The organism is Pantoea sp. sgz302252 (assembly GCF_047713085.1).
In the GTDB taxonomy this organism is placed as follows: domain Bacteria; phylum Pseudomonadota; class Gammaproteobacteria; order Enterobacterales; family Enterobacteriaceae; genus Scandinavium.
On record NZ_JBLFJW010000025.1, the window covers coordinates 1 to 89423 of the forward strand.

The following is an 89423-nucleotide window of genomic DNA, read 5'->3' on the forward strand; positions in this document are numbered from 1 at the left end:
CCCTGCGCCATACTATCCCGGCGATGGGTAACCAGCGACGAAGGGTTCCCGCATGCAACCGACATCCTGTTATCTCATTGATTTTTATCGCCAGAAGTTCTGTGCTCCAGCGCGAGCGCTGATAACCGAAATCACCGGGAGAATGCTTTATCAGTTCACGTAACAACGTGCAGATATGCTCAAAGGGCCAGCGTCGGGAACGCCCGGCAGGCAATGATTTGAGACCTTCGACACCCGAAATCGTAAACCAGTTAATCCAGCGACCGATGGATGAGCGGGCGCAGCAGAGCGTTCTGGCAACATCGCTGACACGGTCACCGCGATGCAACATGAGCATTGCGGTGAGCCTGCGGGCGTAATTTTTATCGGGTGTTTTATGGATAATTTTCTGCATCTGACGTCGTTCATTTCGGGGGATGGGTACTATGATCGGCATTGCTCAGTCCGGTTGGTGATTTTGGTTGGTTTGGCGATTGATCAGATCGCACAATCCGGGCTGAGTTCCCTTTAAGTGATCTACTATTCGGCGCAGCTATTTAGGTGCATGAGGGGGGGGGGAGCTGCCCACCCTCATTCAATAAATCAAACAATCCTGCGCGTTGATCCGTTGTTCTCAGCATTTTTTATTTAAAAGTAAACAAAGCATCCATCATTAGCATCAATACCTTAAAGTAAGTGTCAGGAGACAGGCAAAATCACCGTTCTGTATATGTTCTGAGTAGATGCGATGAAAAAAACAACACTTCTTGCTTTAAGCTTTTTCGCGCTGACAAGTCAGGCCAGTTTTGCCGGGACCAAAACGCTGGTGGAATATGGCACGGTTCAGCAAAGTAAAATCATTACGCATACCCAGCAGGGTTACCATCCGTTAAGAACGCTGGCGGCGGGTGCGGTCGGTGGCGTAGTGGGGCATCAATTTGGCAACGGAAACGGAAAGACGGCCATGACTGTCGGTGGAGCTGTCGCGGGTGCTGCTGCATCACGCCATCATCAGACAGAACAGCTCAATGCTCAGGAAGTGGATTTGTTTATCAAAACCCAGTCCGGGCAAACTATTGAGGTGATTCAGAGCTACAACGGCAGTGTGACGTTTAATCCTGGCGATAAAGTGCGTATTTTGACCACTGGTTCAAATACCACTGTCGACAAATCGGTGTAAAACTGAGCATCGGTTGATTTAGCTTAAGACTTAAGAACTGAAGCGCCTTTTTACGCCTTCGGTTTGTAATGCACGTCTGACGGGGGGAGTATCCACAGCCCAATCCGCCACTAGCTCAGCTGGAAGAGCAAATGACATTTTATGTTCTGGTGTACGAGGTTCGAGGCCTCGGTGGTGGTCCAGCTTTCTGTTACCCTGGCATGTGCCGGGGGTTTTTAGTCCCTTGCTCCAGACGTTTTATTTTCTGTTTTTTCATTTTTAAGGAGAGAGCGATGTTAGAAGGGTATTTTGATCTTGATGACGCGACCGGTGCTGAGGCGATTGAAAACAGAAAGCGTTTGCTGGCTGTTCAGGCTGCATTAGATATCTCGAAAGCGTCCGTATCGGCTTCCACCGCTAACTCAGGCATTCGCAGCCAAATGGATTTGCGTAATGTGGCGCAGGAAGTGTCCACGCTTGCAGATGCCATCCAGGATGCGCTGGAAGGCGATATCTGAGTCTCGCAAAGCCGCCTGAGGGCGGCTTGATTGTTTCTATTCTATCCGCAGAAACCACTGAAAAACTACGCGCTGAACGATGCCGGTGATGAAGCCGGGCGTTCACGTCTGGAGCGTACGCGTCGGTTGGGAAACCCGAATTAATCTTTAAGGCTTTCATTGCAGTTGGCCAGGCAAAATAGTAAAAATTGTTCATAATTCAGGGTACCCTGTGCCAGCGCAGACTTTGTAGCGCCTAAGATGTTCACAAAGGCTGGCATCCCTGAGATGGAGCGGCGAGCAAATCAACACGCAATTTCTTTACTCAGACCGTCTGGTCATGCGTCCTGTTCAGGGGTCAGTTTGGATATCGAAAATTATTGTACGTTAAGGTTGTTTTGTGACCTTCCTACTTTAGCTGACCTCAGCCGACGAAACTGCCCGGAAGCCGTTATCCGCCTGCTTTTCCAGATATAATCGTCTGTCAGATTGATGTGCTCTCAGCCTAACGGCGACAAATGCGACAGCGCAACCACCCTACGGCTACGCCTTCGGGCATAGCATTAGTGCGATCGCCTCAGTAATTCCAAACTCACAGTACAGCGCCTCGGACCACAAGTGACCCGACGTACCCTCGCGCAGGGCGCAGCCCACACCGCGCACTTCGTGGCGGCTATGAAATAAATCTACTTTATATAATGCCGAAATTACTTGATCGTAACCGGCTTCGCCGGGCAGTCCGACAGATTTAATAATGTGCTCTATTCGACATAATCTCCGTCGGCATGTGCCTTCTGCCCATAACAAACAAAACGAATGCTACATTTATAAACAATTTGTAATTATTATGAGATCCACGAAGATGAGACAAATCTCTGCGAAGCATGTCAAATTAATACATATCAATAATTAATTTAAGTTACTTTCTGACATATTATCCGATCGGTATACGAAACCAACCTGTTGCGGACAGGACTGGAATGTCGCAAATCTCAACTTCGCTTCCACTGGGCAAAAAAAAATATTCCTTGAGCAAAATTAGCTCACAGATATTATTTAAAAAGGTATAGGGTTAATTTGCATTTCGCAATTTAAAATTAACACAAAGGAATTAATTATGATTAACACTAATATTTCAAATACCGTAGTTGACATACCTGATACTAATCTAAATATCGTTTTGCATAACACGTTGGGCATCGCTGTAGATGTACCTCTTACGTCGGATGATTTAGCGATGGTAACCTTACTTGATGCCAGCAACGCAAGTATTGTCGATCTTACCGGCATGCAATATTGTATTAACCTATCTATTGCAGACTTTAGCCACAACAGCATTAATAGCTTAGCTCCTCTGTCAAACCTAGTTACTATCACTGAACTTGATATTTCAAATAACGTAATTTCAGACATTACAACATTAGCATCTTTGAGTAACCTAATCACGCTAACAATGGTTGCGGTTAATACTCAAGCAACTGAACCCGATCACCTTGATTTATCTGTTTTGAATAACTTTAAAAATATTAAAGCACTTGACATCAGCAATAATCAGATCACCAAAGCAAATATTATCGGTCAGTTAATTTCCCTGAAAACCCTAAAAGCTGAAGAATTTGCTATCGATACGAACGAAAGTCAATTTTTGGCAAATTTAGTGAATTTAAAATCTTTAATCACCTCGGATGGCAAATATACAAGCATTGACTTTTTATCGACAATGATTGCCATTGAATATATTGCCTTGTCAAGGTGCTCTATGTTTCATGACGTGACACCTTTAAAGGATCTACAAAAATTAAATTATCTTGCTATAACGCAGAATTCTTTAATCTATAACATAACACCTATAACTGAGAATCCCAGCATCAAGGTTTTACATTTTGTTGATAGTATTATCAACCCTTCCCCTATAACAAACATGGTTAACCTTACTGAATTACAAGTTAATAACTGCGGGCTGTCAAATCTTGATTTCATCAGCGGTTGCAGTTCACTTATTTCACTTGACGCCAACACATCAACAATATCAGACATATCCCCACTAAAAGCATTAACGCATCTGGAAATACTTACTATGCAATATAGTAATGTTAGCGACATTTCAGCTGTTACCGATATGCCTGCATTAACGTCATTGAATATTTTAAATGGATTGATTACAACTGCGCGGCCAGTATTAAACAACCCTAATATTACATCACTAAACCTAGGTTTTAACTTCCTGACATCTCCTGATGAATATGACCTTTTAAAGCTTAGATTTGAAAATGATGCGTTTCTTTCATATAATTACATTTATGGTCGTCTGGAGCAGTTTGCATTCTATTATAATGCACCGTCAATTGTTCTTAATATAGGTGAAACCATAACTAAAACATTTGTTGAATATTTAACACTCGATGGTATTGTATATTCACCATCTGGAATTCAAAAACTCAGCCTGAACTACTGCAATGTCATTTCCAATGATGAAAATATTGCAAAAATATTGAGTGTAAACATCGACCCTAACACTTCGTCCATTAACATCGATCTGAGTGGTGTGTCTGTTGGAAATACAGTACTTGAGATCGTAGGAAGCAATAACAGTACGCTATTGCCTTTTACTTCAGGAGAGTACTCCATTCCTGTAAGTGTAAATTAATATTAGTTTAAAACTATCTTTACTTATTGTACGTTTTCGTAGGGCTGGGCTTCAGCCCTGAGGAATCTCCAGAAAAATGGAGAATAATCGAGACAGGCATAGCCCAATGCGATCCACTGATTTTTCAAAAAATTCAATAGGATCATTGCTATGCCTGTTCACGTATAGGAAATTGGAACCATTTCTGCGGTGGATTAATCTGGCTGAAATTCAACCACCATCTGATTTGTATGCCGGCGGGTTAACCTGTGCTCTGCTCTGTGGTCGTTATTAGGGGTTAGTTTGGATATCGAAAATTTTTGTACGTTAAATTCAATTCGAAAAATAGCAGCTCATCTGATGGGCTGCTACTTTCGAGTTGTATTAGATTTTCATAGTTCGGACTGTTCCTGTCGGTATTGTACCTGAATGCGGCATATCTGGGAGGGGCTGTACCCTGTCGCGTCTGCCGTTTCACGGATGCTCAGTTTCTTGATCTGACGGTAATACAGGACTTTCTGATGCCGTTCCTGATCGGCCTGTTTACCCCGGTATTTTCCCAGCGTATGCGCACGTTCAATTCCCTGTTTTTGCCGCTGGCGGCGGCTCAGCCAGTCCTTATGCGACATTGCGGCCATCAGGTCGATAAGCATGTTATTGATGGCGGTTATCACGGCACGGGTGATCGGGTCAGCCTGCGAAGGGTCTTTATCTGACAGAGCCTGCCATGAGGTGGGGACATCCAGGCTGACAATTCGTAGCTCGTGTTGTTCTATCTGCTTTTTCAGTGTCATCCAGTCGCTGTTGCTGAGGCGAGTTAGGCGGTCTATCTGCTCGACCAGCAAAATATCATTGCGGTGACTGTCTATCAGTAAGCGTCCCAGCTCCGGACGGTCAAGTTTTGTACCGCTTATGTTCTCCCGGTAGTAACTGGCTATTTTATGTCCACGCTCCTGAACAAACTGCTCCAACATCTCTTTTGCCCGATCGGCGAACTGGTCTTCCGTCGAAGCCCTTAAATAAGCTCTGATGAACATTTTTTCACCATATTATCGCATTTAGGTTATTGCATTAATTCTATCGCATATAGGTTATGTCATTCATGGGGTGCCGTCACGTTTTGGTTATGGCGTCAGGGTGTACCCTTATGCGATAAGCATTTTTGTTAAAAATACCGTATGGAATAATTTACGAGGAAAACTATATGGCAAGGAGGCAGATTCTTTCTCTGTCGGAAAGAGAATCATTACTGGCATTACCGGACGATGAGTTAACGCTGACACGAATGGCCTATTTCAGTGAACATGATCTGGCGCTTATCAGTGCTCACCGTAAACCCGCCAGCCGTTTTGGTTTTGCCGTCCTTCTTTGCTATCTGAAAAATGTCGGCTTTGCACCGGATAAAAAAATCCCACCCTCTGATATGCTGCTGAAGCATATCGCCAGCAGGCTAAAACTTACCGGGGATCTCTGGCCTGCTTACCTTTCCGGCAGGGAAACCACGCGACGCGAACATTTAACCGAACTGTACCACTATCTTGGCGTAAAATCGTTCACCGGCAAAATACAGCAGGACTGTATTACACACCTGCTGCCAATGGCGACGCGCACCGATAAAGGTATTCTTTTGGCTGAAGAACTGCTGGTCTGGCTCCGGATGAACAACGTGATAATCCCCGCGACTGATGTCGTGGAGCGTACCTGTGCGGAGGCCATGGCTGGCGGCGATAAAATCGTATTTCAGACCCTGAATGCCCCGTTAACTCCGGCTCACAGGGATGCCCTGGATCGTTTACTTGAGTCCTCAGATAATCAGTCTTCCAGGCTGACATGGCTTCTGCAACCGCCGGGTAAAATCAATGGTAAGAACGTGCTGCAACACCTTGATCGGCTCAGTAGCATTGAATCGCTGGCATTACCTGAAGGTATAGATCGTACCATTCACCAGAACCGGTTGCTGAAACTAGCGCGGGAAGGCCGAAAGATGAGCAGCCGGGATTTGACCCGATTTTCAGCAGCCCGGCGTCATGCGATCCTGGTGTGCGTGCTGGAAGAAGCCAGAGCCACACTGACAGATGAAGTGATTGAGCTGCATGAACGCATGCTGAACAGCCTGTTCAGCAAAGCCAAAAGAACACAGGCTGAGCGCCTTCAGCAGACCGGAAAGCTGATCCAGTCAAAACTGAGGCAGTACATCGATGTCGGCCAGGCACTGTCTGAAGCTCGTGATTCCGGTGGCGATCCATGGCTCGCAATAGAAAACATACTGCCATGGCCTGAATTTGTCGCCAGTCTGGAAGAAACGCGCCATCTCGCCAGAAAAAATAATTTTGATCCGCTGCATATTATTACTGAGAAATACAGCACATTACGGAAATATGCCCCGCGCATGTTGTCCGCTTTACAGTTAGTCGTCACCCCGGCAGCGCAACCTCTGGCTGATGCGCTGGTTGTGATCAAGGATATGTACCGGGAGCAGTCACGTAAAGTTCCGGCGACAGCGCCGCTTGAGTTTGTCCCTGAAAGCTGGCGCAAGGTGGTGATTACACCTGCGGGCATTGACCGGCAGTACTATGAATTTTGTGCGCTCAGCGAGCTTAAGGGGGCATTGCGCTCCGGGGACATCTGGGTTAAAGGCTCACGCCGCTACAAAAACTTTGATGATTACCTCATTCCCGAAAAGGACTTTGACAAACTCACACCGGCGCTGCCCCTGCCCGTATCAGCTGATTATCATGAGTACATTACCAGCCGTATGACCCTGCTTCAGTCCAGACTTGAAGAGGTCAATGCCATGGCTGCCCTTGGTGAGTTGCCCGATGTGGAAATATCTGACAGGGGAGTAAAAGTCTCTCCGCTGGGTAACTGCGTCCCGGTGCAGATTTCATCGCTGGCAGAGCTGGTTTACAGCATGCTACCGCGCCCTAAAATCACGGAAATTCTCGATGAGGTAAACAGCTGGACGACGTTTACCCGACATTTTTCGCATATAAAAAATGACATTACCCGTCCCGATACCCGCCTGCTCCTCACCACCATCCTTGCGGATGGCATCAATCTTGGTCTGACCAAAATGGCGGAAGCCTGCCCCGGAAGCACCAAATCATCACTGGAAGATATCCAGGCATGGTACATCCGCGACGAAACCTATTCAGCCGCCCTCGCAGAGCTGGTAAACGCGCAGGGGAAAAGACCACTGGCGGCATTCTGGGGAGACGGGACAACGTCATCATCAGACGGACAAAATTTCAGAACAGGCAGCTCTGGCCGCTACGCAGGGCAGGTTAACCCGAAATACGGGCAGGAGCCTGGACGTCAGTTTTACACCCATATTTCGGATCAATACAGCCCGTTTTACACCTGCATAATCAGTCGGGTCAGGGATTCAACCCATGTTCTCGATGGCTTGCTATACCACGAAAGCGACCTGGAAATCAGAGAGCATTACACCGATACCGCGGGTTTCACCGATCATGTCTTTGCCCTGATGCATCTGCTGGGGTTTGCGTTCTGTCCGCGAATCAGGGATCTCCACGACAAAAAGCTGTTTATCAAAGGGAAAGCGGACCAGTACCCGGCGCTTCAGTCGCTGATATCAACGACCAGCCTGAATCTGAAAGAGATCGAAATTCACTGGCGTGAAGTACTGCGTCTGGCGACCTCGATAAAGCAGGGAACCGTGACAGCATCTCTGATGCTGAAAAAACTAGCCAGCTACCCCAAGAAAAACGGACTTGCCAAAGCACTGAGAGAAATTGGCCGCATTGAGCGAACGCTATTTATGCTCGACTGGTTCCGCGATCCTGCACTGCGTCGGCGAGTACAGGCGGGGCTGAATAAAGGTGAGGCACGTAACGCACTGGCGCGGGCGGTATTTATGCACCGGCTGGGAGAAATCAGGGACAGAAAGCCTGAAAATCAGAGCTATCGCGCCAGTGGACTGACGCTTCTGACGGCTGCGATTTCGCTATGGAATACTGTGTATATGGAAAGGGCGATCGATGCCCTGAAGCGTAATGGGCTAAAGATCAACGAACAACTGCTGTCGCATTTGTCGCCGTTAGGCTGGGAGCACATCAATCTGACAGGCGATTATATCTGGAAAAGCAACCGGATACCGGCTTCCGGTAAGTTTCGTCGGTTGAGACCAGCTAAAGTCGAAAGGTCAAAAAACAGCCTTAACGTACAATAATTTTCGATATCCAAACTGACCCCTGTTCACGCCGATGGCGCAGACGATCTCTTCCGTATTTTGAGTGGTTGTGCAAATTCCCCGGCGCATCGCATCGCCGAGTGTGAGAAAAAGGGCGGAACGGAAGCGGCCTGTACTGCGCGGAATGGGATCACGAAAAGGCACACCCATTCATTGCCGACTTACGATCCCAGCAGCTATGACAACGCGGTGGCGCTTCAGGCTGCGTTTAACGTCAACGCCGCCGGGGTCAAGACGACGGAATAACGGGTCCACAAAAAAAGCAGCCTGAGCTGCTTTTTTTGTTCTGAGGCATCAGTAACAACAAATCAAATCCAGCCAAAGCGAAACGACAGCAGGCTAATAAGAGCAACGGCGACACAGACATTTATCAGGAATACGGTTCTGCTGGAAACTTCCATAAGACCTACCTCGAGTTATTTGCCTCTATTGATATAGTCTGCGCAAGAGAAGTTCGCAATCAGACAAAGTAGGTTTTTACAGAAGTTCCCGATTAAGACAATTCAGGATGTAAAAATTTGATGTGTGTCAAAAAACGTTGCATAGTGCGCGCGAATTTTTTGATTTAGATTGAGTTTTGTACATGACGCTTTACCAGAAAATGCGGGTTTTCTATGCCATTATGGCCGCCATCAGCGCATTGATTACGTGGTTTCTCACCAAAGAGCGCAAGCGTATTCGCTTCATCGCCACCGTGTTGATTGGCGCAACATGGCCGTTCAGTTTTCCTGTCGCCTTGTTACTTTCCCTGTTCTGATTCGGACCGTTGCGGACTTTCTTTTTGTACTGTATAAAAATACAGTTATTGAATGAGGGAGTGAACCATGCAGAGTTTTTATTCAGCGATCGCCGGTGCCGAAGTGCGCTGGCATGAGTTTCCGGGTCAGGGCAGGCCAGTGGTGTTCATCCACGGTTTGGCCTGCGCGTCTTCTTACGAATATCCCCCGATTGTTACCAATCCCGGCTTCAAGGGCCGCCGGGCGCTGCTTATCGATCTCCCTGGTTTTGGCTACAGCGACAAGCCTCTTCACTTTGATTACTCCATAACGCATCAGGCTGAAGTTGTCGCGGAATGGCTGAAGGCGAAAGGGTTCGCTGACGTCGATCTCTTTGGGCACAGCATGGGCGGCAGCGTTGCCATTCAGGTTGCAGAACTGCTGGGAAAGGGCGTGAAGACGCTGGCAGTTTCTGAACCTAATTTTCACAGCGGTGGCGGGTTCTATAGTCGCAAAGTAGTGGCAAACACTGAAAAGCGCTTTGTTGCCGAAACCTTCGGCAAGATCGTGGAAGCAGAGACCTCACCGTGGAAAGGATGCCTGCAAAACTGCTCACCGCACGCCATGTGGCGCGGTTCCAAAAGCCTTATTGAGGGCGTGTCTCCCTCATGGATGGCGCGCTTTTTAGCACTGTCTTGCCAGAAGGCACTGGTCTTTGGCGAACAGTCATTACCCGATGAAGACGCCGAGGCACTCTCTCGTGAAGCGATTCCACTGCATATTGTGCCTGCGGCAGGACATTCCATGTCCTGGGAGAATCCAGCGGGGCTGGCTGCGGTCTTAGGTCACATCTTTGCTCAGAATGGCAGTTGACGCGGGGTTGTTTGCAGCCGGAGGCGATTACAGCAGCGCTGAAAGTTTGGCTCGGGAGCTGTCCGAAACGTCCAGAGGATGGCGGTAATCCGGTGTTTCCGTCGCGCGGGTAAACAATGCAACCAGCCAATCATAAACGTAGCGAGTTGCCGCATGGGCAGGCCGCTCGCCCAACTGCGTCAGGCGCTCGGTGTTGCTGGCTGAAGGGGCAAACAAGGTACTTCCTTTCACCACACGGCTCGCCGGACGTGCTTCGAGAGGAAGATCTGCATAACCAAGCCAGGCCAGATAGTTACTGACAGTGGCGCGCAGGCGAGCCGCGCTGGCACGTTCATCTGGCACCACGCTTTGCAGTTGAGCGGGCAGATCAAGACGATAACTCGCCACCACCAGGATATCTGCGAGCTGCTGAAGGGTGGTTGGCGTCAGGCCGAAACGCTGCGCATTGCTCTCACTTCGGCTCCACTGGCGCAGGTATTTTACCCACAGGGCATGAGCCTGAGCCCCGTTTTGCTGGCTGCTGTAGCGGCCTTGCTGTTGGTCGTCAGGTTGTGCGAACAGGTCGAGATTATCGCTGAACAAGCCGCTGACTTTTTCTTCGCGCGGCTGATGCACCTGAATGAGCTGTTCGAAATGGCTCAACGGCGGCAGCAGACCTTCCAGCAGTTCGCCCAGAATGGCGGCGTGTCCCTGAAGTTCACGCACCACAGTTTCGGCCTGCTGGCGCACAGTGGCAGGGCTCAGCTGAATACCCTCTCGCCAGCCTGACATCAAGTGCTCAAGCTGGTGCTGTTGGCGTTCAGCCAGTCTTTGCAAACGCGCAGTACGCAACGACGGAACGGTAGCCTGAGACAGCCATTCAATCAGGCGTTGCAGGCTGCTGCCGTCCAGCGCCTGCAACGTTCCCCAGCGCTGACCGGGCTTCTCAATCAGTTGTTGAACAGCTTCATCAAGATTAATTTTGCGAACAAAGCGGTCGTCCTGTGGTGTGATAGCCCAGACCAGCCCTGGCAGCGCGCCTTCTTGCTGCGGTTGGGTGTCGCTCACCCATTTCATCAATGTTTTCGCGCTGTGAGGGATTTGTGAGCGTTGGGCGGCAGCATTACAAATCAGCAGCAGATCGGGCTGATGCAGTTGACGATAGTGGTCAAGCAGCCAGTGGCATTTGCTGACCCAAAGCTCAGCACCGTCTTGCTGCGCAGGCTGTGGGATATCAATCAGATCCACGTTATCCAGCACGCCATTTTCCGTCGGCAGCACCAGTTCTACGGTCAGTAATCCCAGGGCGCTGAGTGGCAGGCTCACGGCACTTTGCAGCTGATTATTCACCAGTGGATGCAGAAGCGCTTCACCTTCAGGCTCGCTTTCCGGCGTCAGAAAACCTTCTGCGGGCAGGGCGAAACTGTCGACCAGCAGACTTAAGGGCGCTGCCAGTTCACGTGCATTGCCGCATTGCTGAAGCACATGCGCCAGGCTTAGCCACTGACGAGTCAACTCCTGTTGCTCGCCCCATAATAATGCCCATGCGTTGGCGCGGGCACTCAGATCAAGGCAGGGCAGCAACTGAATGAACTGTTGCCACAGGCTTTCATCAATCTGCTGCTGCTGCGCAGGAATATGCTCCTGCCAGAAACGCGCAATCGCGGCGACATCTTCTTCGTTAATTCCCGGTACTGTCTGAGTCTGGCGAAGCGACTGCCAGGCTTTCAGGCGAGCAATGACTACGGATTTCGCGACCCGACGGACATGACCTTGCTGCAATGCGTGCACAAGGAACACCTGAACCAGCTCAGCTTCCCGCAAAATACGCAGGCGAAGGGGGAAGGCTTCATCGGGCACAGAGGCCTGGTGGCTGAAGCGGATAGCCATTCTCGTCAGGTTATGGCCCGGATTGAGGTGCGTAAAGTAGTCGGGCGTTTTGCTGCCCGTTTGCACCAGTAACCGCCCGTTGCCGCTGCTACACAGGGCGCTGAGCAAATGAGCTTTTGCTGCCTGAGAATGACCAAAAAGGCCAATGCTGGCAGGAGCCGATTGCGCTTCAGCCAGCGTCGTTTCCTGTGCTTTGAGCATATGTAAACGGGTCAATAACGCGTCGGCATCGGTGTCGAAAAGCGGCGAAATCCGACGGGTGTCCTGGGTCCAGTCGATGATGTTTTGCAGTCGGCTCATTTCAGGTAAACGCTCCCGCTATCAATCCAGTAGTGGCTGCCGCTGTGACGGCGGTCGGCCAGGGTGTTCAGTTTTAAGGTAAGCGCATCTGGCGGGACGGACGTGCCATCCTGCAGCCAGGCATCGGCGAGCGTAAAAGCTTCCGGACCTTGTTGGTGATTGCCGCCCGTCAATTGCAAGCGCACCTGCAATACACCATCACCGGCAATAGCTTTCGCCACTTCCGGCGAGTTGATGCTCAGGGTGTAAAGCGGCGTGGCGGGCCAGCGCGCATTCGCTAACTGACGGAAGCCGAGGGTGATATTACCGCGTAAAGGGAAATGGATGCGGGCATCCAGTTTCGCCCCGGGCTTATCGAGATCCAGTTCGCTGTACCAGATGTTTTCATCGCGCAGCGTGTTGACGGTGTTATCCAGCACGCCAAGATAACGCACGGTAGAGTAAGCCCCGATGTCGGCCGCTTTAAAATTGAAGCGCGGCAAACGTAAATCCAGCGCCAGACTGCACAGCATCGCGCCCACGGCAGCGGTTGATTTTGGGTTACCGATGCGGCCTTGCTGGCTGAAGGGATACCATTCGTGAACGTGATAGCTGTCCATCCATACCATGCGATTGACCGGAACAGGTTGCAGATAGCGGATCAACGCCTGTACGCCAGGTAAACATCCTGGTCTTCCGGTCACCAGTAAAACGTCACAGCTGTAATGAGAAATCGCTTCGCAGACAGCGTGCAGCGGGGCGGCGATCGTGAATTCACCCGCCAGCATGGCGGCATGAAGGTCGCGGAAGCTCACCTGGATGGGCGTGCTCAGCAAATCAAACGGCTCCGCGCCTGCTGGTAAAGCATGGCTGATAGCCTGACTGACATAATTCATCACATTGCGGGTCGGCATCTGCGGCAGCAGTTCGCCAAAGGTGGCATGCAGTCCCGCTAAGGGGTCATTGATGTCGCTTTGTTCCCAGCCGCCGAGAATACCGTGAACAATCGGCATAAACAGCTGCAAAGTGGTTTGCTGGCGAAGGACTGCTTGCGTATCGATACGGCCAGAATCGCCAAACAGTGTAGCCATTAGCGCGGGCGCATCGGCAATCCCGGCTTTTTGCAGATGTGTCTGCAACGCAGGCAGAACGCAGCGCTGAATAATGTCGAGCAGGATGTCGTCACCGGCAACTTTAAACCCTTCGCGGAACAGCAGCTCTGGCGTGATTTTGACATTGCTGCCCGTGCCATCATCCAGTCGATAATGGGTGATAGCCATGTCGGTCGTGCCGCCGCCCAAATCTACGGCAGCCACGCGGAGCGAGCGACCCGGTTTGGCACCGGCTTCCGGCTCTCTGTCCGGGCGCGAAAGGGCGGCAAAAAACGCTTCGGTCTGGCCGCCAAAGTGAGACATCGCTTCGTTGTAGAGCCACACCAGTTGGCCGCAGCTGGCTTCGTCCCATTCCATATGAATGTTCGGTACCGGCACCACGCTTTTGTCCTGCTGTTTGGCGGTGGCGAAATCTTCATCCTGCGGATGCCAACCGAGCGCTTTCCAGACCAGGGCAATAGCCTCAAACATACGACGACGGAAAATCTCGCGTTCCTGTTTTGGCATCGCAGAAGGCAACGTCAGAATCAAGGTACGGAGCTGGCGCGGTGAAGACGGGAAACCCAGACGCTGGCGAGTCGCAACGCTGTTAATCTGCCCCAGCGCCTGCGCAAGAATTTCACACAGCATGTGGGTCATCAGCGTGCTGCGGCTGTATTGCGGGGAAAACACCGGCATCCGCTCATCGGGCGGCAAGGTAAACAGCGGCTGCCCGTCGTCATTCATCAAATAGGCCAGAGGGAAGGCGGCGGCTACGGGTTCGCGCTGAGTGCGGCTGTTCATCTGGCTGAAGCGCCAGTCCTGTACCGTCGGCGTTTCATCCCAAAGATAGCGGCGTGGGCTGGAAATGCCGCTGTTGCCTTCGGTGCCCAGACGCTGCATTGCCAGCTTGCGGGCTTCATCACCGACTCGCACCATCGAAGGCCAGACGAACGCATCTTCACGTCCGCTTTCTACGGAAAAATGTTGTTTACCGAAACGCGCTTCGGAGAACTCAAGACGGCTGGTGAACAGCGGCGCATTGAGGAACTGCGGCTCACTCAGCGAACGAACCTGCAATTCGGCGGTCTGGCGCAAGCCGTCGTTAGCATCACCATGATCTTCGATGATCACCCCACAGGTATGGCTGTTACCGACATCCAGAATCAGGTCCACAGGAATAGCAGGCGTGCTCACCGTGGCGGTGACAATTTTCACTTCCGGCACGCTGAGTTGCTCGCCCAGTAGCGCCAGTAAGTTCAGCCAGTGCCCTTGATATTCGAAACCACGCATGGCCTGAGTGATTTCCCGCTCGCTGCGGTTTTCCTCATGGCTGGCGTACTGAGTGAAGACTTCTCGCAGCCAGCCATCAATCCAGGTCTGGTCGAGAAAATCCGCCACTTCTTCATCACGCCAGGCGAGAGCAAAACGGGTGCCGTTGAGCAAATCATTTTCAACGGGGGCTAATCCGGAAGGCGCATCATCACGAATTTGGCTGTCGAGGGCGATAGTGACCCGGTGAGTGTTCCCGGCTGAGTCCGGCGTTGGCAGCTTGCGAATCTGTACGCGCGCCCAGTTTTCCGGGCCTTCCACAAAGGTTCGGGGCGGATTAAAACGCAGGAACGGCAGGGGGAGCCAGACGCCATCCAGCATCGCGAGCGAGTGCTCAAGCGAAAGTGTGCTTTCAGGTTTCACCACTTCCGCCTGCTGACCATCAAGAGCAGGCAGCGTGTAGCGGCTGTTGACGATATCGTAATTCAGACGCAGCAACGGGCCGTTCGCCGTTTTACGCACAAAGCGGCCGTTGCTCAATGAATCCTGTGGCGTCAGGCCAAAATCGAGGAATTGCACGCCGCTGTTGGCAATGAGCGTGACGCTCTGTTGGTACTCGCAGAGGGTAACCAGCATTATCACGCTCCCACTTTACGGAAAGTTAACGGCACCACGGTGCTGGCATCGTAGCGGCCAGTGCACTCAGCCACGTCGCTGGTGCTAGGCTTACAGGAGATTTCAGGCAGCGGATAACGCGAGCCATCGCTGCAACGCGCATGCCCACGGCTCTTGATCAACAACTCCCCGTTCTGATGCAGGCCAGAGAAAATATCGGCTTTGCAGACCACGTTATCGCCATGTACCAGACGAGCGCTGCCTTTGTTATTGAGAATTTGATAGCGGAGTGACAGCGGCTTACCGCTCACCGGATCTTTCACGTCAACCAGCACACGCCAGTTACCGTTGAGGAATTTGGTGGTGCCTGCACGCATCTGGTCGGCTTCCATCACCAGCGCATCTTTAGGAATGGCTGCGATAACCACTGGCTTAGGCTCAGGTTTTTCTTCTTTAACCGGTTCAGTCACGCTCGCCAGATGCAGCGGAAGGGCCGCTTTCAGTTCTGGCAGAGGCTCTGGCGCAGGCTGAACGTCGGCGGTTTGCGGTTCAACGTGGACGATTTCAGGTTCGGCAGACGTTGTCTGGCGTGGCCAGAGCAGCGGCCCGGCAATCGCGGCAACAATGACGGCGGCAACAGGCAGGCTCCACAGCGGCAGGCGGCGCAGTTTCTTTTCTGGCACAGCCATCGGCTCTGGTTCACTGACTTCTGGTTCTGAAACCACTTCAGGCACGGTTTCTGCTTCAGGTTCTACTGATGTCGTCAGGGCTAATGGGGCGGCAAGCAGCGGTTCGTCGGCGTGGCTTAAGGTAACGTTCAGCGGCTCTTCATCGGCGATCAGTAAAGGTTCATCTACAGGGAGCGTGTGCAGACAGCCAAACAGCTCCTCACGGGCACTTTCGTTAAGATTCACAAAGCCCCAGAAGGTGATGACCGGTTTGCCGTCGACCAGAAATACGTGGTTTTCGCCTGGGAATTGCAGCGCTTTTTCCAGCAGCGCACCAAACAGCTGTTGAGCGGTTTTGTCCGATTGCTGGCATTTGCGCGCCAGGCTCAGTGCGGCATCGGCCATCGTTTCCAGCTGATGCAGGGCACGGTCGCGCTGTTCGTCTTCAGCGGCCTTCCAGGCAACCACGTCGCCCTCAACCGGGGAATACCAGTCAACACGGTCGCCGTCATCGTTGACCTGCGGGATCGCCAGACACTCCACCAGAGCCTGCTGTTTGCGCAGACGCAGCGTTTCACGGATTTGTAATGCTGATGCAAATACGGCCTGGCCGCCGCCGCCCACGGACTGGAAGTCGTCCAGTTTGCCGCTGCGTAAAAGAGTTTTTGCCACGTTCTTATCCCATAGACTTTTTCACGCCTCTACTTTACGGCAGAGAACGTCAAACTAAACGGCAGAGGACAGGGCAAAAAAGGCAAATCTTCGGGCCATTGATAAGCGCCGTTTTGCTTGATTTTCGACGACACTTAAGCCAAACCAACAGCAAGGTAAGAGGGGAAAATATCGCTTCCGTCAACAAATGACCTTAGGATTATTAGAGTGTTCTCTTTTAATTAACCCCATGGTATTAGCAGGGAGATTGCGATATTCTTATTCCCACAAAAATAAAGATGTTTTACATCACATAACTATCGACGTATTCAATGCAAGTGACTCGCCACCGGCCCCCCCCGGTGGTTTTTTTTATCTTTTTAACGCTGTCGCAGAAATGGTGAAGAAATCGTCAATATCAGCGGCTTTAGCATAACCTGATGCCCTTTGGTTATTTGCCAGAATAACTGCCCTGTGCTGTGATGAAGCCTCATAGAATAAAACAATAAGGCTTATAACCATGTCTGCAACGAAAGCATTAGCTGGGAAAACGCTGTTGGCGATTGCGCTGAGCTCTGTTCTGCCCGCAGGGGCCGCCATGGCGGCGTCGAACGACACGCTGATTTACTGCTCCGAGGCGTCACCCGAGTCCTTCAACCCGCAAATTGCCAGCTCCGGCCCTTCGTTCGTCGCCAGTTCTCAGGTGTTGTATAACCGTTTGATCAACTTTGATCCGCAAAAAAACACGCCTGTTCCTTCACTGGCGACGGCCTGGACCATTTCACCAGATGGCAAAACGTATACCTTTACTTTGCGGCAGGGTGTGAAGTTCAACAGCAACAAATACTTTAAGCCCACCCGCGACTTTAACGCGGATGACGTTATTTTCTCGGTGATGCGCCAGAAAGATGAAAATAACCCGTACCATAAAGTGTCGCAGGGTAATTATGAGTACTTCACCGATGTCGGGCTCGACAAGCTCATTAAAGACGTGAAGAAAATTGATGATTACCACGTCCAGTTTGAATTAACCGAACCGAACGCGGCGTTTCTTGCTGATTGGGGCATGGATTTCGCGTCGATTCTTTCCGCCGAATATGCGGATGCGATGCTGAAGAAAGGCACGCCGGAATATGTCGACACCTGGCCTATTGGCACCGGGCCTTACGCCTTCCAGCAGTACAAAACGGATTCACTGATTCGCTATGTGGCTAACCCCAACTATTGGGATGGCGAGGTTCCGACTAAGCACCTGATTTTCTCCATCACGCCGAACGTCGAAACGCGCCTCGCGAAACTGCAAACTAACGAATGCCAGATTATCCCTGCGCCGTCACCGGTCCAGTTCGATGTGATTAAAAAGAACAAAGATCTGACGCTGCACGCGGTGGAAGCGCTGAACGTTGGTTATCTGGCGTTTAATACCGAGAAAAAACCGTTTGATAACGTGCTGGTTCGCCAGGCGCTGAACTACGCCACGGATAAAAAAGCGATTGTGAATGCGGTCTTTATGGGTTCCGGCACCGTGGCAAAATCGCCGATCCCGCCAAATATGCTGGGTTACAAGAAAGACTTGCCGGACTACAGCTACGATGTTGAAAAAGCAAAAGCCTTGCTGAAGCAAGCGGGGGTGAAAGAGGGCACGGAAGTCACTCTGTGGTCGATGCCGGTACAGCGCCCTTACAACCCGAACTCACGCCGCATCGCCGAGATGATCCAGAATGACTGGGCGAAAGTCGGTATTAAAGCCAAAATCACCACGTATGAATGGGGCGAATACCTCTCCGGAATGCGCAAAGGTGAACACGATTCTGCGCTGTTTGGCTGGATGTCGGATAACGGCGATCCGGACAACTTTGCCGACACGCTTCTGGGCTGCAACAGCATTAAAACCGGCTCCAACGCCGCACGCTGGTGTGATAAGGGGTATGATGATCTGGTCCAGAAAGCGAAGTTGACCAGCGACCCGGCGGCTCGTGCAAAACTGTATGAGCAGTCACAGGTGATATTCCAGCAGCAAGCACCGTGGATTGCGCTGGCGAATGGCAAAACCTTCTTCGCCACCCGCAGCAACGTCACCGGGTACAGCGTCAGCCTGATGGGCAGCGATTTTTCTAAAGTGAAACTGAATTAACAGGAGAGGATATGTCACATCTGGATGAGGTCAGTGTCGCGGTGGATGCCGCCATCGAAGCCGGAGTGATCAGTGGCATGAATGAGTTGCTGATTACGCTCAGCGATGACACCGCGTTAAGCCGGGATGAGCGTTTCACCCAACAGCAGCGGTTGCGCACGGCGATTGCCCACCATGGGCGCCAGCACAAAGAAGAACAGGATGCGCGTCACGAGCAGCTCACCAAAGGTGGCACAATCCTCTAAAATTTGGTGCAAACAAGCACATAATGCTCATCATCAACCCCGTTATGCTCGTAGCATGGCGGGGTTTTTTGTTGGGGAGTCAGGTATGTGGTTTTTAATTGTCACGTTGTTGCTGTCAGGGCTGGCGATACAGTATCAATACAATATGAAAGATAAGGCGCTGGTGAAGCTCTACAAAGCCAAACTGGATGAGGCCACCGAGGAGCTTGAACAGTTCCGGCAACAAGGGAAACACTGATTCAGATTACAGGGATGTTCTGATAGGTCGTGCATAGGCTGGAGGGTTAAGGCTACTTTTGAATTATGCTAATGATCAAATCGAGTGGGAAGATTATTTCAGCGGTATTACTGAGTTCTTCAATTGTCCACCAGTGATGATTTCGAATGACTTTCTTTTCGCTACTCGTCCATCCAGAGCGGTCGATTTCTGATTTATCAGCATGAATAATAAAGAAACGCTCGTCTGCAAGAACTGTCTCACCACTTGGTAGCATCATTTTGAAGTTTCTGGATGCTACCTGCGGTCCTGCTGTCGTTCTTGTTAGACCCGTTTCTTCAAACAATTCGCGCAAAGCAGCTTGCTCGTAGGATTCATTGTGTTCAAGCCCGCCACCAGGCGTTGCCCAGTATGCCTTTCCCTTCAAAGCATCATCTTTATGATAGAAATTAAAGAGCAATACCTGATTTTCAGGTGAAAGGACTATTAACCGAGATGATGGCCGAGTACGCACAATGCCCCCAATATATAAAGTGTGAACAACAATTGTTGAGATTATGAAAACATAGTTTTCATTAAAAATCGCCTAACACAGCGGCATCAACTACATTCAACTTTCGCTCCTCGCTAAAAGCCATCCCGTCCGTCCGCACAGAGCCAAAAGCGCAAGCTGCTGACCCTTTTCACAAAAATGCAGCCGTTCGGAGATTTTTCCCCACTAACAGAACGATCAGAACCTTCCATCATTGATTTCGCTTCACCTCGTATTGCAGGCACACTACGCCCGACGGGAAAACGTGACTCTTCACCAGTTTCAGTGAGGTTTTGTCTTTTATGTTTTTGAACAGGGGAATGCCTTGCCCAAGCAAAACTGGATTCACGAATAGCCAATACTCATCAATAAGGTTTTCCGCCATTAGCGCGTGAGTTGCTGAGGGGCTGCCGAATACTAAGATTTCGCTGCCCGCATTGTGCTTGAGCTTGCTGATTTCGTCGCTTAAATGGCTGCTGATGATTTGTGTATCAGGATGATTTTTTTCCGACAGGGTTGTCGACAACACCACTTTGTGGGCAGATTTATACCAACGCGAATGCGCATGGTCATGCGGGCTGGCGTCAGGCTTATCGGCTGCAGTCGGCCAGTACGATTCCATCATCTGGAAGGTGGTGCGCCCATATAAGGCGGTGTCGGTTTGCAGAATCCGTTGCTCCACGTATTCAAACAAGTCGGGGCTTATGCTTATCCAGGCCAGACTCGCCGGACCCTCAGCGGTAGAAGCGACAAAACCATCCAGCGACACATGAACAAACGACACTATTTTTCTCATGATTTTCTCTTCGATTAAGTTTTGATGACATAGCGCTGTGAGGCGCACCAGAGTTTGGGGCGTGCTCTTTGTAGGGTAGATGAATCACGCTGTCGAGGTGGTACAATCCCTGACTTTCATCATCCATTGCAGAAAAACGATGATAAATAAAATACTCGTCAGTGCTTGCCTGATGGGCTTCAAGGTTCGCTATAACGGAAGTGATAAAGCGAAGGTGATTGCTCAATTGTCTCAGTGGCAACAGGAAAAACGCTTAGTGATCCATTGCCCTGAATTGGCGGCCGGGTTGCCTGTCCCTCGTCCTCCCGCCGAAATCAAGTTTGCTGACGGCAACGATGTGATGCATGGCCGCGCCAAAATCATTGAAAATACCGGGCTAGATGTGACTGACCATTATCAACTTGCTGCCTGGTTAGCGCTACGTGCGGCCCAGGAATCGGGTTGTCGTGCCGCTTTGTTAACGGATGGCAGCCCAACGTGTGGCAGTCAGACTATCTATGATGGTTCTTTTAACAACACCCGCAAAACAGGTATGGGTGTTGCAGCATCACTGCTCCGTGAACATGGAATAGCTGTGTTCTCAGAAGCTCAGATCCCAGAGTTAATGCTTTGGATTGAAGAAAGAGAAGGGAAATCGACCGGTAGCTGAAATTATTCAGGGCAGGTCGGTTAGCTAATGATTTCACTGCTTTTCATAGAGATCCCCTTTTGATCCCGGTATCAGGATCAAAAGGGGATTTTTTTACATGTCAAAACTGCCGTCTGGCCACCAGCCACGCGCCAATCACCAGCATAATCGCACCAAAAACAGGCCCGACTAACGCCCGCCAGGGAATGCCTTGCTGACGAAGAATATCCATCGCCAGCCCACCGATAAGTTGACTGGCAACAAGCACCGCAATGGTGGTGGCCGCGCCAACGTACTGATATCCGCTGATGCTCGCAAACACGAAGAAGGAGCCGAGCAAGCCGGGAATTAACGTCCACCATTTGACGCTGGAGGCCAGTTCCTGAAAGCCGCTCAGCCCGTGCTTAATCAGCAGAATCGACACGAAAAGTACGATCCCGACCAGCGAATTGAGCAGCATCGCAATCAGAATGGTGGAGGCTGATTGCGTAATGCGCACCATCAGCGTGTTTTGCACCACCAGCCCAATGCCCGCAGCAATCAGAAAGGTGAGCGTTAATGACTGATTCATGGCTTCGCGTCCGGCTCCTGGCGCTCATCAAGCTGCAATTGCATAAACGTCAGATCCAGCCAGCGACCAAATTTGGTGCCCACTTGCGGCATTTGCGCTGTGGTCACAAAGCCCAGCGAGGCGTGCAGTTTAAGCGATACAGCGTTTTGCGATTCAATGCCTGCCACCATCACATGCTTACCAATCTGCTTAGCTTCGAGGATCAGCTGCGCCAGAAGGGCACGACCGAGACCTTTTCCCTGATGCTGAGGATGAACATAAACAGAATGCTCAACCGTATGGCGGAAACCATCGAACGCCCGCCAGTCACCGAAGGAAGCATAACCGGTGACAACGCCATTCTCCTCGCTGACCAGTACGGGATATCCTGCAATCTTACGCGCTTCAAACCAGGCGATTCGGTTATCCACATCAACAGTTTGATCGTTCCAGATAGCGGCAGTGTGCAGCACCGCGTGGTTATAAATTTCGGCAATTGCCGCACAGTCTTCACTGCTGGCATAACGAAGGATCATGGTGGCCTCAGGTGTTCACTATAGTAGCACGTTATAGATACTATAGTTCTGAGGGTGTTGACAAGTGTCCTGAGCGATCAGGCTATCAGCGTGTTATTTCGACGCTGCCGCCCTGACGCTTTATGCACTATAGTATTACGCCATGAATACTATTGAAGACACTCTCAACCAGCGCATCAGCGCTCGCATCCGTATTGAACGCGAATCTCGCGGCTGGTCGCTCAGCGAACTGGCCGAGCGGGCAGGTGCGTCGCGGGCGATGATCCATAAAATTGAACGCGGCGACAGTAGCCCAACAGCCACAATGCTGGGGCGGCTTTCCGGCGCGTTTGGCATCAGCATGTCGACGTTAATCGCCCGCGCTGAAATGCAGGAAGGCAAACTTCTGCGCCTGGAAAACCAGCCTGTCTGGCGCGACCCGCAAAGCCACTATTTACGCCGCCATGTTTCCCCGCGCAGTGATTTACCGATTGATCTTGTTCAGGTCGAGCTTCCGCCCGGGAGTGATATTCCCATGCCTGCGTCTTCTTACGCGCTTGCGAGGCAGCTTATCTGGTTACAGCAGGGAGAATTGCTGTTTATCGAAGGTGACACTCGGCATGACATGCGCGCGGGAGATTGCCTTGAGCTTGGCCCGCCGAACGACTGCCGTTTTATCAATGAATCCGAAGAACCCTGTGTCTATCTGGTGGTGCGACTGAACCATTCTGGCTCGTAATGCCAATGCAGTTCGCCCGCACAGCGACTAGTCTCAGGGAACGCTTTCACAAAAGGAGTACACCATGACTGACTCTCAGGCACGCCATCGTCGTTGGGTGCTGGCTTCCCGTCCACACGGTGAGCCGGTGAAGGAAAATTTCCGTCTGGAAGAGGGGGAGATCCCGGTTCCCGCGCAGGGGCAGCTTTTGCTGCGCACAGTTTATCTTTCGCTCGATCCCTACATGCGCGGCCGGATGAGCGATGCGCCATCGTACTCGCCGCCTGTTGAAATTGGCGCGGTAATGGTTGGTGGCACGGTCAGCCGCGTCGAAACCTCTCATCACCCGGATTTCAAGAAAGGCGAGTGGGTGTTGGGCTATGACGGCTGGCAGAACTACGCCCTTTCTGACGGGGCCGGGCTGGTCAAATTAGGTGACAACCCCGAGCATCCTTCCTGGGCGCTTGGTATAGTCGGAATGCCGGGCTTCACTGCTTATATGGGGCTGCTGGATATTGGGCAACCAAAAGCCGGTGAAACGCTGGTGGTCGCCGCAGCCACCGGGCCAGTCGGTGCCACAGTGGGGCAAATTGGCAAGATTAAAGGGTGTCACGTTGTGGGCGTGGCGGGCGGCAGCGAAAAATGCCGTTATGCCGTTGAAACCCTCGGTTTCGACGTTTGCCTTGATCACCACGCAGAAGACTTTGCTGAGCAACTGGCAAAAGCCTGCCCGAAAGGCATCGACGTTTATTATGAGAACGTGGGCGGCAAGGTGTTTGATGCCGTGCTGCCGCTGCTGAATACGTCGGCTCGCGTGCCGGTCTGTGGCCTGGTGAGCGGCTACAGCGCAACGGATTTACCCGTCGGGCCAGACCGTTTGCCGCTACTGATGGGGACTTTGCTGAAGAAGCGCATTCGCATGCAGGGCTTCATTATTGGTCAGGACTATGGTCACCGGATTGAAGAGTTCCAGAAGGCGATGGGGCAGTGGCTTCGTGAAGGAACCATAAAGTATCGTGAACACATTACCGATGGACTGGAACAAGCGCCCGAAGCCTTTTTTGGCCTGCTAAAAGGCAAAAATTTCGGAAAAGTCGTTATTCGCGTTGCTGCGGATGAGTAAAAACGCATCTGCGGCGTCACAGACGCCGCAGGTTTTCGTGCAAATTTTCCATAAGCGGCTTTAATTAATCGTGCAACAGTCAGTGGGTATGATTTGTGCGGCCTAATTAACAACCTAATAATGAATATTTATAGCCGATTGTTCCATGTTATTTCCAACACCACCCGCGATACAGGATATATCCTGCTACCGCGCAGAGTTGTTTGCTCTCAGGCCGTCACGAGAACAATGAAATTGGATACAGGAAATAGACATGCAGGATTTTGAAAAAGCACAGCGAATGAGCCTGACGACTCAGGTAGAAATCAATTTAAAAAGCGCATTAATTATTGGCGCGCTCAAGCCGGGAGCCCGGCTGGTGACGCGCGATCTTGCCGAACAATTGGGTACCAGCATCACGCCGGTGCGTGAGGCGCTGCTGCGGCTGGTTTCAGCTGGCGCTTTACACGCAACGCCCGCTCAGGCGTTTTTGGTGCCGGAGGTGTCGGAGCATCGGTATCATGAAATCAACCAAATCCGCAAAAAGCTGGAAGGCATGGCGGTAAGTGCGGCAGCCACGCTAATGACGGGGGAAAAGCTGGACTTGCTGCACACTTACGTCGAGGCGTTTCATGAAGCGAAAGCACGGGGCGATATGGAGCAGGCGCTGCAGGCGAATTGTCGCTTCCGTTTCCGCCTGTACGACTACGCTGAAATGCCGACGCTGACGGCGCTTATCGAACAATTATGGGTGCGCATCGGGCCTTGTTTTAACTATTTGCATCCGCTCTCTTGCGAGGTGTTTAAACAGCATCGTTATTATGACGATCTGCTTGGCGCATTAGCGAAAAAAGATGAAGCGGAAAGTTGTGCGGCAATTTGTAGGGCGATTGATCAAGGCGCCGCTATTTTGCAGCGCCAGTATATTAATTGATTGCGGTAATTAATAAGTATTAAGCGTGCTTATTTAAGGCACGCTTAAATATTACTGGAATGAGTAAGCTACCGATAACCCCACACCGTAATTACGCCCCGGTGCCGGTTCGTAATAACGTCCATTGGATTCATTAACAATCACCGAGCCGACATATTCGCGATCGAAGAGATTATCGATGCGTCCGAACACGTCCATATTCCAGTTACCGACACCAAATTTGTAGCCCGTGTTCAGGCCGACAACGGTCCAGGAGGGGGCTTTGGCGGTGTTTTCATCATTGGCCTGAATGTCGCTCAGATAGCGGATATCGCTGCCTGCGTACCAGCCACGCTCCGGTTCATAGCCAAACGAGGCATAACCCATATTGCGCGCGATACCCGGAATGCGGTTGCCGTTGCAGTTGGTGTCGTCGCAGACGTTGGTGCGGTAAGTCGCATCCAGCCACGTCCACGCGGCTTTCAGTTTCCAGCTTTCCCCGAACGGTTGATCGAGCGACAGTTCCGCTCCCTGACGGCGAGTTTTCCCGGCATTTTTATAGCTGGTACGTCCGCCGCTGCTGCTATCAACCACGATTTCGTTGTCAGTATCTGTCTGGAACAGTGCGGCAGTCAGCAGTCCGTTGCCGATACGCGTTTTGCTGCCGACTTCCACGGTTTCATTGGTTGAGGGCTGCAGGCCAAAGTTCAGGCCGCTTTGATCGTTCGGACGATAGGAAAGCTCGTTGATGGTCGGTGTCTCGAACCCACGTCCGGCAGACACATACACATTCCAGGCATCGGTGACGGCATATTCCAGTGACGCTGCCGGGAGCCATTTGTGGTAGCTGGCCTCGCCGCTGTCATTCCCATTGCCCGGCGTAACGTAGAAGTCGTTGGAATCAAACCACACGGAGCTATAGCGAACGCCAGCATCGAGTGACAATTTGTTCGTCAGCTGCCATTGGGTTTGCAGATACGGGTCGAGGTTCCACATCAGATTGCGTTCATTACGACGCAGAGCGCCTTGCTGACCGTACTCCGGCACGCCGTTATCCAGCACAAAGTTTTCATAACCTTTGCGCTTCTCGCTCATGTTTTCGTAGTCCAGCCCGGTTGTGAAGGTGACGGGGACCAGCAGCTCGCCGCGGTGCGTCCAGCGTGTGTCGATCCCCTGATAATGTCTGTCGAGATCGATAACGCCACCGGCGTGCGAAGGCTTGAGCTGAGGAGCCATCGGGATGGACTGATATTGCGTGGTTTGACGTTCGCCCGCGTACATCATCACGCTGAGGTCGTCCTGCTCGCTGAGCTGACGTTCGTAATGCAAACCGGCCTGGGTTTGTTTGAGATCTTTGCGGGTATTGTACTGATCGCCACGCGGGGATTGCTGCGGGTTGGCGCGCCATTCGCTGTAGCTCAACCCGCCGGGATCGTTAGCTTTAATATCCACGCTGTTAAACAGCAACGTGACTTTACTGACGTCGTTAATTCGTACGCCAAGTTTGGCGTTCGCCTGGTTTTTACGTGCGCCGCTGTGGTCGCGATAGCCGTGAGTGGAAAAACGGGAAGTCGATACGGTGTAATCCACATCGCCAGCCTGAGTGCCGTCGCCGACTGCACCGCTGGCTTTCAGGCCATAACGCCAGCTGCCATAGCTGCCGTAATAGCTGCTGGCTTCAATGGTCGTCGGCTGTTGCCCGGTTTGGGTGGTGATGTTCATCACTCCGCCGGACGAGTTGCCATACAGGGCAGAGAAGGGCCCACGCAGCACTTCAAGGGTGTCTACGCTGCCGATATCAATGTTCGAAGTTTGTCCCTGACCGTCAGGCATGGTGGCCGGAATGCCGTCGACATAAAGACGAATGCCGCGTACGCCAAACGTGGAGCGAGAGCCGAACCCGCGAATCGACAACTGCAAATCCTGGGCGTAGTTCTGTCGGTTCTGTACCTGCAAACCCGGCACCGCGTTCAGTGACTCTGAAAGGTTCACGCGCGGCGTGGCATGACGCATATCGTCGCCGTTTACCACGCTTACCGCCGCGGGGGTATCGAGCTCAGAAACGGTGGTTTGCGGTGTCGCGGAGACCACCATCGTCTGGTCGTCGGCCGCAAAGGCATCTGGCAGTGGAAGAAGCGGCAACAACAATGCCGGAAGCGCAGCCTTGCGAACGGTAATAATTTTCATGCAACTCTCGTGGTAATGAACCAAATGGAACAACGGTGAATATGTTAATTCTTATGTAAATTATTTGAAAACCATAACAGCACGTTACGTTAAATGTCGAACTGACAATGGCACATTTTTGGCGAGGCGAGGAAATAATTACTCCACATTAGCGACACTAATGATTACTATTCTCAATAACAAAATGCAGTGCTATGACGCTGCAAGCAGGAAGCATGTCGGGCAGTACCACATTTCGTATTTCAAAGGGAGTCGTCATGTCTTTACGTCACTTGTCCATGCCGCGTTTTCGCCGTTCTCTGCTGTTAACCTCTTTACTGCTTGCCTGGACGTTCAACGTTCAGGCTGCGGATGACATGCTTCGCAAAGCCGTCGGGAAAGGGGTGTATGAAATGGCCCTGAATTCACAGGAAAACGCGCTGTGGGTCGCCACATCGCAGAGCCGTAAGACCGACAAAGGCGGGGTGGTTTATCGCCTCGACCCGCAAACGCTGAATATCACCCTGGCGGTTCACAGTGACCTGAAACCGTTTGGCGCGACCATCAACAATCAGGCGCAAACGCTGTGGTTTGGTAACACCACCAACGGCACCATTACGGCGATTGACGCCAAAACGGGTGACGTGAAAGGGCGCGTGGTGCTCGACTCACGTCAGCGCAGTGAAACCGTGAAGCCGCTGCAGCCGCGAGAGCTGGCCGTGGACGAGAAAACCAACAGCGTCTATATCACCGGCGTGGGCAAAGAGAGTGTGGTGTGGGTGGTTGATGGGGCAACGCTCAGGTTAAAAACGACCATTAGCGGCACCGGGAATCGCAGTACTGCACTGGCGCTCGATAACGATGCTCAGCGCCTGTATACCGTCAGCGCAGAAGGCGAGCTGGTTACTGTCGACACCGCCAAAAACAGCATTCTGACGCGCCAGACACTGGTGGATGACGGCAAAGAGCACGCTTTCCTGAACATCGCGCTGGATAAAGCCAACCACCGCGCATACCTCACCGATTTCAAGCAGCCTGAAGTGCTGGTTGTGGATTATCGCAACGGCAAAGTGCTGGAAAAAATTGCTACCCCGGAAGGGCTGGCGATTCTGTTTAACCCGACCCGCAATGAAGTTTACGTCACTCATCGCCTGGCCGGGAAAGTGAGCGTGATCGACACCAAAACCAACAAAGTGGTGAAGACCTTTGATACGCCGCCGCGTCCAAACAGCCTTGCGCTGTCTGCCGATGGCAAGACGCTGTTCGTTAGCGTGAAGCAGGAATCAACTCGCGAAAAAGAAGCAACGCAGCCGGATGATGTGATTCGGATTACCCTGTGATGATGGAATAAGAAAAGCCGCTCGATTGAGCGGCTTTTTGATGTCAGGTGGCGCAAAACTTCTGCGGCCTGATCCCCTCTCCCCAACCCTCTCCCAAAGGGAGAGGGAGGAAATAACAGGGCAATTACTGAGAAGTTTTCTCAACCAACGCCGCATCCTGCTCGCCTTCGTGATGAACCGGCGCCGTGCTGTGGATCTCCTGCACGCGCTTGCGTACACCGAACCAGCCAGCAATCAGCAGCACCGCAATCAGCGGAATCGAGGCGATGGTGTAGGTGCCATTCGGGTAATCGAACGCCATCAGCACCAGCACGCTTAAGAGGAACAGCAGCGTCAGCCAGGAGGTGACAGGTGCGCCCGGCAGTTTGAAGCTGACATCGGCACATTTGCCTTCTTTGATGAACTTACGCAGACGCATCTGGCACACCACGATGAAGCCCCAGGAGGCGATAATGCCCAGCGAGGCCACGTTCAGTACAATCTCAAAGACCTGAGAAGGCACCAGATAGTTCAGGAAAACGCCGACCACATACACGCCCAACGTGGCCAGAATGCCTGCGTAAGGGACGTGCTGACGGCTCATTTTAGACATGAACTTCGGCGCAGAACCGCCCATCGACATGGAACGCAGAATACGTCCGGTGCTGTACAGGCCAGAGTTCAGGCTCGACAGCGCAGCCGTCAGCACCACGATGTTCATGATGCTGCCGACATACGGCACGCCAAGTTTAGAGAAGAAGGTCACGAACGGGCTTTGACCGGCCTGATAGGCATTCCACGGCAGCAGCAGAACCAACAGCACCACGGAACCGACGTAGAACAGACCGATACGCCAGATAACGCTGTTAATCGCTTTTGGCACCATGGTCTGCGGATCTTTACATTCCCCAGCGGCGGTACCCACCAGTTCGATAGAGGCGAATGCAAAGACGACCCCCTGAACCAGCACCAGCGCAGGTAGCAGGCCATGCGGGAAGAAGCCGCCGTTATCGGTTATCAAATGGAAGCCAGTCGCGCCACCATCCAGCGGTTTACCGGTTCCAAGGAACACAGTACCCACCACCAGGAAGATGACAATCGCCAGCACTTTCAGCAGCGCAAACCAGAACTCCATTTCGGCGAACCACTTCACGCCGATCATGTTCATGGTGCCGACAATGGCCAGCGCGCCAAGGGCAAACACCCACTGTGGCACGTCACCAAATGTGCCCCAGTAGTGCATATAAAGGGCAACCGCCGTGATATCGACAATCCCGGTCATCGCCCAGTTGACGAAATACATCCAGCCCGCGACATAGGCGGCTTTCTCGCCCAGGAACTCACGGGCATAAGAGACGAAACTGCCGCTTGAGGGACGGTGTAACACCAGTTCGCCCAGCGCACGAAGAATAAAGAAGGAGAAGATACCGCAGACCAGATAGACGATAGCGAGGGAAGGGCCAGCCATCTGCAAACGCGCGCCTGCGCCGAGGAACAGACCGGTGCCGATAGCCCCGCCGATGGCAATCATCTGAACGTGACGATTGCCCATCGCCTTGTTGTAACCCGCTTCATGCGAGTTCAGCCAGCGGCGCTTAGCTGCGTGATGCTCCGCCGCGCTGTTGTGTTTTGTGCTCATTGTAATAACCCGATTAACCTGTCATTACCCCAATCAGGGGCCCAAAAAAATGCCGCAGCGTTAACGATTGCGCGGCAGCACATTGTTCTGGCTTTCTCAGCATTCTGACGTAGAGATAAGGCAAAACATGGCGCAGCATCCTACCTGCAAATCATAAGCGACGCAAAACTTACAGGTGCGCAGAGTGACGAAGATCGCCCCTTTTTGTGTGGTCAGATCTGCTTCCTGAACCGTTACGGCAAAGCGAATTCTTTGGCTGTCTTTAAGCTAAATTTCAATGTGTTGCAAGAATCGCTCTGGTGAGTGGCAAGGAATACGACTGTCCAGCCGCGGTGTGTGGTGAGCGGCAAACCGTGAGGCGAATACATTACGACCCGGCAACTTAGCCGGTTAGGGTATTGCCACGCTTGTCGCAAAGACCGCGGCTTGATATCTAATTTTGTGCAGAGCAAATGTAAATAAATTGTTTCTCTCCGCTCGCAAGCGCTTCTAATAATGCAGACATGTTCCTGACAATGAGCCTGCGACATGTCTTATCGAATCAGTATTCTGGATAAAAGCCCTCTGGCAGACGGTGAAACAGCGTCTCAGGCCCTGGCGCGCACATTAACGTTGGCGCAACAGGCGGAGGCGTGGGGGTATCACCGTTTATGGATAGCCGAGCATCACAATACTCAGCAACTGGCGAGCCCGTCCCCGGAAGTGGTGATTGGCTGGCTGCTGGGGCAAACCCGGCGCATTCGTATTGGGTCGGGTGGCGTGATGCTCCAGCATTACAGCCCTTACAAAGTGGCCGAAAATTTCAATCTGCTGGCGTCGCTTGCGCCGGGTCGTGTTGATTTAGGCGTCGGTAAAGCACCGGGCGGTTTGCCGCTCTCCACTCGCGCTTTGCAGCAAGGCGTGAATGCGCAGGAGAAGGGCACCTTTGCCGATCAGCTCACGCAGCTGGACCACTGGCTGGCACAAACGCGCACCGACAACCCGGACACTGTGTTGCCAACGCCAATCCCGCCTCAGCGCCCGGAAGGTTTCTTGCTCGGGGCAAGTCTCGAAAGTGCCGAACTCGCCGCGCAACTGGACTGGAACTTCGTGTTCGCGGCACACCTTAACGGTGATAAGAACCTGCTGCGCGAAGTCACCCAACGCTGGCGTTCAATCAGCCGCCGCGACGTGCTGGTTGCGGTACAGGTGATTGTGGCCGAAGACGCAGCGCAGGCGGCAAAACTGGCTTCAGGCGTTGAAGTCTGGGGCGTGCGACTGGAAAACGGTCAGCGTGTTTCGGTTGCCAGTCAGCAGCAGGCAGAAGCCTTTGCACATCAGGCGGGCAGCCCGGCGGTGGAGATTGTGCGCCGTGAATCCTCACTGATTGCCGGTACCGCGTTGCAGGTTCGCGCTCAACTTGATGCATTGCATCAATCTTACGGGGTAAATGAATTTGTCATCGACACGCCGGTGGCGGAAGGAAATGCCCGACTGGCGTCACTTCGCCTGCTGGCACAAGCGTTGAACCGTGCGGAGGTGCTGTCATGAGCTTCGATCATCAACTGATCCAGTGGCGGCGAGAACTGCACCAGTTTCCCGAGCTTTCCTTGCAGGAAGTCGCTACCACGGCACGCATTCGCGACTGGCTGCAAACGGCAGGATTGTCATTGTTACCCTACGCGTTGAAAACCGGCGTGGTGACGGAGATTGGGCAAGGTGAAAAGCTGATTGCCCTGCGAGCCGATATCGACGCGCTGCCGATAGAAGAAACCGCTGAGGTGGCTTTTCGTTCGCAAAATGCCGGTGTGATGCACGCCTGCGGGCACGACATTCACACCAGCGTGATGCTGGGCGCAGCGCTGCTGCTCAAGCAAAGGGAAGCAGAGCTCAACGGACGAGTACGCATCCTGTTCCAGCCTGCGGAAGAGAGCTTTGGCGGGGCCAAAACGCTGATCCGCGCCGGAGCGCTGGAAGGCGTGTCGGCTATCTTCGGCATGCATAACGAACCTGGGCTGCCAGTGGGCGCCTTTGCCACTCGCGGCGGCGCGTTCTACGCCAATGTGGATCGCTTCGTCGTGCGAGTGCACGGAAAGGGTGCCCACGCAGCCCGCCCTCATGAAGGAAAAGACGCGATTTTACTGGCGAGCCAGCTGGTCAACGCGTTGCAAAGCGTCGCCAGCCGCGATGTGAATACCCTGGATTCTGTGGTGTTGAGCGTCACCCGCATTCAGGGCGGCAATACCTGGAACGTGCTTCCGGAACACGTCGAGCTGGAAGGCACGCTGCGTACGCATCGCACTGAAGTGCAGCAGCAGGTCAAAGCGCGGGTGAGCGAACTGGCGGCGGGATTTGCCAGCGCCTTTAACGCACAGATTGATGTTATCTGGTACGCCGGGCCGACCGCGTTGGTTAATACGCCTCACTGGGCCGATTTCGCAACGGACGTCGCCGCAGAAAATGGCTATCGCACAAGCCATGCCGATTTGCATATGGGCGGGGAAGATTTCGCGGTGTATCTGCAGCAGATCCCCGGTGCGTTTGTGAGTATCGGCAGCGCCAGTGAATTTGGCTTACACCATCCGGCCTTTAATCCGGATGAAGCGCTGATTGGCCCGGCGGCTCGTTATTTTGCGGCGCTGGCGGAAAAAGCCTTACACACCATTTGATCGCACACGAACAGATTATTACCGACAGGGTAAGGGGTAGTTATGTCTACAGAACGGCAATTGCGCCTGGGCACCATATTGCAGGGTGCGTCCGGAAATATGTCAGCCTGGCGTCATCCTGTGGCGCAGGCCGATGCCAGTATTAATAGTGAATAACCAGCACGTTGAATCCGGCCCTCCGTATCGTACACAAGGCGTTTCCAGGGGCCAGTAATAATGTGTTCAGGTGCATCATTGAGAAGACGTTTTTTCGAGCCGTTCAGTTCGGTCAGATAATGGATGGCGGCCAACGTATGTTCACCGGCTGGCGCAGCGCGAAAATGCAGGTTACGCAGTACCGCCGGAAGAAAACGTTTCACTCGACCATACTGCTCCACCATTTCTTCCTGGAAATTGCTGTTATGAGGCCGGGCCAGCTCGTGAACCTTGCTGACGGATTCTGCCAGTCTGCTTTTTGATACGCTGCTAAATATGGCCTGCCTCAATTCAGCATCATCAGCCTGCTCATCCAGTAACAATGAACATGCCTGAGCCAGTAACAGCGCTGCCCGGTCAAGATCTTTCAGCGTCCTGAGCCGTTTTTTCTGCCCTATTTTCTTCGCATCACGGGTTATGTCCAGTATCAGCATATCGAGCACATCAACGGCTTCATCCAGCGCTGTTGTTTCATGCGCTTTCACAAATGCGGTGAGGACGGCCAGCTTTCTCTGCTGTGGCATGCGCGCGATGTATTTTACCGACGCCATACCCGCATAGCGGGCCAGATTGCGCAGTTGTATGGCAGGCATCCCAGTAAAATTCAGACGGGAAAACTCAAGGCTTCGTAGCCGGGTATATCGCTCCAGCGCTTCAATAAACGCCGGACCACTGACAGTGACCGGTCCCTTTTTCAGTTGTTCCAGTGGCGAAATCCGCAGCCCTTCTGGAATGTCCAGCAACTCTGTCACGCGGGCGGTCTGCCAACTGTCCGGCAGTGCGGCTAACTTTTTCCAGAGCCGCTGATTTGCCCGTTCGCGAATTTCACTGACGAGACGTACAAGTGTGGTTGCTCCGGGCAGCAGTACCTTATTCTGAAGCAGCCACGCGGTGGCAAAATCAAACATCAGACCGGGGCGCTCATTGCTGAGCCATGCGCGGGTGTACAGCAGGCGCTTCAGGCGGAAAGACCACGGGAAATCGCCAAATTCATGATAGCCGTAATATTCCTTAATTAACGCAGTATGCTCTCTGAGGGTGGTGTCTCGTTCTGCATAGCGGGAGAGGACTTCCGGACGGCGTATATTAAGCTGTACGGCGACAAAATGCTGAACACCCGGCAGAACCTGGGTTAAATCCGTCAGAAAGGTCCCCAAAAAACGGGCTGTGGTAAGCTGAAGTGCTATTCCCAGCCGGTTATGTTTTCCTCGCCGCTGATTAATGAAAGCAAGATCCCGTTCGTCAAGATGAAAATAGCGCGCCAGCTGCACATCATTGGGCTCTGCAACGTAACAACCGTAATTATGTTCCTGCTCAGTGGTCAGAAAATCGACGGGCATACAAGCCTCCCTGCCTGACGGTCATTTGTTAACATTTTATTAACCGTCCGAAATATTATAAATTATCAGACATGTGAAAACAGTGTCGTTTTTGTGTCTATTAAATCGTTTTTTTGTTATAACAGACACAAGTTGTCCGATATTTGATTTAGGATACATTTTTATGCGACTTTTTGGTTACGCACGGGTATCAACCAGTCAGCAGTCGCTCGATATTCAAATCCGGGCGCTCAAAGATGCGGGCGTGAAAGCAAACCGTATCTTCACCGATAAGGCATCCGGCAGTTCAGTCGATCGCCCTGGGCTTGATCTGCTGCGCATGAAGGTGGAGGAAGGGGATGCCATTCTGGTGAAGAAGCTCGACCGTCTTGGCCGGGATACCGCCGATATGATCCAGCTGATAAAGGAATTCGATGCCCAGGGAGTTGCCATTCGTTTCATTGACGATGGGATCAGCACCGATGGAGATATGGGCAAAATGGTGGTCACTATACTGTCTGCTGTCGCTCAGGCTGAGCGAAGTAGAATTTTGGAACGGACCAATGAAGGTCGGCAGGAAGCGAAGCTGAAAGGTATCCGGTTTGGACGCAGGCGCACTATCGACAGAAACAGCGTGCTGGCGCTTCATCACGGCGGAACGGGGGCCACGGCGATAGCCCGGCAGCTCGGCATTGCCCGTTCCACGGTGTATAAAATTCTTGAGGACAGGAAGTCAGCTTAGAGCATCAGGAAGTCACCATTAAATTTTGGTTAAGTAATGCCATCTGGTTACTATAGGTAATTAACCACAGCAAACAGAAGGATTTGAGCGCATGACCGCCACGGCAGACAATACCACCGTGACCTGTCTCAGTCACAAAATGAAGTACAAAGAGGTCCCCTGCGGTAAGCAACTGAAGCACTGGCTGGAGCTGCAGTTTGTGGACGAGGACAACCACCCGGTATCCGGGATGAAGGTACAACTGGAATACCATCCGCTGGCCTCGGCGGCGGAACTGGCGCTGTGGGCCAGGGGCGGTCACACGCAGTTTGATCCCACGCCGCCACCGAATCCGCCCGCCGGTATTACCGACAGTCAGGGACTGGTAAGGTTCGATGACCTGTACTGGATAGCGGTAAACGTGAAAACTGATGGGCAGCAGCTGGCTGACATCATGGAACAGCGTCCACTGGGCATCCGGCGTAACCCGAACAGCCAGCCGGTGAGCGGAAACGCCTTTCGCCGGGAAACGCGGGACAAAAACTGGCGCACGGATGTGCAGGAGAAGGCGGAGGCCGCCGGGTACCGGCATCACTATGTGACCATAGGGGAGCTGTGCGACCGGTTGCCGGAGATGCCGGGCTGGGATACGCCTGAGCCTCCGGTGTTCCATTTTCCGCCGGGAAAGACGCTGAAAGGGACGGAAATCAGTCGGGATGCGCTGGAGCAGCGCCACGTTATCGAAATCTGCCCATTCCGGGCGTGGGTGCTGCCCCTGCACGACACGAAGGACTATGACCTGGCGAATGCGCTAAACCTCGGCATCATGGCCGATCTGGTGTATGCCGCCGAGGCGAATAATCCGACCATCGATTATTTTTTCCGGCAGAAGTGTCAGGATCTGTCCTGCCTCCCGCAACTTGCGGAATACCCTAATTATTTTCACACACTGGCGGTGGATGTGCCGTTCCGCGACCGCTACCTGCCACCTGCCTACATGAACACCGGGGAGGGGGACACGGGAGAAGGTGATACCCGCCTGTTTACGGTGGAATCTGCCTCGCACGTGCTGGTCGCCTGGTGTGGTACCGACAGTCTGCTGAATGTCCTGACTGATTTGTCCTTTGCTCCGAAGCAGTGTCTGCCGGAGCTGGCCGGAGCGGGAAGCGTTCACGGCGGTTTTCTGGAAGCCTATCAGCTGGCAAAGAGGAAGTTTGGGGATAAGTTGGATGCAGTTAATAAATCTCTGGAAGAAAGTGGCGGCGCGAAAAAACTATTTGTCTGCGGCCACAGTCTGGGCGGGGCGCTGGCACTGCTTTATTCTGCCGAAATGAAAGCCTTTAACCCCGTACTGCACACCTATGGGATGCCCCGGGCCTTCACCCGCGCGGCGATCGCGTCTCTGGGTAGCATCACACACTACCGGCATGTCAACGACAATGACACGATCACACAGATCCCGCCGAATGCCGATCTCGATAATGAGTTTTACAGAACGTGGGGGCCTCTGGGTGACAAGCTGGGATTTGACTGGTCACTGACCACGGCTGCCGGACTCAGCGTGGCCGTGAGAGACCTAACGTACCAGTCAACAGGGCTTTCGGAGAAAAAAGACCCATATTGGCATCACGGTAACACGGTGATTTTTTTCCGGGCGCAGCAGTGCGCGATGCGGGCCGCCAGTCCGTACCAGAAAAGCCTGGTCGACGGGCAGGCCTACTCAAAACATTTTGTGGCCACCAAGCTGTATGTGGTGCCGTCCCTGAATGAAGAGTGCCTGAAATCCACCGGTGAACATCAGGCCTCATTTATCCAGTGCCTGAACCCGGCCAGCCTGGCAAAGACCTTTCCGCAGAATACTAACCCGGCCCTGAACGGTATCGGAACCGATCCCCGCAGTCACTCGATGGCACACCGTTACCTGCCCTATATTCACAATCAGGTGCTGGAACTGGCCGATCCGGTCCGCGATATGAACCGGAAAGAGATGCGAGTCATGTTCCGGGAAGAGGTTGAGAAAGGCGCAGCCTACAGCAATCCGGATGAGGTTGAACGTAACCGCGAGTTTCTGGCGCTGCAGGATATGCTGCCAGTGGCGCTGAGGCGAACACAGGCGGAAGAAACAGGAAAAAATGCCCTGCTGCGTTTTGCGGCCGTAACGGAGGAAGAAGTTGAACTCTCTCAGTAAAACCGCCTTCGTTGCATGCGCAGCGACGCTGCTTTTCGGGTGTGATAACCGTCCTGATAAGACACTTTCTCCCCCGGAGGGGGCAAAGTGGGTGGACGTCACTTTCCGGGTCCCTGAGGGGATCTCGCTGCAGCCCGCTGAGCTGCTGTACCGTTCAGCGCAGTGCAAATCTGTCCGCTATAACTCAAGTAATGAACCGCATGATATACCGGGCTATAACGATGTTGGGCGGCCATTCGGTGTGCCTGATGGCAATAATGTCCGGCGTCTGCGAGTTGCCGTGGACGGCGGCGGCCCGTGCCAGTGGCAGTTGAACTCGCTGATGGTGAGCTTCAGGATCGCGGACGATATTCCTTTGGTGAAGGGGAAAGAGGTTATCGATACCAGTTATATCTTCGATTTCGGGGATTACGGCCTCAGTGACGGTTACGGGGCTGGACGGGCTAGAGCATTCAGCGGGGAGAGACTGGAAATTAAGACAGACTTTTTCCCTATGACATATATTAGTCACATGCTTAACAAGACTACGCTGAAACTTTTTGGTGGGGATACGGATTCCGAAAAGTGGAGTCGACGTTATCAACTCAAAAATACGGCATTTATAGCAATAGATCCGATGTTTCATGCCCAAAAAAGCGTGTCAATTGAGGCTGATAAAAAACGAGGGGTCGGGATGGTTATAACCTATCCGGGAGGAGATGAAGAGCATGTTCGGAAGGTTAACCCCGATTATCAAAGATTATTGTTGTTGAAATAAATAATCAGCTGAAAGGATCTCCTTGAGATCCTTTTTGGGCTCGTAGTCTTTTGTAATCGCATTACCAAAATCCCTTAACGTGAGTTTTCGTTCCACTGAGCATCAGACCCCTAAAAGAATTCGATGCTCATGGAGTGGCTGTCCGATTTATTGATGACGGGATCAGCACCGACGGGGAAATGGGCAAAATGGTGGTGACTATCCTGTCTGCCGTTGCACAAGCTGAACGCAGGAGAATATTGGATCGTACAAATGAAGGCAGACTGGAAGCAAAGCTGAAAGGTATCAAATTTGGCCGCAAAAGATCTGTAGACAGGCTTAATGTGCTGTCGTTTCATCAGGCAGGAACTGGAGCAACGGAAATAGCTCGTCAGCTCAATATTGCTCGCTCCACAGTATATAAAATACTGGAAGATGAGAAGGTTGAATAGCATTCGCTAATCTATAAAATTATTGAAAGGATACATCATGGATACAGGTAAACAACTGAGACTGAATATTTTAGTTAAAAGTGCCGAAGATAATATTATTAATTACTTTAATAAACACCATTGGGATTGTGAAGTTACTGGCTCTTATCCACATGGGGAATATGTAATTATTAAAGTGAGTAAAGGACGTGTTAATTACAGTTTGGCCTTGCTTTACTCATGTGCAACTGACAATTCCGTTTATAAAAACTTGGATGCGCTAGTCGACCTAATCGTCTTAAATGGAGATTTTTACCATCTTGAGTCTTATGCGTATGGGATATCAACAGATGTTATTGAACTTAAATCACTACAAACTTATATCATCAAATGGAATACGTCAGCCTCTGATGGTAAGTTATCACTTGGCGGTCAAGATATTCCTTCGTTTAAACCTAAAGAATTTACAAATCATATCCAGTCTGAGCAACCGATAAATCAAATCTGGAGCCGAATTAAACAATTCAGAACTATGGGATTAGCCGAAAAATTAATACAACAGCGTTGTAATCATTTTGGGACTCAGCTTGAATATGACGTTATCAAAGCCAAAGCATTAGGTCTGGCATTTTGCATACAAAATGCTTGTGATTACTTTGAGGCAGCCAGCAAACAAAAATTAAATCAGAGAGTTGTAAGTCTTTACTACGGTGCGATAGCGCTAGCATCTGCGGAAATGTTAGCGTCTCCTAAGGGGCCTACGTCTTTGCAAGAAGTTGAAGATATGACAAAATTTGGGCATGGGTTGTTCACATTTGATTCAGTTAGTGACAATCCTTTTGAAGGGTTTGTCGTTGGTGTCCTATCAAACGGTTTTTTTTGTAAATGGATGGATTTTCTTGGTTGCGATGTTACCTTATACCCTAGTAAAAAACCGCGTAAAGAAACAGATATAGATTTATCAAATGAGCATGTAATAACGTTAATTGAATTATTTTCGCACATACCTGAGCTCGAAGAGCTTCTTAGAATGGTATCAGACACATCTATTAATTGGCTTACATTTCGTTATGATTCAGATGCAAATGGATCGTTTCGTTTTAACACTGAAAGGAAGCGAGATTCTTACGTTTCAATTAATGATATATCCTGCTCAAAAACCATTGATGATATTGCAAAGTTAGACCTCCCTATTGAACAAATAGAATATATACAATCAGAACATCCTGGGTTACATTTTAAAGCTTTAGTTAGGCATCCTAATGATGAGTTCTGGCACGGAGTTATAAAACAACATCATAGCCCATTCACTGAGTCTAGCTATATCATACCAATATTCGGTGGGGTTTCTGAGTATAGATGCATTACAACCGTTATTTTATATGCATTGTCAATATTAGTTCGGTATCGTCCGAGTATATGGCGGGAAGTTGCATCTGGAAAATATGAGGATTATCTAGCTCTCACAGATGAATTTTTATCTGTATTTGAAAGATTAGCCCCGGAAAAATTTCTTGAGGCTTTATTGGATTCAAAGGTTAGGGTAGTTCAGTCAGGATCTATGTTTGCTCACATATAAAATCATTTAGCAATAAGAAAGCTGGCCGACGGTCGCCTGGATAAATGGGTTATCGTCGTCAGATCCTTCTCCACTATGTATGCAAGGCTGTCGTGTTTCGGAATAAGAATAGCAAGCTTCTTGCTAAAGTCTTTTAATGTCGGTTTTCGTTTTGCTGCACATCATAAATAATTTTATTTTATAACAATGGGTTATGCTCTTAACGTACGTTTTCGTTCCATTGGCCCTCAGACCCCGCGATCAGCAATATTACGGTGACCAAAGAGCGCAAAGAGAAGTTCGATTTCGCTACCTACCGAAAAGATTCACTGGGCTTTTATGTCAAAGCTGATAGCCCGATTAAAAAGTTAGAAACCGCAGAGGATATTGCCGGGCTGAAGATAATCGTCGGCTCTGGTACCAATCAGGAAGCGATCCTGCTCGCGTGGAATGCGGAAAACCTCAAAAAAGGCCTGAAGCCTTTCACGCCGGTCTACACCAAAGATGATGCGGCGCAGACGCTTGCGCTGCAATCCGGACGCGCCGATGCCTGGTTTGGCCCGAATGTGATTGGCGCGTGGAAAGCTGCTCTGAACGGGAAAACGAAACTCGTCGGCAGCGTCGATGGCGGCTGGCCGAAAGCGGCGCACATTGCCGTGACGCTGAAAAAAGGCAGCGGGCTGGCTGAACCGGTGCAAACCGCGCTCAATGGCGTCATTAAAAATGGCGATTACGACAAAGTGCTGAATCGCTGGGGCGAAGGCGTGGAACGTATTCCGCAGTCCGAACTCAATCCTGCCGGGCTTGGCGATTAAAGGGGTTAAATGAACGAACGTTTCCGTGATGTTTCCCCGGAAGACGCTGAGCTACAGCCGATTCTGAGCGGATTGTTTGCTGAATATGCCGCCCGCTATGGCGACTATTTTTCCCGCGATGCGGAGGTTGAGCTGACGGAATGGTATTTGCCACCGCAGGGGCTGTTCATTGTTCTTGAGCGCGACGGAGTGATTATCGCCACGGGGGCTTACAAACCGTATGACGAGCAGACTGCGGAAATCAAACGCATCTGGACCGACAAAACCCTGCGTCAGCAGGGCCTCGCCGGGCGAGTGGTGGCAGAACTGGAACGGCGCGCGCTGCTCGCCGGGTACAGCAACATGTACCTCACCACCGGTTTTCGTCAGCCGGAAGCCGTTCGCCTGTATCTGAGCCAGGGCTATCAACCGCAGTTTGATTTAACGCGCGACCCGGAAGAGTACAGCCGCCCGCCGTTCGATGGTCGGCTGCGATTCAGCAAAACGCTGGCGGTGACAGCGCTGAACAAAAGTGCCTGAGGAGTGACGATGAAAACGCAAGAAAGCATCAAGGTGGTTCCCGCACGTTACCCGCTGCGAATTGTTGGCGCGGGCATCGCGTTGCTCATTCTGGCAATCGTGGTGCAGTCGGTTGCCTTTAACCCGCGCTGGGAATGGGGTGTGTTTGCCCGCTGGTTCTTTGACCCGGTTATCCTCGAAGGATTAGGGCAAACGCTGTTGTTAACCCTGTTGGGCACGGTGCTCAGCGTGATTTTTGGCGGCGTTCTGGCGCTCTCACGGTTGTCTGCTTCCTGGCTGTTACGCAGCCTGGCATGGGCCTACATCTGGCTGTTCCGCTCGCTGCCGCTGATTGTGGTGCTGATTGTGCTCTACAACTTCTCTTACCTGTACGACACGCTCTCTATCGGTATTCCGTTCACTGGCGTGGAATGGGCGAGCTACCAGACCATCAACGTGCTCGGGCAATTTTCCACCGCAGTGGTAGGGCTGACGCTGGTACAAAGCGCCTACACCGCAGAAATTATTCGCGGTGGTTTCCTCGGCGTTGATCACGGGCAGTATGAAGCCGCGGCCGCGCTGGGATTACCCGCGTGGCGTCGCACGTTACGTATCATTCTGCCACAGGCATTGCGCACCATTTTGCCGTCCGGCTTTAACGAAATCATCAGCCTGGCGAAGGGCACCGCGATGGTGTACGTGCTGGCAATGCCGGAGCTGTTCTACACCATCCAGATGATTTACAACCGCACTCAGGAAGTGATCCCGCTGTTGATGGTGGGCGCAGTCTGGTATCTGGTGATCACCAGTTTCCTCTCCGCGATTCAATACCTGGTTGAACGAGCGCTGGCACGCAGTGAGCGACGTTCTGCTATTAACAGCAATCGCACCCGCACCTTCACGTCAACGGCAACCACAACCACCGCAACACAGGAGCCCGTTCATGCACACCTCTCCTGAAGGCCACATTTCGATAACCGGCGTCAGCAAATATTTTGGTCGCCACAAGGCACTGGATAACGTTTCTCTGGAAATTCCACCGGGTACCGTCACGGTGATTTTAGGCCCGTCCGGGTCCGGAAAATCGACGTTGCTGCGCGCGATTAATCACCTTGAACGCGTCGATGAAGGGTTTATTCAGATTGATGGCGACTACATCGGCTATCGCCGTCAGGGCGACAAGCTGTATGAACTGAAAGAGAAGGACATCCTGCGCCAGCGCGTCAACGTGGGATACGTGTTTCAGAACTTCAATTTGTTCCCGCACCTGACGGTGCTTGAGAACCTGATTGAGGCCCCGATTGCGCACCGTCAGTTCAGCCGCAAACAGGCCATTGACCGCGCTTATCAGTTGCTGGATGTGGTGGGGTTGCGTAATAAGGCCGATTCATGGTCGCGTCATTTGTCTGGCGGCCAGCAACAGCGAATCGCCATCGCCCGTGCGTTAGCGTTAAGCCCGCGGGTGATGCTGTTTGATGAGCCCACCTCGGCGCTAGATCCTGAGTTAGTGGGTGAAGTGCTGGATGTTATCAAGGCGCTGGCGCGTTCAGGCACCACGCTGGTTGTCGTCACGCATGAGATTGGTTTTGCACGCGAAGTGGCCGACCAGGTGGTGTTTATGGTGGACGGCAAAATTGTGGAGCAGGGCGACAGCGACGAAGTGCTCAATCACCCGCAGCATCCTCGCACACGCCAGTTTTTATCGAAGGTATTGTCATGACGAAATGGACGTGGCTCAGCCTGTTACTGTGTGCCAGTACGGCCTTTGGGCAAGGGAACATTGATTTGAAAGCCAACGAACCAACGTGATAACTGCACAAAACGCTAATTAGCCTCGGCAGAAGATGGTAGTTTTAGGGCAGACAATAAGGAGACTGCTATGCCACATGTAGAGATCAATTGTTTTCCGCGCGATCTGAACGACGAACAAAAAGAGGCCCTGGCGGCTGACATCGCCGCAGCCATCACCCGCCATTTAGGCAGCAAAGATGGCGCGATCAGCGTCGCACTGAATCAAGTGCAACAGGATGAGTGGAAGACTCAGGTTTGGGATACCGAAATCGCACCAAATCTGGACGCGCTAATCAAGAAACCCGGTTACAGCATGTGATGCCGAAGTCTGAAAAAACCTTAAGCCTGCTTATCGCGGTTTTTTTTCTGGCGTACCGTGATGGCAAATAGTGACTATTGTTAGCGGGTAAAAATCATTCTTTTTGGTGACAGACCTTATTTTTTAATTCTCTAATAATGTAAATGAGCTCAGTAGTAGATATCTTGTCGACTTGACGTTCCCTCTTCGCGCACTAAACCGCAGGCTTCAAACCTGCGGTTTTCTGTTGTTTATTCTGCGGCTTTGACCATTTTACCGCTGGTCACAAAGGTGCCAGCGCCGAGATGATGCAGCGTATTACGTCGATCGCCGTTAAACTGCCAGCGTCCTTTTACAAAGGCCTGCTCATCGGCTGCGGCAGCCACAACTTCGCCAAACAGCGTGTCGTATTTTTCTTGTGCAGCGGTGGCGGGCAGCAGACGGCATTCCATCCACGCCAGACATTTTTCTTCAATCACCGGCAACCCCAACACCGGGCCTCGCACGACAGGAATGCCGTAGCAGTTGAATTTATCTTCATCACGTCCCGTCACGCTGCCCACCGCGTAGGTCCAGTTTGCAGCGTCTACCCCCGGAATGACAATCCCAAAACGACCGCTGCGCTCAATGAGCTCACGCGACCAGGCGCTTTTATCCACCACAATCGCAATTCTCGGCGGCTCGAACTCGACCGGCATTGACCAGGCGGCGGCCATCACGTTGCGTCTGTCGAGGGTTTCGTCGTAGCTGGTGATGTGAATGGTCGGGCCGTGATTGAGCAAACGGCTGGCATGTTTTAATTCAACGGGGCGAAATCGGCTCATAGCAATTCTCCTGACGGTTTGCTGCATTAAATCGTGTCCGCTGTGCGGAAAATAGTCCTCGCGCACAAACGGAAAAAATCACCGCACAAAAACGCCTTTGCGGCGAAAAAAATACGTTATAAACACACTATATCTGAAGCAAGGAGGCCGCATGAGCCCATTTTTAACCGCCTATTTCGCTCGTCTTAACTGGACGGAAAACGCCGACGTATCTCTTGAAACCTTGCGTGCGCTGCACCTGCAACACAACTGTACGATTCCGTTTGAGAATCTGGACGTGTTGCTGCCACGAGAAATTCAGCTCGACGATCAGTCGCTGGAAGATAAGCTGCTCTTCGCCCGCCGTGGTGGTTATTGCTTCGAGCAAAATGGGCTGTTCGAGCGAGCGATCCGCGAGATTGGCTTTAACGTTCGCAGCGTGCTTGGGCGTGTTGTGCTGGCAAACCCTCCGCAGATGCCGCCGCGTACACACCGTTTGCTGCTTGTGGAACTGAAAGGCGAACGCTGGATAGCCGACGTGGGCTTCGGCGGGCAGACGCTGACGGCACCGATTCGTCTGCAGGCGGATAGCGAGCAAACCACGCCGCACGGAGTCTATCGTCTGCTGAATGAAGGCAATGACTGGACGCTTCAGTTCCGCCATCACGATCGCTGGCAGTCGATGTATGTTTTCGATCTGGTGCCGCAATTCACCGCCGATCATGTGATGGGCAATTTCTGGTCGGCACACTGGCCGCAGTCGCATTTTCGTCACCATTTACTGATGTGCCGTCATCTGCCGGACGGCGGAAAACTGACGCTCACCAACTTCCATTTCACCCATCAGCAGGACGGCCATGTGGTGGAGAACATTCATCTGCCTGATGTAGAGAGCCTTTATCTGTTGCTGCAGGACAAGTTTGGGCAGGGCGTGGACGACCCGAAAAACGGTTTTACGTTAGCGGATTTAGCGGCGGTGATGGCGGCGTTTGATACGCATCCTGAGGCTGGGAAGTAATTTTCTCCTCACCCCGGCCCTCTCCTCAAAGAGGAGAGGGAGAAGATCCCCTCGCCCCTTTGGGGAGAGGGTTAGGGTGAGGGGAATCAGCGCCGTGACCTCACCACCTGATACCGCCTGGTAAAATACTCAACCGGTGCGCTCCACACATGCACCAGACGCGTGAACGGGAACAGCAGGAATATCGTCATCCCCAGCGCCAGATGCACGCGGAAGATAAACGCCACGCCATCCAGATGCGCCGATGCGCCGCCATGGAATGTCACGACTGCCTGCGCCCAGCCCACTAGTTTCAGCATTTCGCTGCCGTCCGGGTGTTGCGCGGAAAACGGGATGGTCGACAGCCCCAAAATGCACTGAATCAGCAAAATCGACAGGATCAGAATATCCGCTGTGCTTGAAGTGGCGCGGATGCGTGGGTTAAACAAGCGGCGGCAAAGCAAGCCAGCACCGCCCACCAATGTCATTAGCCCGCACACGCCGCCGAGGATCATCGCCATCTGCTGTTTTACGCTGATAGGCAAGAACCACGAATAAACCCAGTGCGGTGTCAGCATCCCGAACGCGTGCCCAAAGAAGACACCCAGAATGCCGACATGAAACAGATTCGACCACAGCACCATCCCGCGTTTATCCAGCATCTGGCTTGAGCCTGCACGCCAGGTGTACTGCCCATAGTCGTAGCGCAGCCAACTGCCGATGATAAACACCGAGCCGCAAATGTACGGGTAGATATCGTAAAAGAAGACGTTCAGATACTGGCTCATTTCGGGCCTCCGGCACGGATGTCGACATACTGCGGGGCGACATCCTGGCTAAAGCGTTTCTGATAACTTTGCAGCGGGGAGCTGTCACAGGCCGTCGCATTATCCTCAATAAACTTCACCTGTTCCTCTTCCCACACCGCATCCAGCGCCTGGCGAGTGTCGTCGCGCGGCTCGTCTTTGACCTGATTAGTTACACTGTCACTTCTTAACGGACTGTTTGCCAGCAATAACAACGCATCAAAGAGCTGATAATACGCAGATTGTCGTTGTTTAAGCCTGCCGCCCAGCAGGGCGAGGATCGGGGCGACGTTCTGCAATCCTTCGCGTGCTTCTTCAGGCGATTGGGTGCTGAGAAACTCCAGATACAGCGGCAGATAATCCGGCAGCTCGCGGCAGTCGAGTTGTAATCCCGCCTGTTCGTACTGCGCCATCAAATCCACCATCGCCTGGCCGCGATCACGGGATTCACCGTGAACATGCTCAAACAGCAGCAGCGAAGTCGCACTGCCGCGCTCGAACAAGTCACACCACAGTTCCTGCTGATCGAGCAACGGTTTATCGAGATACTCTTTTACCCAAGGCTCCAGCGTGGGCGCGCCTTGCGCCACCAGCGTTTGGGCTTCTTCGCGATTGTCCCACAGCAGCGCATCGGGATATTCCAGCAGCAGGGCGATGAGCTTGAGGATCGGCATTATTCGCCCTCCCCATGGTGACGCACGCCGGACACGTCTATCGCGTCGATGCGTTTGCTGTTAAACAGGTTAAATTTGGTGTCGGAACCGTGGCAGCCGTCGCCGAACGTAAAGCCGCAGCCGTTTTTCTCCGGGAAGGCATCGGCGGCCATTTCGCGGTGGCTGGTTGGAATAACAAAGCGGTCTTCATAGTTGGCGATCGCGAGATAACGGTACATCTCTTCAACCTGTTCCACGGTGAGACCGACTTCCTCAATAGCGCGGGTGTCGGTAACGCCTTCAACCGTTTGCGAACGTTTGTAGTGACGCATCGCCATCATACGTTTCAGCGCACGCAGAACCGGGCCAGTATCGCCTGCAGCCAGCATATTTGCGAGGTACTGCACAGGAATGCGCAGGCTTTCAACAGAAGGCAGAACGCCGTCAGACATCGGCAGACCACCCGCGTCGGCATAAGACTGAATCGGTGACAATGGCGGCACGTACCAGACCATCGGCAGGGTGCGGTATTCCGGATGCAATGGCAGAGCCAACTTCCAGTCCATCGCCAGTTTGTATACCGGCGACTGCTGTGCCGCTTCAATCACGTTCTGTGGAATGCCTTGTTTGAACGCCTCTTCGATCACCCGCGGATCGTGCGGGTCGAGGAACACGTCGCACTGACGTTCGTACAAATCGGTGACATGCTCCGTGCTGGCGGCTTCTTCAATGCGATCAGCATCGTAAAGCAACACGCCAAGATAGCGAATGCGCCCAACACAGGTTTCCGAACAGACTGTTGGCTGGCCGGATTCAATGCGCGGATAGCAGAAAATACATTTTTCCGACTTGCCGCTTTTCCAGTTGAAGTAGATTTTTTTGTACGGACAACCGCTGATGCACATACGCCAGCCACGGCATTTGTCCTGATCAATCAGCACAATGCCGTCTTCTTCACGCTTGTAAATGGCACCGCTCGGGCAGGTGGCGACACAGCTTGGGTTCAGGCAGTGCTCGCACAGGCGTGGCAGGTACATCATGAAGGTGTTTTCAAACTGGCCGTACATCTCTTTCTGGATTTTCTCGAAGTTCTGATCTTTGGCGCGTTTTTCAAATTCGCCGCCGAGCAGTTCTTCCCAGTTCGGGCCCCATTCGATTTTGTTCATGCGCTCGCCGCTGATCAGCGAGCGCGGGCGAGCGGTAGGCAGGTGTTTACCTTCAGGCGCACGTTGCAAATCCTGATAGTCGTAGGTGAAGGGTTCGTAGTAATCATCAATCTGTGGCAGCACCGGGTTGGCAAAGATTTTGGTGATAACACCCAGACGGCCGCCAAGACGCGGCGTGAGTTTGCCGCTGATCCCTCGCACCCAGCCGCCTTCCCACTGTTCCTGATCTTCCCAGTTTTTCGGGTAGCCAATGCCGGGTTTGGTTTCGACGTTATTGAACCACGCGTATTCCATGCCTTCGCGTCCGGTCCAGACGTTTTTGCAGGTGACGGAACACGTGTGGCAGCCAATGCATTTGTCGAGATTCAGTACCATGCCTACCTGAGAACGGATTTTCATTTTGTCGCCTCCTGAACCTGATCGTTGCCTTCGTCATCCAGCCAGTTAATGTTTTTCATTTTGCGGATCATGATGAACTCGTCGCGGTTCGAGCCGACGGTACCGTAGTAGTTAAAACTCCACGCCAGTTGCGCGTAGCCGCCAATCATGTGTGTTGGTTTCGGGCAGATGCGGGTGACGGAGTTGTGAATGCCGCCGCGTCGCCCGGTCACTTCTGAACCTGGGATATTCATGATGCGTTCCTGCGCGTGGTACATCATCGTCATGCCCGGCGGAATACGCTGGCTGACGACGGCACGGGCGGTAAGGGCACCGTTAGCGTTAAAGGCTTCAATCCAGTCGTTATCAGCAATGCCCAGCTCTTTAGCGTCGGTTTCACTCAGCCAGACAATTGGCCCGCCGCGTGACAGCGTCAGCATCAGCAGGTTTTCGCTGTAGGTGGAGTGAATGCCCCATTTTTGGTGCGGCGTCAGGAAGTTGAGCGCTTTTTCCGGGAAGCCATTTGGCGGGATTTCGTGCATCTGGCTGACGCTACGCGTGTCGATAGGCGGGCGATAGGCCACCAGGCTTTCGCCAAAGGCACGCATCCACAGGTGATCCTGATAAAGCTGCTGACGCCCGGACAAGGTGCGCCATGGGATCAGCTCATGAACGTTGGTATAACCGGCGTTGTAGGAAACGTGTTCGCTCTCAAGCCCCGACCACGTTGGGCTGGAGATGATTTTGCGCGGCTGGGCGACAATATCGCGGAAGCGAATTTTCTCGTCTTCTTTGTTCAGCGCCAGATGGGTGTGCTCACGCCCGGTGATTTTGCCCAGCGCTTCCCAGGCTTTCACCGCCACCTGGCCGTTGGTTTCCGGGGCGAGGGCGAGGATCACTTCGGAGGCATCAATCGCCGTTTCAATGCGCGGGCGGCCTTTCGCCGGGCCATCAAGCTTGACGTAATTGAGTTTGCCGAGGAAATCGACTTCGTTTTGAGTGTTCCACGAGATGCCTTTGCCGCCGTTACCGAGTTTGTCCATCAATGGGCCAAGCGAAGTGAAACGCTCGTAGGTTGCCGGATAATCACGCTCGACGACCGCAATATTCGGCCCGGTTTTCCCCGGCACGTACTCGCATTCACCTTTGCGCCAGTCTGCCACTTCGAACGGCTGAGACAGCTCTGCGGGCGAATCGTGAAGCAGGGGCGTTAACACCACATCGGTTTCAGTGCCGAGGTGGCCGACGCAAACCTGCGAGAAGGCTTTGGCGATGCCTTTGTAGATTTCCCAGTCGCTTTTTGCTTCCCACGCCGGGTCGACTGCCGCAGAAAGCGGGTGAATAAACGGATGCATATCCGAGGTATTCATGTCGTCTTTTTCATACCAGGTGGCGGTCGGCAGGACAATATCGGAGAACATACAGGTGCTCGACATCCTGAAATCAAGCGTCACCAGCAGATCAAGCTTGCCTTCAATCGCCGCCGTCTGCCACTCAACTTCTTCCGGTTTGACGTCATCGCTTTCGCCCAGCGCATCGCCCTGAATGCCGCTCTCGGTGCCGAGCAAATATTTCAGCAGATATTCGTGGCCTTTCCCGGACGAGCCCAGCAGATTCGAACGCCAGACAAACAGATTGCGCGGGTGGTTTTTGCCGCTGTCCGGTTGTTCACAGGCCATGCGGATATCGCCCGATTTCAGCGCCTGCGCGGTGTATTCCGCAGGGCTAACGCCAGCCGAGTCAGCCCGCTCTTTTATCGACAGCGGGTTGAGGTTGAGTTGCGGAGCAGAAGGCAGCCAGCCCATGCGTTCGGCCCGCACATTGAAGTCGATAAGATGGCCGGTGAACTTGCTTTCGTCGGCTAACGGCGAAAGCAGCTCTTTGGCGGTGAGTTTTTCATAGCGCCACTGGCTGGAGTGGTTGTAGAAGTAAGACGTGCTGTTCATCTGGCGCGGTGGACGGTTCCAGTCCAGTGCAAACGCCAAAGGTAACCAACCGGTCTGTGGACGCAGTTTTTCCTGACCGACGTAGTGCGCCCAGCCGCCGCCGCTTTGCCCGACACAGCCGCAGAAGATCAGCATGTTGATCATCCCGCGGTAGTTCATGTCCATGTGATACCAGTGGTTCACGCCAGCGCCGAGAATAATCATCGAGCGACCATGCGTTTTATGCGCGGTATCAGCAAACTCGCGGGCGATCTGCGCGATATGGTATTGCGGCACGCCGGTAATTTGTTCCGCCCAGGCTGGCGTGTAGGCTTTGACTTCGCTGAAGTCTTTCGAGGCAAGCGGATCGTCCAGCCCGCGATCAAGGCCGTAGTTTGCCAGAATCAGGTCATACACGCTGACCACCAGACCCGAAGAGCCATCCGCCATCGTGAGCTGTTTAGCCGGGAGCTGGCGAACCAGAATCGGATCCTGCTTCACGCTACGGAAATGCGGGTTTTCATTGCCGCCAAAGTAGGGGAACGCCACGCCAACCACGCTGTCGTGATTGCTGAGCAGAGAGAGTTGCAGTTCGGTTTCCGTGCCTGCCGCCAGCGATTCAAGGTTCCATTTGCCTTGCTCACCCCAGCGAAAACCAATCGCGCCATTCGGCACCACCAACTCGCCAGACGTGGTGAATGCCACGGTTTTCCACTGCGGATTGTTGCTTTCGCCGAGGTTATCCACCAAATCGGAAGCGCGCAGCATGCGGCCTGGCACATAGCTGCCGTCATCGCGGCTATCGAGTTGCACCAGCATTGGCATGTCGGTGTAGCGGCGCGCGTAGTTGAGGAAATAGTCACTCGGGTTATCGAGGTGGAATTCTTTGAGGATCACATGGCCCATTGCCATCGCCAACGCACTGTCAGTGCCTTGCTTCGGTGCCAGCCACTGGTCGCTGAGTTTCGCCACTTCTGAGAAGTCTGGCGTAATGGCGATGGTTTTGGTGCCTTTGTAGCGCACTTCGGTGAAGAAGTGTGCATCCGGCGTGCGCGTCTGCGGCACGTTTGAGCCCCAGGCGATGATGTAGGAAGAGTTATACCAGTCGGCCGATTCCGGCACGTCCGTCTGTTCGCCCCAGGTCATCGGTGAGGCGGGCGGCAGGTCGCAATACCAGTCGTAAAAACTCAGACAGGTGCCGCCAAGCAACGAGAGATAACGCGTGCCTGCGGCATAAGACACCATCGACATAGCCGGAATGGGCGAAAAGCCCGCCACGCGATCCGGGCCGTAGTGCTTAATCGTCCAGACGTTAGCCGCGGCAATCAGCTGGTTGAGCTCCTGCCAGTTGGAACGCACAAAGCCGCCATGGCCACGCGCCTGTTTGTATTTTTTGCATTTTTCCGGGTCTTGCATGATGGCATTCCACGCATTCACCGGGTCATTGTGTTGCTCCAGCGCTTCACGCCACATCGAGATCAGGCTTTTACGGATCAGCGGATACTTCAGACGGTTGGCACTGTACAAATACCAGGAGTAGCTTGCTCCACGCGGGCAGCCGCGAGGTTCATGATTGGGGAGGTCAGGGCGCGTGCGAGGATAATCTGTTTGTTGGGTTTCCCAGGTCACCAGCCCATTTTTGACGTAAATCTTCCAGCTGCAGGAGCCGGTGCAGTTTACGCCGTGGGTGGAACGAACAATTTTGTCGAACTGCCAGCGCTGGCGGTAGCTGTCTTCCCAGTCGCGGTTGGTGTTGTAAACCTGACCGTGGCCGTTAGCGAAGCTGTCGCCTTTTTGCTTAAAGTAGCGAAAGCGATCGAGGAGTTTGCTCATGACATTGCTCCGTTGTGTAATTGCCGGGCGGCACGGTGTTTGCCCGGCCTACAAAAGATTCGTACGGTTTGTAGGCCCGGCAAATGAAATGCCGCCGGGCATGAGATTAGGCTTTTGGCGCTTTACGGCGGCCATAAACCAGCCAGGTGACCAGCACGCAGACGATGTAGAACACCAGAAACACCTTCATTGCGCCGACGGGGGAACCGGTCATCGCCAGCGAGGTCCCGAAGGCTTTCGGGATGAAGAAGCCGCCGACTGCGCCGATGGCAGAGATAAACCCGAGCGCGGCCGCCGTATCGGTCACGGCTTCCTGTTGCGCTTGTTCATCGCTGCCGCCGCGCTGTTTCACGCGGGCAATAGTTATCTGGCGAAAGATGATGGCGATCATCTGGAAGGTGGAGCCGCTGCCAAGCCCGGCGGTGAGGAACAGCCCCATAAACACCAGGTAGAAGAAGGTGAAGTTGCCCGGTGAATTACCGCCTGGCAGCGTGAGGAACAGCAGGGCGCTGAACAACGCCATAAAGACGAAGTTCACCAGCGTGACTTTGACGCCGCCGAGTCTGTCGGAAATAAACCCGCCTGCTGAGCGTGCCAGTGCGCCGATGAACGGGCCGAAGAAGGCCAGTTTGAGGATATTCACATCAGGGAACTGGGTTTTCGCCAGCATCGCAAAGCCTGCGGAGAAACCGATAAACGAGCCGAATGTCGCCAGGTAAAGCAGGGCGAGGATCCACATATGAAGACGACCCAGCACCGGCAATTGTTCTGCTACCGAAGCCTTAGAGCTGGCGATATCGTTCATGCCAAACCAGGCGGCGAGGGTGGCAATCAGCAGCAGCGGAGCCCAAATCCAGGCGGCGTTTGTCAGCCACAAGGTTGAGCCATCCTCCTGTGGCACACCGTGTACGCCAAGGAACGTAAAGATCGGCAGGAAAATGACCACCGGAGCGGCCATTTGCATCACGCTAACCCCTAAGTTGCCGAGGCCGCCGTTAATGCCTAATGCGCCACCCTGACGGGCTTTTGGGAAGAAGAAACTGATATTTCCCATGCTTGAGGCGAAGTTGGCACCAGCGAAACCACACAGCAACGCGATGACAATAAATACTCCGTATGGGGTATTAGGGTTTTGAATCGCAATGCCCAGCCAGACACACGGAATAATCAAAATAACGGTACTTAATACCGTCCAGTAGCGCCCACCAAATAAGGGCACCATAAAGGAGTAGGGCACGCGTAATATTGCCCCGGAAAGCGAAGGTAAAGCGGTTAATAGAAACAGCTGATCGGTGGTGAAATTAAAACCGACTTTATTGAGATTGACCGCAACTGCGCTGAACAGCATCCACACGCAGAACGCCAACAGCAGACAAGCCACGGAAATCCAGAGATTTCGCCGGGCGATGGCCTGGCCTTTGTTCTCCCAAAAGCCCGGATTCTCAGGCCGCCAGTCTTGTAAAAGGTAATGATTTTTCTTCTCATCTTGTTGTGACATATCGCCCTCGTTTGCACCAGTACGTTATGAAAAATAAGCAAAAAGAGTTCGCCAGAAACGATTGCTCCGGGAAAAATAAGTCTTTTTAGAGTGTTGTGAATGAAGGATAGATAAAAAAGCGCCACCCCGCGAATGGGGCGCTAATATCGTGGCGCTTAAGTGTTACTAATTGTAAGTTGTTAAAATAATTCCAGCTCAATAAGATGATGCAGGTGGCGGCTAAAAGCGGCATCGTCAACTTCTGCCATGCCCAGCACATATATCCCGTCGAGCCCGCAAACTAATGATATTAAACGCCAGGCGATATTTTCGGCGCTGTCACGTAAGGTGAATTCTTTTGCACGTTGACCCGAAAGGATCAGCTTTACGGCTTCGCCATGCCACATCGACATCGTCAGCAGGTAAGCGCCTTTGATTTCGGCGTCACTGTCTGCCAGCAACTGCGCCTGTCGCCAAAGACGAATATAAGGTTCAAGCCGTCGATCTTCGCTGCCCAGCATCGAAAACAAACGATCGCGCCAGCTGGCGTTTTCCGGCACCAGCGGCAGGGCCATCATCTCTTCAATCAGCCGGACAAACGCCTGGGATTTCAGCTCTCCTGAAGAGGTGAAGTGATGGTGGACCTGACCGGCAGCAATGCCCGCCCGGCTGGCGATGTTGCGCACGGTCATCGCCGAAAACCCTTCTTCAAGTGCCACTTTCATGGCGGCCAACATGATGGTTTCGCGACGCTCTTCTCGGTTCAGATAGCTCATAGTTTCAGTCCCTGAGGGTAACCAAACGATAATAACAAAAAGCTGGACAAGCGTTCAACTCTCAAGCAGGATCGCAATCTGGACAAGTGTCCAGTTCTGTTCAAAAGAGGGAAAGAGTATGTTTCGTCAATGGTTAACGTTGATTGCTATTGTGCTGGTCTATATCCCGGTAGCGATTGATGCCACGGTGTTGCACGTTGCTGCGCCCACGCTGAGCGTTCAGCTGGGGGCCAGTGGCAATGAGCTGCTGTGGATCATTGATATCTATTCGCTGGTGATGGCCGGGATGGTACTGCCGATGGGCGCACTGGGCGACCGCATTGGCTTCAAGCGATTATTGCTGTTGGGCAGCGGCCTGTTTGGTCTGGCTTCACTGGCGGCAGCGTTTGCCGGTAATGCGGAATGGCTGATTGCGGCTCGTGCGCTGTTGGCTGTCGGCGCGGCGATGATTGTTCCGGCGACACTCGCTGGCATTCGTAATACGTTCAGCGAGGCCAAACATCGCAATATGGCGCTCGGGATGTGGGCGGCTGTGGGTTCAGGTGGCGCAGCGTTTGGCCCGCTAATCGGCGGTATTGTGCTGGAGCACTTCTGGTGGGGCGCAGTGTTCCTGATCAACGTGCCTATCGTGGTGCTGGTGATGGCTCTGAGTGCTCGCGTTGTACCGCCGCAGCCAGGGCGTCGTGAGCAGCCGCTGAATATCAGTCACGCGCTGATGTTGATTGTGGCTATTTTGCTGCTGGTGTGGAGCGCCAAAACGGCCATGAAAGGGGTCATCGCGCTGTGGATTGTCGGTCTGGTTCTGCTGTTTGGCGCATCGTTGCTGACGGCTTTCGTGCGTATTCAGCTAAACGCTCGCACACCGATGATCGACATGCGCCTGTTCACCCATCGCATCATTCTTAGCGGGGTGATGATGGCGGTGACGGCAATGATTACCCTGGTTGGGTTCGAGTTGCTGATGGCGCAAGAATTACAGTTTGTGCACGGCAAAACGCCGTTTGAGGCCGGGTTATTCATGCTGCCGCTGATGCTGGCAAGTGGATTTAGCGGCCCGATTGCGGGTGTGTTGGTTTCACGCCTTGGTCTGCGTCAGGTTGCGACCGGCGGCATGGCGCTGAGTGCGGTGAGTTTCCTTGGGCTGTCGATGACGAACTTCACTACCCAGCAATGGCAGGCGTGGGGGCTGATGACACTTCTCGGTTTTAGTGCCGCCAGCGCCTTACTGGCTTCTACTGCCGCCATTATGGCTGCCGCACCGAAAGAAAAAGCGGCGGCTGCTGGGGCCATCGAAACGATGGCGTATGAACTTGGTGCCGGGTTGGGTATTGCGTTGTTCGGCTTGATTCTGACCCGAAGCTACAGCGCGTCGATTCTGTTACCGAATGCACTCAGCGCTGAAGCGGCAAACCGGGCGGGTTCGTCGATTGGTGAAGCCATGCAGTTAGCGCAAACACTGACGCCTGAGCTGGCGGATTCCGTGGTGTATGCCGCGAAAACGGCCTTTATCACCTCACACAGCGTGGCGCTGTTCAGTGCCGGTTCGATGATGCTGCTTCTGGCGGTGGGCATCTGGTTTGGACTGGCAAAAGTTCGCCAGTCCGTCGCCTGATCAACTGTGGCGAGTCGCTGCCCAACATAACAAGGAGCCTGCGCAGACCATGCAGGCTCCTTGCCAGAACGCCCATGAGAGCGGGGCACTCAGCAGGAAAGAAGCCAGGGCTGAAGAAAGCACTGGCGTGAAATAAGACCCAACAGCCAGCAGGCTGACGTTGCCGTGCAAAATGCCTATGTTCCATGCCGCATAGGCGATACCGAGCGACAGGGCGCACATCACCAGTTTGATGACCACAGGCCAGCTGAACACCATCGGCGGCTGCGGGCTGGAAAAATACTGTATCCACAGGCTGAGGCCAGTCAGCAATACAAACAGCGTAATGCCGTTTTTGCCTTTGGCGTATTTGGCAGTCACCGTGCAATACGCCGCCCAGATAAACGCCCCGACGAAAGCCAGAATATAACTCAGCGGACTGCTGGCGATATTCTGTTTAATTTCCGCCAGGTTCAGACCTTCCTTACCGCCTAATACCCAACTGACGCCCAGCAGCGAAAGCAATAACCCTGGGATTACCCACCAACGCGCTTTTTGCCCGTTAAAGAGAATCGCAAAGGCAATTGTCAGGCTGGGCCAGAGGTAATTGACCATGCCCACTTCAATCGCCTGCTGCCGTGTGGCGGCGTAGCCCAGCGAGAGCGCAAGGCAAATTTCATAGCTGACGAACAGCACGCAGCCAGCTAGCAGATAGCGCGGGGAAAAGGTTCTGAGTTTTGGAAAACCGACGGTGACCAACAGCAGTAAACCGCTGCAGGTGTAGATAGCCGCCGCGCCACCGACAGGGCCGAGGCCTTCGGAAACGCCGCGAATAAGGCCGACCATGCTGCTCCACAGCAAAATGGCGATGAGCCCAATGGAAGTTGCTCTGTTTTTAGTCATTGGAAAGGTGAAAGCTGAAAATAGGCAGGCCATGTTTATAGCATCCCAACGCGATAATCCCTAAGGATTACAAAATTTTGTCATTCATGACTATTAATGGGGCGCTGGCAGAAGAGATTGATTTGACGCAAAAAGTGAGACGGCCCCGGTGCTATTTTTCCGCCAGTTTTGTCCTACAACAACGAGGGAAAAATGGACGTTAGCCGCAGAAAGTTTTTTAAAATCTGCGCGGGCGGGATGGCAGGAACCACAGCGGCAGTTCTGGGATTTGCCCCAAAACTGGCGTTGGCTCAGGCACGCAACTTCAAACTGTTGCGCGCAAAAGAGGTTCGTAATACCTGCACATACTGCTCCGTGGGATGCGGGCTGTTGATGTACAGCCAGGGTGATGGCGCGAAGAACGTGCGCGAATCTATCTACCATATCGAGGGCGATCCGGATCATCCGGTCAGCCGTGGCGCGCTGTGTCCAAAAGGCGCTGGGCTGCTCGATTATGTTCACAGCGAAAACCGTCTGCGTTATCCGCAGTATCGCGCTCCGGGCTCCGATAAATGGCAGCGCATTTCCTGGGATGAAGCGTTCACCCGTATCGCTAAGCTGATGAAAGCCGACCGCGATGCCAATTTCATTGAGAAAAACGAACAGGGCACCACGGTAAACCGCTGGCTTTCCACCGGGATGCTTTGCGCTTCGGCCGCCAGCAATGAATCCGGATTATTGACCCAAAAATTTGTCCGCTCCCTCGGGATGCTGGCGGTAGACAACCAGGCGCGCGTCTGACACGGACCAACGGTAGCAAGTCTTGCTCCAACATTTGGTCGCGGTGCGATGACCAACCACTGGGTGGATATCAAAAATGCCAACGTGGTGATGGTGATGGGCGGCAATGCCGCTGAAGCTCACCCTGTCGGTTTCCGTTGGGCTATGGAAGCCAAAAACAATAACGATGCAACGCTTATTGTGGTCGACCCACGCTTTACGCGTACCGCATCGGTGGCAGATATTTATGCGCCTATCCGTTCCGGCACGGACATTACCTTCCTGTCCGGCGTGCTGCTGTATCTGATCGAAAACAACAAAATCAACGCCGAATACGTCAAGGAATATACCAACGCCAGCCTGCTGGTGCGGGAAGATTTCAGCTTTGAAGACGGCTTATTCAGTGGCTATGACCAGGCCAAACGTCAGTACGATAAAACCTCATGGAACTATCAGTTCGATGAGGACGGTCACGCCAAACGTGACGATACGCTGAGTGACCCGCGCTGCGTGTGGAACCTGCTGAAAGAGCACGTTTCCCGCTACACGCCCGACGTAGTGGAAAATATCTGCGGCACGCCGAAAGCCGATTTCCTGAAAATCTGTGAAGTGCTGGCATCAACCAGCGCGGCCGACCGCACCACGACCTTCCTGTATGCACTTGGCTGGACGCAACACACCGTTGGCTCGCAGAACATCCGTACTATGGCGATGATCCAACTGCTGCTCGGCAATATGGGTATGGCGGGCGGCGGCGTGAATGCGTTACGTGGCCACTCCAATATCCAGGGTCTGACCGATCTGGGTTTGCTGTCGACCAGCCTGCCGGGCTATCTGACTTTGCCGTCAGAAAAACAGACCGACCTGCAAACCTATCTGCAGGCCAACACGCCGAAAGCCATGCGTGCCGATCAGGTCAACTACTGGAGCAATTACCCGAAGTTCTTCGTCAGCCTGATGAAAGCGTTTTATGGCGACAAAGCACAGAAAGAGAACAATTGGGGCTTCGACTGGCTGCCGAAATGGGACCAGATGTATGACGTTATCCACTATTTCCATCTGATGGATAAAGGTGAAGTGAACGGCTATTTCTGCCAGGGCTTTAACCCGGTGGCGTCGTTCCCTGATAAGAACAAAGTCGTACAGAGCCTGAGTAAGTTGAAGTACCTGGTGGTCATCGATCCGCTGGTCACGGAAACTTCCACCTTCTGGCAGAACCACGGTGAGATGAATGACGTGAGTTCTGCGGATATTCAAACCGAAGTGTTCCGCTTACCGTCGACATGCTTTGCTGAAGAAGACGGGTCAATCACCAACTCCGGACGCTGGCTACAGTGGCACTGGAAAGGCGCGGAACCGCCGGGTGAGGCTATCAATGACGGTGAAATCCTCGCGGGTATTTTCCATCGTCTGCGTAACCTGTATAAGACCGAAGGCGGCAAAGGTGCTGAACCGCTGTTGAGCATGAGCTGGCATTACAAGCTGCCAGATACCCCGGCGTCGGACGAAGTGGCGAAAGAGAACAACGGCTACGCATTGGACGATCTCTTTGATGCCAACGGTGTCCAGATTGCGAAAAAAGGCGAACTGCTCAGTAGCTTTGCACAGCTGCGTGATGACGGTTCAACAAGCTCTTCCTGTTGGATCTACGCCGGAAGCTGGACAGAAAAAGGCAACCAGATGGCCAACCGGGATTCCTCAGACCCTTCCGGTCTTGGTAATACGCTGGGTTGGGCATGGGCGTGGCCGCTTAACCGCCGTGTGCTTTATAACCGCGCCTCGGCGGATATCAACGGCAAACCGTGGGATCCGAAGCGGATGCTAATCCAGTGGAACGGGACGAAATGGGTGGGCAACGATATCCCTGATTTCAATACTGCACCGCCGGGCAGCGCTACCGGGCCATTTATCATGCAGCCGGAAGGCCTTGGGCGTCTGTTTGCACTTAACAAACTCGCTGAAGGGCCATTCCCGGAACACTACGAGCCGATGGAAACGCCGCTTGGCACCAACCCGTTGCACCCGAACGTGATATCAAACCCGGTGGCTCGTCTGTATGCCGATGACGCGCTGCGTCTGGGTAAAAAAGACAAGTTTCCGTATGTCGGTACGACATATCGCCTGACGGAGCATTTCCACACCTGGACCAAACACGCGCGGCTTAACGCCATCGCGCAGCCTGAACAGTTTGTGGAAATCAGCGAACAACTGGCGAAGAAAAAGGGCATTGCCAACGGTGACAAGGTGAAAGTCAGCAGCCAGCGTGGGTTTATTCGCGCCGTTGCCGTGGTGACTCGTCGCCTGCAAACGCTGAACGTGCATGGTCAGCAAGTGGAAACCGTCGGTATTCCGTTGCACTGGGGCTTTGAGGGCGTGGCGCAGAAAGGGTATATCGCGAACACCCTGACGCCGAATGTCGGCGATGCCAACTCGCAAACGCCGGAATTCAAGGCGTTTCTGGTCAACATCGAGAAGGCGTAAGGAGCCACGCTATGTCAATGGAAACACAGGACATCCTTAAACGCTCGGCAACCAACGCTGCCACTCCCGCGCCACGTGCGCGGGACTACAAGCAGGAAGTCGCCAAGCTTATCGATGTCACCTCTTGCGTGGGCTGCAAAGCCTGTCAGGTCGCCTGTTCAGAGTGGAATGATATTCGCGATGAAGTAGGCCACTGCGTCGGGGTTTATGATAATCCGGCCGATCTCAGCGCCAAATCCTGGACGGTGATGCGCTTTAGCGAAACTGAGCAGAACGGCAAGCTGGAGTGGCTGATTCGTAAAGATGGCTGCATGCACTGCGAAGATCCCGGTTGCCTGAAGGCTTGTCCTTCAGCCGGAGCCATTATTCAGTACGCCAACGGCATCGTCGACTTCCAGCAGGATAACTGCATTGGCTGCGGCTATTGCATTGCTGGCTGCCCATTCAACGTGCCGCGCCTGAACAAAGAGGACAATCGGGTCTACAAATGCACGCTTTGTGTCGATCGCGTCAGCGTCGGCCAGGAGCCAGCCTGCGTAAAAACGTGTCCAACTGGGGCGATTCATTTTGGCACCAAGCAAGAAATGCTGGATGTCGCAGAACAGCGTGTCAGCAAACTGAAAGCGCGCGGGTATGCCAATGCGGGTGTATATAACCCGCAGGGCGTGGGCGGTACGCATGTGATGTACGTGCTGCATCATGCTGATCAGCCTGAGCTGTATCACAAGCTGCCCGCTGAACCGAAAATCGACACGTCGGTGAATCTGTGGAAAGGGATCCTCAAGCCGCTATCAGCCGCCGGATTTATCGCCACCTTTGCTGGCCTGATGTACCACTACATCGGGATTGGGCCGAACAAGGAAGGGGATGATGAAGAGGAGAACGAAGATGAGTAAGTCAAAAATGATTGTCCGCACGAAGTTCATCGACAGAGCCTGTCACTGGACGGTGGTGGTGTGCTTCTTTTTGGTCTCGCTGTCAGGCATTTCGTTCTTCTTCCCAACGCTGCAATGGCTAACTGAAACGTTCGGTACGCCACAGATGGGGCGCATACTGCATCCGTTCTTTGGCGTGCTGATTTTCGTCGCGCTGATGTTTATGTTCGTGCGCTTTGTGCGTCACAACATCCCGGACAAGCAGGATATCCCCTGGTTGAAAGGCATTGTGGAAGTGCTGAAAGGCAACGAACATAAAGTGGCGAAAGTTGGGAAGTACAACGCCGGGCAGAAAATGATGTTCTGGACCATCATGAGCATGATTTTTGTGCTGCTGATAACCGGTGTCATTATCTGGCGGCCGTATTTTGCGGACTTTTTCCCAATTCAGGTGATTCGCTACAGCTTGTTGATTCACGCCACTTCGGCGATCGTGTTGATCCACGCCATTTTGATTCACATGTATATGGCGTTTTGGGTGAAAGGGTCGATTAAGGGCATGATTGAGGGCAAAGTGAGTCGTCGCTGGGCTAAAAAGCATCATCCTCGTTGGTACAGTGAAGTTGAACGACGGGAAGAGCAGCAAAAAAACGAACTCGTCTAAAAAAGCATGGCGCCTTAACCGGCGCCATTTTTTATGCTTCGCGTTTCGCTAACGGGCGTAATCCTGACACATCAACCCGCTTTTCGGCTTCTTTCAGGCTCCAGGCCTGTTGCAGGTTGAGCCACAATTCAGGAGAGCTGCCAATCACAACCGACAGCTTAATTGCCATTTCCGGCGTAACCGCCGCTTTGCCGGCCAGCAGGCGGCTGGCGGTAGAAGGGGCTATGTTCATTGCACGCGCGAACTCACGCAGGCTGATGTTCAGTTCTTCCAGCGCCTCTTCGATGATATCGCCGGGACTTGAAGGGTTTGCCATTTTCATCAGTGATAATCCTCATAGTTCAATACATGGGCGTTACCGTTAAAAAACTCAAAGGTCACACGCCAGTTTCCTGAAACGGTGATTGCCCAGACACCCTGACGTTCACCTTGTAATTCATGTAGCCGATATCCACGGAGGTTAAGATCGGTGACTGTTGTCGCCTCGTTCATTATGCTCAATCGGTTAAGTAAACGTTTGACATGCTTGGGGTTTACCCCGGACGCGTCGTTAAAAAAGAACAGGTCGCGTAATCCTTTATGCCGGAAGCTCATGATCATCCATCGCCATCCTTGTTCCTTCATGAGGAACAGTGTAGTGAGTGTTGCGTGTGACGCAACAACTATTTTGCGTCCACGTGAAAGTACTCAGGAGATGGTGCACCTGAAAGGCGCGTGGAATGGCGTGAAGGCGGAAAAGGGGCTGAAAGTGGCTCGCAAGAATACAAAAATCCGGCCTCAAAACCGGATTTTTTGTCACTGAAGGGGATCAGAAAATCTACACAAACTTCGCCAGAGGGTCAGCGGCGGCAAAGGCGACATCACGCTCGGCTTTCGGGGGATAGATCAGTTCATTGGTGATGGCAATTTTCAGCTTCCTGGCCTCTTCGCGCACCAGTTTCACCTGTTGATCCCAGACTTCGGTATACACCGCGCCCCAGGCCCCTAAATCCAGGCAGGTTACATGGAAGAAGAGTTAGCCCGACATACGATCCTGGATTTGGCGCGCAAAATGCACCGCAAAGCCCCGGACACCTTCGCCATTGAAGTCAAAGAGTGGATTTCGAACCGTCGCACACAGCAGACGAAAAGTGTCTGAAGTTATGCTCTGAATTAAAAACGGCGCCTTGATGGCGCCGTTTCAGACTGCTGACAAAGAAGGAAAAAGCGTGGTTTTTCCTTCTTTGTGGTGAGCAGCCGAAAATCAATAAATTGATTTTCCTTGTTTTTTTATTCGGTACCCTATGACAAATCTCATTCGTTAGAGGTTTGTCATCACTCTCAAACGGCGCCATTTGGCGCCGTTTGTCTCTATGGGCTGAGATTAATGACGCAGATTGATAACCATACGACCGCGAATCTGGCCTTGTTCCATTTCTTTGAAGATAGCGTTGATGTCTCCCAGTGGGCGCATCGTCACTTTCGGCACCACTTTGCCTTCGGCAGCAAACTGGAACGCTTCAATCAAATCCTGACGCGTGCCCACCAGCGAGCCGACAACCTGAATGCCATCCAGTACCAGGCGTGGGATATCGAGACTCATGGATTCAGGCGGTAAGCCTACAGCCACAACGCGGCCGCCAGCGCGTACTGCATCAACTGCGGAGTTGAACGCTGCTTTTGCAACAGCTGTGACGACAGCCGCATGCGCGCCACCCGTTTTTTCCTGCACGATCTTCGCTGCATCTTCGCTACGGGAATTGATGGTTAAATCGGCCCCCATTTCTGCCGCCAGTTTCAGCTGCTCGTCATTCACATCGAGCGCAATGACTTTGGCATTGAAGACGTTTTTAGCATATTGCAGCGCCAGATTTCCCAGACCGCCAAGGCCATAAATAGCAATCCACTGACCCGGTTTGATACCAGAAACTTTCACCGCTTTATAGGTGGTGACACCCGCGCAGGTGATGCTGCTGGCTGCGGCGGATTCCAGTCCGTCAGGCACTTTGACCGCGTAATCGGCCACCACGATGCACTCTTCGGCCATGCCACCATCGACACTGTAACCGGCGTTTTTCACATCACGGCACAGCGTTTCGTTGCCGCTATTACAATATTCGCAGTGCCCGCAGCCTTCAAAGAACCATGCCACGCTGGCGCGATCGCCAGGCTTGAGGGACGTTACGCCGGGCCCAACTTCTTTCACTACCCCAATGCCTTCATGACCCAGGATCACCCCGGTTTTATCGCCAAAATCGCCATTCTTCACGTGAAGGTCAGTGTGACAGACGCCGCAACATTCCATCTTCAGCAAGGCTTCGCCATGATTGAGCGGGCGAAGGGTTTTCTCTGTGACAGTGACTTGATGATCGTGTGTAACTACAGCAGCCTTCATAGATTTCTCCTTTTAGAAATGAAAATCTGCAATGCAGGCACGGCGTTTTGAGGGACGTCGTTACTTCTTTAGGGTTAATGCTTTTGCACTGAGAAGCAAGAGATCGGAAACACAAAGTCATAATTTTACAGGAATTGGTAGGATAAGCCGCCATCAAACTCATAAGTTTGATTTATATATGCGCAAGGAATCACTGAAAAAAAACAGGCACCGAAGTGCCTGTCAAAGAGAGGTTAGAGTGTTTCCAGCCGCTGTGTCAGTTCGGCAATTTCCTCCTGCCATACCTTCTGCGACTGCGGTTTTTGATGCTTTGGCTTACGGGCTTTATCTTCCGCCAGTAAGGTTTCAAGCAGCACCAGCCGCTCAAGCAGGGCATCATTGTCGTGATTTAGCTCAACGGGCGCCGATGCTGATTGACGCTGTTGCTCTGGCTGATGTTGCTCACTCAGTCGGGCCCATGCGGCGTCGGCATCGTGCCATTCCTCCAGTTGTCCGTTGTGGATAAGCCAGAAGCGATTGCAGCTCTGTTGCATCAGATGACGGTCGTGGCTGACCAGCAGCACGCCACCGGCAAAAGTTTGCAGCGTTTCTGCCAACGCTTCTTTGCCTTCCATATCCAGATGGTTGGTCGGTTCATCCAGCAGCAACAAGCTATAGCGCGCCAGCGTCAGGCCGACAAATAGCAACCGCGAGCGTTCTCCGCCGCTGAGCGAATCCACCCGTTGGCCGTGACGTATCCACGGAAAACCAGCGCTAATCAGCGCCATTTTTCTGTCCTCTGGCGCGGGGGCGAAGGGCTCCAGCGCGTCGAACAGTGTGGCGTCATCGGGCAGTTGATGTAACGTCTGGTCGTAATACCCCAGATTCACCCGAGGATGAATTTTCAGCGCATTCGTCTCAGAATTATCACAGTATTGTTGCCAGATAAGCCTGAGCAGCGAAGATTTTCCGCAGCCATTGCGGCCAATCAGCGCAACCCGATCGCCACTTTTTAGCCGTGCGATAGGCACGCTGAACAGCGCAGAGGCTTGCAGAGCTGGCGAGACCGCAAGGTTCTCCAGTTCCAGCAAGCGGTCTGCCTGCAAGGCATCGCCATGAAGCTGCAATTGCCACTGGCTGCCCGCCGTCACGTCGGTTTGTGATTCCTTCAGCCGTTCGACCTGTTTCTCCATTTGTTTCGCTTTGCGTGACAAGTCTTCGTTGTCATACACGTGGCCCCAGGTCGCGAGCCGCTTCGCACTGGCCGCCACACGGTCAATCTCCTTTTGCTCAGCTTTGAAACGCAGGGCATCGCTTTCATCCCGCTCCGCCAGCGCCTGACGCGCTGCGCTGCAAGGCAGGGAAAAACAGTGCACTTTCTGGTCTCGCAAAACCCAGCTGGTGTTGGTGACGTTGTCGAGCAACTGCCTGTCGTGCGAGACCAGAATAAAGCTGCCGTTCCAGCTTTTGATAAAGCTTTCCAGCCACAGCAACGTGGGCAAATCCAGGTGGTTGCTTGGCTCATCGAGCAGCAAAACGTCTGGCTGTTTGATCAGTGCGCGTGCCAGCAGTAGCCGCGTGTGCTGCCCGCCGCTTAATGTGGCAGACGTTAGTGCAGTGTCGGCAAGGCTAAAGCCCATTTCAGCAAGCAAGGCTTCGACGCGCCAGCGCTGGCTGTCGTGCTCACTGTGAGGGATGTTGTCGAGAACAGCCTCCAGCAGTGTTAGCGGTGCCAATGAATCAGGCAGATGCTGTTCAACACGCGCCACCAGACAAGCACTGGCTTGCGTGACATAGCCTGAAGAGGGCGCAAGGGAGCCATCCAGCAGTTTTAGCAGGGTACTTTTTCCGCAGCCGTTGTAGCCAATCAGCCCGACGCGGTCGCCTTTTTTCAGGGTAAAAGAGAGATCGGAAAATAACGGACCGAAGGCCGTTTCCATGCACAGAGAGTGTGTGCTCAGTAGTGTGCTCATAGAACTTACTCAAGTGTTACTGGCGTCGAAACGCCTCGTCAAAAATAGCCGACGATAACTCAGTAAGCCCGAGGGAAGGGATTTACGCTTTTAGTGTCTTCGCTCAAGCAGAAGTTATCGCAGCACGGTACGAGTAACGCTTGAGCTGGCGCGATCACCAAAAGTATGTGAAACATTGAAAATTTCACAGTACAGCATGGGGGTCCTCCTTATGTATTCAGCAAGTTGATGGGTGAAGGCAGTGTAGCGAGGAAGTGGGCAAAGCGGAACCCTACAATTTGTCGTAGGGTTCACAAACAAAAGCGAAGATTAGATGGAGGTGCGGCGGTAGCTGCGGTATTCCGGCTGCCAGAAGTTGTCGTCGATAGCCTGTTGCAGCGCTTCGGCTGAGGTTTTCACCGCCACGCCTTGCTGCTGGGCCATTTTACCGACCGCAAACGCGATGGCTCGCGAGACAACGTGAATGTCTTTCAGCTCTGGCAACACCAGCCCTTCGCCGTTATTCACCAACGGTGAATGCTTCGCCAGCGTTTCACTGGCCGACATCAGCATATCGTCGGTAATACGGGAAGCGCCGGAGGCAATCACACCCAGACCAATTCCCGGGAAGATGTAGGAGTTATTGCACTGCGCAATCGGATAGGTTTTCTCTTTCCACACCACCGGCGCGAATGGGCTACCCGTCGCAACCAGCGCACAGCCTTCCGTCCAGGTGATGATGTCCTGCGGCGTAGCTTCCACGCGTGAAGTTGGGTTGGACAGCGGCATCACGATAGGGCGCGGGCAGTGCTTGTGCATTTCACGGATTATCTCTTCAGTGAAAAGCCCGGTTTGCCCGGACACGCCAATCAGGATGTCCGGCTTCACGTTGCGCACCACATCCAGCAGCGACAGCACGTCTTCGCTGGTATCCCACGTTTGCAGGTTTTCGCGCTTTTGCACCAGCTTATTCTGGAACGGCAACAGGTTCGGCATCTGATTGGTCAGCAGACCAAAACGGTCAACCATGAACACCCGGGCACGCGCTTGCTCTTCGCTTAACTCTTCACGCTGAATTTGCGCGATGATTTGTTCTGCAATGCCACACCCGGCAGAACCGGCACCCAGGAACACGATTTTCTGTTCGCTCAACTGGCTGCCTGCTGCACGACTGGCGGCGATCAGCGTGCCGACAGTGACCGCGGCGGTACCCTGAATATCATCGTTAAAGGAGCAGATTTCATCGCGATAACGGTTGAGCAGCGGCATCGCGTTTTTCTGGGCGAAGTCTTCGAACTGCAACAGCACGTCTGGCCAGCGTTGTTTAACGGCCTGAATGAAATCGTCCACGAACTGGTAGTAATCTTCATCTGTGATACGTGGGTGACGCCAGCCCATATACAGCGGATCGTTCAGCAACTGCTGATTGTTGGTGCCCACGTCCAGCACCACTGGCAGCGTATACGCCGGGCTGATCCCGCCGCACGCGGTATACAGCGACAGCTTACCAATAGGAATGCCCATCCCGCCGATGCCCTGGTCACCCAGGCCCAGAATACGTTCGCCATCGGTGACCACAATCACTTTGATGTTGTGGTTTGGCACGTTCTGCAGAATGTCGTCCATGTTGTGGCGGTTTTCATAGGAGATAAACACGCCGCGGGAACGGCGATAAATCTCGGAGAAACGTTCACAAGCGGCACCCACCGTTGGGGTGTAGATAACCGGCATCATCTCGTCGAGGTGGTTTTCGACCAGACGGTAGAAGAGGGTTTCGTTGGTGTCCTGGATATTGCGCAGGTAAATGTGTTTGTCGATTTCCGTTTTGAAGCCCTGGTACTGGATCCAGGCGCGCTCAGCCTGTTCTTCGATGGTTTCGACCACTTCAGGCAGCAACCCTAACAGGTTGAAATTACGGCGCTCTTCGATGCTGAATGCGCTGCCCTTGTTGAGCAACGGAAACTCCAGCAACACGGGACCAGCATAGGGAATATAGAGAGAACGGTTTTTTTTATGGTTAAGTAACATCACACGCATCCTTTGTCATCACGTCAGGCCCGGAGTTGCAAAGCGTTAGGGTCTGGCAGGGTCTTCGGCGCGGCAAAGTATAAAGCAAGTGTTAATGAAAGTGAGTTGATTAATTAAAAAAACACCTTCTTTTGGGAAAGAAGGTGTTTGTCGTTATCGAAAAGCGCAGCCGTTATTCGGCGCGACGTTTGCGGCCGGTGGCGTGAGCGTGGTTAACCTGAGTTTCCGAATCGCCCTCGATAAGGACTTTTTTCTGATTGGACAGCTTGTAGTTCAAGCCAAGGATATGACGTGCCTGACGGTTCGATTTCATTCTGACTCCTTTAATCCTGTGAATGGTTTCAAGGCCAACACCGGCGAGGCCGGTCGAAATGTTACCCATAGAGCAGGTGTATTATTGCCTGCGAGAGTGATAGTTGACCATTCTGCGCAAAATAGCAACACAGCCCGTCCGTTTCAGGAACTCTCCGAGGGTTTAACCCTTTGTGCGACTGTCATCCGACCGCCATTTCCCTGGACTATGCTGATGATTCGCTCTTTTTGTGTTCAATCCGATTCAGCCATGAGGTCCGTCGATGAAAGTTTTAGGTTATGCCGCACAAAACCCCACGACGCCGCTAGCGCCGTTTTCCTTTGAACGCCGCGAACCGCGTCCTGACGATGTGGTTATCGAGGTGCTTTACTGTGGCGTTTGTCACTCAGACTTGCATCAGGCGCGCAACGACTGGGGATTCAGTACTTATCCCATCGTGCCGGGGCATGAAATTGTCGGCAAGGTGGTTGCGGTTGGTGACAGTGTCACTAAGTTCAAGCCCGGCGAGTTAGCTGCCATTGGCTGTATGGTTGATTCCTGCCGCGTGTGTTCTCCGTGTAAGGAAGGGCTGGAACAGTACTGCGAGGAAGGCAACGTCCAGACTTATAACGGCCACGACCGTCACGATCATCAGACAACTTACGGCGGTTACTCGCAAACCATTCTTGCCAGCCAGGACTTTGTTTTGCGTATTCCGGAAGGGCTGGATCTGAAAGGTGCCGCGCCATTACTGTGTGCGGGCATTACTACCGGTCGCCACTGCGCCACTGGAATATTGATGAAAGCAGCAAAGTTGCCGTGATTGGGCTTGGTGGCCTGGGGCATATGGGGCTGAAGCTGGCCCATGCACTGGGTGCTGAAGTCACGCTGTTCACACGTTCACCGGGGAAAGAAGCAGATGCCCGTCGTCTGGGCGCGCACAACGTGGTGTTGTCTACCGACAGCGATCAAATGGCCTCGGTCAGAAATCAGTTCGATCTGATTATCGATACCGTGCCGTATGAGCATGATATCAACCCGTATCTGCCCACGCTGGCGCTGGATGGCACGCTGGTGTTTGTCGGTTTGCTTGGCGATACGCCTGAATTTAATACTATCCCGATGCTGGTTAACCGTCGTTCAATCGCCGGTTCCGCCATTGGTGGTATTGCGGAAACCCAGGAGATGCTGGATTTCTGCGCAGAGAAAGGCATTGCGGCGGACGTTGAAGTTATCGACATCCAGCACATTAATGAAGCCTATGAACGCCTGCTGAAAAGTGATGTGAAATACCGCTTTGTGATTGATATGGCCTCATTGAAGGCGAGCTGAGCAGCGTGTTCTATACTTATTAGCCCAATGGAAAGAGGAGAGAACGATGACAATCCATAAGAAAGGTCAGGCTCACTGGGAAGGGGATCTGAAGCGCGGTAAAGGGACAGTCTCTACAGAAAGTGGAGTACTGAATCAACAGCCGTATGGCTTTAACACCCGCTTTGAAGGGGCAAAGGGCTCCAATCCGGAAGAGCTGATTGCCGCCGCCCACGCCGCCTGTTTCTCGATGGCGCTGTCACTGATGCTCAGTGAAGCGGGCCACACCGCCACTTCAATTAACACCGAAGCGACAGTCTCGCTCGATAAAGTAGATGCAGGATTTGCCATCACCAAAGTCGCGCTGCAAAGTAAGATTGCGGTGCCGGATATCGATGCGGGCAAATTTGACGAAATCATTCAGAAAGCCAAAGCCGGTTGCCCGGTATCACAGGTACTGAAAGCTGAGATTACTCTTGATTATCAGCTGAACTAAATGGGCTGATTGCCGGGTGGCGCTTGCGCTAACCCGGCCTACAAAAGTCAGAGTTGTTACTTATACAGACACGTGCTGGTGCTTACGTAGACGGCTCAGACTGAACAAAACCGCAATGGCTGATGCGCCAACGGCAATCCATAAACTCATTCTTACCGCTTGTTCTTCCAGTACAAGCGAGCCATGACTCGCCAGTATTGCCAGCAGAACCCCAACGATGGCAGCCCCGATACATTGACCAAACGTACGCGCTATCGCCAGCACGCCGGAGGCATAGCCGCTGTGCTCCCGTGCTACATTCGACAGCATTTCCCGGTTGTTCGGGCTCTGGAAACAGCCAAATCCCATCCCACAAATCAGGCTACGAAGCCCTACATCCCATGTGGCAGCATGATCCGGAAGCGTTGCCAGCAAGCCTAATCCCGCGACAAAGACCAATAACCCGCAGGTTGAGATAAGCGACGGCGAATACTTGTCAGCTAAGCGACCGGCATGCGGGGCAACCAATACAATCCCCGCAGGCCATGGCGTAAACAGCAACGCTGAAGTCAGCGCGTCGTAACCGTAGAGACTCTGAAACAGGAAAGGCAGCGCGATAAACGTTATCCCCTGGCTTATAAATGACGCCAGCGACGTCAGCACGGCCAGCGAAAAGCGACCATTGGTGAAGATGACGGGCGGCAACAACGGTTTGGCTGCTCGGCGGATTTGCCAGATGAATGCAAAGCCACTGACTACCGTCAGCAACGCCCAGCACAGAATGGCGGTATTGAATGAGTGCATCTCAGAAAAGCTGTTTGCCGTCATAATCAAAGAACCGAGCAGAATGGCTGAAAGCACGGCTCCTGCAGTATCAAAAGGCTCTTTACGAGACGGCGGCGCATGAGGAATAGCTTTCTTCGCCAGATAGAGTGCGACGACTCCGGGAACAATATTGATGGCAAACAGTGATTGCCACCCCAAAGTTTCCAACAAACTCCCGCCAATGACCGGTGAAATAGCGGTACTTGCCGCAATCAATAACGCATTCAAACCCAGAATTCGTCCCAGTAAGCGCCCCGGAAATATCGAACGCAGAATAGCGGGAGCAATACTTAATGTGGCTGCACCGCCTATGCCTTGAATCACTCGCATTGTGAGTAGCATGTCGGCGGAGGTGGCCAGCGCGCAACCCAGCGAAGAGAGCGTAAAGACGCTCAATCCAAACAGGAACACCGGACGAAAACCTAAGCGAGTCGCCAGCGCAGCAAAGATGGCGAGCGTCATTGCCGCCGACAGCAAATAGCCATTAGCAAACCAGACGGCGACGGTCGCGGACACCTGCAGTGAATGTGCCATTCCGGGAAGGGCAATGTTGATCATCGAGCCATCAAAGACCGCCATCACGGTGGATGTCATCACAGCAGCCATCACGCTGGCGCGAGCTTTACCCGGCAGGCCTTCATCGCCCGGTTGGTCGGAAAATAGTTCCATTGTGAACTCCTGAATACTGGTGTTTTGTTGCAGGAACTATAATCATGAGGGTAATAAGGCGGAAGACGCATGGATTGCACTTTATAGTTGCGCCAAACGCCATCTATTAGCATAAAGGGAAAATGATGTCCGATCCTGATTTCAATTTGCTCATCGCGCTCGACGTGCTGCTTGCTGAAGCGAGCGTTGCGGCAGCTGCGCGTCGTTTGAATTTGAGCTCCTCGGCGATGAGCCGCACACTCAGCCGTTTACGCGATGTTACCGGCGACCCGATTTTAGTGCGTGCAGGGCGTGCGATGGTGCTGACGCCCTGGGCTGAAGCAACACGCGACAGAGCGCGAAACGCCGTGCAGGAGGCAAGGGCGGTGTTGCAACCTTCCACCGAAACATTCAATGCTCATAACCTGGAGCGCCTGTTTACCGTGCGTGCAAACGATGGCTTTGTGGTGGCTTTTGGCCCTCCTTTAATCGCTGCGATTGCACAAGCCGCGCCAAACGTCTGTTTACGTTTTGCGCCAAAGCCTGAGAAAAATTCACGCTATTTACGTGAAGGATTGGTCGACCTTGAAATTGGCGTTCAGGGCAATATGGGCCCCGAAATCCGTCTCCAGCGTCTGTTCGAGGATCGCTTTATTGGCGCGGTGCGTAAAAATCATCCGTTGGCTTTGCAGCCTTCAGTCACCCTGGAAGATTACACGGCCTGGGGCTATGTTGTTGCCGCCCCGGATGGCACGGTAAGTGGATTTGTTGATGAGGCACTGGCGGGTCTTGGGCTGACTCGCAAAGTAGCAAGCGTTGTGCCAGGCTTTCCAACAGCATTATCGGTAGCGCTTGCGTCGGATTTAATTGCGCTGGTGCCAGCGCTGTATCTGATTAATCAACAGATGACCGACAAGCTGCATGTTTTTGAATTACCGTTTAAAACCCGAAGCTTTACCGTGTCGCAAATGTGGCATCCCCGCATGGAAAGGGACCCGGCGCATCGCTGGCTTCGTCAGACAATAGTGGACGTGTGCCAGCGTCAATTTAAAGAGAAACAGGGGCTCTGAATGCCTCGTCCTGTTTCGGGAAACAGGCAGCTATGCCGTTGGACATCACAGGGAATTAGGAGGATTCGGGGGCAAACTTTTTAGTTTTCTCAGTGGCGCAGTCTACATTCACTTATTGATAAAGTAGCCATACTTTGGCTATCAGTACGATCAGGAAAAATAATGACAATTCATCGTAATACGTTTGCTGCAGCCGCCGTGCTTTCGCTGTTCAGCACTTATGCTTGTGCCGAAGCCGATCTCGGTTCTATCGATCTCTTTTCCAGCCAAAATAAAGAAAGCCCGGTTCCGAAAGGCTTTGTCGTCGGTGCCGCAACAATTAGTGGGCAGGCTCGTTATCAGGGACAAGATAACTCAACCTATTTTATTCCCGGTGCGCTCTATTTTGGCGATCAGCTAATGTATCTCGGCGATCGCGCCCGCTACTATTTTCACGTGGATGACACCTTTGCCTTTTATGGCTACGGCCGTTATCGCTTTGGTAACCTCGATCCAGGTGATGCCGACCAGCTACACGGTATGCATAAACGAAAAGGGGAGTTTGAGGCCGGAGCGGGTGCCACACTGATAACACCATATGCCCTTTTGTCCGCACGTTTTGCCTCGGACGTTACCGGGCGAAGCAACGGACAAGAACTGCTTTTATGGGCCGATTTCCCCATCGTGAAAGATAATTTATTAGTGATGCCGGGCATGGGGATGATGATCCGCAGTGACAAGATGGCGAACTACTATTTCGGCGGCGTTTCTTCTTCTGAAGCCACACCGCAGCGCAAAGAGTGGGACACGGGCACCACGTTTTCCCCTATGGCGGCGGTTATAACCAGCTACCGTTTCAGCCCGAATTGGGTGGGGATGTTTGCGGCCAACTATGAGTTTTACGACAAAGACATTGCCGATAGCCCGATCGTTCAGCATAACGGCGAATGGTATGTCATTACTGGTGTGGGTTATACCTGGTAAAGAACAGTCGCCATCACAGGAGGTATGACACTCAATGAAGATCATATTTTCTCCACTCCTCCTGCTGGTGGCCCTGACCCTGCCCGAAAAAAGTTTTTCTGCGCGCGACGGGAACCGCATCCGCCAGCGAGCCAATGCTGTGCTTAGCCTGATGAGCTATACCGTTGTGCCGGATGTCACCGCGAGCGATCTCAATATCGGCAGTGGTTCCGGTGAAAAAAACGAACTGGATATCACCCAGTTTGGTGGCGGGGCGACACTCAGCGACAGCTTCCCTCTCTATCTCGAAGGCACGATGGGGTACAGCCGCTTCGACCCTGGCTTTGTGTTATCTGACGGAACAGAAAGCCGAAAAATCCCCACCAAATGGAACAGCCTGACCGCCACCGGCGGCATAGGCTGGGATTTTAAACTTTATACCGACAGATGGGGCGGCAAGCTGGTGTTACGCCCGATAGCCAACTTCATGCTCGGAACCATGGCCAGCGATGTCCGCATCGGAAGTGCCGTTATCGAGCGGCGACGGGATGCCGATTATCAGTTTCTTGATGGCGGGCGACTCAATGCTTACGGCCTGGGCGGATCGTTAATGCTGGATTATGAGTTGGTATCCGATCCGCAGGACATTGATGTCGAACTCCGCTATTCCAGTATGAGTCTGAATACTTTTGGCAGCACGTCAGATGCCGTGCAGGGTGAAGCCTATGCGCAGAACCTCGGGCTTTATTTGCGTCGCCGTGCGCCGATTTCTGACTTGACGTTGCTTAAAAGCCCGGTGCGTTATGTTCTTGAAGGGGCGCACACCGAATATCTCGGCGATCAGCGCGGGGAGCTGGGTTTTAACAGCCTGAGTTCGGTCGGATTGGGGATCGAAATCGACAGCAGTAAATATCCGGTGTTTATCACCCGAACCCGACTCGTCGCACGCTACATGTTTGGTGAAAATACCAGCGGGTACGGTGTTGGCCTGGCGATGAGTTTTTAGGCAATGCGCTTCAGGCAGCGCGGCTATAAAGCGGTGCTTATCTGAGATAACAGCGGGATAAGAGAGCAGGGCGAAGATAGCTTCGCCCTGTCAATTTAACTGCCCCAGCGGTTTCGCAAATAATTGACTGCATCCTGCGCCTGAGGCTGGTTCAGGTTATTTTCACGGAACAGAATGGTCCCCTGAATTTGCGGCAAAGCGTCATTCAAATCGAGTTGCTTTTTAAGCTCCGGCACGCCACCGCCCACCATCCAGTCAGGTTCATTCTTCGACGGCATTCCCACTTTATACAGCGCAATACCGATATACAGACGGGTATGTGTCGGTTTCACCACATCGGCCCACCACTTTGCCAATACATCGTAACGTGCAGCATCACGGGCGAAAGGCCAGTAAAGCTGAGGCGCAATGTAGTCCAGCCATCCTTGCTGAACCCAACGACGGGTATCGGCATAAGATTCGTCATAAGCCTGTGCACCACGCGTGTCTGACCCTGCGGGATCAAACGAACGATTGCGCCAGACACCCGCCGGGCTAACACCAAACTGCACGTTAGGGTTGAGCTGTTTAATGCTGCGCGACACCTGCGAAATCAGCAGCTCGGTGTTATGCCGCCGCCAGTCGGCCTTCGAGGCAAAACCCTGACCATATTGACGGAATGTCGGGTTGTCGTTCAGCGCCGAGCCTGGTGACTCGGTATAGAAGTAGTCGTCGAACTGCACGCCGTCGACCGGATAACGCGACACTACTTCGGACACGATACTGGTAATCCAGTCCCGCGCTTCAGGGATGCCAGGGTCAAGAACATAGCGGTCGCCAGACACTCTGATCCAGTCTCGATGCGCCACAAACACGCTTGCCGGATGCAGTGAAATCGTACGGTTGAGCGCCGCCGTTGTTCCTGGTTTGATGTTGGTCGAGACGCGATACGGGTTAAACCACGCATGAACTTTCATGCCGCGTTTATGCGCTTCGTCGAGCATGAACATCAGCGGATCGTAACCCGGGTCCTGGCCAATGGTGCCGGTCAGCATATCTGACCACGGTAAAATCTGCGACGGCCACAACGCGGTCCCGTCCGGCTTCACCTGGAAAAACACGGTATTAATGCCGAGGCTTTTGAGTTTATCGAGTTTATCGGTCAGGGCTTTCTTTTGCATGGCGGCGCGAGCGGCCGGAACGCTCACATTCACTGAGGGAATGGGTGGCCAATCGAGGCGCGAGACAGTGGTCAACCATACGCCGCGCACGGGCTCGTGGTCAGAGAATGATTTATCGGGCAGCGGATGTTTGGCTACCGCCGGCAGCGGCGTCACCAGTGATTTTGGTGGTTTAGATCCGCAGCTTGCTAGCACCAGCGCAGTCACAATCAAAAGGCTGGTGCGGATTAAGGGAAGGCGACGTGTGCTGATGATGGTATCCCTACATTTATCAGGCATGAGCTGGAAACGATATTTTGGTCTTATTCTCAGAACAGAGCAAGCCGTCCGGTGCATTGCTCAGTGCGTCTTGTTCTCCGAATCTTATTTATCGGAACCTTGCGGATAATGTGGATTGTTATTCAACCAGCTTAACGCCATCTGACGCTGCTCTTCCGTCACGATGCCGTCAGGATTACCGTCGAGGCCGTAGCGCTGAGTCTGGGTGGCTAACGCCAGCTGATAGGGAATGGTGCGCGTATAACGTTTCAGCGCTTTGGCGATTTCCACCCCGGGAAAATCAATGTCACGGCGGCTGGCATCGGCAATCAGCTCCTGCATAATGCCGCTTTTCATCGGCAGCGGTGGATCTCTGTCAAAAAGCAGAGGCCAGCTTTCACGCAGCAGGAGGGCACGTTGAGACTTATCCAAAATCAATTCCCGTCGCTATCTGTTTGTTTTTAACAGTATAAAACAAAGATGCCCGGGGCGTAGCGGATGGGGAGAGACTACTTTTGGTCGGTATTTCGGCTATTGCTGCGTATTACGTTGGATAGACTGAAGTAGCGTGTCGAGCAGGCCAGGGAAACGGGCGTCGAGATCTTCGCGACGAAGTGAAATCAAATTCTCTCTGCCTTGCGGACGCTGCCAGATAACGCCGCTGTCGCGCAGAACGCGCCAGTGGTGGGTCATCGTCGATTTCGCCACGTCCTGACGCAGCGCGCCACAGCTCAACTCACTCCCATCAGCCAGGGTTTTCACTATCTCCAGACGCAGCGCATTGCCCAATGCAAAAAGGACATTTTCAAGGCGGATTTGTTCACGTTCTGGATGGTTGGCGATCATACTGTTCCTGTGTCTGCGGGCACGGTTGGTGGCCGGTAATATACCGAAAGCCCACGGTGAACGCCATGTGAGAAGCCGCCGTCTCGTCGATAGCTACGATAGATAAAATAGTTCGAATATACTCGTACAGTTGTACTATTATAGACGCCGTGAATGAAGAGCGGCCACTTCCGGTCGTTCACTACCAGTCAACTGACTAAGGACGCATCATGCCCCGACCCATCCCCCTCGAACGTTATCGCAACATCGGTATCTCCGCGCATATCGATGCCGGTAAAACAACCACCACCGAGCGCATTCTGTTTTACACCGGAATGAGCCACAAACTGGGTGAAGTACACGATGGCGCGGCAACAACCGACTGGATGGCACAGGAGCAGGAGCGGGGGATAACCATCACTTCGGCCGCGGTCAGCGCCTTCTGGCCGGGCATGGACCGGAACTTTGAACCGCACCGGATCAACATCATCGACACCCCGGGCCACGTGGATTTCACCATTGAGGTGGAACGTTCCATGCGCGTGCTCGACGGCGCGGTAATGGTGTATGACTCCGTGGGCGGCGTGCAGCCGCAGTCTGAAACTGTCTGGCGGCAGGCTAACAAATACCACGTGCCGCGCCTGGCGTTCGTCAACAAAATGGATCGCCCCGGCGCTGACTTCTTCCGCGTCGTGCAGATGATGAAGGACAGATTGAAAGCTAACCCGGTGCCGATTGTCATTCCCGTCGGCGCAGAAGAGCATTTCAGCGGCGTGGTGGATCTGATCAAAATGCGAACCATTCACTGGGATGATGAAACCCAGGGGATGACGTTCAGCTACGGTCCGGTGCCAGACGATTTACTGGAAACCGCTCAGCTGTGGCGCGAGAAAATGATCTCCGCCGCGGCGGAAGCCAATGACGCGCTGATGGATAAATATCTGGAAACGGGCACGCTGGATGAAAGTGACATTGTCACTGGTCTGCGTCAGCGTACCATTGCCGGGGAAATTCAGCCAATGCTGGCGGGAAGTGCCTTTAAAAATAAAGGCGTACAGCGAATGCTGGATGCGGTCGTCGAGCTGATGCCGTCGCCGCTGGATGTGCCAGCCATTGACGGAATCGATGAAAAAGGGCAACCGGCGGAGCGCCACCCGAGCGACGATGAGCCGTTCTCGGCGCTGGCGTTCAAATTGATGACCGATCCGTACGTCGGCCAACTGACCTTTATTCGCGTTTATTCGGGCGTTTTGAGGAAAGGCGATGCGGTGTATAACCCGGTAAAAGGCAAGAAAGAGCGTATTGGCAGGATCGTGCTGATGCATGCCAATGACCGACATGAAGTCGACGAGCTGCGCGCCGGTGACATTGCTGCCTGTGTCGGGCTGAAAGATGTGACCACCGGCGATACGCTAAGCGACCCGGATAAAGTGATCACTCTTGAGCGGATGGAGTTCCCGGAACCGGTGATTTCGCTCGCTATCGAGCCGAAAACTAAAGCCGACCAGGAGAAAATGGGCATCGCGCTGCAGCGGCTGGCGTCGGAAGATCCGTCTTTCCGACTGCACACCGATGAAGAATCCGGCCAGACCATCATTTCCGGGATGGGCGAACTGCATCTGGAAATCATCGTCGACAGGATGAAACGCGAGTTTGGCGTGGAGGCCAATATTGGCCGGCCACAGGTGACGTACCGGGAGACTATCCGCAAAGCGGTGAAGGAAATCGAAGGTAAGTTTGTGCGCCAGTCCGGCGGGAAAGGGCAGTACGGCCACGTTGTGCTGTCGCTGGAGCCACTTGAACCCGGCAGCGGTTTCGTTTTTGAAGACGCAACCAAAGGCGGCGTGGTGCCGCGCGAGTATATTCCTTCGGTGGAAAAAGGCCTGCGTGAAGCCATGAACAACGGCGTGCTGGCGGGGTATCCGGTGGTGGACGTCAAAGCCACACTGACGTTTGGCTCATACCATGACGTCGATTCTTCGGAAATGGCGTTCCGGATGGCGGCCATCTTTGGTTTCAAAGAGGGGGCGCGTAAGGCGGACCCGGTTATCCTCGAGCCGGTCATGCATGTGGAAGTGGAAACACCGGAGGATTACGCCGGGAATATCATGGGCGATTTATCCTCCCGACGTGGGATGGTGCAAGGCATGGAAGAGCGATTTGGCAGCCAGATAATCCGCGCCGACGTGCCGCTGGCCGAGATGTTCGGCTATTCCACCACGCTGCGATCGATGTCCCAGGGCCGGGCCACGTACAGCATGGAGTTTCATCATTATGCCGAAGCTCCACGCAACGTAGCGGACGAGATAATCGCTAAACGGGCGAAAGCCTGACCTAAAGCGGCAGCTTCCTTCGGGAGGCTGCCGCTTTTTTATGTTAAAGGGCAGGGAAGTCAGCACCCTCTGTTGCACCAGGCTTTTAGAGTCAGTAAGGTGGACGACATTTTTAAGCAATCTCAAATCAGCAGGAAAAAGCATGACCGGCCAGCCCTCAAAAGATCCGTTACACGGCGTCACTCTGGAAGCCTTACTCAACGCACTGGTCGCCCGATATGGCTGGAACGAGCTGGCAAAGCGCATCAATATCAATTGCTTCAAAAGCGACCCAAGCATCAAATCGAGCCTGAAATTCCTGCGCCGTACGCCGTGGGCCCGCAAAGAAGTTGAAGAGCTGTATATCGATTCGCTTGAAGATCTGAGGGGCGCTGAAGATAACCCTCCGGCGGATAATCCCTGGGCGAACTGGCAGGCGAAAAAGACAGAACAATAATTTGCTGGCAACTGGCATCAAAATCTGAAGAACCAACGGTTTGTAGTGCGTTGGTTTTTTTATATTCCGTAAAGAAAACCGGACCGTCAAAAGCAGGCGTGCAAGAAGTATAACGTTTAGCTCGATTGGCGATGAGGGAAGTGTAGCGCTGGGCGGATTTAAAAGGAGGCTTTGCTGCCTGGATACGTTTAAATGTAATTTAACATAATATACATTATGCGCACTTTCGTTGTAGAGGCTCAATGCTAATGTCTATTTGTGGCTCATTGAATGTCCAGGCTATAGTTCTCAGACCCGTATGTCTAGACAACGACTCACTTTTTCCTGATGAGGAGTTTTCTATGGCTATACATGACGCCGGGATGTTCACCGTGAAAGAAATCAACCGCCTCAAAATTCTTCAGGATGTCATTGAACGTAACCTGCGTCCTGGCCAGGCTGCCGATATGCTCGGTATCACGCCACGTCATTGCAGCCGTCTGCTGAAGCGTTATCGTCAGTCCGGGCCGCTTGGTATGAACAACCAGAGTCGCGGTCGCACTGGCAACCGCCTGTTGCCTGCGTCACTGACTGACCAGGCACTGAGTATCATACGAGAACGCTACCGCGATTTTGGCCCCACGCTGGCACGTGAAAAACTGGAGGAAGTTCACGGTCTGGTCCTTGGCAAGGAAACCATCAGACGGCTTATGATAAAAGCCGGACTCTGGATCCCCCGCAGACAACGCGCCCCGAAAATTCATCAGCCCCGTTACCGGCGGCCCTGTACTGGCGAGCTGATACAAATTGACGGCTGTGACCATCACTGGTTTGAGAACCGGGGTCGGCCCTGTACGGCACTGGTCTATGTCGACGATGCCACCAGTCGTCTGATGCACCTGCTGTTTGTGAAATCTGAGTCCACCTTTACCTATTTTGAAGCGACCCGTGGTTATATCGAGAAATTTGGGAAGCCCATGATTCTTTATAGCGATAAAGCCAGTGTCTTCCGGGTCAATAATAAACATGCCACCACAGGTCCCGGTGAAACGCAGTTTGCCCGAGCCATGCGCTGCCTTAACATCACCCCTCTGTGCGCGGAAACCAGCCAGGCAAAGGGGCGCGTGGTTTACTTCGCAAAGTAGGTGCGATGGAATGCTATCCGAACATTTTTACTGCGAAATCAATGAAGCTACGCAGTTTAGGCGTCATTTGCCTGTCCGGGCTGTAAAGAACATGCATCGGGCGTACGGGCACTTTAAATTCTGTGAATAATGCGACCAATGCGCCGCTGCTCAGTTCTCTGCTAACCAGTTCAGCTGGTTGCAACATGATGCCCATTCCCGCAACGGCTGCCTGTAATAGAGGCTCACCATGATCGACCATCAGCCTACCTGTGACGGGTACCGTGATGCTTTCATTGCCAGACAGGAAAGTCCAGTGCGTCCGCAGTTCCGTATGTGAGTAAACCAGGCACTCATGGCGAGTCAGATCTGAAGGATGGTCCAGTGGCGGGCAATCTGAAAGGTAACCGGGCGACGCGCACAGCACGAGCCGGTAAGGCGCCAGTGGCCGGGCAATCAGTCGGTTATTCGAGAGCTCACCTACGCGAAAAACAGCATCAAAACCTTCATCAGTGAGATCGACGAGCCTATTATTCAGCTTTAAGTCAACCGTGACCTGCGGGTAAAGCTTCATATACACAGGCAGAGCGGGGGCCAGAATATGCATACCAAAGCTGACTGGCGCGCTGATGCGAAGGCGCCCGGTCGGCTGTGCCTGCGCTTCTGCTGCCAGGTTTTCTGCTGCTTCAACTTCTGCGAGTATGATCCTCGCCCGCTCACAGAAGGTCTGACCGAAATCAGTGAGGCTCTGTCTGCGCGTCGTTCGGTTAAGAAGACTGACGCCAATGCGTTGTTCGAGGTCTTTAACGTAACGACCGGCCAGTTGGGAAGACATCTGCATGGCTTCTGCGGCTGCGCTGATAGAGCCCATATCAACCACTTTCACAAATACCTGTAAACCCGTCAGTCGGTCCATTCAAAAACCCCAGTTTCCAATGAATATTATTATCGCCTATTTTTGTTGATTACCTTCCAACTTACAATAAATTCCTTCTGGCGCCTGTCCGGGCTTTGCTAACTAATTCAGGATAAGAAATATGAAATCAGGTCACATTCTTCTTTGCGCCATGATGAGCTCACTTGTTCCTGCTGCGGCCCTGGCAGCCAGGGCCGAAGTGACAGAAGGCACCGCGCTTCCGGAGGCCGCAATGCGTGCCGCTGCTGAAATGAGCCACAAGGGTGCTGGAGACTTCAGCGTTGGTGTGGGACAACGCGATAAAATCATTTCGCTGGTTAACTTTGGTGATATGAAGCCTGATACGCAGTATCCCATTGCATCAGCCTCAAAATTCCTGACCGCAGCGACCGCACTGGCAGTGATTGATGAAGGAAAGCTATCGCTTGATGAACCGGTCTCAACATGGCTGCCTGAGCTTCCGCCACAAGCGGGCAGGCTAACACTGCGTCAGTTACTGTCGCAGACGTCAGGGCTGGCAGGTTCTCAGGGAGAGCTTTATGAACTGGCTCAGGACCACCGTATTACCCTGAAGCAGTCAGCGCTTGAGGTCAGTCAACGCCCGCTTATCAGCAAGCCTGGAGAGGTTTTTGCCTACGGCGGCCCGGGTTTTCAGCTGGTAGGTGCAGCTGTTGAGTCCGCTACAGGGAAGCGCTGGCGTGACGTTTTCCAGGAGAAAATCGGCGGTCCATTAGGCATGAATAAAACCTACTGGACGCATCTCAGAATGGACACACCAGAAGAACTACCGGTCACGGAAACCCTAAATCCAGTCTTGCAGGGCGGAGCTGTCAGTACGGCAAAGGACTACATGAGTTTCCTCAGCATGCTGGCACAAGGGGGACGCTTTGAGGGCAAAGTCATTCTGTCTCCACAGTCGGTGAATGAACTGCTTTCAGACCAGACTGCAAAGGCAAAAATGACGCCAACGGGCGCGAGCGTACTGGCAGACGCTCACTACAGCCTTGGCAACTGGTGTGAAACGTGGAATGTGCAAGGTGAATGCCTTCGTAGTTCGAGCATCGGTTATTTTGGTGTGTACCCCTGGGTTGAGAGAAAAACCGGCAGGTTCGGGATTATCTTCCCTTATGTGCGCGAAAATGCCTTCCGTTTCTGGCCGCAAATGGAGGCTATCCGCGATGGCGTGCAAAAATAACCAGGAAAACAATATTGTTGTCACCGACGGATTGTTTGAGCCTCTGCGTGTCGGTGCTATTAAGGTTCCTAACCGGATTTTTATGGCCCCTATGACACGCCTGCGTGCCAGGGTGCCCGGTGATGTGCCCACACCGCTGATGGCAAAGTACTACGGCCAGCGGGCCTCAGCAGGTTTAATCATTACAGAGGCGACGGATATTTCTCCACAGGCCCGAGGCTATGCAGGTTCACCCGGCATTTATACTAATGAGCAGGTGGAGGGCTGGAAGATGGTAACGGAGACCGTGCACCAGAACGGCGGCCGCTGCGCGGTTCAGATATGGCATACGGGCCGCAACTCTCATACATCACTTCAGCCAGGAAACTTAGCACCAGTCGCCCCGTCGGCTATTCACTCACACAGTCGAACATCGCTGAAAGATGCGTCGGGCAACGTTGTGCGGGTTGAAACCTCAATGCCGCGTGCGTTAGAGACTGTGGAAATCAGCAAAATCGTTGAAGATTTTGGTGCTGCTGTCAGTAATGCGAGGAGGTCGGGATTTGACCTGGTCGAGTTGCACGGGGCACACGGTTATCTTCTTCATCAGTTTTTCTCCCCTGCCTCTAACCGCAGAACGGACAGATACGGTGGGAGCGTTGAGAATCGGGCAAGGTTTATTCTTGAGGTCGTCGATGCAGCCATTGAGGCATGGAGCGCCGATCGGATAGCCATTCGGTTATTCCCTTCCGGGCCATTTAAAGGGATTCTAAGTTCCATGGGTACACAGGACCGGGATATTGAAAGCCACGATGACTATCTCTACCTTTTAGGTGAATTGTCACGCAGAAAACTTGCCTATTTGCATCTTTCAGAACCAGACTGGACGGGAGGAACGCCAATGGAAGACAGTTACCGTCAGGCGATACGCGACATTTATCCGGGTGTTATCGTCGGTGCAGGTTCGTATTCAACGCATAAAGCGGTCAAAATGATCCATGAGGGCTATGTAAACGCCGTGGCATTTGGGCGACCATATATTGCAAATCCCGATCTGACCGAACGTTTAAAATATAATTATGCGCTAAATGAGGCGGATAAGAATACCTTTTACGGTGGAAATGAAACAGGTTATACCGATTATCCTGCTGTTGAATAATTTAGTGCTGGTAACTATCTGTTGAAATCTGAACTCTTTCTGAGTCAGCCAATGTCTGCTATTAGCACTTAAGCGGACATTTCATCGTTACCCTGCCCTGGACATTTCTAACGAGCCAGCGATTAGACATTTCTACTGAGCTTTGACATGCGTTGTAGAGGCTCAATGCTAATGTCTATTTGTGGCTCATTGATGACATGCTCGGCATCACGCCACGTCATTGCAGCCGTCTGCTAAAACGTTATCGGCAGTCTGGGCCAGCTACCCGTATCACTGACTGAGCTGGCGCTGAATATCATCCGGGAACGCTAAGCTGGTTGAAGGATTAAAACGGATAAGGCCCCTTCCAGGGGCCCCACGTAAAGCCACCTCTTCAAGAGGTGGTTTTTTACTCTACTGGCCAAGGCTGGCTTGATACTACTGCCCCAATTTTTCCATTCAAAAAATTCGCCATCGTATCGCCAAACAACTCAGGTAAAAATACGCCTAACTCATCTACAGTGACAGGCTGATTGTCTTCTGGATACAAATAGCATACTGCATTTTGTGGGTTTCCCTCCCAATCAGATGCAGGGTCTCGATACCGAATAACAATAGCATGGTTCGGGTCGCCTAACAGATAGCCTTTATAATTACCCCATGTTATAACTGGTGGCGTTCTTGACGGAACGCCCTGAACTTTCACTTGCTGTTCAGTAAAATAGGTTGGAGCAAAGAAGACGTAAGCATAGCCATCACTATCAATATATTCATTTAACATTCGGCTGCTAACCGTCCAGAAATCAAGAAGAGGGTCAACACTGGTTGTAGATTCTATGTTCGCACTCACGCTAACTTGTCTACATTGATAGCTACCGAACGTTAAATCAGGTGTAGCACTTCCAATAAACGTTGTTGGCATCTTAATTCTTAAAATCAACACTTGTTGATTATTTGGATCTCCTTTTGTCGCAGACAGGTATCCTTTGCTACATCCATCGGCAGCCATTTCGTCAGAGAATCCGGTTGCGGAACGTGTTGCATCGGGCCGGAAGAATAAGATCTCACCATCTCGTTCATTAATGTGAGTAACGTGTTGATTATAAATAACGCTATCTTCTTTCCTATTTTGCCCTTCGGACTCAGAATAAAAAATTACACTTGGATTACCTTCTATATATGGATTTGAATCATTGGGGGTTGATGTCATTTCTCTATCCAACATTTCATACTGGAACCGAGTTTCATCCAGCCCCAGATATACGGTGATACTGAAATATCCAGTAATTTGATAGTTACCAGAAAAAACTAATTTAGCATCATAGGTAAGCGCTTCGAACGATTGCTGGTAATATTGTGAATGTTGGTCGAATCCACCTTGACTTTGCCCATTAATATAATCTTCCTGATTAAATCCATCAGGCTCAGGAGTAGAAATACTGTCTGCTGAGAACCAAAGATCAAGGTTGAGAGGATTCCCATCCAACATAACCTGAGGCGGAGTAACTGGCTGTTGCCATCCATCAAGTGAACCATCACCCCAAACATCATAAAAACGTGCAATAATAATTCCTCTTTGCCCTGCTGGAATTGTAAATTCAGATGTGTATTCCGGTGTTATAATGTCTTTCATACATTCCCCTTAGTAAGTGATATCGTTCACATTCATTAATGTAACTGATATATGACATGGATCTGTATTGAACGTTGTGTATTATTCGAATAATGGATTGGCATTTTTTGCTCATTTGTTTTTGCTTTTACTCCACAGCCGACTTATCAGCCCCATTTCTGCGAATAACAGAAAGCGCTCCGGCTTGACGGGGCTACTCTTCCCTACTCCACCTATGAATCGGCTTCAGGAAATCGACCAGGGCGCTATCGTTGGTAACAATCGTCTCGGGCATCTCCCTGCCGGACAAGGCCCCTCGCAGCAGCGCAGAAAAAATCCATCTTGAAAATCTCGACTGTTTTGTATTTTATACTAAGCTCATTATGAGCATGGTGACTACATTGTCAGTGTTCAAGCTAATGGTCTTTTATTTATAATAAGATGGTGTTGCATATTCAAGGAGCATAATATTTATTATAAAAATAAGCAGCCTCCTCAACTTTCTATGCACATAATAGAAAGTTGAGTGCGGCATGATGGTTGGTGGAAACTACATTGTCTTTTTCTAAAGACTACAAAGGCAAAATACGCTGTACGCATGAGGCTCAGATGTGGGATACCAATTGCTTTATCATACTTACACACTTGCCGGAAGGCAGTACACTGGTTCGTGCTTTTATCAGGCGAGTGCAGGAAGAAAACGACAATAACAGAGCACTGGCTCTCTATTTCGGCCATAATATAAAATTTAAGGTTGGTATGTCATGATTAATTTACGTAACCTTCGAAAATTTGACCTCAATGCTATTCCGATATTTTTATCGACTTATAAGCATTCCAGTATAAAAAAAGCGGCACAAGAGTTGGATACATCTTCATCCAATGTGACACAAAGCATTAATAAGCTAAGAAAACATTTTAATGATCCGCTTTTTGTCCGGGTTGGACAGGGGATCGAGCCTACTATTTTTTGCGCCCAACTGCATTCTGCGTTGCTGGCGAACTTTAGTGATATGTACGGTTCGATGTTCAGTGAAGATGCAAGAGACGAAATTGTTATCTATGCTCCTGATGCACCTATGCTTGATTTCATTAACAAATATTCTGAAGCACAGGATGCAGACTCGTTACCCAAGATCACGCATATCAGTGCAGTCGTTGATGTCAATATGGCCATTGAACTTTTCTCATTTAGAAAGGCTGATATTATCATCACTCATGAAAAAATGTTCAGTCCAGGTGTTATCAGCCACAAACTCTACAAAATGCGCGGATATATTGCCTATAGCAATCAGCACCCACAAAAAGCTGAACTGTGTGATTTACAGAACAATAACCAGATACTGCTTGAGATCCCATGGGTAACCATCAACAACAGCCCCACTTATTTTCAGTCTATTCGAAAAAATAATACAGTAATTGCCGATATCATAAAGCATCGTAAAAGAGTGATATTCGAAAGCACAGAGCAAAACCTTAACCTTTTTTTCATTGAGAAAAATAATGCCATCGGATTTATTTCTGAAGTTGAATATGAAAATATGAACGAAAGTGGGCGTAAAAATATAAATTTGCTCCCTGCCCCAGAGCTGGGAATAGATTTGTATATCAATTACAAATCTAACAAAGTTAATTTATTGAGAGTGGTCGATATTTTCAAGAGAGAATTAAAATAAAAAATGGCCCCGCATAGGCAAGGGCCATTGAGTTTTACAATCAGAAGTTGAACTTGTAGTTCACCATCAGACCTTTATCGCTGATACCGTCCTCTTTCCAGTGGAAGGCTTCCAGCGACGCCGCGGTGTTACCGGCATGATATTTTACGCCGACCTGCGCCATACTGTTGATGCCGCCGCCTTTCTGACCGTCATCCACGGCGAAGTTCTGCCCGGATGCGCCCTGCAAAGAAGCGGTTTTACCGCTGGTTGAGTAGCTCAGGTTCGGGCCACCTTCAACGGTCGCTGTTGCTGCCCAGCCGTTCTTACCGGCGTAGCTCAGCTTCATGCCGACCACGGAATCCACGGCGGTTTCAGTGGTGCTGTTCATGTTGAGGTTGAAGTCACCTGCCCCGGTTTCTTTGTAGCCGTCATCCAGCGTGTGGCGCAGCTTAACACCGGCGTACGAGGCAATATCCAGCCCTTCGCTGAGGTTGAAGGTTTTACGGCCTTCAGAGCGCAACTCAAGATATTGCTGCTTAGTATCAGCCGAGGCCTGTTTGTTCACATCGCCGTAGTTAATGCCGCGTTTGCTGTCGAGCTGATGCACGTCATAACGCAGGCCGTTGTTCCACGACAGGCCACTTTCACCGATAGGCATGGCATGATCCAGACCAAAGAACTGACTGTAACCGCCGGTAATGCCATCCTGACCGGCGCTGACGTTGCCGTCGCCGTCCAGACGCGCGATACCGTATTCCATGGTTAACGACTGGTTGTTACCGAAGCCCAGTTTCTGACGCAGTGCCATCATATCGTACTGCGTGTCATTGCTGAGTTCTGCACGCGGATCGCCCTTCGCCACTACGTTAAATGACAGACCGTTGTTAATTTCCGGTGCCGCATCGGCCAGCATATCGAAGCGGTTGCTGAGCACGCGCGCATCGCGGGCGACATTCAGTGCCTGGCTGCCGCTGATCTGCTTCATGGCTTTGGTGACGTCTGAAGACGTTGCCATATTCAGGCTGTTGTACAGTTCGTTGTTGGTGTAACCCGCATCAAGTGCCGCTGCAACGCTGTTGACGCTGCTGTCATCCACCACCGAGGTGTAGGCGTTTTTGCTCATGGTGACGTCAACGTTGCCGTTGGCGTCTTTACTGCCGGTCGCCGTCCACACCACGCTGGTCGACTGCACGTTTTGCTCGCCCTGAATGTCATTGCCGACAAAGACGTTATCAAACGTTTCTGTGGTGGCAGCAGTACCTGCGGTAAAGCCGGTATCCACTTTGACATCATCGAGGTCCATGTTGTTGCCGGCCATGGTGCCCGCCGTCCCGTTGGCATTGGTGCCGACCGTGTAATAGCTGACGCTGGTGCGGACAGGATCTGTGGAGACAGATGCCGTAGCAGTCGGATCAACCGGACGATCGGTGGTGGCAGCATGCACTTCAGTGCTGTCGCCGTTATCGCCGTTCAGCCCTTCAACGGAACCTTCGCCACCTTTAACCAGACCGCTGCCGGTGCCTTCAATGTTAACGGCACCGTTATTGATGATGCGGCCATTGGCCCCCATGCGATCGAAGGCATAGGAATTATCGGCATAGATATTGATAGTGCCGTTGTTTTCCATCACCGCATCCGCCGTGGCATCCGCATTCAGCTGCATCGCAATCAGGCCGCTTTCACCCGCGGCATTGCCTTCTTCACCAAGGTTGATGGTGCCGTTGTTGACCAGCTGGCTGTTTTTCCCGGCTTTCATACCTACGGCATTGTTGCCGTGAATGTCCATTTCCCCGTCGTTGATGCCGACGTAATTTGAGCCACCCAGATTAACAGCCGCAAGCCCACTGGTGGTGGCAGTGAAATCAACCACGCCGTCGTCCTGGTTCCAGAACCACGACTTGCCCGCTGCGGCATTACCACTCGAAACCACCAGTGATTTACCACCGGAAACCGTAGCGGTGCCATCATTGATAAATTTGGTTGTGCCGCCATACAGGTTCACCCCGCCAGCATGGCTGCTGTCGGACACCACCATCGTGCCGCTATTTTTCAGGGTGCTGTTGTCATTGAGGTGAATGGCGTTTTTGTTGTTATCAACCAGCAGCGTGCCGGTGCTCGAGTTCTCAAATACCGCGTTGTTTTTCATCTCCATCATGCTGGCGTTACCGGCATCCGCAGCGCTGCCCAGCGTCACTGTGCCGGTATTAGTCATACGGCTGGAGTCACGCAGCTTAACGCCGTTGTCGACTGTCCCACTGTTATTTAGGGTACTGGTACCCGTTGCCAGGATGGTACTGCTTATGTCACCGGCATTGGTGAGTGTGCCGTTAGCGATATTCAGAGCTGCAGTGATGCTGGCTCCGCTTTGGTTTTCCAGCGTACCGTTGACATCAATATTTCCAGGGCCTTCGAGGGTTCCCGTATTGGTCGCCACCGTGCCTGACTCAACCCAGCCAGAAGATGTTATGCTGGTAATTCCACTCAGCGTGCCTTCCAGAACCATCGACGCTAAATCGTCAGTGTTATCGGCGCTGTCTGGTACACCTTCGCCAAGGATAACCTGGCCTTTGTTGATGATACGGTTGTTGGCATTGCCGTCGGAATAGAAGGCCACACCATTTTCAGCATTGATATTGATGAC

Annotated in this window: 71 protein-coding genes and 8 pseudogenes; 44 read left to right on the top strand and 35 right to left on the bottom strand. The window is 52.5% G+C overall.

Going from position 1 to position 89423, the window contains the following annotated elements; translation table 11 throughout:
* Positions 1 to 436: helix-turn-helix domain-containing protein (locus tag ACLW56_RS17655; RefSeq protein WP_330985043.1), on the bottom strand; the 436-nt coding region annotated here is incomplete at its 3' end.
* A gap of 291 nt (positions 437 to 727) precedes the next feature.
* On the opposite strand from ACLW56_RS17655, the gene ACLW56_RS17660 reads away from it, so the two are divergent.
* The 3 genes from ACLW56_RS17660 (at position 728) to ACLW56_RS17670 (ending at position 4282) form a co-directional block, all read left to right on the top strand.
* Positions 728 to 1159, top strand: a complete 432-nt coding sequence (locus tag ACLW56_RS17660) for a glycine zipper 2TM domain-containing protein (RefSeq protein ID WP_330985044.1) — start codon at positions 728 to 730, stop codon at positions 1157 to 1159.
* A 272-nt stretch (positions 1160 to 1431) separates the two neighbouring features.
* Entirely contained in the window at positions 1432 to 1656 is a 225-nt protein-coding gene (locus ACLW56_RS17665; protein WP_330985045.1) for a hypothetical protein, read from the top strand.
* A 1096-nt stretch (positions 1657 to 2752) separates the two neighbouring features.
* Positions 2753 to 4282 carry a hypothetical protein gene (locus ACLW56_RS17670; protein WP_330985046.1) on the top strand — a complete coding sequence of 510 codons (1530 nt, stop codon included), beginning with the start codon at positions 2753 to 2755 and terminating at the stop codon, positions 4280 to 4282.
* A gap of 371 nt (positions 4283 to 4653) precedes the next feature.
* Here the strand turns inward: ACLW56_RS17670 and ACLW56_RS17675 are convergent, their stop codons facing one another.
* On the bottom strand, positions 4654 to 5298 hold the full coding sequence (locus ACLW56_RS17675; protein ID WP_330985047.1) for a recombinase family protein: 645 nt from the start codon (positions 5296 to 5298) through the stop codon (positions 4654 to 4656).
* A gap of 167 nt (positions 5299 to 5465) precedes the next feature.
* On the opposite strand from ACLW56_RS17675, the gene ACLW56_RS17680 reads away from it, so the two are divergent.
* Entirely contained in the window at positions 5466 to 8453 is a 2988-nt protein-coding gene (locus tag ACLW56_RS17680; protein ID WP_330985048.1) for a Tn3 family transposase, read from the top strand.
* A 329-nt stretch (positions 8454 to 8782) separates the two neighbouring features.
* Here ACLW56_RS17680 and yncL read toward each other — a convergent pair whose 3' ends face one another.
* Positions 8783 to 8875, bottom strand: coding sequence for a stress response membrane protein YncL (gene yncL, locus ACLW56_RS17685; RefSeq protein WP_330985049.1), 93 nt, complete (start codon positions 8873 to 8875; stop codon positions 8783 to 8785).
* A gap of 182 nt (positions 8876 to 9057) precedes the next feature.
* On the opposite strand from yncL, the gene ACLW56_RS17690 reads away from it, so the two are divergent.
* Together ACLW56_RS17690 and ACLW56_RS17695 are read left to right on the top strand one after the other, a co-directional pair.
* On the top strand, positions 9058 to 9231 hold the full coding sequence (locus ACLW56_RS17690; RefSeq protein WP_330985050.1) for a GhoT/OrtT family toxin: 174 nt from the start codon (positions 9058 to 9060) through the stop codon (positions 9229 to 9231).
* 67 nt (positions 9232 to 9298) lie between these two features.
* Positions 9299 to 10063, top strand: coding sequence for an alpha/beta hydrolase (locus ACLW56_RS17695; RefSeq protein WP_330985051.1), 765 nt, complete (start codon positions 9299 to 9301; stop codon positions 10061 to 10063).
* Between the two features lie 27 nt (positions 10064 to 10090).
* On the opposite strand, the gene ACLW56_RS17700 is transcribed toward ACLW56_RS17695, so the two are convergent.
* Genes ACLW56_RS17700 through ACLW56_RS17710 form a run of 3 tightly spaced genes read right to left on the bottom strand, consistent with a single transcriptional unit; the run spans position 10091 to position 16529 of the window.
* Positions 10091 to 12232, bottom strand: coding sequence for a virulence factor SrfC family protein (locus tag ACLW56_RS17700; protein WP_330985052.1), 2142 nt, complete (start codon positions 12230 to 12232; stop codon positions 10091 to 10093).
* Complete coding sequence (locus ACLW56_RS17705; RefSeq protein WP_330985053.1) at positions 12229 to 15210, bottom strand: virulence factor SrfB; 2982 nt, start codon at positions 15208 to 15210, stop codon at positions 12229 to 12231. Before ACLW56_RS17705 ends, ACLW56_RS17700 begins: the two co-directional genes overlap by 4 nt.
* A 2-nt stretch (positions 15211 to 15212) precedes the next feature.
* Positions 15213 to 16529, bottom strand: a complete 1317-nt coding sequence (locus ACLW56_RS17710) for an SrfA family protein (protein WP_330985054.1) — start codon at positions 16527 to 16529, stop codon at positions 15213 to 15215.
* Positions 16530 to 17028: 499 nt separating this feature from the next.
* Between ACLW56_RS17710 and ACLW56_RS17715 the strand changes: the two genes are divergently transcribed.
* The 3 genes from ACLW56_RS17715 (at position 17029) to ACLW56_RS17725 (ending at position 19125) form a co-directional block, all read left to right on the top strand.
* On the top strand, positions 17029 to 18642 hold the full coding sequence (locus tag ACLW56_RS17715) for an ABC transporter substrate-binding protein (protein ID WP_330985055.1): 1614 nt from the start codon (positions 17029 to 17031) through the stop codon (positions 18640 to 18642).
* 11 nt (positions 18643 to 18653) lie between these two features.
* On the top strand, positions 18654 to 18887 hold the full coding sequence (locus tag ACLW56_RS17720) for a YdcY family protein (RefSeq protein ID WP_330985056.1): 234 nt from the start codon (positions 18654 to 18656) through the stop codon (positions 18885 to 18887).
* An 85-nt stretch (positions 18888 to 18972) separates the two neighbouring features.
* Entirely contained in the window at positions 18973 to 19125 is a 153-nt protein-coding gene (locus ACLW56_RS17725) for a hypothetical protein (RefSeq protein WP_330985057.1), read from the top strand.
* A 52-nt stretch (positions 19126 to 19177) separates the two neighbouring features.
* On the opposite strand, the gene ACLW56_RS17730 is transcribed toward ACLW56_RS17725, so the two are convergent.
* Together ACLW56_RS17730 and ACLW56_RS17735 are read right to left on the bottom strand one after the other, a co-directional pair.
* The gene (locus tag ACLW56_RS17730) at positions 19178 to 19618 is read right to left on the bottom strand and encodes an NUDIX hydrolase (RefSeq protein WP_330985058.1); all 441 of its coding nucleotides are present in this window, start codon (positions 19616 to 19618) and stop codon (positions 19178 to 19180) included.
* 229 nt (positions 19619 to 19847) lie between these two features.
* A complete protein-coding gene (locus ACLW56_RS17735) occupies positions 19848 to 20480 on the bottom strand; it encodes a dihydrofolate reductase family protein (protein ID WP_330985059.1) in 633 nt (210 codons plus the stop codon).
* 91 nt (positions 20481 to 20571) lie between these two features.
* Between ACLW56_RS17735 and ACLW56_RS17740 the strand changes: the two genes are divergently transcribed.
* A complete protein-coding gene (locus tag ACLW56_RS17740; protein WP_330985060.1) occupies positions 20572 to 21081 on the top strand; it encodes a DUF523 domain-containing protein in 510 nt (169 codons plus the stop codon).
* A gap of 100 nt (positions 21082 to 21181) precedes the next feature.
* On the opposite strand, the gene ACLW56_RS17745 is transcribed toward ACLW56_RS17740, so the two are convergent.
* Complete coding sequence (locus ACLW56_RS17745; protein WP_330985061.1) at positions 21182 to 21631, bottom strand: DMT family transporter; 450 nt, start codon at positions 21629 to 21631, stop codon at positions 21182 to 21184.
* Positions 21628 to 22146 carry a GNAT family N-acetyltransferase gene (locus ACLW56_RS17750; protein WP_330985062.1) on the bottom strand — a complete coding sequence of 173 codons (519 nt, stop codon included), beginning with the start codon at positions 22144 to 22146 and terminating at the stop codon, positions 21628 to 21630. Before ACLW56_RS17750 ends, ACLW56_RS17745 begins: the two co-directional genes overlap by 4 nt.
* Positions 22147 to 22288: 142 nt before the next feature.
* Between ACLW56_RS17750 and ACLW56_RS17755 the strand changes: the two genes are divergently transcribed.
* The 3 genes from ACLW56_RS17755 (at position 22289) to ACLW56_RS17765 (ending at position 24879) form a co-directional block, all read left to right on the top strand.
* Entirely contained in the window at positions 22289 to 22864 is a 576-nt protein-coding gene (locus ACLW56_RS17755) for a helix-turn-helix domain-containing protein (RefSeq protein WP_330985063.1), read from the top strand.
* Positions 22865 to 22928: 64 nt separating this feature from the next.
* Positions 22929 to 23966, top strand: a complete 1038-nt coding sequence (locus ACLW56_RS17760) for an NADP-dependent oxidoreductase (RefSeq protein WP_330985064.1) — start codon at positions 22929 to 22931, stop codon at positions 23964 to 23966.
* Positions 23967 to 24219: 253 nt separating this feature from the next.
* On the top strand, positions 24220 to 24879 hold the full coding sequence (locus ACLW56_RS17765) for a GntR family transcriptional regulator (RefSeq protein ID WP_330985065.1): 660 nt from the start codon (positions 24220 to 24222) through the stop codon (positions 24877 to 24879).
* 51 nt (positions 24880 to 24930) lie between these two features.
* On the opposite strand, the gene pqqU is transcribed toward ACLW56_RS17765, so the two are convergent.
* Complete coding sequence (pqqU, locus tag ACLW56_RS17770; protein WP_330985066.1) at positions 24931 to 27045, bottom strand: TonB-dependent receptor PqqU; 2115 nt, start codon at positions 27043 to 27045, stop codon at positions 24931 to 24933.
* Between the two features lie 257 nt (positions 27046 to 27302).
* On the opposite strand from pqqU, the gene ACLW56_RS17775 reads away from it, so the two are divergent.
* Positions 27303 to 28364 carry a YncE family protein gene (locus ACLW56_RS17775; protein WP_330985067.1) on the top strand — a complete coding sequence of 354 codons (1062 nt, stop codon included), beginning with the start codon at positions 27303 to 27305 and terminating at the stop codon, positions 28362 to 28364.
* 124 nt (positions 28365 to 28488) lie between these two features.
* Here ACLW56_RS17775 and ansP read toward each other — a convergent pair whose 3' ends face one another.
* The gene (gene ansP, locus ACLW56_RS17780) at positions 28489 to 29982 is read right to left on the bottom strand and encodes an L-asparagine permease (RefSeq protein WP_330985068.1); all 1494 of its coding nucleotides are present in this window, start codon (positions 29980 to 29982) and stop codon (positions 28489 to 28491) included.
* A gap of 528 nt (positions 29983 to 30510) precedes the next feature.
* On the opposite strand from ansP, the gene ACLW56_RS17785 reads away from it, so the two are divergent.
* From ACLW56_RS17785 to ACLW56_RS17795, 3 genes and pseudogenes are all read left to right on the top strand, one after another.
* On the top strand, positions 30511 to 31512 hold the full coding sequence (locus ACLW56_RS17785; RefSeq protein WP_330985069.1) for an LLM class flavin-dependent oxidoreductase: 1002 nt from the start codon (positions 30511 to 30513) through the stop codon (positions 31510 to 31512).
* Complete coding sequence (locus ACLW56_RS17790; protein ID WP_330985070.1) at positions 31509 to 32630, top strand: amidohydrolase; 1122 nt, start codon at positions 31509 to 31511, stop codon at positions 32628 to 32630. Before ACLW56_RS17785 ends, ACLW56_RS17790 begins: the two co-directional genes overlap by 4 nt.
* A 42-nt stretch (positions 32631 to 32672) precedes the next feature.
* Positions 32673 to 32777: pseudogene (locus ACLW56_RS17795) on the top strand (hypothetical protein); the annotation flags it as partial.
* Here ACLW56_RS17795 and ACLW56_RS17800 read toward each other — a convergent pair.
* Positions 32768 to 34165, bottom strand: a pseudogene (locus ACLW56_RS17800) (DUF4158 domain-containing protein); the annotation flags it as partial. The pseudogenes ACLW56_RS17795 and ACLW56_RS17800 overlap by 10 nt on opposite strands.
* A gap of 163 nt (positions 34166 to 34328) precedes the next feature.
* Between ACLW56_RS17800 and ACLW56_RS17805 the strand changes: the two are divergent.
* The 10 genes and pseudogenes from ACLW56_RS17805 to pptA all read left to right on the top strand — a co-directional run bounded on the left by ACLW56_RS17805 (position 34329) and on the right by pptA (position 43201).
* Positions 34329 to 34886, top strand: a complete 558-nt coding sequence (locus ACLW56_RS17805) for a recombinase family protein (RefSeq protein WP_330985071.1) — start codon at positions 34329 to 34331, stop codon at positions 34884 to 34886.
* 91 nt (positions 34887 to 34977) lie between these two features.
* Positions 34978 to 37053, top strand: a complete 2076-nt coding sequence (locus ACLW56_RS17810) for a lipase family protein (protein WP_330985072.1) — start codon at positions 34978 to 34980, stop codon at positions 37051 to 37053.
* The gene (locus ACLW56_RS17815; RefSeq protein WP_330985073.1) at positions 37037 to 37810 is read left to right on the top strand and encodes a hypothetical protein; all 774 of its coding nucleotides are present in this window, start codon (positions 37037 to 37039) and stop codon (positions 37808 to 37810) included. The genes ACLW56_RS17810 and ACLW56_RS17815 overlap by 17 nt, the downstream gene beginning before the upstream one ends.
* A gap of 101 nt (positions 37811 to 37911) precedes the next feature.
* Positions 37912 to 38241, top strand: a pseudogene (locus ACLW56_RS17820) (recombinase family protein); the annotation flags it as partial.
* A 37-nt stretch (positions 38242 to 38278) separates the two neighbouring features.
* Positions 38279 to 39799: a YaaC family protein gene (locus tag ACLW56_RS17825; RefSeq protein WP_330985074.1), complete on the top strand. Its 1521-nt coding sequence runs from the start codon at positions 38279 to 38281 to the stop codon at positions 39797 to 39799.
* 230 nt (positions 39800 to 40029) lie between these two features.
* Positions 40030 to 40593: pseudogene (locus ACLW56_RS17830) on the top strand (transporter substrate-binding domain-containing protein); the annotation flags it as partial.
* A 9-nt stretch (positions 40594 to 40602) separates the two neighbouring features.
* Complete coding sequence (locus ACLW56_RS17835; RefSeq protein WP_330985075.1) at positions 40603 to 41112, top strand: GNAT family N-acetyltransferase; 510 nt, start codon at positions 40603 to 40605, stop codon at positions 41110 to 41112.
* A gap of 9 nt (positions 41113 to 41121) precedes the next feature.
* The gene (locus ACLW56_RS17840) at positions 41122 to 42051 is read left to right on the top strand and encodes an amino acid ABC transporter permease (RefSeq protein WP_330985076.1); all 930 of its coding nucleotides are present in this window, start codon (positions 41122 to 41124) and stop codon (positions 42049 to 42051) included.
* Positions 42035 to 42811 (top strand): amino acid ABC transporter ATP-binding protein, encoded by a 777-nt coding sequence (locus tag ACLW56_RS17845; RefSeq protein WP_330985077.1) that lies wholly within the window; start codon positions 42035 to 42037, stop codon positions 42809 to 42811. The genes ACLW56_RS17840 and ACLW56_RS17845 overlap by 17 nt, the downstream gene beginning before the upstream one ends.
* Positions 42812 to 42970: 159 nt before the next feature.
* Positions 42971 to 43201: a tautomerase PptA gene (gene pptA / locus ACLW56_RS17850; protein WP_330985078.1), complete on the top strand. Its 231-nt coding sequence runs from the start codon at positions 42971 to 42973 to the stop codon at positions 43199 to 43201.
* Between the two features lie 230 nt (positions 43202 to 43431).
* On the opposite strand, the gene ACLW56_RS17855 is transcribed toward pptA, so the two are convergent.
* Positions 43432 to 44004 carry a flavin reductase family protein gene (locus tag ACLW56_RS17855; protein WP_330985079.1) on the bottom strand — a complete coding sequence of 191 codons (573 nt, stop codon included), beginning with the start codon at positions 44002 to 44004 and terminating at the stop codon, positions 43432 to 43434.
* A gap of 151 nt (positions 44005 to 44155) precedes the next feature.
* On the opposite strand from ACLW56_RS17855, the gene nhoA reads away from it, so the two are divergent.
* On the top strand, positions 44156 to 45001 hold the full coding sequence (nhoA, locus tag ACLW56_RS17860) for an N-hydroxyarylamine O-acetyltransferase (RefSeq protein ID WP_330985080.1): 846 nt from the start codon (positions 44156 to 44158) through the stop codon (positions 44999 to 45001).
* Between the two features lie 86 nt (positions 45002 to 45087).
* On the opposite strand, the gene narI is transcribed toward nhoA, so the two are convergent.
* From narI to ACLW56_RS17890, 6 genes are all read right to left on the bottom strand, one after another.
* The gene (gene narI, locus ACLW56_RS17865) at positions 45088 to 45768 is read right to left on the bottom strand and encodes a respiratory nitrate reductase subunit gamma (protein ID WP_330985081.1); all 681 of its coding nucleotides are present in this window, start codon (positions 45766 to 45768) and stop codon (positions 45088 to 45090) included.
* On the bottom strand, positions 45765 to 46460 hold the full coding sequence (gene narW / locus ACLW56_RS17870; RefSeq protein ID WP_330985082.1) for a nitrate reductase molybdenum cofactor assembly chaperone: 696 nt from the start codon (positions 46458 to 46460) through the stop codon (positions 45765 to 45767). Before narW ends, narI begins: the two co-directional genes overlap by 4 nt.
* Positions 46460 to 48004: a nitrate reductase subunit beta gene (gene narH / locus ACLW56_RS17875; protein WP_330985083.1), complete on the bottom strand. Its 1545-nt coding sequence runs from the start codon at positions 48002 to 48004 to the stop codon at positions 46460 to 46462. Before narH ends, narW begins: the two co-directional genes overlap by 1 nt.
* The gene (locus tag ACLW56_RS17880; RefSeq protein ID WP_330985084.1) at positions 48001 to 51741 is read right to left on the bottom strand and encodes a nitrate reductase subunit alpha; all 3741 of its coding nucleotides are present in this window, start codon (positions 51739 to 51741) and stop codon (positions 48001 to 48003) included. The genes narH and ACLW56_RS17880 overlap by 4 nt, the downstream gene beginning before the upstream one ends.
* A gap of 106 nt (positions 51742 to 51847) precedes the next feature.
* Positions 51848 to 53239, bottom strand: coding sequence for a NarK family nitrate/nitrite MFS transporter (locus tag ACLW56_RS17885; RefSeq protein ID WP_330985085.1), 1392 nt, complete (start codon positions 53237 to 53239; stop codon positions 51848 to 51850).
* A gap of 179 nt (positions 53240 to 53418) precedes the next feature.
* A complete protein-coding gene (locus ACLW56_RS17890) occupies positions 53419 to 53994 on the bottom strand; it encodes a TetR family transcriptional regulator (protein WP_330985086.1) in 576 nt (191 codons plus the stop codon).
* 118 nt (positions 53995 to 54112) lie between these two features.
* Here ACLW56_RS17890 and ACLW56_RS17895 point away from each other — a divergent pair, with 118 nt between their 5' ends.
* Positions 54113 to 55606, top strand: a complete 1494-nt coding sequence (locus ACLW56_RS17895; protein WP_330985087.1) for an MFS transporter — start codon at positions 54113 to 54115, stop codon at positions 55604 to 55606.
* Here the strand turns inward: ACLW56_RS17895 and yddG are convergent, their stop codons facing one another.
* The gene (gene yddG / locus ACLW56_RS17900) at positions 55607 to 56488 is read right to left on the bottom strand and encodes an aromatic amino acid DMT transporter YddG (protein ID WP_330985088.1); all 882 of its coding nucleotides are present in this window, start codon (positions 56486 to 56488) and stop codon (positions 55607 to 55609) included.
* Between the two features lie 192 nt (positions 56489 to 56680).
* On the opposite strand from yddG, the gene fdnG reads away from it, so the two are divergent.
* The 3 genes from fdnG to fdnI are packed head-to-tail and all read left to right on the top strand — an operon-like array spanning position 56681 to position 61267.
* A complete protein-coding gene (gene fdnG / locus ACLW56_RS17905; RefSeq protein ID WP_330985089.1) occupies positions 56681 to 59728 on the top strand; it encodes a formate dehydrogenase-N subunit alpha in 3048 nt (1015 codons plus the stop codon).
* An 11-nt stretch (positions 59729 to 59739) separates the two neighbouring features.
* On the top strand, positions 59740 to 60624 hold the full coding sequence (gene fdxH / locus ACLW56_RS17910; protein WP_330985090.1) for a formate dehydrogenase subunit beta: 885 nt from the start codon (positions 59740 to 59742) through the stop codon (positions 60622 to 60624).
* Positions 60617 to 61267: a formate dehydrogenase-N subunit gamma gene (fdnI, locus tag ACLW56_RS17915; RefSeq protein ID WP_330985091.1), complete on the top strand. Its 651-nt coding sequence runs from the start codon at positions 60617 to 60619 to the stop codon at positions 61265 to 61267. Before fdxH ends, fdnI begins: the two co-directional genes overlap by 8 nt.
* A 31-nt stretch (positions 61268 to 61298) precedes the next feature.
* Here fdnI and ACLW56_RS17920 read toward each other — a convergent pair whose 3' ends face one another.
* The 3 genes and pseudogenes from ACLW56_RS17920 to ACLW56_RS17930 form a co-directional block, all read right to left on the bottom strand.
* Entirely contained in the window at positions 61299 to 61589 is a 291-nt protein-coding gene (locus ACLW56_RS17920; RefSeq protein ID WP_330985092.1) for a HigA family addiction module antitoxin, read from the bottom strand.
* Positions 61589 to 61867 (bottom strand): type II toxin-antitoxin system RelE/ParE family toxin, encoded by a 279-nt coding sequence (locus ACLW56_RS17925; RefSeq protein WP_330985113.1) that lies wholly within the window; start codon positions 61865 to 61867, stop codon positions 61589 to 61591. Before ACLW56_RS17925 ends, ACLW56_RS17920 begins: the two co-directional genes overlap by 1 nt.
* Before the next feature lie 217 nt (positions 61868 to 62084).
* Positions 62085 to 62273, bottom strand: a pseudogene (locus ACLW56_RS17930) (NAD(P)/FAD-dependent oxidoreductase); the annotation flags it as partial.
* Here ACLW56_RS17930 and ACLW56_RS17935 point away from each other — a divergent pair.
* A pseudogene (locus tag ACLW56_RS17935) lies at positions 62271 to 62405 on the top strand (Rrf2 family transcriptional regulator); the annotation flags it as partial. The pseudogenes ACLW56_RS17930 and ACLW56_RS17935 overlap by 3 nt on opposite strands.
* A gap of 225 nt (positions 62406 to 62630) precedes the next feature.
* Here ACLW56_RS17935 and adhP read toward each other — a convergent pair.
* The 4 genes from adhP to sra all read right to left on the bottom strand — a co-directional run bounded on the left by adhP (position 62631) and on the right by sra (position 67913).
* Positions 62631 to 63641 carry an alcohol dehydrogenase AdhP gene (gene adhP / locus ACLW56_RS17940; RefSeq protein ID WP_330985093.1) on the bottom strand — a complete coding sequence of 337 codons (1011 nt, stop codon included), beginning with the start codon at positions 63639 to 63641 and terminating at the stop codon, positions 62631 to 62633.
* A gap of 233 nt (positions 63642 to 63874) precedes the next feature.
* Complete coding sequence (locus tag ACLW56_RS17945; protein WP_330985094.1) at positions 63875 to 65593, bottom strand: ABC-F family ATP-binding cassette domain-containing protein; 1719 nt, start codon at positions 65591 to 65593, stop codon at positions 63875 to 63877.
* 309 nt (positions 65594 to 65902) lie between these two features.
* Positions 65903 to 67600, bottom strand: a complete 1698-nt coding sequence (locus ACLW56_RS17950; protein WP_330985095.1) for an NAD-dependent malic enzyme — start codon at positions 67598 to 67600, stop codon at positions 65903 to 65905.
* Positions 67601 to 67772: 172 nt separating this feature from the next.
* Entirely contained in the window at positions 67773 to 67913 is a 141-nt protein-coding gene (gene sra, locus ACLW56_RS17955) for a stationary-phase-induced ribosome-associated protein (RefSeq protein ID WP_330985096.1), read from the bottom strand.
* 262 nt (positions 67914 to 68175) lie between these two features.
* On the opposite strand from sra, the pseudogene ACLW56_RS17960 reads away from it, so the two are divergent.
* Together ACLW56_RS17960 and ACLW56_RS17965 are read left to right on the top strand one after the other, a co-directional pair.
* A pseudogene (locus ACLW56_RS17960) lies at positions 68176 to 69224 on the top strand (NAD(P)-dependent alcohol dehydrogenase).
* Between the two features lie 46 nt (positions 69225 to 69270).
* Positions 69271 to 69699: an OsmC family protein gene (locus ACLW56_RS17965; protein ID WP_330985097.1), complete on the top strand. Its 429-nt coding sequence runs from the start codon at positions 69271 to 69273 to the stop codon at positions 69697 to 69699.
* Positions 69700 to 69759: 60 nt separating this feature from the next.
* Here the strand turns inward: ACLW56_RS17965 and ACLW56_RS17970 are convergent, their stop codons facing one another.
* Positions 69760 to 71172: an MFS transporter gene (locus ACLW56_RS17970; RefSeq protein WP_330985098.1), complete on the bottom strand. Its 1413-nt coding sequence runs from the start codon at positions 71170 to 71172 to the stop codon at positions 69760 to 69762.
* 125 nt (positions 71173 to 71297) lie between these two features.
* Here ACLW56_RS17970 and ACLW56_RS17975 point away from each other — a divergent pair, with 125 nt between their 5' ends.
* The 3 genes from ACLW56_RS17975 (at position 71298) to ACLW56_RS17985 (ending at position 74169) form a co-directional block, all read left to right on the top strand.
* Positions 71298 to 72221: a LysR family transcriptional regulator gene (locus ACLW56_RS17975; protein WP_330985099.1), complete on the top strand. Its 924-nt coding sequence runs from the start codon at positions 71298 to 71300 to the stop codon at positions 72219 to 72221.
* A 162-nt stretch (positions 72222 to 72383) separates the two neighbouring features.
* Complete coding sequence (locus ACLW56_RS17980) at positions 72384 to 73184, top strand: MipA/OmpV family protein (RefSeq protein ID WP_330985100.1); 801 nt, start codon at positions 72384 to 72386, stop codon at positions 73182 to 73184.
* 34 nt (positions 73185 to 73218) lie between these two features.
* On the top strand, positions 73219 to 74169 hold the full coding sequence (locus ACLW56_RS17985; protein ID WP_330985101.1) for a hypothetical protein: 951 nt from the start codon (positions 73219 to 73221) through the stop codon (positions 74167 to 74169).
* A gap of 95 nt (positions 74170 to 74264) precedes the next feature.
* Here the strand turns inward: ACLW56_RS17985 and ACLW56_RS17990 are convergent, their stop codons facing one another.
* From ACLW56_RS17990 to ACLW56_RS18000, 3 genes are all read right to left on the bottom strand, one after another.
* Positions 74265 to 75608 (bottom strand): glycoside hydrolase family 10 protein, encoded by a 1344-nt coding sequence (locus ACLW56_RS17990; protein WP_330985102.1) that lies wholly within the window; start codon positions 75606 to 75608, stop codon positions 74265 to 74267.
* Between the two features lie 84 nt (positions 75609 to 75692).
* Positions 75693 to 76019, bottom strand: coding sequence for a ProQ/FinO family protein (locus tag ACLW56_RS17995; RefSeq protein ID WP_330985103.1), 327 nt, complete (start codon positions 76017 to 76019; stop codon positions 75693 to 75695).
* Between the two features lie 99 nt (positions 76020 to 76118).
* Positions 76119 to 76433, bottom strand: a complete 315-nt coding sequence (locus ACLW56_RS18000) for a helix-turn-helix transcriptional regulator (RefSeq protein ID WP_330985104.1) — start codon at positions 76431 to 76433, stop codon at positions 76119 to 76121.
* 209 nt (positions 76434 to 76642) lie between these two features.
* Between ACLW56_RS18000 and fusA the strand changes: the two genes are divergently transcribed.
* From fusA to ACLW56_RS18015, 3 genes and pseudogenes are all read left to right on the top strand, one after another.
* Complete coding sequence (fusA, locus tag ACLW56_RS18005; RefSeq protein WP_330985105.1) at positions 76643 to 78745, top strand: elongation factor G; 2103 nt, start codon at positions 76643 to 76645, stop codon at positions 78743 to 78745.
* 142 nt (positions 78746 to 78887) lie between these two features.
* A complete protein-coding gene (locus tag ACLW56_RS18010) occupies positions 78888 to 79181 on the top strand; it encodes a VF530 family protein (protein WP_330985106.1) in 294 nt (97 codons plus the stop codon).
* A 341-nt stretch (positions 79182 to 79522) separates the two neighbouring features.
* Positions 79523 to 80287, top strand: a pseudogene (locus ACLW56_RS18015) (ISNCY family transposase); the annotation flags it as partial.
* Between the two features lie 31 nt (positions 80288 to 80318).
* Here ACLW56_RS18015 and ACLW56_RS18020 read toward each other — a convergent pair.
* Positions 80319 to 81200: a LysR family transcriptional regulator gene (locus ACLW56_RS18020; protein ID WP_330985107.1), complete on the bottom strand. Its 882-nt coding sequence runs from the start codon at positions 81198 to 81200 to the stop codon at positions 80319 to 80321.
* A 121-nt stretch (positions 81201 to 81321) separates the two neighbouring features.
* Between ACLW56_RS18020 and ACLW56_RS18025 the strand changes: the two genes are divergently transcribed.
* On the top strand, positions 81322 to 82395 hold the full coding sequence (locus ACLW56_RS18025; protein WP_330985108.1) for a serine hydrolase domain-containing protein: 1074 nt from the start codon (positions 81322 to 81324) through the stop codon (positions 82393 to 82395).
* Positions 82379 to 83533 (top strand): N-ethylmaleimide reductase, encoded by a 1155-nt coding sequence (gene nemA, locus ACLW56_RS18030; RefSeq protein ID WP_330985109.1) that lies wholly within the window; start codon positions 82379 to 82381, stop codon positions 83531 to 83533. Before ACLW56_RS18025 ends, nemA begins: the two co-directional genes overlap by 17 nt.
* Before the next feature lie 388 nt (positions 83534 to 83921).
* On the opposite strand, the gene ACLW56_RS18035 is transcribed toward nemA, so the two are convergent.
* Complete coding sequence (locus ACLW56_RS18035; RefSeq protein ID WP_330985110.1) at positions 83922 to 85145, bottom strand: hypothetical protein; 1224 nt, start codon at positions 85143 to 85145, stop codon at positions 83922 to 83924.
* Positions 85146 to 85888: 743 nt separating this feature from the next.
* On the opposite strand from ACLW56_RS18035, the gene ACLW56_RS18040 reads away from it, so the two are divergent.
* Entirely contained in the window at positions 85889 to 86800 is a 912-nt protein-coding gene (locus ACLW56_RS18040) for a LysR family transcriptional regulator (RefSeq protein ID WP_330985111.1), read from the top strand.
* Positions 86801 to 86840: 40 nt separating this feature from the next.
* On the opposite strand, the gene ACLW56_RS18045 is transcribed toward ACLW56_RS18040, so the two are convergent.
* Positions 86841 to 89423: autotransporter outer membrane beta-barrel domain-containing protein (locus ACLW56_RS18045; protein ID WP_330985112.1), on the bottom strand; the 2583-nt coding region annotated here is incomplete at its 5' end.

Bases quoted from the DNA above. Each gene is read 5' to 3' on its own strand.
- ACLW56_RS17970 (WP_330985098.1), bottom strand. From the start codon at position 71,172: ATGGAACTATTTTCCGACCAACCGGGCGATGAAGGCCTGCCGGGTAAA.
- ACLW56_RS17670 (WP_330985046.1), top strand. From the start codon at position 2,753: ATGATTAACACTAATATTTCAAATACCGTAGTTGACATACCTGATACT.
- ACLW56_RS17825 (WP_330985074.1), top strand. From the start codon at position 38,279: ATGGATACAGGTAAACAACTGAGACTGAATATTTTAGTTAAAAGTGCC.
- ACLW56_RS17680 (WP_330985048.1), top strand. From the start codon at position 5,466: ATGGCAAGGAGGCAGATTCTTTCTCTGTCGGAAAGAGAATCATTACTG.
- ACLW56_RS17880 (WP_330985084.1), bottom strand. From the start codon at position 51,741: ATGAGCAAACTCCTCGATCGCTTTCGCTACTTTAAGCAAAAAGGCGAC.
- yddG (WP_330985088.1), bottom strand. From the start codon at position 56,488: ATGACTAAAAACAGAGCAACTTCCATTGGGCTCATCGCCATTTTGCTG.
- ACLW56_RS17665 (WP_330985045.1), top strand. From the start codon at position 1,432: ATGTTAGAAGGGTATTTTGATCTTGATGACGCGACCGGTGCTGAGGCG.
- ACLW56_RS17855 (WP_330985079.1), bottom strand. From the start codon at position 44,004: ATGAGCCGATTTCGCCCCGTTGAATTAAAACATGCCAGCCGTTTGCTC.
- narW (WP_330985082.1), bottom strand. From the start codon at position 46,460: ATGCCGATCCTCAAGCTCATCGCCCTGCTGCTGGAATATCCCGATGCG.
- ACLW56_RS18000 (WP_330985104.1), bottom strand. From the start codon at position 76,433: ATGATCGCCAACCATCCAGAACGTGAACAAATCCGCCTTGAAAATGTC.
- ACLW56_RS18010 (WP_330985106.1), top strand. From the start codon at position 78,888: ATGACCGGCCAGCCCTCAAAAGATCCGTTACACGGCGTCACTCTGGAA.
- sra (WP_330985096.1), bottom strand. From the start codon at position 67,913: ATGAAATCGAACCGTCAGGCACGTCATATCCTTGGCTTGAACTACAAG.
- ACLW56_RS17885 (WP_330985085.1), bottom strand. From the start codon at position 53,239: ATGTCACAACAAGATGAGAAGAAAAATCATTACCTTTTACAAGACTGG.
- ACLW56_RS17690 (WP_330985050.1), top strand. From the start codon at position 9,058: ATGACGCTTTACCAGAAAATGCGGGTTTTCTATGCCATTATGGCCGCC.
- ACLW56_RS18035 (WP_330985110.1), bottom strand. From the start codon at position 85,145: ATGAAAGACATTATAACACCGGAATACACATCTGAATTTACAATTCCA.
- ACLW56_RS17695 (WP_330985051.1), top strand. From the start codon at position 9,299: ATGCAGAGTTTTTATTCAGCGATCGCCGGTGCCGAAGTGCGCTGGCAT.
- nemA (WP_330985109.1), top strand. From the start codon at position 82,379: ATGGCGTGCAAAAATAACCAGGAAAACAATATTGTTGTCACCGACGGA.
- ansP (WP_330985068.1), bottom strand. From the start codon at position 29,982: ATGAGCACAAAACACAACAGCGCGGCGGAGCATCACGCAGCTAAGCGC.
- ACLW56_RS17720 (WP_330985056.1), top strand. From the start codon at position 18,654: ATGTCACATCTGGATGAGGTCAGTGTCGCGGTGGATGCCGCCATCGAA.
- ACLW56_RS17715 (WP_330985055.1), top strand. From the start codon at position 17,029: ATGTCTGCAACGAAAGCATTAGCTGGGAAAACGCTGTTGGCGATTGCG.
- fdnI (WP_330985091.1), top strand. From the start codon at position 60,617: ATGAGTAAGTCAAAAATGATTGTCCGCACGAAGTTCATCGACAGAGCC.
- pptA (WP_330985078.1), top strand. From the start codon at position 42,971: ATGCCACATGTAGAGATCAATTGTTTTCCGCGCGATCTGAACGACGAA.
- ACLW56_RS17675 (WP_330985047.1), bottom strand. From the start codon at position 5,298: ATGTTCATCAGAGCTTATTTAAGGGCTTCGACGGAAGACCAGTTCGCC.
- ACLW56_RS17845 (WP_330985077.1), top strand. From the start codon at position 42,035: ATGCACACCTCTCCTGAAGGCCACATTTCGATAACCGGCGTCAGCAAA.
- ACLW56_RS17760 (WP_330985064.1), top strand. From the start codon at position 22,929: ATGACTGACTCTCAGGCACGCCATCGTCGTTGGGTGCTGGCTTCCCGT.
- ACLW56_RS17750 (WP_330985062.1), bottom strand. From the start codon at position 22,146: ATGATCCTTCGTTATGCCAGCAGTGAAGACTGTGCGGCAATTGCCGAA.
- ACLW56_RS17925 (WP_330985113.1), bottom strand. From the start codon at position 61,867: ATGATCATGAGCTTCCGGCATAAAGGATTACGCGACCTGTTCTTTTTT.
- fusA (WP_330985105.1), top strand. From the start codon at position 76,643: ATGCCCCGACCCATCCCCCTCGAACGTTATCGCAACATCGGTATCTCC.
- ACLW56_RS17920 (WP_330985092.1), bottom strand. From the start codon at position 61,589: ATGAAAATGGCAAACCCTTCAAGTCCCGGCGATATCATCGAAGAGGCG.
- ACLW56_RS17990 (WP_330985102.1), bottom strand. From the start codon at position 75,608: ATGCCTGATAAATGTAGGGATACCATCATCAGCACACGTCGCCTTCCC.
- ACLW56_RS17805 (WP_330985071.1), top strand. From the start codon at position 34,329: ATGCGACTTTTTGGTTACGCACGGGTATCAACCAGTCAGCAGTCGCTC.
- ACLW56_RS18040 (WP_330985111.1), top strand. From the start codon at position 85,889: ATGATTAATTTACGTAACCTTCGAAAATTTGACCTCAATGCTATTCCG.
- adhP (WP_330985093.1), bottom strand. From the start codon at position 63,641: ATGAAGGCTGCTGTAGTTACACACGATCATCAAGTCACTGTCACAGAG.
- fdxH (WP_330985090.1), top strand. From the start codon at position 59,740: ATGTCAATGGAAACACAGGACATCCTTAAACGCTCGGCAACCAACGCT.
- ACLW56_RS17785 (WP_330985069.1), top strand. From the start codon at position 30,511: ATGTCTTATCGAATCAGTATTCTGGATAAAAGCCCTCTGGCAGACGGT.
- yncL (WP_330985049.1), bottom strand. From the start codon at position 8,875: ATGGAAGTTTCCAGCAGAACCGTATTCCTGATAAATGTCTGTGTCGCC.
- ACLW56_RS17985 (WP_330985101.1), top strand. From the start codon at position 73,219: ATGAAGATCATATTTTCTCCACTCCTCCTGCTGGTGGCCCTGACCCTG.
- narI (WP_330985081.1), bottom strand. From the start codon at position 45,768: ATGAGCCAGTATCTGAACGTCTTCTTTTACGATATCTACCCGTACATT.
- ACLW56_RS17975 (WP_330985099.1), top strand. From the start codon at position 71,298: ATGTCCGATCCTGATTTCAATTTGCTCATCGCGCTCGACGTGCTGCTT.
- pqqU (WP_330985066.1), bottom strand. From the start codon at position 27,045: ATGAAAATTATTACCGTTCGCAAGGCTGCGCTTCCGGCATTGTTGTTG.
- ACLW56_RS17790 (WP_330985070.1), top strand. From the start codon at position 31,509: ATGAGCTTCGATCATCAACTGATCCAGTGGCGGCGAGAACTGCACCAG.
- ACLW56_RS17660 (WP_330985044.1), top strand. From the start codon at position 728: ATGAAAAAAACAACACTTCTTGCTTTAAGCTTTTTCGCGCTGACAAGT.
- ACLW56_RS17700 (WP_330985052.1), bottom strand. From the start codon at position 12,232: ATGAGCCGACTGCAAAACATCATCGACTGGACCCAGGACACCCGTCGG.
- ACLW56_RS17840 (WP_330985076.1), top strand. From the start codon at position 41,122: ATGAAAACGCAAGAAAGCATCAAGGTGGTTCCCGCACGTTACCCGCTG.
- ACLW56_RS17890 (WP_330985086.1), bottom strand. From the start codon at position 53,994: ATGAGCTATCTGAACCGAGAAGAGCGTCGCGAAACCATCATGTTGGCC.
- ACLW56_RS17705 (WP_330985053.1), bottom strand. From the start codon at position 15,210: ATGCTGGTTACCCTCTGCGAGTACCAACAGAGCGTCACGCTCATTGCC.
- ACLW56_RS17740 (WP_330985060.1), top strand. From the start codon at position 20,572: ATGATAAATAAAATACTCGTCAGTGCTTGCCTGATGGGCTTCAAGGTT.
- ACLW56_RS18020 (WP_330985107.1), bottom strand. From the start codon at position 81,200: ATGGACCGACTGACGGGTTTACAGGTATTTGTGAAAGTGGTTGATATG.
- narH (WP_330985083.1), bottom strand. From the start codon at position 48,004: ATGAAAATCCGTTCTCAGGTAGGCATGGTACTGAATCTCGACAAATGC.
- ACLW56_RS17980 (WP_330985100.1), top strand. From the start codon at position 72,384: ATGACAATTCATCGTAATACGTTTGCTGCAGCCGCCGTGCTTTCGCTG.
- ACLW56_RS17965 (WP_330985097.1), top strand. From the start codon at position 69,271: ATGACAATCCATAAGAAAGGTCAGGCTCACTGGGAAGGGGATCTGAAG.
- ACLW56_RS17810 (WP_330985072.1), top strand. From the start codon at position 34,978: ATGACCGCCACGGCAGACAATACCACCGTGACCTGTCTCAGTCACAAA.
- ACLW56_RS17835 (WP_330985075.1), top strand. From the start codon at position 40,603: ATGAACGAACGTTTCCGTGATGTTTCCCCGGAAGACGCTGAGCTACAG.
- ACLW56_RS17945 (WP_330985094.1), bottom strand. From the start codon at position 65,593: ATGAGCACACTACTGAGCACACACTCTCTGTGCATGGAAACGGCCTTC.
- ACLW56_RS17775 (WP_330985067.1), top strand. From the start codon at position 27,303: ATGTCTTTACGTCACTTGTCCATGCCGCGTTTTCGCCGTTCTCTGCTG.
- ACLW56_RS17950 (WP_330985095.1), bottom strand. From the start codon at position 67,600: ATGTTACTTAACCATAAAAAAAACCGTTCTCTCTATATTCCCTATGCT.
- ACLW56_RS17895 (WP_330985087.1), top strand. From the start codon at position 54,113: ATGTTTCGTCAATGGTTAACGTTGATTGCTATTGTGCTGGTCTATATC.
- ACLW56_RS17725 (WP_330985057.1), top strand. From the start codon at position 18,973: ATGTGGTTTTTAATTGTCACGTTGTTGCTGTCAGGGCTGGCGATACAG.
- nhoA (WP_330985080.1), top strand. From the start codon at position 44,156: ATGAGCCCATTTTTAACCGCCTATTTCGCTCGTCTTAACTGGACGGAA.
- ACLW56_RS17755 (WP_330985063.1), top strand. From the start codon at position 22,289: ATGAATACTATTGAAGACACTCTCAACCAGCGCATCAGCGCTCGCATC.
- ACLW56_RS17745 (WP_330985061.1), bottom strand. From the start codon at position 21,631: ATGAATCAGTCATTAACGCTCACCTTTCTGATTGCTGCGGGCATTGGG.
- ACLW56_RS17765 (WP_330985065.1), top strand. From the start codon at position 24,220: ATGCAGGATTTTGAAAAAGCACAGCGAATGAGCCTGACGACTCAGGTA.
- ACLW56_RS18025 (WP_330985108.1), top strand. From the start codon at position 81,322: ATGAAATCAGGTCACATTCTTCTTTGCGCCATGATGAGCTCACTTGTT.